The organism is Streptomyces sp. NPDC086147, from assembly GCF_040702165.1.
Taxonomy (GTDB): Bacteria; Actinomycetota; Actinomycetes; order Streptomycetales; family Streptomycetaceae; genus Streptomyces.
On the sequence record NZ_JBFBJO010000010.1, the window covers coordinates 1 to 112,694 of the forward strand.

A 112,694-nucleotide genomic window follows, 5' to 3' on the forward strand; every position below is an offset into this window, starting at 1 on the left:
ATCAACAACAACCCTCAACTGCCCTGGTCCTTCCTCACCCACACCGGCCTCAACATCCACCCATCAACCCCACGCAACTAAAGAAAAGATCAGTAGTGGCGGGACCAGGGGCGGCGTCTGCCGGTGGTGTGGTTGGTGCGGGCGGCTCCGATACCGGCGAGGTGCAGGGCCAGGGCGATGAGCCCGAGGAGCATCACGTTCGTGGAGGAGAACACATCGTTGGTGCCGATGTCGGCTGCGTTGATCAGGAAAGCGACGAAGAACAGTACAGCGGCGGCTATGCCCAGCATGTCGAGGTTCCTTTCGGGAGGACGCTGCTCGTACACCCCGCGGCGCCCTGGTACATGCAGGAGCGGGGGCAGAGGGGGAGGGGGTCAGGCCTGCTGGGGGTGCCCGGCGTCGCCTTCGACGACCAGGCGGTCGGTGCCCGGCTCTTCGACGCGTTCGACGATCGTGACGTCGATCCGCCCGTCACCGGTGGTGTCGAACTGGTAGAGATCGGCCTTCCCGTCGCCGGTGGTGTCGGTCATCCACACGTCGGGCTTGCCGTCACCGTTGGTGTCGGCACTGAGGACGACATGGTGCTCGTCGCCCTGGGTCTCGACCGCTTCTTCGGTGTGCGCTGAGGTGTCCATGACCGCCGGATGCCCCCGAGTCGGGAGGTGAAACGAGTACGGACCGGTCGTGGTAAAGGCGTCTTCTCGTTCACCGCGCTTACTGGAACGATAGAGCTGTCCGCTGGGGGCCCGGACTTTTGCTGCGCCCCAGCCCCGAGACGGCGGGCCCGCTGCGCTCCCCCACCCCGAAGGGCCCTTCCGGCTGTGCCTGCGGTTCCGTTCGCCCGGCCTCGCGGACCGGGCTGGCTGGCTGGCTGGCTGAGGAGTGGGGGGCGGCCGTTGTCACGTCACTGCGGGTCGTGTTCCCTGGAAGGGAACGCCGCGTACAGGGCTTCCGCGTGCACTCCGTCCCACTGGCTGATCAGCAGACGCTCCACCCTGCCGTCATGTCGGCGGAGTTCGACCTCCTGTCCTTTGTCGAACTCCACCCGTACCTGGGGATTCCGGCACACCGCCTCGGCCTCGCCCCGCATCATCTCGAACCAGACCCCGCGTATGGCATAGCGCAGGTCGTTGCCTCGATGGCGCAGTACTCGTACCCGGCGGTCGGTCAACAGGAGTGAAGCTCGCCGCGGCACCAGGCCCCACAGCGCACGTCCATATGTCACCGCACAGCCTGCTGTCATTCGCTCGCCCTGGGGAACCCACCGCTCCAGGCGTTCACGATCCACCGATCACTTGGCCGCTTCCATCACCACTCCCCCTGCCTCTCGGACGAGAGCATCACCGGTTGTCGCCCGTATACCCGAAAGCCACACTCGCACCGCCTCACGACTGTGCCTGGGCCGCGCCCTTCGCCGGGCCGCTCAAACCGGTCGGGTATTGGTGCAAGGCTGCCGCTCGCGTTACCGCACCTTCAACACGGCAGGAACGGGTCGGGACCCTGCCCGCCGGAAAGAAACAAAACAGGGTGGAGCCCTGCCCCGCCGAGGAGAGACGGGGCACGCTGCACTTCTCCTGCCTTCAAAGGCCCTTCCGGCCGCGCCTGCACTTCCTGAAGGTCAGCTCGCGCGGGCCAGTGACCGAGAAGTGGGAGGTTGTCAGGTTTGATCGGTCTTGTCTTCAGGTGCCCAGGTCCAGGGCTTCACCGCAGGCAGCGGGCCCTCTATCGCGCTGCGGAACTTTTCCTTCAAGGTCTTCGGTGGTGCTTCCTTCTCTTCCCGCCAGTGCACGAGCCGGGCCGTGGTCACCCGTATATGGCATTCGCGGTGGCGTTGCTTCACGAGCACGATCCATGCCCCGTCCTGGGCGAGCAGGGCATGGCGGGCAGGCTCGTCTCCCGGGCGTGCGTGCCGGGCCAGGATGCCCGGCAGGTAGTTGAGGGCCGCGTCCTCGGCGGCCGCGGCCGCTTCCGTGTGGTCCGGGCCGATGCGGTGCGTGCCGGCGAGCATCCACCGGTGCAGTTTGAGTTCCGTGCCGTCGGCGCGTTCGGTGGTTCGAGTGTCCTCTTCGATGAGGACGTACCAGTCGGCAGTCATGGGCGGGCCTTATCCGTCGGCGAGTGGGCGAGGCGTCTGCAAGGTTGATGCGGCATATAGAGGTGGTGGAATCACGAGATACGATGAGGGTCGTCTACTGGTTCCAGGTGCTGAATCTTGTTTTCGGTGGATCGCATTGACCGTACTCGACAGCTTTTTCGTAGGAATTATTGCCGAAGTAGACGCACGACGAGTAGACGGGCTGCATGCCGTACCAGACTGCCCAGATCAGGGCAGTGAGGGCGAGAGCGGACGCCGGATGCTTCCACGTAGGAGGCCCTGCGACGGGATGGATCATGGCGGCGATCATAGGGCAGGGAACGAGGGGCGTGATTTCGCTCAGGAAACACCAGGTGGACCAGCGGTCGGCATTTCGTAGGTGGGTGGGATTCCCCGCACGGCGACCTGTCCCTCCGGAAGGGGCCCGGAGCACGATCGTGTCGGCAACCGGGTCGGGCAAGACGATCACGGCCGCGGCATGCGCGCTGGAATTGTTCGCGGACAGCCGGGTCCTCGTCACCGTTCCGACTTTGGACCTGCTCGTACAGACCGCCCGGGCCTGGCGGGCGGTGGGGCATCGGACGCCGATGGTCGCGGTGTGCTCGCTGGAGAACGATCCGGTCCTGAACGAACTGGGGGTGCGCACCACCACGAATCCGATCCAGCTCGCGCTGTGGGCCGGAACAGGACCGGTGGTCGTGTTCGCCACATACGCGTCTCTGGTCGACCGGGACGATCCGGAGGGCCCGGTGGTGGGTGGGCGGAAGGTCCGTGGGCCGCTGGAGGCCGCACTCACGGGCGGGGAGCGGCTCTACGGGCAGCGGATGGCAGGCTTCGACCTCGCGATCGTGGACGAAGCCCACGGAACCGCCGGTGACCTCGGGCGGCCATGGGCCGCGATCCACGACAACGTCCGGATCCCGGCGGACTTCCGGCTGTACCTGACCGCGACCCCGCGCATCCTGGCGGCGCCCCAGCCACGAAGGGGTGCGGGCGGCCGGGAGATGGAGATCGCGTCGATGGCCGACGACCCCAACGGCACGTACGGCACGTGGCTCGCCGAACTCGGGCTCGCGGAGGCGATCGAGCGGGAGATCCTTGCGGGATTCGAGATCGACGTGCTGGAGATCCGCGACCCCTCCCCCGTCCTCGGCGAGTCCGAGGAGGCACAGCGGGGCCGGCGCCTGGCCCTGCTGCAGGCCGCGCTGCTGGAGCACGCCGCGGCGTGGAATCTGCGGACTGTCATGACGTTCCACCAGAAGGTGGAGGAGGCGGCGGCGTTCGCGGAGAAGCTGCCGGAGACGGCCGCCGCGCTGTATGCCGACGACGTCTCGGGCGATGACCCGGCGAAAGGGGAGGGGCTGTCCGCCTCGTCGATCGACGCGGAGTTCTACGAGCTCGAGGCCGGCCGCCACGTACCACCGGAGCGGGTGTGGTCGGCATGGCTGTGCGGCGACCACCTCGTCGCCGAGCGGCGCGAGGTGCTGCGGCAGTTCGCGAACGGCATCGACGCGGCCGGGCGCCGGGTGCACCGGGCGTTCCTCGCCAGCTGTCGCGTGCTCGGGGAAGGCGTCGACATCACCGGCGAACAGGGCGTACAGGCGATCTGCTTCGCCGACACCCGCGGCTCGCAGGTCGAGATCGTGCAGAACATCGGCCGCGCCCTCCGGCTCAACCGCGACGGGACCACGAAGGTCGCCAGGATCATCGTGCCCGTGTTTCTGGAGCCCGGCGAGGACCCGACCGACATGATCGCCTCCGCCGGCTTCAAACCGCTCGTAGCCGTGCTCCAAGGTCTGCGCAGCCACGACGAGCACCTCGTCGAGCAGCTCGCCTCCCGTGCGCTCACCAGCGGCAAGCGCACGATCCACGTCCGGCGCGACGAGGACGGGCGGATCGTCGGCGCCGGTCAGGGCGGGGACCAGGAGCACGACGGCACCGGCGCGGCCACCGGGTCCGCGCTGCTGCGCTTCTCCACCCCACGCGACGCCGCCACCATCGCCGCCTTCCTGCGCACCCGGGTCTACCGGCCCGAATCGCTGGTGTGGCTGCAGGGCTACCAAGCCCTCCTCCGCTGGCGGGCGGAGAACGACATCACCGGCCTCCACGCCGTCCCGTACGACGTCGAGATCGAAGTGGGAGCGACCAGGGCGTTCCCCCTCGGGAGGTGGGTCCACCAGCAGCGCAAGACCCTGCGGGCCGGGGAACTCGACTCCCACCGCAAGGAGCTCCTCGACGCGCCGGAGGCCGGGATGGTGTGGGAGCCGAGCGAGGAGGCGTGGGAGAACAAGCTCGCCGTCCTCCGGTCCTATCGGCGTACCACCGGGCACCTCGCGCCGCGGCAGGACGCGGTGTGGGGCGAGAGCGAAGCCGAGGGCCTGGTGCCCGTCGGGCAGCACATGGCCAACCTCCGCCGGAGGGAAGGCCTGGGGAAAGACCCGGAGCGAGCCGCCGTACGCGCGGCGCAGCTGGCGGAGATCGACCCGGACTGGAACTGCCCCTGGCCGCTCAACTGGCAACGCCGCTACCGCGTCCTCGCCGACCTCGTCGACGCCGACGGTGTCCTGCCCCGCATCGCACCCGGCATCGTCTTCGACGGCGACGACATCGGGTGGTGGCTGGAACGGCAGAAAAACCCAGGCACCTGGACGCAGCTGTCGCCCGAGCAGCAGGAACGGCTGACCGCACTCGGCATCCGGGCGCCGTCTCCCACCCCGGTACCGGCCCCGACGGCGGGCGGCGCGGCCAAGGCACCGAATAAGGCACAGCAAGCCTTCCAGCGCGGCCTTGCGGCCCTGGCCCAGTGGGTCGAACGGGAAGGCCATCGACCTGTCCCGCGCGGCCACGCCGAGGAGATCACGGTCGCCGGCGAGACGGAACCGGTGCCCGTACGGCTGGGCGTATGGATCTCCAACACCAAAACGAGACGGGAGAAGCTCGACCAGCAGCAGCGGGACGCACTACGGGTGCTGGGAGTCGACTGGGCGTGACGGACGTCGCCGTCGTTGTGGTCGTGGCCCATCCCCACGGGTGTGGGGATGGGTCCGGCGAACCAGTCGACTGGAAGGTTCCGGTCGCCTGCTCCCCGCGCGAGCGGGAATGGCCCCGGGCGGTCCGTGCCCGCCCCCGGCCGTAAGGCATGCGCCGGAAGGGCTTTAGGTTGGCCTGCGTGAGTACGCGGGGGCGGAGTTACGGATATGTCGGACCGGTTGAGCTGAAGGCTGCGGTCCGGCCTGGCGGTGGCGGGCGCCGGATCCGCTCGGCGGCTGACTTCGACGGCTGGATCGCTGAGCGGTCGGCAGCAGAGCTGGCCGAACCGTTCACCTTCGTGGTCGACACGGACGGTGCACTTCGGCTGGCGCCGCGGCGAAGCGAGCACGTGGCCTGCGCCGACGGGGACATGGTTCTGAGCGCCGGCGAGATCGGCTTCACGCGTGAGGCAGGACGGTGGACCGTGAGCGAGGTCAGCAACCACTCCACCGGGTACTGTCCGGACGTCACCTCGTGGTCGGCAGTCGCCCATGCTCTGGACGGCGCGGAGCTCCGGCGGCCCTCGGGCTTCACCCACGAGGTGGTGTTCCGGCGGTGCCCCGACTGCCAGGAGCACAACATCGTGCGCGAGGACGACTTCGTCTGTGTCTTCTGCGGCGGCGATCTGCCGGAGACGTGGAATGTGGATTACGCCGTGTGACGGCCAGGGGTCACAGCCACTCGCTGAGGGTGGCGGCGAGGACAGTCGCTTCGTAGCGGACGGCGAGCTTGTCGTAGCGCGTGGCGACGGCGCGGTGCCTCTTGAAGCGGTTGATCCCGCGCTCAAGCGCTTGACGCGCGTGGTGGGCGACCGGGGCGAAATGCGGCGGCCGGCCGCCGAAGGAGCCGGGCTTCCGGCGGTTGCGGGCCGGGGCGGCCTCATCGGGGATGGTGCAGCGGATTCCGCGGTGGTGCAGGCAGGCGCGGCTCTTGTGGGAAGCGTATGCCTTGTCCGCCCGCACACGATCAAGGCGGACGCATGATCGACCCGGCCTGGTGCGGCGCGCGGACCTTGTCCGGTACGGATTCGGACTGTGGCAAGTTCCCGAAGCTGTCCAGTGCCTCGGTCAGCGTCTGCCACTCCTCCTGCCCGAGTCGACGCCGTACTTTCCCCGCGGCCCGGGCCGGGTCGGCGGTGATGCGCTCCAGCTCGGTGCCGGGGCGGGCACCGCCTGGTGGTGGTCGGCAGCCGTGCTCCCCGGGGCGGGAGGCCTGCTCCATCAGGGCGACGTCCCCCGTACATGTAACGGACGGTACATTTGCCTGCATGAGAACGGGTTCATGTCCCCATCGCCCCGATGAGCGCCGAAGCGCGTCAGGCAGGTCGGCAGGTCGGACACCCGGCGGCCCGAACCCCGGCCGTACGGCCGTAGCCTCCGGTTTTCTGCGAGCGGACACGGGTGGGGCTGAAACGCAGGGCCAGAACAGGAGCAGGCTGTGAGCAGCACCCTCGCGGATGAGATCCGCGACAGGCTGGGTGACCTGAGCCCCGCTGAGCGCAAGGTCGCGCGCGTGCTTCTGGCCGGTTACCCCGCGTCCGTCTTCGAGACCGTGGCCACCATCGCCGAGCGGGCCTCGGTTTCGGCGCCCACCGTCCTGCGCTGCGCATCGAGGCTCGGCTATCGCGGTTTCCCCGACTTGCAGGCGGCGCTGCGGGCGGAGCTGGACGCACGGACCGCGTCTCCCGTGACGCTCTACGAGACGTCCGGCGCCCGGGACGGCACGGCTTCCGGCAGGGCGGACGGGAGCGAAGGCGCCGCGCCGGGGTCGACCGTCGTGCTGCGGGCGGTGGAGAAGACCTTCAGGGAACTGACGACTCACGAGTTCCACGAGGCGGTGGCGCTCATGTCGGATCCGCGAAGGCGCATCCATCTGGTGGGAGGGCGCTTCACCCACCTGTTGGCCCAGTATCTGGGGCTGCACCTCATGCAACTGCGCCAGTACGTCTCCTTCCTGCCGGACGGTCACGTGGAGCGGGTCTCCGCTCTGACCCAACTCGGCCGCAAGGACGTCGTCGTCCTCTTCGACTACCGGCGCTACGAGGAGGACAAGACGGCCGTCGCGGAACTGGTCAGGGAGCGGGGCGGAAAGGTCGTCGTCTTCACCGATCCCTGGTTGTCCCCGGCCACGGCGCAGGCGGACGTCGTGCTGACGAGTCAGGTGACCTCCGATTCTCCCTACGACAGCCTGACACCGACCCTGGCTCTGATCGAAGCGCTGATCGGATCAGTTCTCGACCGCCTGGGTGCGGACGCTCACGAACACATGAAGGCGGGTGAGGACACGGCGCGTCGCCTGGGACTGCTCTGAAGGACATTGATGGAGACGTTGAAGGGCTTGCGGATCGATCGATTCGCGAAACATGGTCGGGTTCGTGCGCCAGTAGGCGACAACCAGCAGAGCCCGGTTCTCCAGTGGATCGCACCAGCCACACCGTGATCGTTCCGTCCCGAGGGAGATTGAGTGAGCGCTCTTCCACTCAAGTCCCACCGGCAATCGAGGCTGTGTCTGCCGACGTGGCCGGTCCAGAATGCCGTCATGGCTGAAGACGAGCAGAGCGGTACGGAACCGCGTTCATTCCTGACATGCGTGACAGAGGTGGCCCGGCTGTTGGGTGTCGGGGACGTCGCCGTGGAGCCGAAGGACCGGCATGCCCGTCACCTCGCTCATGCGGTGCGCAAGCCCCTGCTCGAACGTGGAAGTCTGCCCGAGGAGTGGTTCGCCCCGCTGATGGCGGCAGCCGTCTACGATCCGGACCCCAGCTTCTGCCGCTGGTTCGTCGAGCCGGCGGTCTACGCATTCGGACGCCGCCGGGTAATGGCGGCACTGGTCGACTACCTGCGGGCCGGCACGGATGCCGAGCGAGCCGGTGCCGTGCGGGCCTGGTACAGCGCCCACGTGCCCTTGCGTGCGGACCGGTCGCCGGCGTACGGGCCCGGCGGGGTGCGGAATCCTGCGCTGGACGAGGTACAGGACATCAAGGTCGCCTGGCTGGAGGCATCTATGCGGGTGTTCGCCGAATTCACCGACCTGAAGATGCGCCACCGGGTCCTGCTGTACCTGCCTACCTCCCGCGCCGCATACCCGCCCCCTCTCCACAAACTACTTGAAAGCACCATCGCATCTGCCCGGGCCCATCCCGACCTGCACATCCGTCACTGGGCCGCAGCAGCAGACCGCGAGGGAGTCTGAGCCCGAAGCCTCACGAGCTTCGCGTACGCCACGCGTTCCATGCCGGAAAGCCGATCAGGGCAACCACGCCGAGTTCACCGCACCGGGCTGCTTGGACATCGGGAAGTCCCGTGTGTCCGAGGTGTGTGGCGAACCGTAGGACGGTGGGTGTGCCGGCCGCTGCCCGGTCGGCGAGGGATGTGAAGGCCATGGGGGCGGTCTTCTCTCGGGTGCCGTCACGTTCCCGGCGCGGTCGTGCGTGCCGGTCCGGCCGGCTGTGGGACGGTCGGACCGGCGAGGCGGACGGGGCTCACCGTGGCGTGACGGCGACCTGGAGTCCGATGAGTGTCTGGACGGTGCCGGGGCCCCGGTCAGGGCACGGAAGCCGTGGGGCTTGGTCAGCGTGACGGTGAAGCGGGGGCCGCTTTCGAACGTGGTCGCAACAGCGGTTCGCTGCGTTCGGACGGCGAGGTCACGGGTCGTGGTGCGGAAGGAGTAGGGCTTGCCGCCGGGGTTGGCGGCCGAGTAGAAGACATCGGTGTTGGCCGGGACGGGGCTGGTGTCGTCGGCGGTGACGGGCTTCTTGCCGGGGGCGGGGTGGGCCGACCAGGTGCGGGCGGTGTAGCGGTCGCCGTCGGTGAGGTAGGTGTAACGGGCTCCGTGCAGGGACCAGCCGGCCTTCGTGGTACGGGTGTGGGTGTGGCGCAGGTCCAGAATGGCGACGCCGTTGGTGCCGAGGACGCTCAGGCGTTCGTCGCGGGTGCCGGGGGCGTCGACGACCAGGGCGGTGTTCTCCTCCAGGGCGTAGACGCGGTCGTGGCCGGTGTCGGCCGCCAGGCGCAGTGCCCGGCCTTCGCGTCCGTAGGCCCCGGTGTGGGTGTCGACGAGTCCGGAGCGCAGGAAGCCGAAGCCGCCCTCGGGGATGTGTCCGAGGCGGGTCGGGTCGTCGAAGTAGCCGGGGGCGCTGCCGTCGCGGAGGCCTTCGTAGGATTCGCCGCCGCTGACCATGTCCGGCCCGGAGGCGATCTGCGCGCCGGCGGAGGAGCCGGAGACCACCGCTCCGCGGGCCAGTTTGGCGCGGATGGCGGCGAGGACCTTGGAGTCGGTGTGCTCGTCGCCGTGGAGGAGGGTGGTGAGGTAGCGGTACTGGTCGCCGCCGCCGAAGAAGAAGCCGGTCATGGAGTTGACCTGGGCGACGACGGCGTCGGAGTCGGCGTTGGCGATGTGGTCGAGATCGATGGGGATCCACTGGGCGTCGGCGGCGCCGTGCTTCTCGAACAGGCCGGCGTAGTAGGCGCCGTTGCACGCCGAGTTGCTGCACAGGTCCGGGTCGTCCGCGTCCGGGTCCTGGCTCTCGGGCACGGAGGCGGCGGTGATGACGCCGATGCGTGCCGCGGGGCCGCCGGCGCGCTTGACGATCTCGCCGTAGACCGCCGTGTTGTCGTCCTTCAGGGCGCCGCCGACCAGGACGAGGGAGCCCGTCCTGTCCGTGGGACGGGCGGGCTGGGCGTGGGCGACGGGTGCGGTGAGGAGGAGGGCGACGGCGATGCCGCAGGCGGGAGCGGTGCGACGGGCGGGGCGGGTCGGTGCGCGCATGGTGCCTCCGTGAATCGGATGGGTGGAGGGGTGGCCGGGGCTCCGCTTCCGTGGTGCGGGGCCCCGGCCGGTCCGGCAGGGCGTCGGGAGACTGCCGGAGACGAGGACGGGCGGTACGTGTGTCGGCCCGCCGGGGTGCGGAGGGTTCAGGAACCGCCGAGGGTGGCGATCAGAGTGGCCAGCATGGCGACCCGTCGGGGAACGCTGGAGGTGTCCAGCCACTCCTCCGGCGTGTGGTCCGCGCCTCCCACGGGGCCGAGGCCGTCCAGGGTCGGTACTCCCATGCCCGCGATGAGGTTGGCGTCGCCGACTCCTCCCGTGGCCGCGGCCCCAAAGCTCACGCCGAGGGTCTCGCCCGCCTGTTTCGCGAGGTCGAACATGCGGCGTGAGGCGGGGGTGTCCTCCATGGGCGGGCACAGGTCGAGCTGTTCGACCGTCACGGAGGTGCCGGGGACCGCGGGGTGGTCGGCGACGTGCTGGATGGCGTCGGTGACGCGCCCCACGGCGGCCGTGGTGGCGGCCCTGACTTCGAGGTGGAGTTCGGCCTCGGGGCAGACGATGTTGGCGCGGGTGCCCGCGCGGACGATGCCGACGTTGACGGTGACGTCGTCCCAGTGGCCGTTGAGGGCCTGGAGGGCGACGGTCAGGTGCGCGGCGGCGAGGGCGGCGTTGGCGCCGCGTTCGGGTTCGATGCCGGCGTGGGCCGCTTTGCCCCTGACGGTGAGGCGGAAGTCGGCGACGCCCTTGCGGGCGATGACGAGGTCGCCGTTCTCACGGGCGCATTCGAGGCCGAGGCCGTAGTGCATGCCGTGGGCGGTCCGTTCGATGACCGGTCTGCCGGCCGGGGAACCGATCTCCTCGTCGGGCGTGGCCAGGAAGACCAGTTCGTCGTAGGTCTCGATGCCGGCGGCGTCGAGGATCTCCAGTGCCGCGAGGCCGGCCAGGAGACCTCCCTTGTCGTCGCTGACGCCGGGGCCGTGTGCGAGGCGTCCCTTCATCCGAAACGGACGGTCGGCGGCCGTCCCCCTGTCGAAGACCGTGTCCATGTGTCCGGCGAGGAGGATCTTGCGGCCCCCGTCCGAGGGGCTGAGGGCACCGGTTCTGCGAGCGACGACGACGTCACCGGCTTGACGGCGGCCTGCGAACGGGCAAGGGACGCGTTCGACGGTGAAGCCCGTTCTCGTCAGCCTGTGCTGCACCCAGTCGGCCACGCGGTTGACGCCTTCGGCGTCGTAGGAACCGGAGTCGATGGAGACGAGCTCTCGCAGGTCGTCCAGGTAGCGGTTCTGGCGGGCGCGGGCCAGTGCCAGCAGTTGCCCGGAAAGCGTCTGCCGGCAAACAGGCGCGTTCACAGGACCTTGGACAGGAAGGCGCGGGTGCGGTCCTGCTCCGGTTCGACGAGGACCCGGCGGGGGTCGCCGGCCTCGACGACGACGCCCTCGTCCATGAAGACGGCGGTGTCGCCGACCTCGCGTGCGAAGCCGATCTCGTGGGTGACGACGACCATGGTCATGCCGTCGGCGGCGAGCTGTCGCATGACGTCGAGGACGTCGCCGACGAGTTCGGGGTCCAGGGCGGAGGTCGGCTCGTCGAAGAGCATCAGTTTGGGCTTCATGGCGAGCGCGCGGGCGATGGCCACGCGCTGCTGCTGTCCGCCGGACAGCTGGGCGGGGTAGTGGCCGGCGCGGTCGCCCAGGCCGACCTGTTCGAGCAGTTCCCGGGCCTGTTCGCGGGCTTCCGCCCTCGCCACCCCGGCGACCTTGACGGGGGCCTCGGCGACGTTGTCGAGGGCCGTCATGTGCGGGAAGAGGTTGAAGCGCTGGAAGACCATGCCGATGTCCCGGCGGTGGGCGGCGACCTCGCGCTCGCGCAGTTCGTGGAGCTTGTTGCCGTGCTGCCGGTAGCCGACGAGGTCGCCGTCGACGGTGAGCTTTCCACCGTCGACCTTCTCCAGGTGGTTGATGCAGCGCAGGAAGGTGGACTTGCCCGAGCCCGAGGGCCCCAGGAGACAGCAGACCTGGCCCCGTTCCACGGTCAGGTCGATGCCCTTGAGGACCTCCAGCCTGCCGAAGTGCTTGCGCACGCCCTCGGCGCGCACCATGGGGGTGCCGCTCATCGGTCCTCCTTCTTGTTCTTGTGTCCCGCCGGGCCCACGGTTCCGCCGAGCAGGCGCCGCAGCGGGGAGACGTGTCCGGCCCGCGCGGTGCCGCGTCCGTAACGGCGCTCCAGCCACGCCTGGGGGATGCCCAGCAGGGTCACGAGGGCCAGGTACCAGAGGCTGGCGACGACCAGCATGGGGATGACCTGGTAGTTCTGGGCGTACACGTCCTGGATGTTGGACATCAGGTCGTGGGCGGAGATGACCGAGACCAGGGCGGTCATCTTGAGCATGTTGATCGTCTCGTTGCCCATCGGCGGGATGATCACGCGCATGGCCTGGGGCAGGACGATCCGGCGCATCGTGAGCGCGGGCCGCATGCCGAGCGAGTGGGCGGCCTCGGTCTGGCCGGGGTCGACGGACTGGATGCCGGCCCGGACGATCTCGGAGGCGTAGGCGGCCTCGTTGAGGCCGAGGGCGAGCAGGGCCGCGATCGCGGGGGTCAGCAGGCTGTTCGTCTCGGCCTGGAAGAAGGTGATGTCGGTGAAGGGGACACCGATCTTCACGTACTTGTAGAGGGCGGCGGCGTAACCCCAGAAGATGATCTGTACGAGCAGCGGGGTGCCGCGGAAGACCCAGACGAACGCGTTGGCGAGTCCGTACAGCACGGGGCTGGACGACAGGCGCATGACGGCGATCAACGTGCCGAGCGCCAGGCCGAGGAGCATGGCGGCGGCGGTCAGCCACAGGGTGGTGGCCAGGCCGTCGAAGATGAGGTCGGCGAAGAGGTAGTCGCCGACGACGTCCCAGTGCAGGTTGTCGTTCTTGGCCAGGGATCCGATCAGTCCGACCAGGGCGAGCAGCGAGGCGACGGCGGCGATCCAGCGTCCGTAGTTGCGGATGGGCACGATCTCCAGGTCGTGGGTACCGGTCGCACCGGTGGTCGTGGCGCTGTCGGGGGTTCTGGTGTCGATCATGCTCAGTCCACCGCCGCGTTCCTGGTGGCTTCCTTCACCGCGATCGAGGCGACGCCGTACTTGTTGTAGATCTTGACGAGGGTGCCGTCGTCGATGAGCGCCTGCAGGGCCTTCTGGACCGCTTCCGTCAGTTCGGGCAGCTGCTTGCTGATCGCGATGCCGTTGGGCGAGGCGTTGTAGCCGCCGGGTGCCGTCGGGTCCTCGACCAGGTCGAAGGCCTTGCCGGCGTCGGCGGTCTTGGCGACCCAGCCGGCGGCGGGCTTGGTCAGCACCTGGGCGACGGCCTTGCCCGAGCGCAGGGCGAGCTGCGCGTCGGAGTCCTTGGGGAAGGTCTGGATGTCGATCCTGCCCTTGCCCGCCTTCGCGCAGGCGTCCTGGTGGGACTTGAGCAGGTCGAGCTGGTTGGTGGCGGCCTGGACGGCGACCTTCAGGCCGCACAGGTCGTCCAGGTTCTCGATCCCGGAGGGGTTGCCGTCACCGACGAGGATGCCCGAGCCGGACTGCGAGTAGTCGACGAAGTCGACGACCTGCTGACGCTCCTTGTTGTCCGTGATCGCCGACATGGCGGCGTCGAACTTGCCGGCCTGGATGGCCGGAACGATGCCGTCGAACTTCTGCGGGGCGAAGGCGAAGGTCACGCCGAGCTTGCCGCCGAGCGCCTGGCCCAGGTCGTAGTCCAGGCCGGTCAGTGCGGTATCCCCCTCCTTCACGTACATCTCGAAGGGCGGGTAGGGGACGTCGGTGGCGACCCGGACCTTCCCCGCCTTCCTGATGGCGTCCGGGAGGAGGTCGTGCAGGGCCTGGTCCTTCTTGATCTCCACACCGGCGACCGAGACCACGGCGTTCCCCGCGAGGGCGGGGTCGGGGTCGCCGCAGGAGGCGAGGGTGACAAGGGCCGAGGCCGCTACAGCGGCAGCCACGAACGGGCGGGTAACACGAGTACGCATCGGGTCGGACCTCTCGGGGGTTCTTCGCCAACGGATTTCAGCCGTCAGGACACACCCAGGAAGTTACAGATCGAGCAGCTCATTGCATAGATGTACCTCACGTTACATTCACGTAACGTGACACTTTCCCTTCAGGCCTATCACCTAAAAGCCTTGATTAGCGGACACATCGGCCGTCCATCAAGAGGCTTGCGAAAGAAGACGCTCATACATCTTCCGCCTCACAGAGCTTGCTTGTATGTTCCGCTACCAACCCGCTTCGCCAAGGAGTTGGCCGAAAGTCCGACTCTCGGCGTCTTGGCGTTCCTCCTCTCCCCCGTTCAGGAGCAGACCCATGCCGCTACGCCTCGCCCGCAAGACGGCCCCCGTGGCCGCGGTGGCCGTACTCGCCGCAGCCATGACGCTCACGGCCCAGCACCCCTCGGAAGCAGCCGCCCATCGCATCCGGCTCGGATCGGCCTCGGACGTCAGCCGTACGTCGTGGAACGGCCCCGCGTTCACGATGAACGGCGCCGGCGGCGTCGTGGCCGCCTCGATGTCCCGCGCCGTCGACGAGATCCGCGGCGGCTCCGGCAGCATCGACGTCGTCGTCCTGGCCGGATCGGCCCCGACGTCGGGAAGCAAGACCCCCGAGTGCGACGCCGTGACGGGCCTGACCGGCGTCAACTCCTGTACGACGTGGACGCTCACCGCGGCAGCCGACGGGAACAACAGCCAGGTCAACACGGACGTCCGCAACGCCGAGTTCGTCTACTTCGCCGGCGGCGACCAGTGCCGGTACGCCGCGTGGAAGGGCACCGCCCTCGAAGCGTCCGTCGAATCCGTCGTCGCCAAGGGCGGCGGCTCCGGCGGTGGAAGCGCCGGCCACCACATCAACAGTCCCCTCGTCTACGACGCCTGCAACGGCAGCGTCACCAGCTCCGAGGCGCTCGCCAACCCCTACGACCGCTACATCGGCTTCACGACCGGCATGTTCCAGTGGGCGAACTACGGCGGTGTCATCAACGACTCCCACTTCGTCGCCCGCGACCGCATGGGCCGCAGCATGGCCTTCGTGGCCAGAGCCATCAAGGACGGCCTGACCACGAACGGTGCCGCGTGGGCGGTCGGGGTGGAGGAGGGCGGGGGTTCCCTGTTCCTGGACCGCAACGGCATGGCCACGCAGTACGGCAAGGACGCGTACGTCGTGCTCGGCGACCACCAACCGGAGCAGGCGGTCGACCGCAAGCCGCTGACCTACTCCGACTTCAAGATCTGGCGCCTCACGCCCGGCGCGACCTTCGACTTCAAGAACCGGCCCACCTGCGGCTACTACCTGCGCAGCGTCACCAACGGCACGCCGGACCCCAACCTCTACAGCGGCACGCCCGTGACGGACTGCGGTACTCAGGGCGGGGGCGGCAGCCTCGCCGAGAGCGAGCCGAACGACACCCGCGACACGGCCGACGACGCCACCGCCCTGACACTCCCCGGATCGATCACCGGCAGCATGAAGTCCACCAGCGACCGCGACTACTTCAAGGTCGGCCTCGCCTCCGGACAGACCGCCACCGTGAACTGCGCCGTCCCGACGGCCTACGACGCGGATCTGTACTGGCTCGACTCCACCGGAAGCACGCTCGAGCGCTCGGTCAACGACGGCGCGGGCTCCGACGAATCGGTGACCTTCACCCGCACGGCGAGCGGATCCAGCACCTACTACGTGGACGTGGAGGCCTACAGCGGATCGGGCTCCGCGACCTACAGCTGTACTGTTGGCAAGAGCTGACGCGGTGGCCCGGACACAGGCCGGGCCGGCCGTTGTCGCTCGCGCGCAACATCACGACCCCTGACGCGGGGACAGCGGGCCACTGTGGGGGACGCATTCAGTCTTCGCTCGGAAGAGCCGGTTCCGTGCGGCCCCGCATCTGATGCGGTCGCAGTCGGTGCGCATGGTCGCACAGGGGGACGGCCGCGGGGCGAAGGTACTCGGACCACTCCCCCGGCGGCCGGTCGGTGGCCGGTCGCCGAGGATGGTCCTGCGGCTGTGGACAGGGGCCTTCCGTCTCCCGGAGACGTGCTCCGAGAACGAAGGCGCCGATCAGGACGGCGACGACGATCAGTCCGATCACGATGTGCATGGAAAGCCTCCGACGTGGGGCCGGGAACATCCTGTCGAGCTGTATACGCCGGGCTCGAACTCGACGGATGCCGGGCCGGCACGTGACCACCCGGTTGGCGGCGGTCGGCTTGCGTCGGGTTCGCTACCGGTGCAGCGACGTCGTGGACGTCGCCCTGCTCGATCAGCGCCTCGGGTGCCGGCAGCGGGCTGGGGTCGGTGACCATCAACGGCTTACGTCCGGCTCCCGCAGCCGGGACCCTACGTCTCGCTGGTCAGGCAGAGCCGACGACGCTCGTCGAGATGCGGCAGGATCCGATCGGACTTGGCCCGCAAAGCGGTGGGCGGAGGACGCACAGGCATGGTCGACCCGGCGACGTCGTCGACAAGCCACCGCCAGACGCTCCGCTGCCGGTGAAGAACCGGCTCAGGACACGAACCGCTGCTGGCGTGCCAGTTCTCCGGCCGGGAAAGATCGCCGGAGCGACAGCTTCACCTCGGTAGGCTGCACCGCATGATCGACTCATACGCGAGTTCCGACGACGCGGCAGTCGCGATAGCGGCGACGCGAGCCGGCGCGGACGTGATCCGCACCATGTACGGCCGGCGACTCAACCGTATCGACAAGGGTGCCGGGGACTTCGCCACCGCCGCCGATGTGGAGGCCGAGAAGAAGATCCTCGGCGTCATCCGTGCCGCACGGCCCGATGACGCGGTACTGGGCGAGGAAGGCGGACAGCAGGGCGCCGCCGGCGCCGTGCGCCAGTGGTTGGTGGATCCCCTGTGCGGCACGCTGAACTACGCCGTCGGCAACATGCTGGTGGCCGTCAACGTGGCGCTGCGCGACGGGGCGGCGGCCGTGGCCGACCCGTTCAGCGGCGAAATCTTCTTCACCGACGGGGAGACCGCCTGGGTACGGCGTGACGGGGCCGACGACGCACTGCTGACGCCCACGTCCGCCACCCGATTGGTGGATGCCAACCTGGATCCGCCGTTTCCGAGTGCGCCGGGATTCCGGGCCGTGGATCTGCTGGCCCGCTCCGAGTTCATCGAACACTTCCGGCCGCGCGTCGTATCCACGACGCTGGCGCTGGCCTGGGTGGCCGCCGGCAAGCGCGCCGCGTATGTCACCGATGGCGGCGACCTCTCCGGGAGCGTGCATTTCGCGGCCGGCATCGCTCTGTGCCGTGCCGCCGGCTGCGTCGTCACCGACATCGACGGTGCCCCGACAGGTGAAGCGGGCCGCGGGCTCGTGGCCGCCGCCGACGAGGAGACCCACGGACTACTGTTGTCGATGATGCGCAGCCGAGGCTAGTGCCGTATCGAGCAACGTTTGCCCTGTCGCCTCCCGGCTGCGTCGGACCGATCGAGACGCCGTGGTCGTGGGCGACGCCGTCCGGCGCATGGTCGACAAGACGCGCAGAGCCCTTGCCCTCGCAGGAAGTCCTGGCCCCCGGTTGAGTCTCCTGTGGGGGAGACAGCAAGCCGGGGGCGTGGAACGCGACACGCTCTATGCCATCGGAGAGTTGTCCCGCAGGACCGGCTTGACGGTGAAGACCATCCGGTTCTACTCCGACAAGGGCATCGTCCCGCCGACCGACCGGAGCCCCGCGGGCTACCGGCTGTACGGCGTCGACGCACTCGCGCGCCTGGACCTGGTCCGCACCCTGCGCGATCTCGGGCTGGGCCTGGCGACCGTGCGCAAGGTGCTGGACCGGGAGGCATCCATGGCGGAAGTCGCGGAAGTACACGCCGACGCTCTGGACGTACAGATCCAGACCCTTCGTCTGCGCCGGGCGATCCTACGATCAGTCGCCAGGCGTGACCCCACCGACCCGCACACCGAGCGCTACTGGCGACTCGTGGCGACGGTCAACGGCTGGCCCGCATCACCCACACTCGCCCCCGTTCACACCTGGTTCGCCATCGCCTTCCGCCATGGGCGATGCGATGATCACAAAGGCCTGATGCGATGAGGACGCGCGTCCTGAAATTCGGTTTGTACGCAGACGAGCAGGGCCTGGCACAAGTCGGCAGACTCGTCGGGGAGGCGGTGGGATCCCGGAGTGCCCGGATCGTCGGCGAGACCATCGTCCGCACTTTTCCCGGCAGCGGGCTGTCGACCGCTGACGTGTACGACCAGCTGACGCAGCAGTGGGCCGTGGAGCATCCCGCCCAAAGCAGCGGCGCGCGGGAACCCGTAGAACTGCGCGTCCATGTGCTGTGCTCTCTACGGACGTGACGGGCGATCCTTAAAGCAGTGATCAAGACCCTGTGTCCAGAGGGCACGGAGCCACACATCTGCCGTGTTCCATGGGCGGCTGCCTGAAAGGGCTCGCGATGCCCGAAGCCGTACGAGGCAGCCTCCGTGTGATGCCACCGGCGCCATCGCGCGCTGCCGCGGCCCTACGCGCCGGCCGCAGCGGGGCCGCGGGAGTCGACGTCCTCCATGAAGGACAGCATGCGGGCGTTGACCACGTCGGGGTGGTCGATCTGCGGGCCGTGCCCCGCCGCGGTGATGATTTCGGCGCGGGCTCCGGGGACGAGCCGGGGGACGCGTTCCAGCTGCCGCCTGGGGTGCACGAGCAGGCTGTGCTTGCCCATGATGACGTAGAGCGGGGTACGGATGGACCGCAGCGCGTCCTCGGTCAACGGCAGCGGCGCGGGGCGGCGGATCCGGTACGCGCGTGCGCCGAGCTGGATCCACTCGCGCATCTCGGGAACGGCGATGACCGGCTGGTCCAGCCACTTGGCGAGCCGGGGACGCAGCGCCTTGGGGGCGAAGGTGGCGAACAGGCTCACGAAGATCCAGGCGAAGAAGCGGAGACCGACCTTCTCCAGGCCGCCGGGGTCGAGGGCCGTGACAGAGGCGAGCCGCCCGGGCCGCCGGTGCGCCTGGTTGAGTACCAGCCAGCCGCCGTAGGAGGAGCCGACAAGGTGGACCCGGTCGAGACCCAGCGCGTCGAGGGCCTCGTCCATCCACCGCGCGGCGCGCTCGGGCTGCCACATCGGCTCGCGGTGGACGCTGCGGCCCGCGTCGCCCGGGGTGTCGAGGGCGTAGACGGGGCGGTCGAGGCTGAGCCCGGGGGTGTTGGGGTACCACATCGCCGAGCTGTAGCCGGCGCCGTGGATCAGGACGATCGGCGTCCGGGAGTCGGCGGCGGGGTCCGACGGCCCGTAGCGGTAGACGTGGGTGGTGCCGAAGCTGGTCTCCACATCCGTTTCGGAGCGGACAGGCGCCCCCATCGCGTAGAGGACGTCGGCGGCGGCGAAGAAGCGGTCGCGCAGAGCGTTGTTGACGTAGCGGCCGACGTCGCGGCGTATGCGGGCGGTGGTCTCGGGCACGGCGGCACCTCCTGTGAAGATCCGTTCTTCGTGGTACGACCGTATCACCAATGTGGTACATCGGTACCATGAAAGGATTCGGCCAGTGGAGCGCGAACCCATCGACGACGGGCGGAGACACGGAGACATGCCGAAGCGTGTGGATCACGAGGAGCGGCGCGCCCAGATCGCCGAGGCGCTCATCCAGGTCGCGGGGCGGCGGGGGCTGCATGCCGTCGGCATGCGCGAGGTGGCCGCGGAGGCCGGCGTGTCGCTCCGCCTCGTGCAGTACTACTTCGAGACCAAGGAGAAGCTGCTCTTCTACGGCCTCCACCATCTGACCGACCGCTTCACCGCACGGGTGGGTGCTCGCTTGGCCGCCGCGGGTCCGGACCCCGGCCCGCGGGCCACTGCGGAGGCCTTGCTGCTGGCCTCGCTGCCGACCGACGGGGAGAGCCGTACTTTCCATCTGCTGTACACCTCGTACGCGATCCTGTCGGTGACCGACGGGGCACTGGCCGCGCAGCCCTTCATCGACAGCCCCGACGCCGCGGAGGACTCCCTGACCGGACTCCTCGAGCAGGCGCAGGGGGTCGGCCTGGCCGACCCGGACGCCGACGCCCGTACGGAGGCGATCAGCCTGCTCGCGATGGCGGCGACCATGGGCACCGGCATCCTCGTGGGGCAGCGGAGTCCGGAGTCGGCGATCGCGGTGCTCCGTCACCACTTGGACCGGATCTTCACGACCGCCGGGTCGCCCGAGCGGGGAACGGGAGAGAACTGACGTGTCACGAAGCACTGGGGGAGGTTCCGGCGTGTTCGTAGCGACGGAGGACGTGTTCGATCCGGCGGAAATGCTGGACCTCTACGAGTCGGTCGGATGGGAGGGCTACACCCGCGACGTCGACAGGCTGTGCCGGGGCCTGGCCAACTCCCACCTGGTCGTCACGGCGCGAGACGGCTCGGGAAGGCTCCTCGGCCTGGCCCGCACGATCTCCGACGACGAACACGTCTGCTACGTCCAGGACGTCGTGGTCAACCCCGCCCATCACCGGCAGGGCATCGGCCGAGCCCTGGTCGAGCACCTCATGCGGCGATACTCGCACTGCCGCTTCTTCCTCCTGTCCACGGACCACGAGTCGGCAGCGGAGGGCAGGCGCAACCACGCGTTCTACCGGAGTCTGGGATTCCTGTCCTACGAGGAGAAGGAGATGGCGGGCTTCGGATTGCCCAGGAACCGCCCCGACATGCGCGATACGCCCTCCTGACCGGATCCGGCACGGAGCCCCGCGCCGACCGGAGCACCCGCTTCGGGTCGCGCGGGGACCACGTGGTGCGCAGGCTGCGCGTGGTTCCGGAACCGGACCGGGCGACGCAGAAGCCCCAGGTTTCCGCCCTGGGGCTTCGCGGAGGAGGGGAGGACGGGAATCGCACCCGTGGCCTTGGCACCCCAGGTGCGACCGGTGACCCGGTCCGAGCGGATCCCGACCTGGTCGCCGAAGAGGATCTCGCCGTTCTCCGCCTTCGCCCTGGCCTTGATCGCCGGTCAGGTCTCCTCACGCCAGATCCGGACCGCTTCCGGATCCTGCTCGACGGCCCGCTTGTCGGCCGCTGGAAGCTCAGACCCCACCGCTTGCGGCACTTGCCGACTCCGGGCTCGGTGAAGCGGACACCGTACAGCTTGGAGAGTCGACCAGGCCCTCGTATCCCCCACCAGCTCACTCACACACTGCCAACGGGCGTGAACTCACAGCGTTTCGGATCAATGAGCATGGAGACCGAGCGGGCCCGGACCAGTGAGCCGAGGCTCAGGAGCTGTCACCGGCGACGCCGGATGAACTGGTGGAGAGGGTCGGCCGAGGCGACTTGGTTGTCACCGATGAGGCATCTCATTTGTCACACGTGCTCATTCGGCAGACTTCCCGTCACCGGCGCCGAAGGACCGGAGCCCGCCGTCCCCCCGGCTGTGCGCTGCTCAGGGCTGAGCCCTTCCACAGCGAGGCGGAAGAGGCGGCTGGCCTGGATGTCGGGGGCCGTGTGGTGCTCAGTGGCCAGGGCGATGCCGACGGAGAGGGTCAGCAGGTCGTGAAAGGTGACGTGCGGTGCAACCGCCTTGTCGCGAATGGCCCGCTGGATCAGGGGCGTTGCGGCCGCTTCGATTCTGCCGCCGCAGCTGTTCGGGGAGGGTTCTTCGGTGGGGGGCTCATAGCTGAGGACATGGGCGAATCCGCGGGCCGAGACGGCGTAGAGAACAAAGGCGTGGAGCCACTCCAGGAGGGCGGTGCGGCCGTCCTCGGTCGCACTCAGCCGCTGGGCGCGCTCGCACAGGCCCTCGACGCGCTCCTGGAAGACCGCTTCGAGAAGGGCACGGCGAGTGGGGAAATGACGGCGTACGGTCGCCGAACCGACGCCTGCGGTGCGGGCGATCTTCTCCTGGGACGCCTGGGCGCCGTGCGCGGCGACCTCGGCTTCGGCGACGGCGAGGATGCGCTGATAGTTGCGTCGGGCGTCCGAGCGGTCACCGGTCATGATCTCCTCGTTGCTAAACGGCGGGCCCCGCCGTATCTTACCGGCAGGCAAAACGGCGGGCCCCGCCGTTTTGTCTCTCTGATCCGTGAGGAGCAGCAACCATGCCCAGCAGCAGCGATACCGTCCTGGTCACTGGTGCCACCGGCCAGCAAGGCGGGGCCACGGCTCGCGCGCTTCTGGCCGCCGAGGTGCCTGTACGTGCGCTCGTACGCGATCCGGGCTCGAAGCCTGCCCGGGCGATCAAGGCGCTGGGCGCCGAACTGGTGAGGGCAGATCTTTCCGACCGGGCTTCCCTCGAACCGGCGGTCGAAGGAGTCCGCGCGGTGTTCTCGGTACAGATGCCGCCGATGGCCGGGACCGGCGTGGACTTCGCGGGCGAACTCGCCCAGGCCACCAATCTGGTGGACGCGGCGAAGGCGGCGGGAGTGCAGCAGTTCGTACAGTCCTCGACCAGTGGGGTCGGCGAACACACCCGGGTCGCCGGCTGGGCCGAGGGCCGGTGGGCGGCGCTGGCGGACTACTTCCACACCAAGCAGGCGATCATGGAGATGGTGCGTGGTGCGGGTTTCGCCCGCTGGACGGTGATCAAGCCCGCCTTCTTCATGGAGAACCTGCCCCTGCTGGCACCCAGGGGGCCCCGCGGCGGACTGCTGACGGTACTGAAGCCGGGCACCGAACTGGCCCTGGTGGCCGTGCGGGACATCGGCACGGCCGCGGCACACACCCTCCTGGACCCCGACCGGTTCCACCAGGTGGAACTGGAACTGGCCAGTGACCTGCTCACGATGGAGCAGATCGCACAGACCTTGTCCGCCGCCTGGGGCGTGCCCGTGACCGCGCCCTGCATGACCATGGAAGAGGCTCTTGACGCGGGGATGCCGACGTGGGGAGCAGGACACGAGTGGAACAACGTGGTCCTGCAGCCCGCCCGGCCCGCATTCGCCCGGGAACTGGGCATCCCGCTCACCACCTTCGCCCAGTGGGCGGATGAGCAGTAGTCCGCAGTGCCTGGCCGGGTGTCACCAGGACGGCCACCGTTCGGGCCCTCTCCCGGATCACCTGCCGGGCACTTTCGCCACCCCACATCTGGGGTGGCGAGAGCATCACCTGCCCAGATGTAGTGTTGGCGAGGCTGGTGGCGTACCGGCCGCTCGTGCGCCCGCGGGGTGCGGGAGGCCAGGGGAGAAGTGAGGAATGGCAGTGATCTGCGTCGGCGGCATGATCGGTATCGGCAAGACGAGCGTCGCCGAGCTGCTCGCCAGGGAACTGGGGAGCGAGGTCTTCTACGAGAGCGTGGACGACAACCCGATCCTCCCCCTCTTCTACACGGCGACGCCCGAGGAGATCCAGGCGAAGCGCTATCCGTTCCTGCTCCAGCTCTACTTCCTGCAGACGCGGTTCGCCTCGATCAAGCAGGCGTACAAGCAGGGGAACAACGTCCTGGACCGCTCGATCTACGAGGACTGGTACTTCGCCAAGGTCAACCACGACCTCGGCCGCATCAGCGCCCTGGAGATGCGGGTGTACGAGGGGCTGCTCGACGAGATGATGCGCGAGATCGACGGCCTGCCCTACCGCAAGGCGCCCGACCTCATGGTCTACCTCCGGGCCGACTTCGAGACGGTGCTGCGCCGCATCGGACTCAGGGGCCGCGACTTCGAGCAGGACGCGGGCCTCGTCGAGTACTACCGGACGCTGTGGTCCGGCTACGACGAGTGGGTCCACCTCCACTACTCGGCCAGCGACGTCCTCGTCGTCGACATGAACCGTACGGACGTGGTGAACAACCCCGCGGACGCGGCCCGCGTCGTGCGCGAGGTGAGGGAGGCCCTGGCGGCGGCCGGCCACCGCCGGGCCGAAGCCGGTCTGGAACCTGCCTGAAGCCGCATCGCGGAGGATCGGCGGGAGGCGGGACGGAGCGGGGCAGGGGGGCGGGAAGCAGGAGGCAGTGCGGGGCGGATGGTCTGGTAGGTGCCGGCCCCGCCGTGAGATGGTCGTTGCCATGTCCTTTACATTTAGCCGCCCTTTACTTTCCGGTCCTCGTCTCCGATCGCATACGGGTACGAGTGCGGGTACGGGTACGGGTACGCCGGGTCTTCGTCGGCCAGGCCGTCCCGCCCGGATCCTCGCCGCCCTGCTCACCGCCGTGGGCCTGCTCGTCGCCGCGCCCGCGCCCCAGGCCGGCGCCGCGCCCGTCAAGCCGGTCGTCAACGGGCCCGTCTTCAACGACCCGTTCGGCACCCCCGTCCAGCAGAAGGCGATCTTCACCCAGCTCGTCGACCTCATCAACGCGACGCCCGCCGGGCAGACGATCCGCGGTTCGATGTTCGAGCTCGCCGACCAGGCGGTGGCCGACGCGCTGCTCGCCGCGCACACGCGCGGGGTCGGCGTCAAGCTCGTCGTGGACGACTCGACCTACGTCGACGCCAACGGCAAGGAATACGCCAACGCCGCCTACACCTCCCTCAAGAACGCCCTCGGCACCACCGACACCGCCCGCTCCTGGATCGTCGTCTGCGACGACCGCTTCGAGGACGCGGACGGCGTCGACGACGTGCAGCGCGGCTGCCTGAGCGTGGCGCCGCCCGGCCCGGCGTACAACCACAACAAGTTCTTCCTCTTCTCCTCCATCGGCCCCTTCGGCGACGGGACCATCTACTCCAAGGTCGTCTTCCAGACCTCCTCCAACCTCACGAACTGGTACAAGGTCGAATCCTTCAACGACGCCGTCACCTTCACCGACGGCCCCGTCCACGACGGCTACGCCTCCTACCACGAGAAGCTCCGCGCCGGCCGGTACCTCGCGGGCGGCAACAACAACGCCTACTTCTCCACCCCGACCGGCTCCACCTACCGCGGCTACTTCTTCCCGCGCGGCGACTCCTCCTACAACAACCCGGCCAGCGACACGATCGTCAACGCCCTCGACGAGGTGGCGTGCGCCTACACGGGCACCGACGGCAAGCGGCACCAGACCGACATCCGCATCGTCATGCTCTACTTCAACGACTCCCGCATCCAGGTCGCGAACAAGCTCGCCGATCTGCGCGCCAAGGGCTGCTGGATCGACATCGTGTACGCCTCCGCCGAGGCCAAGGTGAAGACGACGCTCACCAACGCCACCATCCAGCACCGCGCCTGCATGATCCCGAACGGACCCGGCATCGACGTGCGTCCGCACAACAAGCAGATCCTGATCGACGGCGACTACAACGGCGACATCACGCCCCGCGTGTACACCGGCAGCGCCAACCTCATCGGCTCGTCACTGCGCTCGGCGGACGAGGCGTTCGTCCGGATCACCAGCGCGGACTACCACGCCAAGTACCTCTCCACCTTCTACAAGATCCGCTCCGCCTGCGGCGGCTGACCCCGGCCGACGACCTGGGCGCGGAGCCGCCCGCGCCCAGGCCCCCTCACTCCCTCCGGCCCAGCGTCCACAGGACGTGGGCGCCGTCGTGCCGGACATCGATCGAGAAGATGACGGCGGGGGGGGTAGGACTTGCCCATTGCCCCCGAGGACTGCCAACGGACAACGAGGCGCGGCGTCCTGGCATGCCACGCCATGCCATGCAGAGCGTGGCGAAGACGTCGGTCACGGTCGCTCTGTCCATGGGGACGGGCTCTGGCACGGCTTCTGTGGTGGGCCTTTTTCGGTCAGGCGAGGGACTTGCTCGTGGGTTCCGCAGTGTCGTGGACCAGCTCGGCGAGCTGGAGCAGAAACCCGTACGTCGCCATTCGGCCGTGGATGCGAAGGAAGTAGGACCGGCTGGAGCACTTGAAGATCTCTCGTCGGTTCACCTTCCAGAGCTTGTGCGTGTACGTGTTCGCCGCCTCCAGCAGGGCCGATTCGGCTTCCTCCGCACTGCCGTCGAATTCCGCGAGCGTTCGTGCGTTTCGATCCATCTCACTGACACCGTCAACGGGTATGGCGAGCACAATCCATCTGGACACGCTGAGATCCGTTCTCCCCCGTACCGCCAGTCGCGGCACGCACCGCTCAAGTGTGACAGGCGCGCCCCCACCTCCAACCGGCACCCCGAAGTCGCGTAGGTGCGCATGCTCGTCTTCATCCTTCCGCTCCTAGCGGGTTGTCCGGACGATCATGTGATTTCTCTGTTCCCGCACAAGAGTCGTTCCTGTGGGCAAGGGCGGAGTGATACGAGCGGTGTTGAATCCGTTGCCCGAACCCTGGTTGCCGGACCTCCCTACCGGGCTCAGCGGCCCGGGAACGGATCAGCTGTGCTGTGCGGCCGAGCGCGGGTCGGAGGTGGCGATACGTTCGGCAAACCGACGGACCTGGTCCCCGACGGGTTCGTTCCCGGTGACGTACATGGTGCAGTGGCGAAACGTCGTCGCGAGGAGCGAATCCTCGACGCGGAACCGCATCGTGATGTGGGCCTTCTCGTCGCGGTCGCCGACCGAGACGCCGAAGCCCCAGGGCGGGGTCAGGCAGTTCCACCGCCGGTGCCAGTCGAGGGTGACCAGTTCCCGGGCCAGGAAGCGTGCGGCGGTGTCGACCGGCTCTTCCCAGCTGTGGTCGGCGGCGAAGCGGTCCAGCTCGGCGTCGTACCGGTCGGCGTCGAAGTGGGAGTCCGGTGGCAGCGGCACCCGGATGTCGTTCGTGTTCTCCCACGTCCACACCACCAGACCACCAGCCCGTTCGACGGTCACGAAGACGCCCCCGCAGCAATCGGTGACGCAGTAGTTGTTCGACAGCTCGACCCGCCGCGGTTCACCGCCGGCCCTCAGCGGCCACGTTCCGGGCGGGCCGATCAGCATCTCGTGAAAGAGGCTCGAATCGCTGTCGGGGTGGATCGTCTCCACGACATCCACCCCGTCGACCAGCACGCGGATCCGCGCCGCCGATCGCCATGACCTCGGATCCGCGGGAACATGCCGAAGGGAAAGGACATCGAACGGCTCGGAAGGCTCCATCCCTTCATGATCACACCTTCGGAACCGAACCTCCCGATCGGCGGACGGCGTCCATACCACCGGAACCTGGCGCCACACGAGCACCTCGACGAGCAGCACGACCGTCCGGGCAGGACCTGGACGGACGAGTCCCTCCACCGCTTCAGCGTGGACAACGTGTTTGCCGAGTCGTTCAAGGTGGCGTTCAAACGCGAGACGCTCCAGGGCCGGTAGAGCTCGTCCAGCGGATGTGAAGCCCTCCTCTATGTGTTCCGCCAGCTGTACCGCCGCAACATCCGACGCCGCCACTCCCCCTCGGACACCGCAGCCCGGTCGCCTACGGGGCAGTCCCCCGGACGACACCGACTGAGCTGACATCAGCCGCGTGACCCGTGTTCGAGGTTCGAGGTTCGAGGGAAAGCGTCATCGAAGTCGGCCAACGGCCTGACGTTCCACGGCACATGATGAGGGCATGGATCACATAAAGAAGACCCCTGGTCACTGGGTTCCGTCGGTTGTTCTGCGTATCGGTACAGCCGGCACGGAAACGGCGGCGTTGCTGCTGGGCTCCTCCGGCCGGAGAAGGCGAGGATGCGGGAACGGCTGTCCTCGATGGTGATGGGGACGTCCAGCAGGGTGGCGATCGCGTTGGCCAGGGCGAGGAGCGCGAAGCCGGTTTCGTTCACGACCGGTTCCAGCTCGTCGGCGTCGTCGAAGGGGGCGCGGACCCGGAACCTCTCGGCCCTGGCCACCGCGCACGACACGGCCCGGCGCCGACAGGGTCTCGGCCCATACGACCGCGTCCGGTTCGCCGTGTCCGACCAGGCCCACTCCTCCATCGGCAACGCCTTCCGCGTCATCGGTGTCGAACCCTCCGAGGTGCCGATCGTGGACCACCGCCTGACCGGCCCCGCGCTGCGCGCCGGTCTCCTGGTCCCCAGCGTCCGGGATCGCTACACGGGCATCGAGTACGCCGACTCGCTCGTCATCGACCCCCACAAATGGCTGTTCGCCCCGCTCGACCGCGCCGCCCTTCTCTACCGCGAGCCGCACCCGGCCCGGGCGGTCCACACCCAGGACGCCTCCTACCTGGACGCCCTGCACACCGACGACACGCAGTAGAACCCCGGCGACTATGCCCACCACCTCAGCCGCCGCGCTCGCGGCCTCCCTTGTGGTTCTCCCTCGCCGTCCACGGCACCCGCGCCTACACCGAGGCCATCGAGCACGCGCTGGCCCTCTCCCACAACACCGCCACGCCCATCCGCAACACCCCGCACCTCGAACTCGTCCGCGAACCCGAGCTGTCCACCGTGCTCTCCCGCCGGATCGGCTGGACCGCCGAGGACTACGCGCAATGGTCCGCCCGCCTCCTCGCCGGCCGGACCGCGTCCGTCGCGCCGACCGGCCGGCAGGGCGAGACCGTCGCCCGCTTCGCCTTCCTGCACCCCGAAACCACACTCGGGATGGTCGAGGAGACAGTGAACACCACCACCTGAGACCGACGGCTGCCCGCAATGGTCACCCAGGGGCTGTCTCTTTGATCGGCCTTTAAGGGCGCCATTCCTCGCAGTAATCCGGATGCTCCGCGTAGGACTGCGCGAGCACGCGGAGCGTGTAGATGAGGCCGTCGAAGCGCGGGTCTGCGGGGTCCATGGCCTCGCAGACCCGCGCAAGCGTGTCGATCAGGTCGAGCATCGGCAGGTGACTGTCGAGGACGGCGTCGCCACCGAAGCGATGGGCCACCTCGGCGTAGGCATGGTTGTCCGCCTCGTACCGGGCGTGAATGAACTTGAGAAGGTCGTCCATGGGGTGATCCTCGCGTGCTGAGGCCGCAGCCGGAAGCCTCCGTCTTCCGGTCCACACCCAATACAGAAGCTCGTTGATCACCTGCCGACGATCCCACCACCTGCCGCAACGCCCGCTGCACACCGACCGAAGCAGCTCCAGGCAACTCCGCTGCTCGTCCGTCAGATCACCGCGACCAGCCGTACCAAGCCGACGAGTCAGGTGACCCGACGGGCACGGCTGCTCCGCTGAGCCAAGGGTTACGACAGTTCGCGGCGCACCAATGCACGCGCGAACGGCTCGCCGGTCCTGCGCGCGTACGCCATCCGCTCGCGCACCTCGCCGAGTGTGCGCGGACGATAGCCAGGGCCGCCGCAGCAGCTCTTGTGGAAGCGGACACCGGCATTCAAAAGTACCGACAGGGTCCGCCAGGCAGCCGCGTCGCGCCGCCGCGGCGTCGCAAAGGCGGAACCCACATGGATCAACGGCTCGGCACAGCGTGGGCAGATCCGGTCGTGGTCACCGCGGTAAGGCTGCTTGTAAGAGGCCCGACAAGGCAGGCAGACATAGGGGGTCTTCGCGTGGGCCATGCGGGCCAGAGTACGGCCCGTCCGGGACGAACTCGACCAGGTTTCCGTGACATCCGACAAGATCGAAGAGGCAGACCCTAGCCGGTCTTGCGTTCCAGCTTCCGCCGCAGCTCCGCGTACAGATGCCCCGGCACCTCGCCGGCGTACACGGCCATCACCCCGCCCACCCGCGCCACGGTGAACCGCAGGCCGTCCTCCCGGCCGCCGGGCCCGCCCCCGCCGATGACGAAGGAGATCACCTCGTCACCGGCATGCTCCGGCGCCGCTGCGGGCCACAGGGTGAACTTCCTTGGCCATTCCTCGTAGTGCGGCATGCCCTCGAACCGGGCGCACCGCGGCACGGCTCCTGCCAGGTCGGCCATGAAGGCCTTCGCCTCCTCCTCCGAGTAACTGGTCAGCTCCACCTCCCACCAGCTCCTGCCGCCCACGACACCCACCGGTATCGCCGCCGCACGGGCTCGGGCCGTCCAGGTCTCCGGGAAGGGCGACCACAGGACATCTCCCAGCGGCGTACAGGGCTGATCGATACTCCCGAAGGTGGTGTTGGGCCGCTGCATGTCCACTCGGTACCCCGGGACGTCCTTGGTACGGGGCAGCACCCGCATCAACTCGTGCACCGTCAAAGGACCGTCGACCGACGGCGATGCGGCCACGAGTCCGCCGCCCAGCCCGAACACACCCAGCGCCACCGCGGAGACCGCTCTGACAGCCTTCCGCCGAAGGTTCATATGATCTTCCTCCCCACGGACACCCTACCCACCCCCAGGAATCGAGCCGGGCACGGCGCCCTACAGCTCTCCCCCGCCGTCGTTGGGACGACGCGGTCCAGGGCGTGTCCGGCGGATCCTGGCCGGGGCCGCGACGCCTGGGCACTGTCCGGCGGAACGTGACCAGGAACCGGAAGGCCGTCCTGACTGGCACCGGTAGGGACGACAGCCCTTTCAGTTCTTACGGATGCGGTGGGCCTTGGCAACAAGCCCCCGGGGCAGCTTCGGTCCCGCGCACGCGTAGTCGATCAGCAGGTTCCGGTAGGTGGTGTTCGCGATCTCCGGCGCCAGGTCGATCAGGGCCCTCAGATCATCGGACGAGCCGGTGAGGCGTGTGCGGTAGGCGGCGCTCGCCGCGCGCAGGGCGACTTCGTGAGGTTCGTATCGCAGGCCCTGTTCAACGAGGCCCGCGGCGGCGGCGAAGTCGCCCTGCTCGGCACGCACGTCCGCCAGGTCCAGGTAGAGGGACCAGTTGGTGGAGTCCAGGAGCAGGGCGCATTCGAAGGCCGCGGCAGTCTGATCCAGGTCGCCCCTCACGCGCCAGGTGGCTGCTCGTGCGACTGCGGTCCACATGACCCGATCGACGGCATCGGCGCGGTCGCACAGCGCGAAGGAGAGTTCGTACCGGCCGCAGGCCCGGGGCAGCCGGGCCATGGCGGCCAGCGACTCCGGCACGGGATCCCGTTCGGACACCGCATCGAGGGCATGGAACCAGGGCGCGAACCGCTCCCGCATCTCGTCGGTGTCCAGGTCGTGGCCGTAGTCCAACGTCCGCAGACACGCCTCGGCCAGCGCCGCAGCACTCACCGCACCGAGAAAGCGCGCATCGCCGAACCAGGGCGCAGCACCCCATGCCACGTGGGGCCGTACACCCGTGACCGAACCGAGAGCCATCACCGCGTCGTCCATGTCCCCTTCGAGGAACAAGAAGTACGCCTGCGCCAGCACAGCGCTCAAAGAGCCGTCCTCTTCGAGGCTCTCCTTCAGTTCCGAGCGTCGGTCCTGCCACAACTCGGCGAGGGCCGCATAGGGCTCCGGAGCCGCCGGTGCCGAGGCTATCGCCCCCACCAAGAGCTCCACGGCACCCACCGGGCTTCCGCCGCAGTGCGCCATCACACCGGCGAGACCGACTCCCGCCGCCACTGATCGATTCGACATCGCCAGAGAATACCCGTGGCCAAAGGTTCTGTGAGTGAGCACTTCCGCACCGACGGCGGCACCGCTGTCGGTGGTCCGTCAGTGACGGCAACCCTGCCGGCGACGACGGCGCGCAAAGCGACGATCACCCCGGTGGACGATCAGACCAGTCGACGATCGGACCAGGAGGGGAGAGCCCCTCTCCACGCACCGCCCGCTCCTGCCGAGGTGCCGGCCCGCCCCCGAGGTGGTTCATCACGGACAGGGGCGGGACCATCGGGCCGTCAGGCGGCCAGCTCCGTCACCGGCAGGTCGGTGGCGGACGGACGCGAGCGAACCTTCGTCACCCGGGACGCGGCAAGCAGGGTGTCGGCGGCCGCCAGAGCGTCCTCGACTCGGTTCGTGCCGGTTACCACACACAGGGTGTACGAGACGTCCTCCAGTCGTTGTCCCTCCCTCTTCTCACCACGCACTTCGGCAATACGAAGATCGGCATAACGGGTGAGCAGGGAACGGAGGAGGCGGGAATCGGGTGTCAACACAGGCCGGCCTTTCACGGTCCAACAAGTGACACCCGTTTGCCCCGCCCGCGCCTGAACATGCGCCCCCGGGAAGAATTCGTGCCCTCAGGGCCCCCCGTCGCCTGGCTCCTCACCTGCAGGACGATCGTGACGTGGCGTGGCGCGGCCCTGCACAGGGAGATACGTCCGCATCCGTTCCGTCCGCGGGGGTGGGGATCGTGACGGAGCGGGTAGCAGGGAAGACACTCCCGGGCCGTGGACCGTCATCGGCCGGTGCGCCTCCTGGCGAGGAGAAAGCAGGAGCGTACACCCGGGCGACCGATGGACCCGGCGGCTTGGAGGCCACCATGCACCACCCCGCGTACTCGGCGGCACAGCAGTCCCACCCCTCGGGCGGACCCGCGAGCTGGGCATCAGACCTCATCGAGGCTCTGGGAGGCCCTGGAGCCGGCCTGGCCGTCGCGTTGGAGAACCTCTTCCCGCCCCTGCCGAGCGAGGTGATCCTCCCCCTGACCGGCTTCGCGGCCGGGCAGGGCGTGCTCACGCTGTTCTCGGCGATGTTCTGGACCACCCTCGGCTCGGTCGTGGGAGCCCTGCTCCTCTACTGGCTCGGGATGCTGCTCGGGCGCGAGCGCGTGCACGCCCTCTGGGCCAGGCTGCCGCTGGTGAAGGTCTCCGACTTGGAGCGCACGGAGAAGTGGTTCGCCGAGCACGGCAACAAGGCGGTCTTCCTCGGCCGCATGGTGCCGGTCTTCCGCAGCCTCGTCTCCGCCCCGGCCGGGGTGGAGCGAATGCCCCTGCCGTTGTTCGTGACGCTGACCGCGCTCGGCAGCCTGATCTGGAACGCCGCCTTGATCATGGCCGGCTACTGGCTGGGCGACCAGTGGAACGTGGTGGAGAAGTACGTCGGTTTCCTCTCCAAAGCCGTCCTCGTCCTGAGCGCCCTTGCCCTCACGGCCTTTGTGGTCGTGAGGTGGCGCAATCGCGACCGTGAGCACCACGCTCGCTCGGACCGCACTTGAGATCTCACTGATCGACGCGTGAGAGTGTTCGGGGACCGGGCCGGGTTGCTGATCGGCCGGGGGTGAGTCGACGGACCATGACGCCGGTCATCGCCCAGCGGATCATGGCCGCACCAGGACCCCCGCCTTCGCCCACAGAGCCGCCCGCCACCCGGTCACCGCGAACGGCTCCACCACATGAGGATACTCGGCGACAACTCCTAGCGGGCCGCGTTCAACAGGGGGTCGTGCTCCGGGCAGGGCGGGCGCAGGGACGGGGCCGGAACCCGGTAGTGGATTCGGTCGCGCAGCCGGCCCGTCCACGGCTCATCCTGGGAGGCGCGCCTGACGAGCAGATGGCGGCTGCTCCCTCGCGCGAGATGGGTGCGGTACTCGTGCAACAACGGGTCTTCGGGGCCGAGGAAGTCCCTCGCCTGATCCTCCACCAGGCAGAACGGGCAGTGAGTGCCGGGCGGCAGGTGGAACTGGCGGCCCTCCGGCCGCGTGTCGTCACCGAAGGCGGTGAGCACCAGGGCACCCCTGGGTGACACGCAGACACCAATGACCTGCGGCCCCGGGGCTTCGGTCACCGCCCGTACGAGATCGTGGAAGCGGGCGGTGTCCACGCGCTCGATCCGGGCCACTGTGGCGCGGAGCGCCGCGAACGCGCTGGCCGTGGCCGCCAGCAGGGAGACCACCGCGACCACCGGTGCCGCCCAGGACGGACCGGTCGCCCAGAGGGTCCAGAGCAGGATCACGTTCAGCGCCGCCATGAACAGCACCGCCGTGCCGAGCCCGGCACGGCTCTTGCGCACGACGCGGTACGAGAACGCCAGGAAGGCGCCCACGAGGACCGGCATGATCCAGTCGGGTGCCGTCATCCGCGTAAGCCGTCGTATCGCATCCCAACTCCCCCTTGAAAAAAGGCGTTCGACGCTCGATGGCGACTTGCCCGTTGCGGCGTCGACCTCCCGGACATGCTTCCACCATGGGGCCGGTCGCCGCCAGCTGTCGGAGCGGAATGCCCCCGGCGCGCGCCGAGGCCCGCTGCCCCGGGCACGCCCTAAAGGTGGGCCAGAGCGAACGCCGACAGGAAGCCGATCACGGTGACCAGGCCCGTCAGCAGGTGCACCCTGCCGTACGCCTCGGGGATCATCGTGTCCGCGATCATCGCCAGTATCGCCCCGCCCGCCACCGCCGTGATCGTCGCCATCACCGCCGCGGACGCACCGCCCAGCAGGGCGTAGCCGGCCAGTGCCGCCAGACCGCTGACCACGGCGATGCCTCCCCACAGGGCGAACACGTATCCGCGACCGCGCCCAGCGGCACGCATCCCGGCGGCGCTCGCGAGTCCCTCGGGCAGGTTGCTGATGAACACCGCCCCCACCGTCGCCACTCCCAGGTGCCCGCCTCCCAGCAGGCTGGTACCGATGACGACGGATTCCGGGACCCCGTCCAGCAGCGCTCCCAGGGCTATGGCGTTGCCCGACCCCGGCGTCTCGTCCTCGGAGGGCTGCTGTTCCCCGGAGCGCTTCCGGTACCGCGCGCCGCGCCGGGCCAGGAGGGCATTGGCCCCCGAGTACACGGCGGCACCGCCGACGGCGCCGATGACCACGGGCACCATGCCGGAGCGTTCGTACGCCTCGGCGATGAGTTCGAACGACACCGCGGCCATCAGGACACCGCTGCCGAAGGCCATGACCAGTGCGATCAGCCGGGGCGGAACCCGCACCAACGTGCCGACGGCCGCCCCCACCAGCAGGGCCGCCCCCGCGAACAGACCCCATCCACCCGCAACCAACGCTCCCGTCACAACCGGCCCCTCTCACCATCGTCGACAGATGCGCCCCTCCTACCCGCCGAACAACAGAACAGCGAACGCCGGCACGATCCCGACCGGCACCCGGCAGGTATGGGCGGGGCGCGGCCGGGCATCCGGGCAAGGAACCGGCCGCACTCCCGGGCCGCCCGTCGACGTCGAGAAACTCCGAGGAGCGAGAAGGTGAAAGGATTCCGCAGCTTCATCCTGCGCGGAAACGTGGTCGACCTGGCCGTGGGCATCGTCATCGGGGCAGCGTTCACCGCCGTCGTCAACGGCTTCGTGAGCGCCTTCCTGACGCCCCTGGTCGGGCTGGCCGCCGGCGCCACCGGCGACATGAACCGCAAGTCCTTCACCGTGGGCGCCACTCAGTTCCCCTACGGTGCCTTCATCAACGCGATGATCAGCTTCCTGCTCCTCGCCAGTGCTCTGTACTTCCTCGTGGTACTGCCGATCAACAAGCTGCACGAGCGTCTCGCGCCGCACCAGGACGTCCAGGCGCCCAAGCGGGACTGCCCCGAATGCCTCAGCCCCGTTCCGGCCCAGGCCCGCCGCTGCGCGGCGTGCACCGCTCCCCTGCCCGCGGTACCCGTCCAGCCGGGGACCACGACACGGCGCATCGAGTAGCAGACTGTCGGTTCCGGCCCTGTCGGCGTGGGGCCCGGTGCGGTAGAGGATGAGGATGTACGCCGCGCAGGGGTGGTCGGGGTCGGGCAGCCGGTACATCGTGCACAGGGCACGGTGAAAGGCGGCCAGGTAACCGGAGGCCGACCGCAGGGCGCTCAGGACGCCGCCGATCAGCAGCGTCCACGGTGAGAAGGGCGCTGTGCAGGGTGCGGCGGCCGCCGGAGAGCGGGCGAGCCCGGCCGCGAGGTCTTCGCCGATCGCCTCGTGCAGCGGCGCCAGGACGTTGGCGGCGGCGTCGGTGTCGGTTCAGGGCGTCTGGAACGATACGTCCGTGCATGCTGATGATCAGGTTGGCGAGGGTGTCCGCGCGGAACGGGAGTGTTCGGGCTGCGACCGCCGTGTGTTCATCGTGGACAGCGAGGAGTACTGGAACGAGGAGTCCTGGGAGGACGACGAGCCCGGCGAGGCCGGCTGCCCGTGCGGGAGCGAGGAGTTCGAGGCCGCGGTGGCGTTCTCGCTCGGCAACGACAGCTCGGTCCGCTGGGTGACCATGGGCCTGCGGTGCATCAAGGATGGGTTCTGCGGGGTCTATGCCGACTGGAAGATCGACTACGGACCAACGGATCATCTCCTGGCCATGGTCCAGGTCTGCGGAGCGACGGCTCGAATGGGCTGCGGTTCATAGAGGGTTCCGTCGCGGAGCATCGCGAACAGGACGTCTGCCCGGCGTCTGGCGAGGCAGAGCAGGGCCTGGGTGTGGTGCTTCCCTTGGGCGATCTTCTTGTCGTAGTAGGCCCGCGATGCCGGGTCGTCGAGTGCGGCGAACGCGGAGAGGAAGAAGGCCCGTTTGAGCTGCTTGTTTCCGCGTCGGAAGGGCTGCTCGCCGCGGATCGAGGAGTCCGAGCTCCGGGTTGCTGGGGCGAGGCCGACATAGGCGGCGAGGTGGCCGGCGGTCGGGAAGGTGCTGCCGTCGCCGACCTCGATCAGGATGCGGGTCCCGGTCCTGACGCCGACGCCCGGCATCGACGTCAGGACCTTCGACTTTCCGATGCCGAACCGGTGCCGTAAACCTGCGAAGACATCCACCGCGCACTGTCCCCCGACTGATCGTGGTGTGCTCGCTGGAGAACGAACCTGCTCTGAACGAGTTCGGAGTACGAACCACCGCCAAGCCGATCCAGGCCGCTCTGCGGGCCGGCGGTGGACCGGTCGTCGCATGCGCCACCTACGCCTACCTGGTCGACCGGGACGACCCGGTGGGGCCGGCGCAATCCGCGGGCCGCACGCCTCTTCACCGAGATCAGCGGGTCAGCGGGTCAGCGGGTCAGCGGGTCAGCGGGGCAGCGGGTCAGCGGGTCAGCGGGTCAGCGGGTCAGCGGGTCAGCGGGTCAGCGGGTCAGCGGGTCAGCGGGTCAGCGGGTCAGCGGGTCAGAGACCGAACTCCGCCGACGTCAGGCCGAGCGCGGCACACGCTTCGCGGATGATCTGCTCCTCGGCAGGCTCGATGAAGCCGTCCGCACCTGCGATCACAATGCCGGTCTGGATGACGGCCCGCGCCTCGGCGGGCTTCTTCGCCACCTTGACGACCTCCTGGAGCACCGCCGCCTTGCCCATGACGAAACCGGCCGAAAGCTGGTCGACGTGCTTGCTGAAACGCTGGCGGAGCTGGTCGGCGGGGAAGTTCTGAAGCACGTCATTGGTGAGGATGAGCGATTCGACGTGCTGGCGCTCGGCCGGATCGACCCGTCCGTCGGCGGCGGCCACCAACGCGCACATGGCCATGCTGGCGTCCCGGAAAGCGCCGCTCTTCAGCTCCGTCTTCAGCGACGTGAGCTGCGACTTCAGCGCGCTCACGAGCTCGGCCCTGGAACCGCCCCCGGACCGTGCACCGGACGGCCCGTGGCCGCCGGAGCCGCCGCGCGCCCCCTGGGCCTGCTGCAGACCCCTGGCCGCCTGGTCCTTGATCCGATCCCACATCGCCACTCGTGCCACCTCAACTTCTGTTACGTCGTGCCTCACCGGGCACGCATCATCGCGCACCACCCTGCCAACGCCCTCCACGCACCGTAAAGTTCCGCCACCACAACTGACACGACACCCTCGACACACATGCCACCCCGACACAGGAACAGTCACGTCCGGCAGAGTCTTCGATGGAGATGACATGGACGGGTGGCGGTGGCAGTAACAAGAACCGTGCACCTGGGCACAGTTGTCGCCCGAACAGCAGGAGCGGCTGATCGCCCTGGCCGTCCAGGCGCCTCCTTGCGGTGCGGCCTCGCAGCCCTGGCCCGGTGGGTCGAGCGAGAAGGCCCGAACCGACCAACCCCACGCGAAGCCGTCATCGAGGTCGCTGTCAACGACCAGGACGAGCCAGTACCGGTAAAGCTGGGCGAATAGGCCTCAAAACTCCAAGGGCCGACATCCACAAGCCCGCCCAGGAGCAGCGAGACGCACTATGAGCGCTGGGAGTGCAGTGGGCGTGGACAACCACCAGCCCTCGCAACCACACCGGTGAAAACAGCCCCTATCCGCTCCCACCCCACCCTGAGCGCACCCACCGCACCTATGAGAACACCTGAAGCTGAGCAGTCGACGGGTCCTCCGCCTCAACGGACTCCGGGGCTCGGCGGCCAGGGCCGTCAGGCCGTCGTGCTCCTGGCCCGTGCCCGTATGTAGGGCGCAGTTCCAGCGGCGGGAGGTGGGTCTGGGTCCATTCCCGTGCGGGGAGCAGTGGGGTCGGTGGGCTTCCGTGCGTGGCATGTGGGGGCTTATCTGCTTGCCTGGTGCGTTCTGGACCGGGGCTGGGGCCGTCAGTCCGTGGTGGTCAGGCAGTGGTCGAGGAGGGCGTGGATGCGGGAGGCGGGGAGGGAGGGTTGGCAGCGGCGCCTTCGGCGGTGTGGGAGGTGGTGAGAAGGGTCTCCAGGGTTTCGGGGGTCAGGGAGGGATTGACGGCGGCTGCCCGACGTATGGACGGGTCGGGGTCGTTCAGCGGGGGGCGGTCGGTCAGGGTGGGGTCGGCCGCGGCCAGGGCGCGTACCTGCGGGTCTGGGTGGTTGATCAGGTGGGCGGTGCCGGTGCGAGGGAAACAGGGCAGGGTCAGCAGGTGCGGTCGGTGGACCGGGCGGGTGACGAAGACGTCCAGGAGGAGACGTGGCGGAGCCAGGGGGTGGTGGCAGGCCAGGTCGACGCGTACCGCTTCGTCGTCGTCCTGCGCGAGCTTGTCGACGAGTTCGGCAGGCAGGCGGGGCGACCTCGCCGCGACCTGGCGAAGCACCGGTTCCCCGGATGCTGCGCAGGCGGCGAACCATTCGGGTGAGGAGTGGATGTCGGGCTCAATGATCGGGCAGGTGCAGTCCGGTCCGTGGTCGACGGTCCAGTTGAACCAGCTGTACTCGTCCCAGGTGCGGGGGAAAGGCCTGAGGCGTACCCGCATGCGCACGCCGTCGTCCGGGTCCTGCTTCAGCTCCGCGATCAGGTGCGGTTCCAGGTCGGGGCGGGCGGCGATCAGCGCGCGGACCTCGGCCTCGGGGTGGCGGGCGAGCCGGGCAACGGCATGGGCCGGGATGTGGGGGTTGCGGGCCAGGGGGAGCGCGATGCCATCCGCGAGGCACTGGTCGACGACCGCGTCGGGCAGGGCGCACGTGGCAAACACAAACAACCTGCCGCGCGCGTCGCAGTCCGGCAGCTGGGCCTCCACCTGTCGCGGGTCCAGCATCCAGTCGGCTTTCTCGGCCGCTTCGCGGACGGCGGGGTCCGGGTCGTCGAGCAGCCCCTCTCGCTGCTCGGGGGTGAGCGAATCCCAGCTCTGGGCGGCCCGTATTCGGAGCCCGGAGTGCTCGCGATCGGCCAGGGAGCGGCGGAAGGACAGCGGCATCTGCCGGGACGATTCGAGCTCTGATCTGATCTCTTCCGCAGTGAGCCTTCCGTCGTCGCCACCGTCCTGCGCGGTCAGGAGGGCGACGAGGATGTCGTCCGGGAGGGGCCGGACATATCGGAGCCTGAAGCCGCAGTTGGGATCGGGGCCGCCGGCGAGCCGTGCGCGGACGAGGCCCGACGGGTCCCTTGCCAGCGGAGCGAGCCTCGCCGGATCGATGAACCGGTTGCGGGCCAGCGCGCCACGGATATCTTCGGCCGGATGGCGCAGGGCCGCATCGACGACAGTGCAGGGCAGGTCACGGCCCTCGCACATCAGCGGGCCGGCCTTCCCCGCCACCGGGTCGAGCAGACGTATCAGCGCCTCTGCGGGCGCGGCCGCGTTGAAGGCGATACCGCGCAGCCACAGGGCACGAAGGAAGTCGGGCATCTCGCGATCCTGCCACCTGTCCCTTCCGGGCCGAGCCGGGCCGACAGTGGCAGCAAGCTGTGCGGTCCAAAGCGTGAACAGAGCGGTACCGCGTCCCAGAGCGGGCCTGGCGCCCGGCCTGACCCGCGCGCGCCATATCGGCACGGGCCGGCCCGATCCCTATCTGCCTTCGGCCGTAATCATGGTGCTGGGGGTGCGGAGCCGGACACCGGCCGCGATGGTGCAGCCCCGATCGACGAGCAGCTGCCGCACCTCGCCGATCGCCCGGGTGACCGTGGAGCGGTCGACACTGAACGAACCAGCAGGCCGACACGTCGTGAGTGGCACCGTGGCGAAGGTGGACGAGGGCGGCCAGAAGCCGACCGATGAAGACCAGCCGGTACTTCGCGCCAGCGCCGACGGCCCGCTTCCGCGGCCTGGGCTGCAGTCTCGCCTGGTGTCGCTCGTGCCATAACGGGCCCGTCTCGGCCACGAGTTCGGCGATCACCTCGGCCGACAGCCCCGTGATCCGCCGGTCGCTGATGATCGCTGCACGAGATCTGTTCCCCACCACATGAACGTGATCAGCGATCACGATCCGGCGTCGTACCGCTAACCGTGCACGAGCTCATTAGTCATACGGCTCACGCGTGCCTTGTTCTCCGGCTCACACCACGGCGCGGTCCGCCGACCGGGCCGCGCCCGAAAGATCAAGAAAGATCACGTTCTCGGCCCTTGGTCTCCGGCATGCGATCCTGGCCGAACCGGAAGCATCGGCTTCTGGAGTGCGGCCGGGTCGGTCGCCGGGAAGTCCGGTTCGCGCAGTGCGGATCAGTGCCGTTCGAACGCCAGGTCTCTCGGCCGCAGGTGCTCGCGTGGCCCCGCCGCCCGCAGGACCACGTCCAGCACCCGAGCCGGGTCGGCCGCGTAGGCGTGCGAGAACCACGCCATGTTGGCCTCCACCACGGCCCAGCGGTGCCCCGGGCGGTACGGGTCCAGCAGTTGCCCGACGTCCACGACGACGGCACTCGGCAGCGTGTGTCCGGCTGCGGCGGCCAGTCGGTCGGCGAACTCCGTGATCTGCGCGGCGGTGGTCCGGTCCGCGCGGTCCGTACCGAGCGGGCGGGGGTCGAGCCGGCCGAACACCGCGTACCGGCTCGCCGTGGCGATCCGGCCGTCCAGCAGGAACAGCCGGTACTCGGCCGCGAAGGTCGCGACGTCGGACAGCAGCACCGGTGTCGCCGGATCCAGGGAGGCGGGCAGCCGGGAGCCGTCGGTGTAGACGTCGGCCGGGAAGGACTTGTCACGAGGCGGCTTGACGAACGTCGGCCGGTCGATCGCCCACGCGTCCGCGATGGTCCCCGCCCGTACCCGGCGGCCGGTGAACTCTTCCGGCAACTCGGCGAGCCAGCCGTCCGCCGGCTCCAGCAACGCGAACCCGAGCCGGCCGGCCAGCCGCGCACCCGCGACCGGTCCGCCGTACCAGTACGCGGGGCCTGCCAGGCCGGGCTCCTCCGCCGCTCTGACCGGCATCCCCCGGCCCGCCGCCTCTACGGCCAACAGTTCCATCGTCGACGTCCGCCGCCCAGGCATGACCAGCACCGCGAATCCCTCCTTCACTCCGTCGCGATCAGAAATCAAGCTCCAGCCTCGCACCGCTGGCCATGTACGGGTTCGTCAGCCGTCGAGGAGAAAGAGCACCCCCATTACGGCGTGGAGGACGATCAGGGCGCTGCAGCAGACGACCAGGACGGCGCCCGCGTAGGTGTCGACCAGGTGCGTGAACGGCGGCACCGGCACCAGCACGTCCGACGGGTCCTCCGGAGGGTGGGCCACGGTGATCGTGGGACCGGCCTCGCCGTGCAGGAAGCCTCGGTACGTCCCGGTCGCGTCCGGGTAGACGTACCCCCCGCGGGACATCGTGGCCCGGGTGGCGGTCACCATGACGCCGTGCCGGTACAGCCAGCGTTCCCGCCGCGCGCGGATCACCCCGTACAGGCCCGGCCACAGGCCCAGCCAGGCGAGGCCGCCGACCAGGACCGTGAGGAGCACCAGGTCCCATCGGTCCAGCGAGCCGGCCACCACGCAGAGGACGACGAGCGCCAGCAGGTGCCACAGCGTGCCCCGCAGGATCCGGCGGTGGAACCTCATCCGCCAGGTGGGGGCGAGCGAACGGACCACCGCGAACGGGGCCCCGTCGACGTCGTCGCTGTCCGTCCGGTTCGCCAGAATCGCGTTGACCCCGTCGGCGAAGGCTGTGGCCGCCGCCTCGTCCACGTCGTCGATGCGGTGGACGCGCGGCGTCGCCCCGGCCTTCGACCGCAGTTCGATCAGGACCGAGCGGCCCTCGGCACGTATCCGGCCCAGCCCGTCGGGGGTGAAGGTGACCTGCTCGCGCGGGAGGTCGAGGACCAGTCCGATGTCCTCGACGAACAGAACGGCCCCGTCCCGGCCTCGGAGCACCGGGAGGGAGGAAATGGAGATCGACATGGGCGTGATCGTAGAGCGGGATGCCGTTCCGGTCAGCCCCTCGGTTCCCCGCTCGTCCCACCCTTCCGGGGGAAGGGGGCGGTGAGGGCCGCCGCGACGCCCGGCCGGCGGGTTCGGCCCGGTTCCGGGGTGTGGGGCGCTGGTCGTGACGAGTGCGGCGCCGTCGTTCGGTCCCGGGCTGTCGAACCGGCGGGCTCGGCGCAGTTGGTCGGTCGAGCTTGTGCCCTGCCAGCTCGCGGCATCCCCGGTCACCCAGGCGTTGTACGCACAGATCACAGGCCAGCGGCCGAGTACCGCCCGTGGGGACCGGCTGCCCGTCGAGCGCGTCTCCTGGTGGGACGCGGTGCGGTTCTGCAGCGCCCTGTAGCAGTGGGCCGGCCTCACGCCCGCGTACCACTTCCGCGCCGAGGCCGAAGACGTCGAGTGGGACGCGTCCGCCGACGGGTATCGGCTGCCGACCGAAGCCGAGTGGGAGCACGCCTGCCGCGCCGGGACGACCGGGTGCGGGGTCGATCCGGCGACAGCGTGATCCTCATGACGGCTGAAGACGAAACGCTGGTCGGCGGGATGGTGAACACGGGGGCGGTCTTCCGCCGGGGGGGGAGTTGGTGGAACGACCGGCACCGCGCAACACGCGCCCTGCATGCCCGTCTCCTTGCGCTGAAGGAGCACGGTTTCGACGCGGCGCCGACCCCTGTCGGTCTCACCGCGGATGGGCGTGAGCAGCTGAGCTTCCTTCCCGGGGACGTGGCTCTGCCGCCGTTCCCGGAGTGGGCGATGACGAGTGCCGCCCTCGAATCGGTGGGGAGTCTGCTGCGGCGTCTGCGTGAGACCAGCGCGGCCGTCGCGGTCGACACCCGTGCCGAGGGGCCTCCGGACCTTGCCGACGGTTACGACCTCTCGGCAAAGGGCCGCGCCGAGTTGCCCGGCGTCATCGACGCAGGCCATGGAGGTCTGCCGGGTGTTCGTCCTCGGCGGCCTGGAACCGGTAGGAGTCGGTTCCGGCCTGGATCAGCATGCGGCTAGCGCTGGGACCACGTCCGGTGTTGTGGCCTCGCCGCTTGGAGCTGGGCGACGGCGGTATCGGTGTAGCGAGCGGTACAGAGCACGGTGGTGTTGAGGACCAGGCCGGGAGGAGCGCCGGCTGAGCCGTCGTCGCCCGCCCTGAGTGATGCCGTCCGGCCGGCACTCGCAGGGCTGGTGGCCCGCACAGCAGCCGACCGGTCGGTTGCTGTGCGGGCCTGCCCTTGTCCACAGCGTTCTTGAGCCGGTGTCGTGTCGCTCGGGGCAGGGTACGCCCCGCCCTGGGTGGCATGAAGCCGACGGGGCGGGGGTGGGGATGAGTCGCGGGAACGTGGACAAGGGCTGTCTGGCGCTCGGGCTGGTTTTTCTGCCCTTCGGGCTCGGGCTCGGGTACGTGCTGGTGGTGGGGGCCTGGCGGTTCGGGCGCTTCCTGTGGACCACGGGCGTGCCACGGCTTGCCCAGGGCGATCCGATGGCGTGGACCGTCCTCGGCATGGTCCTTTTCTTCGTCGCGGTCGTGGTTCTCATTCACTGGGACGCAGGCCGGGACGGCCCGAACCCCCGGCCCGGCCGGGCGGTCCATCGGGGAGAGGACTGGCACTGGCAGCCCGATCGGATCGAGTACCCGCCGAAGCCGAAGGACACTTCCCGACGTCCGCCCTCCCCATGACCCGCCCCCTCTCGACGAGACGTGACAGGTGCGGGTCCGCCACCGGTCGGCAGCGGCCCGGATACGCCAAGGGCGTCCACCGTCAGGCAGACGACATGCCGTGCGGAGTGGGCGCGGCACCGCTCGCATGCTGCCGGGCACGCCACCGTCCGCTCCCCGCCGACGCCGCGGTTCCGAAAGGCGCGCGCCGCCCGTGCGCCGCATCTGCCTGTGGGATACGTCGCGATCCGGCTGTGGGACACGGCAGTCGTCCCTCGTCGTGGTTCCAGGGAGTCCGGAGTGGAATGGAGCAGTGGTCAAGAGGTGTGGGTGGGCTGGTTCAGCTCTCGCTGCCGTGGTTGAGACCGTTCCTGGCAGCGCTGCGGATCCGCTTGGTGCGGCCGAGTTCGGCGAGGATCTCGACGGCCTCGGTGTTCGTCCCGACGGCGACCTTGGACTGGAGCCAGTCGGACGACGCGAGCAGGTCGTCCGGTCGCCAGGGCAGCTTGAGCGTGACAGCGCGGAAGAGTGACCACTCCCGCAGGCGCCGGGTCAGGAAGGGGTGGTCGATCGTGGCCCGGGTCATCGCCTGCGCCCACTCCTCGTAGGCGGGACCGGGATGGAGATCGGCGGCTCGACGGTCCAGGTGTCGCAGCACGGCGGACCGGGCCATGGTCCGGTCCGGATCGGTGAGCACGCGGCTGACCAGTTCGGCCTCGTTCGGGCCGGCAACATGCCTCAGCCTGTCGAGGTGGACCGCGAAGCGGACGTGCTCGTCCGGGTTCTGCGGGATGTCGTGGACGTTCATGCGGCTCGCTCCTCGTACTCGATCAGAATGCCGTTCTCGGATGGTGCGCCCGCGCGAACCGCCGCCGACGCGGCACGTACGACCCCGGGCTCATGATCGGTGACGGTGCCACGGGCTCTTGGCGGGCGCTCGCCGAGGCGTTCCCGGCCGCCAGGCTGCGCAGGCTATCGGCCAGGGCGATCAGCTCCTCGGCACTGTCCAGACGGACGCCGAGCAGGGCCAGGACCCACGAGTGGGCCCGGCCGGGCCGGACCTCCGAGAGGACCCCGTCGGCCCAGACGTAGACGAGGTCACCGAATGACAGCCTGTGCGGGGAACGCAGCGGCAGCACCTCGGAGATCTTCGGTGACCTACGGCGCCACGGGGCCAGGGTCTTCGAGGAGAACCGCAGCGGACGGCAGGGTCCGGCACAGCTGGTCACCGTGGGTACCGACGCCGTGGATGTGGCCGACACCGTCGTCGGACGCCGGCTCTCCCCGATCGCGAAGCCCACCCCGTCCGCGCGCCGTGGCTCGGGCTCGTCCGGGTCGAGGTGTTCAGCCTTGATCACCACGCGGGCTTTCACCGGCTCCGCATGCTCTTGGGAGCCCAATGCCGGACACTCCTGTTATAGGACCCGCATTGTTTCACGCAGTCCGACGTGAGGGTGTTCGGTGTGCTTGATGTCCCGTTCTGGTTGTGGGGGGCATTCGCCGCGACGGTGGTGGTGTCGCTGGCGGTGGACCTGTTGGCCCATCGCACCGCGCACGTCATCGGTTTCAAGGAGGCGGCCGCGTGGAGCGGCCTGTGGGTGGGCCTCGCCCTGATTTTCGGTGCGGTCGTCTTCCTCGTGCTGGGTACGACGGCGGGTACCGAGTACACGACGGCCTGGCTGCTGGAGAAGAGCCTGTCGGTCGACAACCTGTTCGTCTTCGCCGTGATCTTCGCGTACTTCAAAGTGCCCCGGGCCTATCAGCACCGCGTGCTGTTCTTCGGCGTCATCGGCGCGCTCGTCTTCCGCGGGATCTTCCTCTCCCTCGGCGTGGCCGTGGTCAGCCGTTTCACCGCGGTGCTGTTCGCCTTCGCCGCGGTGCTCTTCTACAGCGCCTACAAGCTCCTCAAGGACGAGGAGGAGAATTTCGACCCGGGCAAGAGCTTCGCCGTGCGGATGCTCCGCAAGATCATCCCGGTGCGGGACGAGTACGCCGGGGCGAAGTTCTTCGTCAAGGAGGCGGGCAAGCGGGTGGCGACGCCGCTGCTCGCGGTGGTCGCCGCGATCGAGGCCGCCGACCTGATCTTCGCCGTCGACAGCGTTCCGGCCGTCCTCGCGGTCAGCGACGACGCGTTCATCGTCTACACCAGCAACGCGTTCGCCATCCTCGGCCTGCGGGCCCTGTACTTCATGCTCGCCGGGCTCCTGGACCGCTTCCACTACCTGAGCAAGGGCCTGGCAATCATCCTCGCCTTCATCGGCGTCAAGCTCGTCCTCCAGGCATCCCACAAGATGATCAGCCCCGACATCCCGGAGATCCCCTCCCCCGTCAGCCTCGCCGTCATCGTCGTCGTCCTGACGGGTTCCGTGGTGCTCAGCATCAAAAGGCCCGCTCCCGCGAGCACCACGGAACAGACCGGCGAACAGTCGGCCGCTCCCCCGTCCCCGGGGCAGCCCGGTCGGCCGCCCGCGGCAGATGATCCTGATCCCCCTGCCGGTCCGACGGATCGGGATGATTGACCTCCTCACCCATGGCAAAAAGTCGGAAAACTTCCCCGCATGCCCATATGGACATACAGTAAAGATATGGTCAAAAGGAAGCTTGAAGCCGAAGTGTATGAGTGTCCGGCCTGCAAGCAGTCCGTGCCGGTCGTACTGCACCGCCACAAGACCCTCGGTGTATTCGTCGCCGTACCGGGCCCGGGCACGTGCCAGAACCGCGACTGTCCCGACTACCGGTTGGACCCCAAACACAAACACCCCCCGGCCCGGTATTGATCCGAAGCCCTCGGACAGCCGGGGTGCGTCCCTGCGGGTGCGTTGCCCGGCGTAGGCAGACCGGGGCGTCACCGGGTGGCGAGGACGAAGCCGGCGGCGGCGACGCCGGACTCGCCTCGTTGAACAGTGCGCTCACCACGTTCGACCGGCAAGCGGATCCTTCATGTCCGAGGTGTCGAAGCGGTAGGACTCCGTCGCCTGGAGGTCACCCGGCTCACCTGGGTGCGGGCGAAGAGGGTGTGCCGGGCGAGGTCCGAGATCCGCCATTCCGCCACGAGGTCGGCACCTTCAGGGGCACCACCGCGCACGACGAACGGCACGTCCGGCCCGTTGAGTGCGAGCAGCGCCGCCCGGACCTCCTCCGTGGAACACGGGCCGTACCGCGGTCGGGGTGCTCGGTTCCGGTCAGCCTGGCGAAGGAGCCCATACGCTCAACCTGCGAAAGCTCCGGCCTCGACCACAACGCCTCCCCGCGGCGGGACCGGATCCGCCCGCCCGGCGCCGTCGCGCGACCGTCAGGTCCTCACGCGCCGCGGAGCACGGTCATCCCTCCTCAAGGTCTACACACGTTGCGCGTCCTGAGCGGGTGCCTGCGGGAGCCCGGTGTCAGGGCCGGGCCCCCGCAGGCTGTCGGAGGGGCGCGTCCGGGCGGTGGTGGTGATGCGCCTGACGGCTTCGCTCGTGAGCTGCCGGTCGTGCGGTGCGGTGTCGAGGGCGCGGTGAAGGGCGAGCCCTTCGACAAGCGCGTCGAGCTGGCGGGCCGTGTCGGCGTCGAAGTGGCGTTCCAGGAGTTGTCGGCTGCGGATCATCCACTTCCGTGTCAGTTCTCGGTACTCCGGGCGCCGGGCCGCGAGGGTGTAGAGCTCGTGGGCGAGGATCAGGTCGCGCTGCGGTCCCTCGGAGAGTTCGTGGATGAGGTCGGTGACCGCTTCGCGCGCCTGCTCGGCGCTGTCGGCCGCGTTCAGGTGCTGCTCGAAGAGATCGGCGACGTGGCCGGCGAAGCGGGTGAAGGCTTCGCGGAGCAGTTCGTCGATGCCTTGGAAGTGGTAGGTCATCGAGCCCAGCGGCACGCCGGCGCGGGCGGCGACCTTGCGGTGGGAGAGGCCGGCGACGCCTTCGTCGGCGATGTGGTCCAGGACGGCGGTGAGGATGCGCTCGCGGCGCTGCGGATCGGTGTGTCCGGTGCCCATGGGAGCCGGGGGCCTCAAAGGTCCCGGACGGGCCGGGCGGGGCTGCCGACCGCGACGACGTTCGCGGGGATGTCCTTGGTGACGACCGATCCGGCACCGATGACGCTGTTGTCGCCGATGCTCACGCCAGGGCAGACGATGACGCCTCCGCCGAGCCAGACGTTGTCCCCGATGGCGATGGGGAGCGCGGCCTCCAGCTTGTCCCGCCGGGGCTGCGGCTCCAGGGGGTGGGTGGGGGTGAGGAGCTGGACGTTCGGGCCGATCTGGCAGTCCTCGCCGATGGTGATCGCCGCTACGTCCAGCGCGGTCAGGTTGTAGTTGACGAAGGTCCGGGCCCCGACGGAGATGTTGCTGCCGTAGTCCACGTACAGCGGCGGTCGCACCTCGATCTCCTCGCCCGCGAAGCCGAGCAGCTCGCCGAGGAGGGACCGGGCCGCGCCGGGGTCGTCCAGGAACGCGGTCCGGTAGCGCTCGGCGAGCCGCATGGCGCGCCGCTGCCTCTCCGCGATCTCGGGATCGTCGGCGATGTAGAGATCGCCCGCGAGCATGCGCTCCAGGTTGGTGCGCGGGTCGTCGGCGAAGTGGTCCACCCTCATGCGTACGATCGTACGCTCCAGAAGGTACGTTCGTACACTCCGGTCCTCGAAAAGGGTCGGAGTGTCACCTCCTGCCGTGCGCGGACCCGTCAGCCCAGGTACCGCGCCACCGCTTCCTCGGCCTCGGTCACGTCCGCGTCCTCCGCCGCCCAGGCCACGTGTCCGTCGGGCCGCACCAGGACGGTCGTCCGGCGGTCGCCCGCCCAGTGCTTCACGGTCAGCCTCTCCTCGCGGACGACGGAGCCTTCGTGCGTCACGGGCGTGATCACGAGGAGGCCTTCGGGCGTCCGGCCCCGGACGGCCATGGCCAGTTTCCAGCTCAGGTTGGCGGCGTCCTGGAGGCCCGTGTTCATGCCCTGCCCGCCGGCCGGGGAGTGGATGTGCGCGGCGTCCCCGGCGAGGAAGACCCGCCCGACCCGGTAGTGCAGCGCCTGGCGCTCGTCACTGTGGAACGGGAGAGCCGGCGGGCGTCGTGCATGCCCTGGTCGGAGCCCAGGGCACGGCGGGTGATCTCCCTGACCTCGTCGAGGTCGAGCGGGGCGTCGTCGAGGACCTCGTTGCGGCGGTTCCAGCCCATGACCCGGTACCAGCCGTCACCGAAGGAGGCGATCATCACGAAGGCGTCGCCGCGGCCGTTGACGGCGAGGACTCCTTCGGGCTTCTCCGCCGGCCGGATATCGGCGAGGATCAGCGACTTGATGACGGAGGAACCGGGGAAGTCCAGGCCGATCGCCTCCCGCACGGCGCTCCGGTGGCCGTCGGCGCCGACGACGTAGGCCGCCCGGCGGGTGACGACCGTCCCGTCCGCGCCGCGTACGTCGAGGTCGACCCCCTCGTCGTCCTGCCGCAGCCCCACGACCTCGCTCTCGTGGGCGAACTCGACCCCGACCTCCCGGGCCCGCCGCTCCAGGAGCCGCTCGACCTCGTACTGCGGGGTGACGAGCAGGAACGGGAAACGCGAGGGCAGCGTGCCCAGGTCGAGGGAGAGGCGGCGGAAGAGCCGCAGGCCGGTGACGGTGTCGCCGGTGGCGAGGAGTTCGTCGGCGAGGCCGCGGGCGTCGAGCTGCTCCAGGGTACGGGCGTGGACACCGAAGGCGCGGGAGAGGTTGCCGATCCCGTGCGGTCGTTTCTCGACCAGGGCCGCGGCGACACCGGCGACGGCGAGGTCACCGGCGAGGAGGAGGCCGGTGGGGCCGGAGCCGACGACGATCACGGAGCGGTGGGTGGCGGTGGGGTTCACGGTGGCCTCCTGTTGCCGCGCCTGCTTGCCGTCACTCGCGTACGAACGTTCGTTGGCCAACGCTTGTTGGCAAGAACATCGAGGTGTCCGGGAGGGAGTCAACGCGCGCTTCGCGACCGACGGCTACGAGCGAGCCACCGTCTGCGCCATCGCCAAGGACGCGAACATCGATCCGTCGATGGTGATGCGGTACTACCGCAACAAGGAGGGCCTCTTCGCGGCGGCCGTCGCCATCGACCTGCGGCTGCCGGACATGGGCGGGGCGGACCACCGACGGGACGCCGGGCGGATCCTCGTCGAGCACTTCCTCGACATGGGGGAGAACGACGAGGTCCTCACCGCCCTGCTACGGGTCTGCGTGACCAACCAGGCCGGAGCGGAGCGCATGCAGAGCGTCCTGCGGGACCAGCTGCTGCCGGTCGCCCGGCAGGTGTGCCCCGACCCCGAGCAGGTCCCGGCACGGGCGGTGCTCACGGCGTCGCAGCTCCTGGGGCTGGCGCTCACGCGGTACGTGCTGCGCATGCCGCCGGCGGTGGAGCTGACGCGGGCGGAGATCGTGGCATGGCTGGCACCGACGATCCATCGGTACCTGACCGCCCCGAATCCCTGAACCTCCTGACGTGTGGCGGTACGACAACGGCAGGGCGGGCCGGCTGAAGTCGGACCATGCGGTCGCCAGGACGTCGACGCGGACCTCGATCGCGAACCGCTCCGCCTCGTCGTCCTCGATCGGCATGAGGCGCTCCCACGGCTCCTTGCCGAACGGGGCGGCCTCCACCGGCGTTCTCCCTCTTCCGTCTCTCCCCCGCCCGCGATCAGTCGCACCTCGTCCCGGGTCTCAGCCCCGCGCGGGGTCGGGTCACCGCCCGTTCAACCGCATGCATGGACCTCCCTCTTTGCCTGGCAGCGGAAGAACGGGCCGCTCAAGGAGACCCGTACGGGCATGGGCTTGCCCGCTCGGCCGTCCGTCACGGTCTGGCAGGCGTACTCCTTCATCTCCCGCTCGACGGGGACGAGAACGGCCCTGGGAATGTTGTCGCAGCGCACGAGATCGGGCGCGTAGGAGACGTAGACGGCGTTGGCGGCACCGTCCCGGGTGAGGATCGCCATACGGGGTTCGGCGCCCCACTTCAGGTCGTTCGGCGCGTCCGGCAACGTGTGGACGAGGATGTCCCACTCGACCTTCAGACCCTCCCACGTGCTCACGCACACGGCCCGGTCCCCTTCCTTCGCCTTGAGGGACGCGGGGCATCGGGCCGTTGTCGTGCCGTCCGTGTTGGCCATGTCGAGAACCTTCTCGCGCAGGCCGAAGGCGACGGTCTCGTGGAAGGCGGCACCGGGTGGCGGCGACGGGTGCAGTCCGCCCGTCGGTTCCGGCACCGGCTTCACGATCTTCTGGGGCAGCTCCGAAAAGACGGGTTTCGGCTCGGAGGCGTCCTCCGCACCGGACCCGCACCCCGTGAGCAGCAGGGCGAGGAACCCGGCAGCCGCGATCATCTTCATGCGCATGGCGGAAACAGTAGTGACACCGACCGGCCCGCCGCCGCCTGGAACAGGGGCCAGGATCTTCACGGCAGCCGGCGGCACGCGGTCACACTCCCGTGGTGGAGCCGGGGCGGATGATCATCAGTACGGTGACGGTGGCCCACAGCAGGTTGAAGACGCCGGTGAGCATGGCGAACCGGACCGGTCGCGGGGAGTTCGGCACCGGTGCCGCGGGGAGACCCGTCAGCTCGGCAAGGGCGCGGTCCTGGCCGGGCAGGATGAGCAGGGCCAGGACGCAGGCGGCGAGCGCGGTCAGCAGGATCGAGATGATCAGCCAGGCGTCGCCGAGGACGCCGAGGCCACTGGCCGTGACGAAGCCGAAGAGGGGCACGGCCACGCCGACGCCCGCGTAGACCCGGCAGATGCGGTGCAGTGTCCGCAGGGTCGCCCGGGCGTCACCGGCGTCACCGGCGTCGACGGTGCCGAGAGCACGGCGCAGCGTCGCGGGGAACATGCTCGCGGCGACGGTGACGGGGCCGACGGTGATGATGGCGGCCAGGACGTGCAGGGACAGGAAGAGCTTGTTCACGCCTGGCGCCCCGGGGCGGTCCGGCGCTCGCCGGTGACCTTCGAGGACGGAAGGCGGCCGGCCTTGGAGGTGCCCCGGAGGGTGTCGCCGTCGACCGTCACGTCGAACGCCAAGTCGAGCCGCATGGGCTTGGTGATGGACTGCTTCCAGGTGAGGCGGTCGCCGTCGAGGACGATGTCGCCGAGCGGTACCTCCTCGCCTGCTCCATGGGCGACGCCGGTCAGGACGGCGTCCTGCTCACGGAGTTCGACGACGGCCTTCATCCTGCCGATAGGGGTGGAGACGGACAGGTCCCAGGTGCCTTTGACGGACATGTTCTTCCTGACTGTGGTCGAGCGGATCGGTGAGGGGGTGGAAGGTCAGAGAGTGGCGGGGGCCGGGCCCCGGGCGCGCCAGACGGTGCCGCGCCGCTCGTGGGCGAACAGCTCCTCGACGGCGTGGGCGATGCGCGGGCCCAGCTCGCGCTCCAGCAGGTACAGGCCCAGATCGAGCCCGGAGGTCACTCCGGAACCGGTGATCAGGTCGCCGTCGTCGACGACACGGGCGCGAACCGCGTGGGCGCCGGTGGCGTCGAGCATGTCCAGGCCCAGGTGATGGGTGGTGGCGTGACGCCCTTCCAGCAGGCCCGCCATGGCCAGGACGAGGGAGCCTCCGCAGACGGTGGCGACCGTGATGTCCGGGTCGTCCATCGCCCGCTCGAGGAGTGCGGGGAGCTCGGTGGTCAGTGTGCGGCCCAGCAGTACCGGGATGAACTCGTCCTGCTTCCGTTCACCGGCGCCCGCCTTTTCCTCGGGAACCTCACCGACGCCCGCCTCCCCCTCCGGAATCTCGCCGGCGCCCACCTCTTCCTCGGGAACCTCACCGGGCTCCCCCACACGGCCGGAGGCGCCGGGCACCAGAAGCACGTCCGCCCGCTCCAGGTCGAGGGCGCCCGTAGCGCGCAGTGCCAGCCCTCCGGTGCCGCTGATCACCTCTCGGGGGCCTTCCGCGGAGACCAGCTCGACGGTCACCGCACCGCCCGACGCCATACCGCCGGCGTACAGCACCTCGTAGGGGGCGATGACGTCGAGCGGGTCGAAACCGTCGAACAGGACGACTTGGATGTGCACGGGCGTTCCTTCGGGATCGTTCTCTCTCCGGCGCCTTGGAGTCAACCTTCTGCCGATCCGGCCGGACAGTGGCATTAGTGACGGCTTTCAACGGAAAACCGCCATGGCCTTCCGAGAGCGTGAGAAGCGCCGTGAACTGGGACCACGCAGGTACCGGTTCCACTTCTTCGATCCGTGGGGAGATAGGTTTCAGCCGTGCACACCGTCGCCGTTCTCGCGCTGGACCAGGTGATCCCGTTCGACCTGACCACGCCGATCGAGGTCTTCTCGCGGACCCGCCTGCCCGACGGACGGCCCGGCTACCAGGTGCGTGTGTGCGCCGAGCACGACGAGGTCGACGCCGGGGCCTTCGCCCTGCGTGCCCCTTGGCGCCTGGAGGACCTCCGGGACGCGGACACGGTCATCGTGCCGGGCGTCACCGACGTCACGGCTCCGCTCTCCCCCGCCGTGCGTGACGCGCTGCGGGCGGCCGCCGCCGAAGGCACCCGGATCGCCTCCATCTGTACCGGCGCCTTCCCCCTGGCCTCCACCGGGCTCCTCGACGGGCTGCGCGTCACGACCCACTGGCAGGCGGCCGGACTCCTGGCCGCCCTCCACCCGGACGTCGACGTCGACCCGGACGTCCTCTACGTCGACAACGGCCGGTTCCTCACCTCGGCCGGCGCGGCCGCGGGCCTGGACCTGTGCCTGCACATGATCCGCCGGGACTACGGCTCGGCGGTCGCCGCCGACGCCGCCCGCCTGTCGGTGATGCCGCTCGAACGCGAGGGCGGGCAGGCACAGTTCATCGTCCACGACCACACCCCCACGCCGCAGGGCTCCGAACTGGAGACGCTGCTCACCTGGCTTCGGGAGAACCTGGCCCGCGACCTCACGCTGGCCGACATCGCCACGCGGTCCGGGACCAGCACCCGGACCCTGATCCGGCGGTTCCGCGACCAGACCGGCACCACCCCGCTCCAGTGGCTCCACCGGGCCCGCATCCGCCAGGCACAGCACCTGCTGGAAACCACGGACCACTCCGTGGAGCGCATCGGCGGCCAGGTCGGCTTCGGCTCTCCCACCACGTTCCGCGACCGCTTCAAACGCACCACCGGCGTCAGCCCGCAGACCTACCGGCGCGCCTTCGGCTGAACCGGAGGCCGAAGCGACCGCTGACCGGTGTCAGCCGGCGGAGCACCGGCTGGGCGTACGCCGCCACCAGCCCCGCCGTCCGGCCGCGGCGCCGGCCGGGACCGTGGCAGTGCCGGTCAGCGCGGTACGGCTTCGCGCAGGTCCCACCACCGGTCGTTCCACCGCCACCATCCGGCGGAGTCACGCTCGGCCCAGGTGTGGACGAGTCGGCCCTCGTCGTCGCCGAGGACGAGTTCGACGTGTCCGTTCCAGCGGGAGGTGCCGTCGAGCCGGGTGTACCGGCCCGGCGGCGGAACGGGGAAGGGGCCGGAGGCCAGTCCGCCGGGACGGAGGACGCAGTGGTCGCCACTGAGGACGACCAGGGCCTCGTCGGGCAGCGGCACCGCGGCGCTCACCGGGGTGTGTTCCTCGTCCAGGACGCGGCGCCAGCGTCCGGTGGCGGGGCCCGGGCTGTACAGGAGGGTGCCCGACCGGTCGATCGCGACGAGGGCGCCGCAGGCCGCCCCGGGCCGTACGGACACCAGGCCGGCGGGGGCGCCGGGCAGCGGCGACCAGGACGCCCACCGTCCGTCCTCCTCCTGTCCGCGCTGCCAGGTACCGCCGTCCCGGTCGACGGCGTACAGCCGGTGCGGGGTCCACGGGGCGCCGGTGGCGGCGATGTCGGTCAGCGGGGCCGTGCCGGGCGTCGGCCCGTCCTCCTCCCACGCCGACCAGCCCCCGTTCGCCACGGCGGTCTCCGGGTCCGCGGCCAGTTCCCGCCGCCACAGCCGCCCGTCGCGGCCGAGGAGCCACAGGTACTGCCGGTACGACGCGGGGGACCCCACCGCCAGGGCACGGGCGGGAGCGGGGGCGTCCATCCCGTGCCATCCGCTCCAGCCGTCGTGCACGTTCCAGCCGTGACACAGGCCTCGGGAATCGGCGGCGAAGACCTCCAGGTGGGGATCGCCGTAGGAGGCCACCGCGAGCGTCGCGTGCGGAAGCAGGAGGGTCGGGGCGGGCGGCTCCGTCGTCGCCAGGTCGCGCAGCCGCCGCGCGGCCTGCCGGGCGGTCGGCCGGTCCCGGGGGTCGGGCGACAGCAACTCCCTCACCAGGGAAGCCGTCACCGGGTCCGCGCCGGTGTCCGCGAGCATGTCCACGATCTCGCCCGCCAGCCGCAGCGCCTCCTCCTCGCGCGGCACGGCGAGACGTGAGGGAAGCCTTCCGAGGAGGCACTGTCCGAGGACCATGCCGAGGGACCACATGTCGTCGGCGGGCCGCACCTCGCGCGGTCCCGGGCCGGGCGCCCGAAGGCGCTGCGGCGACATGTAGGAGGGCGTGCCGCCCAGGTCCCACGCGACGGTCTCCCGCAGGGCCGTGGCCACGTTGAAGTCGGCGATCTTCCACAGACCGCGACAGCGCACGATGTTGCCCGGCTTCAGGTCCGCGTGCACCAGGCCCCGGCCGTGCACGTGCTCCAGGGCCTCGGCCACGCCCGCGAGGACCGCGGCGGCCTCGTGGGGCGGCAGCGGGCCGGCTGCGTCCAGGTGGTCGCCGAGCGCGCGGTCGCCCAGCTCCATCACCTGCACCAGACAGCCGGCGAACGGCCCTTCCGGCGCCAGGAAGGCGTCGACGTACGCCACCGCGTGCGGGCATCCCATCAGTCGTTCCTGGATCCGGATCTCGTCCAGCGCGCGCCGGCGCTGCTCCGCGTCCCCCCGGACGTGGTAGATCTTCACCGCTCGGTGCTCGACGTGCCCGTCCAGGCCCGGCCGCACCCGTCGGGCGGGAAACACCCGCGCGAACTGTCCGCTTCCCAGCGGAGCGGCCTCGTCGACCAGCCATTCCCCCACCCGAGTCTCGGTCACGGCGGGACAGTACACCCGGGGAGGGCCGTTCAGAACTCCCAGGACGCATCCGCACCCGGTGAACGTCACAGCCGGGCCCGGGTGCGAGCACCTCGTCGTACGTGCCCTTGCCGTATTCGCCCTGCGCCGGTCCGAACCGCGGGGACCGGTGAATGATCGAGGCTAGGCTTGGGACATGTCCGGTCCGACGTTGGTGATCGAGTTGGCGGAGCCGCTCTCGCCGGCTGTGCTGCGGGAGTTCCGCGCGTTGGTGGTGGAGCTCTCCTCCCGCTTCGACGAGAAGCGGCCCGGCTTCTTCGACGTCAACGTGCCCGCGGAACGACTGGGCGTCGAGGACGGGCGGGAGGAGGACTGGCGAAAGCCGTTCCCGCTCTCACTCCTCGGCGACACCCCCGCGGACGAGGGGCTCACGGCTCTGGTGGGCTTCAACCCGGGGCGTGAGGACTGGCATCGGCCTTTCCACGTCTACTTGATGGGCCCGGATGTGGGCGACGAGACCACCTTCGAGGCCGAGCACGCGGACGAGCCGGAGGTGGAGGCCGTCCTCGGCTTCAGGCCGACCCATGCCGTCAATGTCAGCGCCGGCTGCAATCGCGAGATCGACCACGTGGCCACGGCCCTGCTGACCGCCGCCGTCATGGACGTCATCGGGGGCGTGGCCAAAGCCGAACTGCTGGACGGACAGGTGGCGGTCGTCGCCGGTCTTCCGGGGGTGTCGGGGATCGCGGACGACGACTGGATGGCGCTGGGAACGGCGGAGTTCCTGCGGGCCTGGGCCGAAGACCCCGCCTTCCGGCTGGTCAAGTAGCCCGGGCGGATCTGCTGCGGAGGCGGTGCCGTGCCCGGGAAGCACGGCTCCAGCACCTCTTCGGTGCCGCCCGGCTTGGTCGCACGGTCGCGGCCGAACGGTGTTTCCGCGTCCTGGTCCGACGAACTCCTACGCGACCCAGCAGTAGACGCTCTGGTTCCGGCGCCGGGCGCTGCCGACGAGAGCAGCCAGATCGCCGATGATCACGCCGGCGATCCGGCTGTCGATGTCCTCACCGTTCTCCGCACACAGCTGAGCCCACGAGGCGGCGACGTCGCGCAACCTGGAGTGCCCGGCGCCCACGAGCGCGGTGGACAGGCGGGGCGAGAGCGCGAAGACGACGCACCCGTCGTCGTCCTGGCCGGCGACGATCCGGGGCTCGCCGGCTTCGACGAGTTCTTCGAAGCCGGCGCCGATCAGAAGGCCTTCCCATTCGACCACGGCCTCTTCGGGATCGAAGTTGCCGAAGGAGAGAGACTCGAATCCCTGTCCCGGCCCGGTCCGGAGGACCAGACCCGCCGACGTGTCGTCCGGCGCCACGAAGAACTTCACGATGGTGCTCACCCGGGCATCATGCCCGACCGCCCGCAGCCTCGACCGACCGAGCGGGTCCTAGAAGACGCCGCCGTACTGGGACTCCGCGAGGGCGGCGGCGCGCTGGTCGCGGAAGTTCGTCACGTACGCGTCGTGCATCTCGGGGCCGGCGTACTTCAGAAGTGTCTCGTCGTTGGCGGTGAGCGCCAGACCGGTGTACGGGTGGCTGCCGGTGAAGACCAGTTTCTGGTCCTTCACGCCCTTGTACGAGCCCTCGATCAGCAGGTACTTGGTGTGGGTGGCCGTGCCGGAGACCCCGGGCGCGGCCGGGTTCGTCACGTCGTCGTTCTCCAGGCGGTGGAGGGAGATCTTCCCCTTCGCGGTCGACCGCGTCAGCCAGTACGCCGTCTCCCGGTGCGTGCCGACGGCCGCGTAGTCGGAGAGCTTGCCGTAGACGACGTCGACGTAGCAGCCCGCGTCGGCGAGCGTCCACAGCTTCTCCGCCACGGCCGGTCGCGAGATGTGCCCGTTGGCGATGCGGATCACGGTGCGGCCGTCCGCCGTGCCGTGGCCAGGGGTGTTCCCGTGGCAGACCGGAGCGGTGGTCCCGTCGGCGTTGGGCACACGGGTCTCGACCATGCTCAGGATGTTCTCGACGACGTCGGTCGAGGAGCGGGGGAAGAAGTAGCCCTTGGCCTGCCCGGCCTCCACGTCGATCGCCAGGTCGCTCACCGTCTTCGACCCGTCCGGCTGGGCCTGCGAAGCGGCCATCAGGTCGAAGTAGCGGACGTAGCCGGTGTGCAGGCCGGCGTTGTCGGTGACGGTCATCGCGTCGTTCCAGCCGGACTCGCGGTCCCACGTGGTGAGGTTGCCGGAGGACTGCACCACGATGTTCTCGACCACCGCGCCCGTGGTCGGCGAGCCGCTGCCGGTGGAGCGGGAGAACAGGAAGAACTTGTTGTGGTTCACGCCGCTCGTCCCCGCGGCCAGGCACGGCCGGCCCGCGGCGCACACCCGGAACCACGACGTCTGGCCGGGCGCGGACTGCGTCGCGAAGGCGGCCTGGAACTTGTCCCGGACCGTCTTCCCCGCCGTGCCCATCCAGGCCGCGCTGATGCTGGTGTCGTCAACGAGGACCTGCACGTTCACGTTCCGCTGGTGCGCCTTCACGAGCTGGTCGGCCAGCCAGGACGACCCGAACGCGTACAGGGATATGCGGATGGTCGATCCGCCGGGGGCGCCGTTGACGAGGCGCCCGAGGTGGCTGAGGATCGCGCCCTGTTCGGCGGTCGTGCCGGACGGCTTGTTGAAGACGACACCGGTCTTCACGTACGTCTCGTCCTGGGCGGTGGCGGACGGCGCGCCGGCCGCGAGGAGGCCCACGGTGAGGAGGGTGGCGAGGAGTCTTTTCTTGATCACGGCCGTCACCATACTGCCGGACGCGTGGGCCGCCGCGACGCGCCGAGGTCCACGGGGCCCCAGGAATGCACAGCCCGTACTCGTGTCGCCGACGAGGCAGGTCGATGCCGCGTCGCACGTGACCGCGTGCGGGCGGGCGGTCACGACCGTTGGCGCGCACCGGGTGATTCGATCGGTCAAGTTCATTGCGGAGTAAGGGAGTTGACTGGCCGGTATTACGGTGTTGTGGCCGGGTGCCCTAACCCGCCGGGCCCCGGTGAGGCCCACGCGTCGAGGAGGGCGCGGTGGGAGCGTTCATCCACGGCCGGACTGGCCTGCCTCGTCCCACTGACATAATCCGGTCACAAGCGGGGGCCGGTCGATCGGTCCCGGCAGTCGACCGCCCGCAGGAGGGTGCACCCGTGACCGCACACGAGACGACCGATCGCCTCCTCCTCGGCTGCATGGGCCTGGGCGGCGGCTGGGACGCCTCCCCGTACGCCCCTGCGGACATCGACGCCGCGGAGGCGGCGATCGAGGCCGCGCTGGAGAGCGGGATCACCGGGTTCGACCACGCCGACATCTACCGGCACGGAAAGGCCGAGGCGGTCTTCGGTGAGGTCCTGGACCGTTCGCCGGGGCTGCGCGAGCGGATCACCCTCCAGTCGAAGTGCGGCATCCGGCTCGCCGACGGGGACCGGCCCGGCATGTACGACCTGCGCGGCGCGACCATCGTCCGGAAGGTCGAGGAGAGCCTCGCCCGACTGCGCACCGACCACCTCGAAATGCTCCTGCTGCACCGCCCGGACCCGCTCGCCGACCCCGCCGACGTCGCGACCGCCCTGGAGTCCCTCCACCGGCAGGGGCTGGTGCGGCGCTTCGGCGTGTCCAACATGAGCGCGCCGCAGATGGCCCGTCTCCAAGCGCATCTCGGCCTGCCGCTGGCGGCCAACCAGCTGGAGATGAGCCTGTTGCGACGTGACTGGCTGGAGGGCGACGTCCTCGTCAACACGCCGGCCTCCGCCGCGAACGGTTTCCCCACGGGCACGGTCGAGCACTGCCTGACCCACGGCATCGCCCTCCAGGCCTGGGGCCCGCTGGCCCAGGGCCGCTACAGCGGGCGGCCCCAGAGCGAGGAGGACCGGGCCACCGCCGCGCTCGTCGCCGAGCTCGCCAAGGCCAAGGACACGACGCCGGAGACGATCGTCCTGTGGTGGCTCCAGCGCCACCCAGCCCGTATCGCCCCCGTCATCGGTACGACCAACCCGGCCCGCATCCGCGCCTGCCGCGACGCCGCGACCACGACGCCCGAACTGACCCATGAGGAGTGGTACAGCCTCTGGATCACCGCCCGTGGGGCGGCTCTGCCGTAGGGGGCGTTCCCCGCCCGGCCGGATGGTGGATTCTCACTCCTGGAGGGCACAAACGCACCCGGCGTCCGGCGGCGGGCCTCCCCCGCCGGACGTGCGAGGATTGCGGCGTCACGCAGGTGACGATCTTGAAAAAAGGGGGGCTTGCACGCTCATGTTCCATCGTTCCGCCCGCATGCTCTGCCGCGGCTCGTCGAAGGCCGCGGAGACCGTCATCCCGAGCGCCGGTCCCGATCCCGTGGAACGCACCGGTTCCGCCGTGCTGCCGCGGTCCGGAGACGAGGGCCTCGCGTCATGTCGCTGACCCGCCGCACCGTTCTGGCCGCCATGGCCACCGCTCCGGTCCTCGCCTCTGTCGAAACCGCGCAGGCACACGCCGGTCAGGCTCCCCCCGCGACCGGCGTCGTCGCCGGAAACCTGGCCGGGTACAGCCTGAACGCGGGAAACAGGTTCGACCTGCGGGCCGAACCTGTCGATCTGTTCGGCCGGGAGATCCCGCTCAAGCAGGGCACGGTGCACCAGCAGGTCGCCTTCGACCCGGTCACGGGGCTGGCCTACGTGACGCAGGTCATCAGCGACGGGCGCCGCCTGGCCGACGAGCCGGCGGCGGTTCCCGGCGCCGAGCGCGGCCGCCGGGGCGACCTGTGCGTCAACGAGGTCGCCCCTGACGGCAGCGTGGGTGCCGTCATGTACCTGAGGGGTGTCGGCCACGGAGGCGGACTCGGCGTCGAGCACGTCGACGGCCGTCCCGTCCTGTGGCTGGAGACCGACGCGGACCCGGTAGCCGACGGCTTCACGTACGGCAAGCGCATCGGCCGCGTCGCGTTCACCCCCGACGCCGTCGTCGATGCGGGGAGCGGCCTGATCGAGGTGTTCGACCCCGTCCCGGGCTCCTCCCGCACGACTCCGTCCCTGGACGTCGACCACGGCCGCATAGGGGTGCGCCACAGGTCCTCCACCGGCAAGGACGAATACCGCGTCTACGACCTCGACGCCTTCAAGAGCCGTGTCTTCACCCCGTTGTACAGCTTCCCGTGCCACTACCGCACCCAGGCCTGGTGTCTGTACGGGGACCTCGTCCACCAGAACGAGGGCAGTGCCTACAGCGATGCCAACCTGCGCCCCGGCAACTCCTGGTGGAACGTCTACGACATCACCACCGGTCTGATGATCGAGCGGAGCTTCAACACCACCGCTCTCGACCTGCCCCACCGCGAGACCGAAGCCATCACCGTCCGCACCACGCCGAACGGGCCGCAGCTCGTCTTCGGCTTCGCCACCAGAGAACCAGGACCGCGCCGCATGGCCCTCTACGGCATCACCGGCACCACCGACGGAACCGGCGACCACGTCCCGTGGACCGATCTGGAGTACGACGCCGGCGTCTACGCCCCCAACTCCTCCCACTACGTCCCGCAGTACCGTCAGCTCGGCGATCGCGTCTACCTCCACCTCCGGCTGTCGCGCAAGAACAGCACCCCGTGGACCAACGGCGAGACGGTCCTGACCCTCCCGCCGCACATTCGCCCCCACCGGACGCAGGGCATGGTCGGTCAGATCACCGGCTCCGGGATCTCCGATTCGCTCACCATCCGGTGGGAGGTCCAGACCGACGGTGCGCTGCGCATCTACGACCAGCGCGGGTTCACCGGCTGGATCGGACTCGACGCCGGATACTTCGTCAGCTGATTCCTTTCGGACACCGGGCCGCGCGGTGCGGTGGGTGCCCGGCCGGTGCGGTCGGGTGCCGACTCCTCGGCGCGGCCCGGTGGGGTCCGGTCTCCTCGGGGCCGGGCACGTCCCCCGCCGCGCGAATCCCACCGATGAGTTTCCGGAGCGGGACCGGTCTGCACGGGTATGAAGACTCACACGCTCGAGACAGCCGGCGCGGACCTCGTCTACGACGTTCGCGGGCCGCTGCCGATTGCAGACGGACGCCCGCCGTTGTTCATGATCGGGCAGCCCATGGACGCCGGCGGCTTCGCCGCGCTCGCCGCGCGCTTCCCCGAGCGGACCGTGGTCACCTATGACCCGCGCGGGCTCGGACGCAGTACCCGCAAGGACGGGCGGGACGATCACACGCCGCAGACCCAGGCCGACGACGTGCACGCCGTCATCGAGGCCGTCGGGGCCGGACCGGTCGAGATGTTCGCCAGCAGCGGCGGAGCGATCACCGCGCTCGCGGTCGTGGCGGCGTACCCCTCGGACGTGACCACCCTGGTCGCGCACGAGCCGCCGCTCATCACCCTCACGCCGGACGGCCCGGCGGCGGTGCGGGCGCGGGCCGGGGTCCGGGAGGCCTACGAGGAACGCGGATGGGGAGCCGGGATGGCCGCGTTCGTGGCCATGACCTCGTGGGAGGGAGAGTTCACCGACGCGTACTTCGCACAGCCGCGGCCCGATCCCGCCGCGTTCGGCATGCCCACGCAGGACGACGGCTCGCGCGACGATCCGCTGCTGTCCGACCGGTCGTGGGCGGTCAGCGACTACCGGCCGGACACCGAGGCGCTCGCCTCCGCGCCGACCCGCGTCGTGATCGCCGTGGGTGAGGAGTCCGAGAACGTGCAGACAGGGCGCACTTCCGTCGCGACCGCCGAGCTGCTCGGACAGCGGGTGACCGTATTTCCGAGCCACCACGGCGGTTTCTGCGACGGAGAGTTCGGTTATCCGGGAAAGCCGGACGAGTTCGCGCACCGACTGCGCCAGGTCCTCGACGGTGCTTCGTGAGCCGGTCGCCGGCCGAGTAGTCCCCTCCGCTCCGGGTGCTCCGAGTGCTCCGGAGCGGAGGGTTCAGCCGAGGAGTTCGGTGATGCCCTTCCGGTAGGAGGTGACGGTGAAGTCGGGGAAGCGCGCGGTGAATTTCGAGGTGCTGAAGATGTTGTCGCCGCGGTAGCGCGGCAGTAGTTCCTCGACCTCTCCGAGCGGTTTGACGAAGCGGCCGCCGAGGGTGAAGACGGCCAGGGGCAGCACGGTGGAGCGGATCCGGCGGCCGGTGACCTCTTCGGCCACCCGGACGAGCTGGGCGTAGGTGAGGCGGTGGGGGTCGACGGGCAGGTGCCAGGTCTGGCCGTAGGCGTCGGGGGTGTTGCCGATCAGGGCCATGGCCCGGCTGGCGTCCGGTGTCCAGATGAGGGACCGGACGGTCTTGGCGCTGACGGGGACGAACGGCTTCTTGCCGGCCTTGATGCGGTCGAAGACGAGCGAGTTGGTCAGGCTCTTGGTCTTTCCCGGGCCGTAGAACTCCGGTGCCCGGCAGATGACGGCGTCGACCGTCCCCGCCGCCATCGCCTCCAGCAGGGTCGTCGCGATTCGCGCGCGCACCCGGCCCTTGCGGCCGTTGGGTGCGAAGGCAGTGGACTCGGTCTGCGGGGTGGTCGTGCCGGGGTACATGTAGGTGTTGTCGAAGAAGACGAGCTTGGTGCCGTGCTCGGCGCAGGCGTCGATGACGTTGCGCATCATGACGGGGAACTGCCGCTCCCACAGCTCCGAGTCCATGGGCAGGCCCACGGTGAGGTAGGCGACCTCGCTGCCCCGGACGGCCCGGTCGGTGGCCTCGGGGTCGGTCAGGTCGGCCTTGACGAGCTGGTCGGTGTCGTGAATCTTCACGGGATTGCGGCTGACCAGCCGGATGTCGCGGGTGAAGCCGCGGTACAGCTCCCGGGTGAGTTCTTCGCCGATCGGCCCGTTGGCGCCCAGAACCGTGTGCATGGAATGGATCACTCTTTCGTGTCTGTTTGTGTGCTTGTCCGCTGTTTGTCTACTTGATGCCCGGAAGCCGCTTGAGGATCTTCAGGCCCGCGGTGACGAGGCGGGCGTAGCAGGCGGGGTCGATTCCGTCGGGTGCTCCGACCGGGAGGACGTGTTCGACGGCGACCGCATGTCGGCGTCCAGCAGGGCTAACCCCACCGGCGCCTGTGACACCAGCTGGTCCGAGAACGCCAGCCGGTCCTCCACGTCGTGCAGCGTGGTCAGGTCGACGGCGATCCCCAGCGCGTACACGTCCCCCAGGTCGTCCTGCAGCCGTACGTTGCGGAACTCCACAAGCCGGGTCGTGCCGTCCCTGTGCAGGACGGGGAACGTCCCGGCCCAGCTCCGTCCGGTCGTCATCACCGTGGCGAACAGCTCCACCGCCCGGTGCCGGTCCTCCTCGCCGAGCAGGAGCCGTGCCGCGTACCGGCCCAGCGCCTCCTCTGCGGTGTGTCCGAAGACGTCGGTGGCCTGCGGGCTCCAGAACACGATCCGGCCGTCGACGTCCACCACGACAGCGGCGACGTTGAGGAGGTCCAGCAGGCTCCCCGTACCCTGTCGGCCCGCGTCGGTGTCGGCCCCGGCGGCCCCGGGACCACCGGTTTCGGGCGGTACGCCGTCGGTCATCGCACGCTCCCTCCGCGCCCGGACCCCGGCGGCGCGCGGGGCGCCGCCGGGGGAACGCCTCCGTCCATGCTGCGCCTTCATCGGGGTCGCGGGCATCCCGGAGGGCGGGAGGCTCAGGTGCCGTCCGCCTCGCCGCGCGTCACCCGCCGCTCATTTCGCGCCGTTCGCCGCTCCGGCCCGGGCGAGCTGGTCGAGCATGTCCTCCATGGAGCGCTGTGCGGGCCGGTAGCGCACGCCGAGGCTCTTCCGGCTCTTGGTGGTGTCGCCCCGCAGCTCGAAGCCGACGTTGCGTCGCAGGTAGCCGCGTTCGAGCCCGGCCGCCGGCGCGAAGGCGACGGCGAGGGCCTTCGGTACGGCGTGGCGCGGCAGCGGGTACCGGTCTCCGTAGGCGGGCAGGAGCCTGCGCGCGAGGTCGACGATGTCGGTGCTCTCGGCCATGAGGAGGTGACGTCCCCGGGCCTCCGGGAGGAACGCGGCCGCCAGGTGCGCGTAGGCGACCTCGCGCACGTCGACGACCGCGACGGCGACGCGCGGGGCGCCGAAGCGGGCCTCGCCGCCGGTCATCTGCCGCACGATGGTGAAGCTTTCGCTGGTCGGGTCGGCGTTCAGGGCCGGGCCGATCACGAGGCCCGGGTTGACGGTGACGAGGCGCCAGCGGTCCTGGGCCTCCGCGATGCGCCACGCCTCCTTCTCGGCCAGGGCCTTGGAGAGGCTGTAGGGCTCGCGGGTCAGGGACGAGGTCGTGTTCCAGGTCTCCTCCGTGATCGTCCGGCCGGGGATGCGAAGGATGTCCTCGGCGTCTCCGATCATCGCCGCGACGGAGCTGGTGAGCACCACGCGTTCGACGGTGCCGACGTCGTTCGCGGTGTGCAGCACGTTGCGGGTGCCGTGCACGGCCGGGTCGACGAGGTCGCGCTGCGGGTCCCGCACGGCGCGGACGAAGGGCGAGGCCGTGTGGACGACGAGCCGGCACCCCCGCATGGCTTCCCGGTAGGAGCCCTCGCGCATCAGGTCCGTCGCGAACAGGCGCAGGGTTCCGGGCGAGGAGTCGGCGGCCTCGACGAGGTGCCGGACCTTGTCGTTCCTGCCCGGGTCGCGGACCGCCGCGTGGACGGTGGCACCGGCGTCGAGCAGGCCTTTCACGATCCAGCCCGCGACGTATCCCGTGGCACCGGTGACCAGGACGGGCGCACTCGTGTCGACGGGCAGGTCACCGAGGTCGATCCGGGTGTCCATGAGGTTCCTTTCCTCCGCGAGGCACGCGGGTTCTCCGTGGGGCATGCGGGCTCTCCGCAGGGCGGTGCGGGTCTTCCGCAGGGCGTGTGGGTCCCCCGCAGGGCGTGCGGGAGCCGATGAGGCCAGGTGCCGATCGCGGTGTGCGGTGGGCCACATCCTATGTTGACAGTGCTCACTTGCGCACCTACTGTGCGCGGCGCAGCCGGCGCCCGGGCCTGCCGGACGTACGGCCGTCATCCGGGCGTCATGCGACTGTCGCTCCGCGCCTTCCCTCCGCGCCACCCTCGCCCTTGGAGACGAAGCCGCGCATGGACACTCCTCTCGCCACCGCATTCCTTCCGCTCGCCCTGCCCGTCGGCATGATGCTGCTGACCGCCTCGCCCGGCGGGACGACGGCGAACCTCTTCGGCGGCGACGTGGCACTGAACGTCACGCTCACCGCGGTCAACGCGGTCCTGGCCATCGTGACGCTGCCGATCATCACCAACCTCTCGCTGCGGTACTTCGAGCCGGACATCGGCCCGGACGGCCTGGGGCTGCAGTTCGGCAAGGTGCTCCAGGTCTTCGCCCTGGTGCTCGTGCCGGTGGCGATCGGTCTGGCGGTGCGGCACCGCTCGGAGGCGTTCGCGCGGCGCATGGACCGTCCGGTGCGCCGGCTGTCGATCGTCGTCCTCGTCGCCGTCATCATCGGCGCGCTGGTGGCCGAGCGGGACGACATCGTCGACCACCTCCTGGAGGCGGGACCGGCGGCACTGGCCTTCTGCACGGCGAGCCTCACGATCGGATACTTCGCGCCGCGCCTGCTCAAGCTCGGCAAGCGGCAGTCGATCGCCTGCTCGATGGAGATCGGCGTGCACAACAGCGCCGTCGCCATGACTCTGGCGATCAGCGTGCTCGGCAGCGTCGGCCTGGCGGTGCCCGCCGCCGTCTACGGCGTGCTCATGTATCCCGTCGCGGCACTCGCGGGGGTGCTGATGACCCGGGGGTCCCGGCCCGCCGAGGAACCCGCCCCGGTGGTCTGACCGGACCGATGCCCGTCGGGACGCTCCGCCGAGGGGCGGGCTCTGCGCCCCGTGTTCGTCGCGTCACGCGTTCTCGTCGTTCACGAGCAGGATCTTGCCGAGGTGGCCGCCGGCCTCCATCAGGCGGTGGCCTTCGGCGGCCTCGGCCATCGGGAGGGTCCGGTCGACGATCGGCTTCACGATGCCGCTCTCGATCATGGGCCAGACGTTCTCCTGGACCTGGGCCACGATCTCGGCCTTGTCCTCCTTCGAACGCGTCCGCAGGGTGGTGCCGTGCACCGAGGCCCGCTTGAAGACGATCTCGGCGAGGTTGAGCTGCCCCTCCAGGCCCTTCTGCAGGCCGATGACGACCAGTCGCCCGTCCGCCGCCAGCGAGCGGACGTTGCGCTCCAGGTAGTCGCCGCCGACGACGTCGAGGATCACGTCGTAGGGGCCGTGCTCGGCGAAGTCCTCGGTGCGGTAGTCGATCGCCACGTCGGCGCCCAGCTCCCGGGCCCGGGCCGCCTTCTCCGGGCCGCCCACCGTGGTCACGACGCGGGCGCCCAGCGCCTTGGCGACCTGGATCGCCGTCGTGCCGACACCGCCGGCACCGCCGTGCACCAGAAGGGTCTCGCCCGCCTTCAGTCCCGCGGTCATGACGAGGTTGGACCAGACCGTGGCGGTGACCTCGGGCAGGCCCGCCGCCTCCACCAGGCCCACTCCCCGGGGAATCGTCAGGAGCTGACCTGCGGGAACGGCGACCCTCTGCGCGTAGCCGCCGCCCGTCAGCAGGGCGCAGACCTCGTCCCCCACCTTCCAGCCCGTGACCCCCTCGCCGACCGCGCCGATGCGCCCGGAGACCTCCAGCCCCGGATACGGCGACCAGCCGGGCTGCAGGGGGTAGAGCCCCCAGCGCTGCATGACGTCCGCCCGGTTCAGGGCGCTGGCCGCCACCTCCACGACGACCTCGCCGGCACCGGGCGTCGGGTCCTCGACCTCGACCCACTCCAGAACCTCGGGACCACCGTGCTCCTTGATCGACACAGCCTTCACGACAACTCCGTTCCACTGCTTCCACTGCCGAGATGAGGAACTCGCGCCCGGGGAAGGCGGGGCCTCCGTCCCGGGGACGGCGATCCGGTCGGGCCGGATCGCCGCGAGCCCAATGTATGCACCACTCACATTACCCGAGGCAAGTGAGCGGCGCAAACATCTGATGCGCCTGATGCGTACCCGCTCGAAGCGGGACGGTGCGTTTCGGGTGGCGGCTTCTGCCGAGAAGGATGAGGGTGGGCATGCGTGACGACGAAAGGCAGACCGCGATGACCGAGATCCGACCGGCGACGACGACCGACTCCGGGGCCCCGGTGGAGAGCGACGAGCACTCGCTCACCGCGGGTCCGGGTGGACCCGTCCTCCTCCAGGACGCCTACCTGATCGAGCAGATGGCGCAGTTCAACCGGGAGCGGATCCCCGAGCGCCAGCCGCACGCCAAGGGCAGCGGGGCGTTCGGACACTTCGAGGTCACCCATGACGTCAGCCAGTACACCAAGGCGGCGCTGTTCCAGCCGGGAACCCGCACCGACCTGGTCGCCCGTTTCTCCACGGTGGCCGGAGAGCGGGGCAGCCCGGACACGTGGCGGGACCCCCGGGGCTTCGCGGTGAAGTTCTACACGTCCGAGGGCAACTACGACATGGTCGGCAACAACACGCCGGTCTTCTTCGTGAAGGACCCGATGAAGTTCCAGCACTTCATCCGGTCCCAGAAGCGCCGGGCCGACAACAACCTGCGCGACCACGACATGCAGTGGGACTTCTGGACCCTCTCGCCCGAGTCCGCGCACCAGGTGACCTGGCTGATGGGCGACCGGGGCGTCCCGCGCACCTGGCGCCACATGAACGGGTACACCTCCCACACGTACATGTGGATCAACGCGTCCGGCGAGCGGTTCTGGGTGAAGTACCACTTCAAGACCGACCAGGGCATCGAGTTCTTCACCCAGGACGAGGCCGACCGGATGGCGGGCGTCGACTCGGACTTCCACATGCGGGACCTGTTCGAGCACATCCGGGACGGGGACTTCCCGTCGTGGACGCTGCACGTGCAGGTCATGCCGTACGAGGACGCGGCGACGTACCGGTTCAACCCGTTCGACCTCACCAAGGTGTGGCCGCACGGCGACTACCCGCTCATCCCGGTGGGCCGCATGACGCTGGACCGCAATCCCACCGACAACCACGCCGAGATCGAGCAGGCCGCCTTCCAGCCGAACAACTTCGTCCCCGGCATCGGCCCCAGCCCGGACCGGATGCTGCTGGGCCGGCTCTTCTCGTACGCGGACGCCCACCGCGCCCGCATCGGCACCAACTACCAGCAGCTGCCGGTGAACGCGCCCGTCGTCGACGTCCACACCTACTCCAAGGACGGCGCGATGGCCTACCGGAAGACGTCCGATCCGGTCTACGCGCCGAACTCCAAGGGCGGGCCCGCCGCCGACACCGAGCGGTACGGCAGCCCGCCGAGCTGGGCCGTCGACGGCGAGATCACCCGGACCGCCTACGTCTCGCACCCGGAGGACGACGACTGGGGACAGCCCGGCACGCTCGTGCGCGAGGTCCTCGACGACGCGGCCCGCGACCGCCTCGTGGACAACGTCGTCGGCCACCTCCTCGACGGGGTGAGCGAACCGGTCCTGGAGCGCGCCTTCGCGTACTGGACCAACATCGACCCGACCGTGGGCAAGCGCATCGCCGAGGGGGTCCGCGCCAAGCAGAAGTCGTAGGCTTCGGAAGGGAGCCGTAGGGCCCGGCGGAGGAATCCGGGCCCGCGAGAACGACGTACGACCGCGCGACGAGCGCTTCGATGCCGCCGGTGGCCCTGGAACGGGTCACCGGCGGCATCGTGCCGGGCGTCGGCATCGACCTCGAGGCCCGGTCAAGCCGTCCGTGGTGCGTCGCCCTCGAAGAGCATCCCTCGCAGGCGTTGGGAGCGCAGGACGAGGAGCATCTCGAACCGCCGGTCCGCGTCGTCGAGATCGTCCCCCCACAGTTCGCGGATCTGGCGAAGACGGTAGCGGGCGGTCTGGGGGTGGACTCCCAGCCGGTCGGCGATGTCCGTGGCGCTGCCGGAGGTCTCGATCCAGGCCAGAAGGGTCGCGGCCAGGCGGCGCGCCCGGGCCGGGCCGACGCCCCTCAGCGGGGTGAGCAGGCGGAGCGCGGTTTCGTCGATGAGGCCGGAGGAGGGCAGCAGGATCAGCTCCTCCGCGTGGTCGGTGCAGCGCTGGACCTCTCCGCGGGGCAGGAATCCTTCCTGGATCAGCCGCACCGCGCTCTCCGCCCAGCGCAGCGAGGCCCGCGCGTCCGCGAGGGGCACCGCCGGTCCGATCGCGCCCGACCAGCCGACGGCGGCCCGGCGGATGTGGTCGACCCGGCCGGCCTCTTCCGGGGCGGGAACGAGGACGCGCGGCTGCTCGCTCTCCATGTCGAGCAGGATGCCCCGCCCCAGGGCCGGTGTGACCGCCTCGCGCGCGGGCGGGATCAGCAGGCCGACGGCGACGGTCTCCGGCATCTCCCACGCGATGGGCGTGGAGAGTTCCGCCAGGGCCGTCGCGGGATCGGAGTGGCGGCCGGACAGCAGTCCGTCGATCAGCTTCCGCCGCCACCGCAGGCGCTCGCCCTCCCGCCCGGCCACCGCCCCCGCGTAGCCGCGGACCGACTGCTCGACCAGTCCTTCGAGGTACGTGAAGCCGGTCTCCGCGAGTTCGTACATGGCGGGCGCGGCGATGCCGATCCGCTGGCCGATCTCGGTGAACCTGCACCAGGCGAGTCTGAAGCCGAGCCGGTACACGGCTTGGAGGACGTCGAGGCTGCGTCCGCTCAGTCCTTCTCCCCTGCCGAACTCCTGGAACGCCCCCGAGGGCATACGGGGGACGGCCTTCTCGGGCGCGAGGTGGGGGACGAAGCCCTCTATGGCGTCGCGGATGCCGATCAGGGCCTTCGGCTCGCCGGATTCGTCCTCCACGAGACGCAGTTGCGGGAAGTGGGAACGGACGGCGCGGAGGATCGTCTCCGCCAGGCCGGCCGACTCGGCCAGCGCGGAGGCCGCGAACCGTTCCACCTGCGACGTGGGCACTTCGCTCCAGGCAGGCCGGTTCGTCGGTCCGGTGCCGTCGTGTCGAGGACGGTCCGGGAGGGGTCCGGTCGGATTCCTGGGTGACACGGTCGGCTCCTCACACTTCGGATCGGGCACGCGCGGGCTTCGCCCGGTCCGTCGGCACGGCGGACTGTGGGACGACGGACCGGACGAAGCCCGCGCGTGGCGCGGATACTGCTCGGACGACCGCTGTTCAGCGCATGCCGACCGTTTTCATCACCCTGAGCGCGTTGCCGAGGAGGACGGTCCAGGTTTCGGGGCTGATGCGGGCCGGCGGGTAGAAGCCCTGGAGCCGCTGGTGGGCGACGGTCTGGGCTTCGGTGTACTTGAGGATGCCGTCGGCGCCGTGGCGGCGGCCGAGGCCGGAGTCGCCCATGCCGCCCATGGGGGCGTCGATGCTTCCCCAGGCCGCGGCGAAGGCCTCGTTGACGTTGACGGTGCCGGCGTGGACGCGGGCGGCGACGGCCCGGCCCCGGGCGCCGTTGCGGGACCAGACGCTGGCGTTGAGACCGTAGGCGGTGGCGTTGGCCTGCGTGACCGCGTCGTCGATGTCCCGGTAGGTGTAGACCGAGACGACGGGCCCGAAGGTCTCGTGGGAGTGCAGGGTCATGTCGGGGGTGACGCCGGTGAGGATGGTCGGCTCGTAGAAGAGCGGGCCGAGGTCGGGGCGGGCCTTGCCTCCGGCCAGGACGGTGGCGCCCTTGGCCACGGCGTCCTCGACGTGCTCGGTGACCGTCCTGAGCTGGGCGGGGGTGGTGAGGCTGCCGACGTCGACGCTGTAGTCGTACGCCGCGCCGATCCTGAGCTTCTTGGTGCGGGCGACGAACGCGGCCACGAACTCGTCGCGGATGGACTCGGCCACGTAGAGGCGCTCGAAGGAGACGCACAGCTGTCCGGCGGAGGGGAAGCAGGCGTTGACGGCGCCCTCGGCGGCCTTGTCGATGTCGGCGTCGTCCAGGACGATCATGGGGTTCTTGCCGCCGAGTTCGAGGGAGGCGCCGATCAGGCGCCGGCCGGCGTCGGCGGCGATCTGGCGTCCGGTGGCGGTGGAGCCGGTGAACATCATGTAGTCGGCGTTGTCCATCAGCGCGCCGCCGATGGAGCTGCCCCGGCCGATCACCATCTGCCACACGCCCTCGGGCAGGCCCGCCTCGTACATCAGGTCCATCGACCACAGGGCGGTCAGCGCGGTCTGGGTGTCGGGCTTCTGCACCACGGCGTTGCCGGCCATCAGGGCGGCGATCGTGTCGCTGGCGGCCATGCTCAGCGGGTAGTTCCACGGCGAGATGACGGTGACCACGCCCTTGGGGTGGCGCAGTTCGGTGGTGTGGGTCAGGACGGGTATCGCCCCGCGCCGCCGCTTGGGGCCCAGGTACCTGGCGGCGTTGCGCGCGTAGTAGCGCGAGACGATGCCGATGTCGACGACTTCGAGGAAGGCGTCACGGCGGGTCTTGCCGTTCTCGGCCTGCATCAGGTCGAGCGCCTGGTCCTGCCGGGCGAGCACCAGGTCGTGGTAGCGCAGCAGGACCTTCTTGCGCTCCGCGATCGGGGTGGCCGCCCAGGTCTTCTGCGCGGTGCGGGCGCGGGCGAACGCGGCCTCGACGTCCTCGGGGGTGGAGACGGGGAAGTCGGCCAGTGGGACGCCGGTGTAGGGGGCGGTGGTGGTGACGCGCGCGGCGTTCGGCGCGGCCGAGACCCGGGCGGTCAGGTGCTGGAGGAAGGCGGAGGTGAGGGACAGGGGAAGGCTCGGGCCGCGGACGGCCGCCGGGCCGGTGGAGGTGGTGACCATGACGGGGGCTCCTCTTGCTCTGCTGTTACTTGCCGCGGCTTCGGACCGAGGTGGGGACCGGCATGTGCAGGGCGGCCTGGCCCTCGGTCATCACGTCGAACTGGATGGTCCGCTTCGGCCGCAGCGAGCGCAGGTCGTCGGACATCCGGCCCTCGCCGAGCCGGAGGGAGACGCCCTTGGCGCTGCGCGTCGTGCCGGCGTTCAGCACGTTGGTCTGGTTCAGGGTGGAGTGCCAGGCGCCGTCGATCGTCGTGTACGAGGTGAGCGAACCCACCCGCTCGCCGCTCGCGTGGGCGGTCTGCCTCGGCGTGTCGGCCAGGAGGGCCAGGTCCACTCCGCCGGCGTCGTTGGCCACGCGGGCGGTCGTGCGGAGGTCGTTGATGTCGACGTCGAGGCCGGTGACCCACTTGGGGAAGCCGTAGCCGTCGTGGCCGCGGACCTGCGCGATGTCCGAGTTCACCGGCAGCGACAGCACATATGCGTTGAGGTGCTCGTTCTTCAGGCCCGAGACCAGGTCGAAGAAGCCGAGCCTGCCGTGCCGCGCGGGCTTCACGGCGATGCCCACGGCGGCCTCGGTGTAGAAGTCGATGTCACACACGTCGTAACGGAAGAACATGACCGAGATCAGCCCGAGGCCCGGCGCGAGTTCCAGCGGCGAGAGCTCCTCGGGCAGCCGGGCGCGGATCGCGCGGGTGGGCGCGAGCATCGTGAGCCGGGCGCTCGACATCGTGTAGTAGAAGTTCGGCGTCAGCGTGGGGCCGATCGGCGAATCGACCTTGATCTTGGGCAGCTTCCGGAAGAAGTCCACTCCGCTGACGCGGGAGTCGCGGGCGATCGCGTCCAGATCCGGGGCCATCCGGTACCGGTCGTACAGACCCCCCTCGGGGACGGTGACCTCACGGCCACCCAGGTCGACCTTGACGGTGCTCTGCTGCGACGAAGACACGGGGGAATCCCTCACTCTCATGTAAGCAGTGTACACATGACTATAAAGCCCCATGTGAGCACCGTCAACAACGGGGGCGGGATCCTTGCCGACGGACCTCGGCGACGAGGCCGGCCACCGGTGGGGCCGATCCGGGCCGCACGGCGCGGATCACGTCGACTTCGCCCTCCGCGTCGCGGTCAGCCAGGCGCGGTAGCGGCGCAGGGCACGGCGCTGCTTGCGGCGTTCGGACATGAGGGCGAGCGCCGGGCTCGTACCGAACCTGGTGCGGCGACCGCGGGCCAGGCGGCGCATCTGGTGCCGCACCCGGGCCATGCTCGCGGCGGAGGCGAGGGCCTTGTCGGACCAGGTGACCGGCTCCATCAGGCGGTCGGCCTCGCGGTGGTTCCTCCATCGTTCGGGCAGGTCGGGGGTGAGGGTGAGGGCGGTGCCCATGCCGACGAGCGCCACGCCGTTGTGGAGGACCCGTTCGGCGGTGACGCGGCGGGTGATGCCGCCGGTGAGCATGAGGGGGAGGGTGCTGGTCCCGACCAGATCCGTGGCCAGGTCGAGGAAGTACGCCTCGCGGGCCCGGGTGCTGTCGTCGGCGGGGCGGCCGGTCATGGCCGGGCTCTCGTAGCTGCCGCCGGAGAGCTCGACCAGGTCGACGCCGAGGGGTTCGAGCATCCCGATGACCTGGCGGGCGTCGTCGGCGTCGAAGCCGCCGCGCTGGAAGTCGGCGGAGTTCAGCTTGACCGCGACCGCGAAGGACGGCGGGACCACACCGCGGACGGCGTGGACGACGTCGAACAGCATCCGGGCACGGTTCCTGAGCGGTCCGCCCCACCGGTCGGTCCGCTTGTTGACCAGGGGGGAGAGGAACTGCGAGAGGAGATAGCCGTGGGCGGCGTGGATCTCCACACCGTCGAATCCCGCCCTCTCGGCGCGGTGGGCCGTGACGGCGAACCGCGTCACGGTGTCGTCGATCTGCCGCGGGGTCATGGCGGTCGGGCGGCCGAAGCGGCCGCTGTGTCTGCCCAGGCTGACGCCGATGCCGGACGGGCCCCACACCACGCCGGGCATGTCGGAGGCCACCTGCCGGCCGGGGTGGTTGATCTGCATCCACACCGCAGCGCCACCGGACTTGGCGGCCCTCGCCCATTCGGCGAAGGGCTTCAGGGGCGAGCGTTCGTCGAGCACGATGCCGGAGGGGGCGGTCAGCGCCTCGGCGTGGACCATGACGTTGCCAGTGATCAGCAGCCCGGCGCCGCCGGCGGCCCAGCGCCGGTACAGGGTGAGTATCCGCTCGTCGGGGAGCTGGCCGTCACCGGCCATGTTCTCCTCCATGGCCGCTTTGGCGATCCGGTTCTTCAGCACCTGACCGGAGCGGAGGAGCAGTGGCGAGAACAGCTCGCTGGTCATCCCGTTTCCCTCTTCCTCGTGGATCATTTAAGATGTATGCACCATTCACATCGGAGCTGTGAGTGAGCAGTGGACACATCGGGAGAGTGAGTGCGACGCATGTCACGGAACAGCACGTACCATCACGGTGATCTCCGGGCCGCCTGCCTGCGGGCGGCGCGGGAGCTCCTGGAGGAGGACGGCAGCGCGGGCCTGTCGCTGCGCGCGGTCGCCCGGCGCGCCGGGGTGTCGGCGACGGCCCCCTACCGCCACTACGCGGACCGCGAGGCGCTCGTCTCCGCGGTGGCAGCGGAGGGGTACCGCGAACTCGCCGAGGACCTGACGGCGGCTCACCCCGCCCCGTCGACGCCGGACGACCTGGCCGCCGTGGCCGTGGCCTACGTCCGGTTCGCGCTGGAGCACCCGGCCCTGTTCCGGGCGATGTTCGCCGAGCCCTGCGACCCGACGAGCGAGGAGCGGGTCGCCGCGACCGCCGCGATCTCCGCGTACGTCCACGGCATCGTCCGCGACGCCTTCCCCGGCGTCGACGACCCCGACGCCCTGGCGACCACGGTGTGGGCCCTCGTCCACGGCCTCGCCTTCCTGCACCTCGACGGCAAGCTCGACACCTCCACGCCCGAGGCCGTCGCCCATCAGGTCCGGACGTCCGTGTTCGCCCTGTTCGCCGTCTCTCCCGCGATCCAGGAGGCGATCACGGCCGGCTGACGCGCGGGGACGGAGGCGCTCCGCGCGGACGCGGCCGGGCGGTGGCCTCACCGGTAGGTGAGCATCCGGCGCCGGTCCCCGGCGAAATGGGCGTGCTCGTTGAAGGTCAGCAGAGTGGTCCCGGAGCCTCCCACCACCAGGGTGGTGACGGAGGCGTTGACCGCCACGCGGTTGAGCGCGACCGCGCCTTCGTCCGGCAGCGACAGCAGCGCCCCGCACACCGCGGCGAGCAGGCCGGCCGAGGTGAACACGACCGCGTCCCGTCCCCGGCCGAGCGTGGCGGACAGCTCGGCCAGGGCGGCCCGCGCGCCTTCGGCGAACGCCGTCCAGGTTCCGCCCCCGGCGGGATCGGGGTCCCTCATCCACTCCGCCAGGGCGTGATCGAGCAGGTCCTGCACGGACCGTTCCCCGTCGGGCGGTGGGGCGTAGCGGTCCAGCAGGGCGAGGTGGTCGTACTCGTTCCAGCGCGCGTCCCGGTGCAGCGGCCCGTGGAACCCGGCCGCTTCGGCGGCGATGCGGGCCGTGTCGCGCTGGCGGTTCAGGGTGCCGGCGACGAGGTGCGGATCGCGCAGTCCGCGGCGGGCGAGTTCGTGGCCGACGACGGAGGCCTGGGCGCGGCCGAGGTCGGACAGGACGCCGTAGTCCCTCGCGGCGCCGGACGCCTGGCCGTGGCGGACGAGACAGATGAGAGGCATGGGGGTACTCCGGCTTGTCAGCCGCCACTGGCGCGGCGGATGGTGGAGCGGCAGCGGTGCTCCAGGTGGTCGACGGCCGACCAGAGGTTGCGGAAGGCCGGGTTGCGGGTCTGCTTGTGGTGGTAGCGGTGGTAGATCTGCTGGGCGATCACCGCGAGCCGGAACAGGCCGAAGGTCTCGCAGAAGGGCCGTTCGCCGGCGGACGGGCCCGCCCGGCCCCAACCGCATACCGACCGGTACGGATCCTCGGTCATGGCCGCCGACCTTAGCCTGTCGAGCATTGCTCGACAAGCCGCCGGACACCGCTCGGCCGCACCCGGAATCCCCGCGCCCCGCACGGCGGATCGGGGCGGTTCGCTTGATGTTGACGCCGCTCACTCAGGAAGCTAATGTACGCGTCGCGCACATCGGGTGCGTCGATCGCCCGCGCCCCACCGAGCCCGTCTCCGAGTCCTGAACCTTCGCGGCCGTCACCCCGTCCCGAAGCCCGACCGGGCGCGGACCGACAGGAACGAGGGTCGAAGCCGGCACCTGGAGCACCCGCCGTGGGACACGGGCCCGGCTTCCCGGTCCGGACCGGCCTGGGCGTCGGACGGGCCCTGGTGTCGCATCGGACGGCATCCGCCTCGCGTCGGGGAGGTGGTGGAAGTAAATCGGTGGGTTGCCGGAGGGGAATCCGTCACGATCGCCGGATGGGTGTAGTGGACGCGGTGGCGGGCAGAGTCGCCGGCGGGGCGACCGTGACGTTCCGGCCCAGCGGTTCCTCGATGGTCCCGCTGATACGCAGTCGGCAGCAGGTGGTCGTCGCTCCCGCCGATCCGTCGAAGGTCGAAGCCGGGGACATCGTCCTCGCCCGTGTCGCCGGTACGGTCCACTTGCACCTGGTGTCCTCCGTGGACCGCTCCAGGAAGCGGGTGCAGATCAGCAACAACCGTGGTCGCGTCAACGGCTGGACCAGCCACGACCGTGTCTTCGGCATCTGTGTGGCGGTCGACGGCGTCCCCCGGTCGGGAGTCGCCGGCAAGACGCTCACGGCCGGTTCCGACGACTCCTCCTGAGCGAGGCGTCCCGGCGGCACCGGGCCGCCGAACCGTGCCGACGCGATCGCGGACCTTCATGAGCCGCTGGATCGGCACCCGAGGCCGGCGCCTCCCATGGACCGTGGCACGGGGACGCGCGGCTCATTCCTCGGGCGACCGCTTCCCCAGGATCCTGCCGATGACGGCTGCGGCCTGTTCCGGGTGTCTCCTCAGCCATGTGCCGAGGTGCGCTCGTACGGTCTCGGCGACGCCGGTCCGTACCGCGGCACCGTCCAGCGTTCCGAGGGTGGCGCCCGAGAACTCGGGTCGGTCCAGTTTCACCGATACGACCGCCGTCAGGCCGTCGCCGATCCGGTCCGTGCCGAGATCGGGGGTCGCCTCCGCCAGAACGCGCCGCTCCCTCGCGTACGTGTTGATCGCGGACGCCAGTCCGTCTCGGAATCCCACTGCGTGCGTGCCGCCTTGGGGCGTGGGCGCGCTGTTGGCGTAACTGCGGAGTCGCGCTTCGCGGGTGTCGTTCCATCGCAGGGCCACCTCGATGGTCCCGGCGATCCGCGGGTCCTCCCGCTCGAAGCCGATGACGTCCGGGTGTACAGGGGCTCCCGCCCCCGCGTCGAGGAAGGCGACGAAGTCCCGGGCTCCGCCCGGGAACAGGAACCGGGTCGACCTGGGTTCGCTCGAAGGGCGTTCGTCGGTCAGCGAGATGTCCAGGCGCCGGTTGAGGAAGGCCAGTTCCCTGAGGCGTTCCGCCAGCGCCGTGAACGAGTGTTCGGTCGCCCCGAAGATGTCGGTGTCGGGCCAGAAGGTGATGGTGGTCCCGCTCCCGGTCGTCGGTCCCACGCCGACGGGCGGGGCGAGCGCGACACCGCGCGCGTACTCCTGGATCCAGTGGACTCCCGCGCGCCGCACCTGAGCCGTCAGGCGGCTCGACAGGGCGTTGGTCACGCAGGGGCCGGTGCCGAAGAGGCTCGTGGCCACGGCGTGTCGGCCGCCCGGCTCCGCCCCGGGGTGCATACGGGTCAGGAGGGCTTCGAGCCCGGGAGCTCCGGTGTCCCCCGCGACTTCGACGGGCACACCCGGCCCGTCGTCCGCGACACGTACACCGCCGTCCGACGTGAGAGTGACCTCGACGGCACTGGCACGGCCGGCCAGGACTTCGTTCACCGCGCCGCCGACCACGTCGAACACCATCTGGCGCAAGCCGCGCTCGCCGACCGAGCCGATGTACATCCCGGGCCACTTCCGAACGGCCTCCAACCCCTCCAGCACCTCGATGCGGACGGCCCCGTACCGGTTGGCGTCGTCGCTCATAAAGTCCTCCCCCAGTGGTGTCCCCAGCGGAGCACCAGCCTAGGTGGATCCGAATGAAATGCCAGGTCAGAGCCTGTTCTTCGGGAGCGTGAACGGGCTGGTGAGCACCTGCTCGGCGAGGGTCGGCCAGAGGGGTGCGAGTCGTCGTCGAAGGACGGCCACGGGCCTGTGGAGGCCGCGCGGGGACCCGTTCTCCCGGCTCCCCAGGCCCCTGATTCCGATACGTCGGAAACCTGCGAGGAACACACTTGCGGCCTGTCCCGCTCCCGGTCGCGGTGTTGGACCCGGCGGCAACGGCCGCGCTCCCGGATGTTCTTGAGCGGTGGTCGGATGTGGCTGCGGTGGCCGTGGTGGCTGTTGTCGCGTCACGTCGGTGAGGCCGTCGAACGCGGTGATCGGGCGGTTCCGCATCCGGGTGCGGGTTCGGGCCGGCGGAGTCTCGACAGGAGCTGTGCGGTGGCGAGAATGGAGGACCACGTCACGCGAGGGGGCAGCGTGTATGCGCGTATCCGGCAGGCCGGCGGCAGGTCCCGGGGTTGGGTGAGGTATCTGGCGGCCGTGGGGGCCGGTGGTTCCGCGGTGGCTCTCTCCGCCCTGTGGACGTCGGGGCCTCTGGCCGCGGGGATCGGTGCGGCCGTCACGACCGTCTACACGTTCGTCGCCGACCGCGTGCAGCCGCGGGAGGTCCAGCCGCACGAGACCGCGCTGCTGCGGGGCGCGTCGGGACGCGTTCCCCGGGTCGGGAAGGTGGACCGTCCCGAGCTGGCCGGCGTTCACCCGGCGGACCGGCATCCCGGCCGTCCCTCGTCAGCGCCTCCCTACATCGAACGCGACGTCGACGCCGCGCTGCGCCGGGCCGTGCGGGAGAACGGCTTCGTCCTCGTCGTCGGCGAGTCGGCCGCGGGCAAGACCCGTCTGGCGTACGAGGTCGCGCGCTCGTGCTTCCCCCGGCACGCGTTCGTGCGTCCCATGGCCAGGCCGGCGCTCGCCCACGCCATCGAGGTCGCGAGCCGTCGCCGCCGTGCCGTCCTGTGGCTGGACGATCTCGAGAACTATCTGGGCGCCGACGGGGTGACGGCATCCGCGCTGGCCGAGCTGGTCTAGGGGCGGCCCGGGCGGGTGGTCGTGCTGGCGACCATGCGGTCGCAGGAGGTGCGTCGTTACGAAGCCCGTGAGGAGAGCCGGCTGACCGGGTCGGACCGGGACGCCTGGCGCGTCCAGCGGGAGGTCCTGCACCTGGCCACGCGGATCGAGTTGCAGCGCCACTGGTCCCCGGAGGAGATCCGGCGCGCCAGGGCGCACGAGGGGGATCCGCGCATAGGGCTGGCACTGGGCAGCTGCGACCGGTTCGGACTCGCCGAAGTCGTCGCCGCGGGACCCGAGTTGCTGGCGGCGTGGCACAACGCCTGGGCACCGGGAGCCAATCCCCGGGGAGCGGCGATCGTCGCCGCGGCGGTGGACTGCCGGCGCTCGGGGCTGCGGCGGCCGGTGAGCAGACAGTGGCTCCAGGACCTCCACCTGCCCTATCTCGCCGCGCGGGGAGGACCGGATCTGCAGCCCGAGCCCTTCGACGAGGCGATGCGGTGGGCGTGCACGGCCGCGTACGCCACCAGCGGGCTCCTGATCGGAAACTTCAGTCAGGGGTACACGGCCTTCGACTACCTGTTGAACGCCCCGCGTCTGCCCGCGGTCCCGGACCATCTGTGGGACGCCCTCCTGTCCCGGGTGGAGGCGGGGGACGCGTACGACATGGGACTCGTCGCCCATCAGACGGGGCGGTCGGCCCGGGCGACCACGGCTCTGGAGCGGGCTCGGGAGGCGGGCGTGGAGGGGGCTGATTTCCTGCTGGCCATCGCGGTCGGTGACCGCGGCCGCCCGCGGGAGGCGGCCGGAATCCTCGCCGGCATCGTGCGGCGCAGACGGGCGCGGTGGGGCCCCCGTCACCCCGAGACGCTGGCGTCGGTCCACCAGTGGGCGTTCTTCACCGGTGAGGGCGGCGACGCGGCGGCGGCCGCGGCCGCTTTCGCGGATCTGGTCGCCGAGACCACCGCCGCCCTGGGGCCCGAGCACACCGACACGCTCGCCGCCCGGCACCAGCGGGCCTACTTCACCGGGGAGGCCGGGGACACGGAGTCCGCCGTCCGGCAGCTCACGGCGCTCCTGGAGGACCGGACGCGACTGGACGGCCCCGACCATCCGCAGGTCCTCGCCGGCCGGCGCAGCCTCATCTGGTTCTCCGGCGCGAACGGGGACCTCGCGGCCGCCGAGCAGCAGGTGCGGGACCTCATGGCCGATGCCCGGCGGACCCTGGCGGCGGACGATCCCCACCTGCTCGCCATTCGCAGCACCCGGGCGGACTTCGCCGCCCGTGCCGGCCGGATCGACGAGGCGATCGAGATGTTCACGGAGTTGGCGGCCGAACGCGGCCGGCTCCTCGGTCACGACCACCCGCACGCCCTCCACACGCGTCTGCAACGCGCTCAGGGGCTGGTGAGCGCGGGGCAGCACGGCCGGGCGCGGCAGGAGCTGGAGCGGATCGTCGAGGACGCGCGGCGCGTCCTGGAGCCCGGGCACCGCCATCTCGTCCTCGCGCACCGCGTGATCAGCCGGATCCAGCCGCGCTGAGGGACGTGCCCGTGCCCCGGGGCCGATGGCGCCGGCCCCGGGGCGGTGGGGTGCGGGATCAGTAGGCGGTCGTGACGGCGGCTCCGGTGAAGCCCGCGGCGGCGTGGAGGCTGATGAAGTGGTGGCCCGCACGCGGATTGGTGATCGTCAGGGTGTGGTCGTTGCCGGGGCCGGTGGCACGGCTGACGTACGAGGACGTGGTGGCCCAGTTGCGGTCGCTGTGGTAGAGGTCGGCGTTGCCGGTGCCGCCGCTGACGGTGATCTTCAGCCGGGTGGTCCCGGCCGGGACGTCCAGGTAGAGGTAGGCGTAGTTGCCGGTGGTGGCGGAGAGGTTGCTGCGCCGGCAGTTCTTGCCCAGGGTGCGGACGTCCGCGCCGGTGCACTCGGCGGCGGCGGGCGTGCCGGTGACGGTGACCGACCGGGTGGCGGTGGCCGTGGCGCCCTTGTCGTCGGTCACGGTGAGGCGGACGGTGTAGGTGCCCGCGGCGGTGTACGTCCTGCTGGGGTTGGCCTGGGTGGACGTGGTGCCGTCGCCGAAGTCCCAGGCGCGGGAGACGACGGTGCCGTCGGCGTCGGAGGAGCGGTCGGTGAAGGCGGCCGTCAGGCCCTGGACCGCCGTGGTGAAGTCGGCGGTGGGGGGCTTGTTGCCGGGCGCCGTGCCGCCGCCGCAGTCACCGGCCGCGCAGCCCGCGAGCCAGGTGCGGAAGTCGCCGTCGTAGCGGGTTCCTATGGTGGAGGTCAGATGGGTCCGGGCGGCGCTCCACCGGCCGGCGCGGTAGTGGCCGAGCACCGTGTCCATGTCCTGGGGGTGCTTCTCCAGCATGTACCGCACGGCGAGGTAGCCCCAGCGGTAGACCCGCGTGGTGCCGTGGCCGTAATCCGTGGAGAAGAGCGTGCTCAGGGAGTACGTGCCGAGGCCCGCCTCGGTCATCGCCGCCGTGTAGGGCAGGTTCCGGTAGGAGTACGAGACGTACTCGGCGAAGCCCTCCACCCACCAGACGGTGGGGGTGGTCATGTTGGCGGTGAAGTCGCCGTACATGGTGAAGCGGCCGTCGAGGTAGTGGGTGTACTCGTGGTTGAGGTTCCAGATCTGGAACTCCGGGCGCAGCCACTCGGCCTCGTAGGCGATGAACCGGGGCTGGTTGCCGGTGACGGCGGGGTCGCCCTCCAGGTACATGCCGCCGTTGTCGGTGTCGATGCCGTACATCGCGCCGGCGTAGGTCTGGTAGTCGGTGCTGGAGTCGTAGGCGACGACTTCGAGGGTGGTGTTGTTGTCGTCGGCGACCGGGCCGCTGTCCCGTGCGACCCGGTGGAAGTACTCGTCCTGCTTCAGGAGGCTGGTGCAGCTGGCGCTCAGCTCGGCGGGGGTCATCTGCTGGGCGAGGATGCGCAGGCTCGGGCTGCAGGTGTGGCGGACCGGGAGGACCGCGCTCTTGAGGCGTTCCTGGAGGTCGCAGGTGCCGTAGGAGGCGCAGTTCGCCCGGTCGTAGTAGTCGACCATCTCCGCGACGCCGACCCACAGGGGTGCGGTGCGTCCCGTGATGGAGCTCTGTCCGAGCAGACCGGCGGCCAGCGGCCGGACCTTGCTCCGCAGGCCGGTGTACTGGGTGAACCGGGCCAGTTCGCGGCCGGCGTTGGAGGTCAGGTACGCCCGGTCGGTGCCCAGCAGGGAGAGGTGGTCGGCGGCGAAGCGGTACAAGGTGTCGACGAGGCCCGGGTCCGACTGGACCGCGCTGACGAACTCGGGCACCTGGTGGCCGCGGAAGGTCACCGTGTACACGTTGTTGACCGCGTTGAGCATGTACCAGGACGCGTTCCAGGTGGAGTCGTAGTCCGTGAGGAGCCGCTCCACGACGTGGATGTACCGGGCGTTCTCCTGGGCGCTGTCGATCAGGGTGACGGCCTCGGCCAGCGTCTGGCCGTTGGCGTCGGTGACGTCGCGGGAACGGGGGCTCGCGAAGAAGGCGTCGAGGCCGGAGCGGATCGCGGTCCTCAGGGTGTTGCCGTATTCGCCGACGGTGTCCGGGTGGTACCACTGCACGTAGTAGCCGGCGCGCAGGTAGAGCACGAGTTGCGGGGTTCCGGTGCTCGCGTCGCCCGGGTAGTTCGCCGAGTCGTCGCGGAGCGCCTGGGCGACGGTCGTCATCTGGGACTCGCGGAACGCCAGTCGGGCGTTGTCGCCGGTCAGGTTGAACAGGGTGTTGACGCACTCGGTGGTGGACGCCTTGATCTGCCGGACCAGTTCGCTTCCGGTGCGGCCGGTGAAGTCGGTCGGGTCGCACGCCGCCGCCGCGGCGGTGCCGGCCCGTGCGGGCGCCTTCGTGGACGCGGTGGGCTCCGGTGCGGTGCCGTGGTGGTCGTACGCCTGCCGGAGCGGTGACTTGTCGGCGCTCAGCGGGGGGAGCTGGGACGCCGGCAGCCGGTCCTTGGACGTGTGTCCGGCGTTTTGGCCGGAGGACAGCCCCTCCTGGGGCGCGGGGTCGGCCGATGTGCCGGGCCGGTGCGACGGCTGTGACGCGTTCGGCGCCGCGGGGGCGGCCGGCAGGGCATGGGCGGGCTGTGCGAGCAGCCCGGCGCCGAGGACTCCGGCGAGGGCCAGGGGCAGTACGGCGCCCACGCCTCGGCGGACGAGTGTGGTTCTCACGTGGTGTTCCTCCCGTGGGGGATCGGGGCACGCGGTCGCGTGACCGAGGGGGACGAACAGGTCGTGGACCGGGGGATCTCGTGCCGGGCGACGGGCGCGGTGCGGTCCGGCGACCGGAGTTGGCATGCCCACAACCTGTGCCATGTAAAATTGCACAGTTGACACGTCACACGGAAGGCGTGTGGGCCAATTCGTTACAACTCCCTTGTGAACCAGGCTGGTTGATCCGGCGATCGGGGTGCTCGACCACCGGGGAAACGCGGGCACCCCGGGTGGGCCGCTCCGTCGGGGAGCGGCCCACCCGGGGTGGTGTCCGAATGTCGCCGGAAAGGCGGTCCCTCAGCCCGTCTCGGGGAAGTGACAGGCGGCCCTGCGTCCGGCGGCGCCCACGGCGTCCAGGGGCGGCCGCTCGGTGCGGCAGACCGCCTGCGCCTTGGGGCAGCGCGGATGGAAGCCGCAGCCGCTCGGGGGCGAGGCGGGGCTCGGCGGATCGCCGAGCAGGAGGATCCGTTCCCTGCGCCGCTCCGCGGCCGGATCGGGCAGGGGAACGGCCGACAGCAGGGCCCGGGTGTACGGGTGCGCCGGCCGGTCGTACACCTCGTGCTTGTCGCCGATCTCGACGACGCGCCCCAGGTACATGACGGCCACCCGGTCGCAGACCCGTCGCACCACCGACAGGTCGTGGGCGATGAACAGGAGCGCGAGCCCCAGTTCCCGGCGCAGACGCTCCATCAGGTTGACGACCTGGGCCTGGACCGACACGTCCAGCGCGGAGACGGGCTCGTCGGCGACGATCAGGCGGGGCGCGGTCGCGAGGGCGCTGGCGATGCCGACCCGCTGGGCCTGTCCCCCGGAGAACTGGTGGGGGTGCCGGTCCAGGTGCTCCGCGCGCAGGCCCACCAGGTCCAGGAGTTCCGCCGCCCTCGCACGGGCGGCGGCCGCCGGCGTCCCCTGCACGAGCAGCGGTTCCGCGATGATCCTGGCGACGGTCTGCCGCGGGTTCAGGGAGGCGTGGGGGTCCTGGAAGACGATCTGGAGGTCGCGGCGGACCGGCCGCATCCGCCGCTGGGACAGACGGGTGATGTCGCGGCCCCCGAACTCGACGGTGCCGCTCGTGGGTTCCAGCAGCCGGACGAGCATCCGTCCGGTGGTGGACTTCCCGCAGCCGGACTCGCCGACGAGCCCGAGGGTCTCCCCCGCGGCCAGGTCGAGATCGACGCCGTCCACCGCGCGGACCGGTGTGGCGTGGCGCCCGAGGGTCCGGCGGCCGGGGAACGTCTTCACCAGATCGCGTACGGACAGCAGGGGCGCCGCGCCGGCCGTGTCCGGGGCCGGTTCCCGCGAACTCCCGTCCGGGCGCAAGGAGGTGGAGAGGGTGGGTTTCATCGGGCCTCCTCGGCCGTTGCGGGGGCCGCGCCGGGCGGCCCGGAGAGCACACCGGGCGGCCCGGGGCGCGGCACCGCCGGTACGGCCGTCAGCGGCAGGTGGCAGGCGACCAGGTGGCCGTCGCCCGAGAACGGTCGCAGCGGCGGCACCTGACCGCCGCAGCGGTCCCGCTCCGCGCCGCCGGCCGCGGCCGCCCGTGGGCAGCGGGGCTCGAAGGGGCAGCCGGGGACGGGCTCGGCCGGGGACGGCGGGCTGCCGGGGATCGCCCGCAGCGGCGCGTCGTCGGGGTCGTCCAGACGGGGCAGGGAGTCGAGGAGACCGCGGGTGTAGGGGTGGGCGGGGCGGTGGAACAGCTGGTCCACCGGCGCCTGTTCGGCCGCCCGCCCGCCGTACATGACGAGGACGTCGTGGGCGACGCGCGCCACCACCCCCAGGTCATGGGTGATCATCAGCACGCCGAGGCCCCGCTCCTGCTGGAGCCGGGCGATCAGTTCGAGGATCTGCGCCTGGACGGTGACGTCGAGCGCGGTGGTCGGCTCGTCGGCGACGAGCAGTTCGGGTTCGCAGGTCAGCGCCATGGCGATCATGGCGCGCTGGCGCATCCCGCCGGAGAACTGGTGCGGGTACTCCCCCGCCCGGCGGGCCGGTTCGGGGATGCCGACCTCGCCGAGCATGTCGACGGCGCGCCGGCGGGCGGCGCGCCGGCCGCTGCCGAAGTGGTGGCGGTGGGCCTCCGCGATCTGTTCGCCGACCGTGTAGGCGGGGTGCAGCGCGGAGAGCGTGTCCTGGAAGACCATGGCCATCCGCCGTCCGCGCAGCCGACCGAGGCGGCTCTCGGACAGGCCGAGGAGTTCCCGGCCGGCGAGGGCGACCGATCCGCTCACCCGGGCGTCTCGGTGCAGACCGAGGACGGCGAGGGAGGTGACCGACTTGCCGGAGCCCGACTCGCCGACCAGGCCGAGCGTGCGGCCGGCCTCCACGGTGAAGGAGACCCCGTCGACCGCCTGGACGGTCCCGGCGGGCGTGTCGAAGGCCACCCGCAGGTCACGGACGCGCAGCAGGGGGTGGTCCGGTGCGGTGGTGAAGGGCGTCATGGGTTCCTCACCCTCGGGTCGACGACGGCGTGGAGCAGGTCGACGAGGACGTTGGCCGCCACGATGAAGAAGGCCGCGAGCAGGGTGACGCCGAGCACGACGGGCTGGTCGGAGCGTTGCAGGGCGTCGTAGAAGAGCCGGCCCACACCGGGGAGGCCGAAGATCGACTCGGTGATGACCGCTCCGGCGAGCAGGGCGCCGAGGTCCATGCCGAAGAGGGTGACCACCGGCATCATCGCGGAGCGCAGTCCGTGCTTGACCACGACGGTCCGGGCGGGCATGCCCTTGGCCCGGGCGGTGCGGATGTAGGGCTGCGTCATCGTCTCGATCATCGAGCTGCGGCTCTGGCGGGCGTACATCGCGGCGTAGAGCAGGGCGAGGGCGGTCCACGGCAGCAGCAGGTTGACCGCCCAGCCCACCGGGTCGTCGGCGAGGGCGACGTAGGTGGGGTAGGGCAGCAGTCCGCTCAGCCTCACCGCGCCGTAGAGGAGCATCACCGCCGTGAAGTAGACGGGCAGCGATGCGGTGGCGACGGCGCCGACCATCAGGGCGCGGTCGAGGACGCTCCCCTTGTGCAGGGCCGCGGTCACCCCGGCGGTCAGTCCGAGCACCAGCCACAGGAGGGCGGCGCCGACCGCCAGGGACGCCGAGACGGGCAGCCGGTCCGTCAGCAGGTCCCACACGGGCAGGGCGTTCTCGTAGGAGTAGCCGAGACAGGGGAAGCCGCACTCCAGCGCGTGGGGGCCGCTGCCCAGCTCCCGGCCCGCGAAGATGCCGACGAGGTAGTCCCCGAACTGCCGCCACACGGGCTGGTCGAGGCCCATGAAGCGGCGTACCTCCGCGAGGCGTTCGGGGCTGCACGTCTTGCCGCACGCCGCCGCGGCGGGGTCGGCGGGCAGCAGGTGGAAGATGACGAAGGTGACGGCGCAGATGGCGAGCAGGACCCCGGCCACGCCGAGGCACCTGCGGAGCAGGTAGGAGATCACGGGCGGCCTCCGCGGGGGTCGAGGACGTCGCGCAGGGCGTCGCCGAGGACCGTGAACGCGAGCACGGCGACGAAGAGGAAGAGGCTGGGGACGACGAAGTACATCGGGTACGTCTCGTAGTAGCCGACGGCCTCGGCGATCATCTGGCCCCACGAGGGCGTCGGCGGGCGCACCCCCACTCCGAGGAAGCTGAGGGCGGCCTCCGTGCTGATCATTCCGGGGATCAGCAGGGTGGTGTACGCGATGACGGGGCCCGAGATGCCCGGCAGCACCTGGCGGGTGAGGATGCGCCACGGTCCGCCGCCGCAGGCGCGGGCCGCCTCCACGTACTCGCGGTGGCGCAGGGAGAGCGCCTCGGCGCGGACGACCCGGGCGATGCCGGGCCAGCCGAAGACGCCGATGACGACGGTCATCAGGAGCACCCGGTCGACGTCCTGGGCCACCGACATCATCGCGATCATGAAGATGAGGGAGGGGAAGGACATGGTGAGGTCCATCAGCCGGCCCAGCACGGAGTCGACGCGGCCGCCGAAGCAGCCCGCCGCGACGCCCGCGGCGGTGCCGGTGACGACGACGATCGCGGTGGCGGAGAAGGCGATCAGCAGGGACACCCGGGCGCCGTGGACGACGCGGGCGAACAGGTCCCGGCCCGTGACCGGTTCCACGCCGAGCCAGTGGTCGGCCCCCATGCCGCCGAACGGGCCGCGGGGCAGGCCGCCGAGGTAGGGGTCGACGGCGTCGGTGTCGAAGGCGGTCGGCGACCAGCCGCCCAGGCGGCTGAGCAGCGGCGCCGTGAGGGCGATCAGGACCAGCAGGCCGACGGCGATCAGGGCCGCCCGGCTGCCCCGGCCGCCCCACAGGCGCCGCCAGGCGGTCCGCGAGAGGGACGCGGGCGGCGGCGGAGAGCCGGGCCCGCCGGGCGGCGGAGGGTCGTCGGGCCGGGTGGTCTGCGTGTCGTTCCGCGCGGTGGAAGTCATGACGGCGTCTCCTCGTCCCCTCAGCCCTCGCTCCGGGACGGGTCCTTCAGACCGATCACCGCGAAGTCGAACTGGCCGGTCCAGGAAGGGTGTCCGAAGGCCCCGGCGACGTTGTCGCCGACGAGCAGGGGCTTGCGCTCCCACAGCAGCGGGACGGCCGGGACCTTGCGCTGGATCTCGGCGTCCAGGGCGGCCCAGGCCTTGCCGGCGGCGGCCGCGTCGGGCATCGCGGCGATCTCGTCCATGCGCCGGTCCACGGCCGCGTCGCGGAACTGGGAGACGTTGCCCTGGTTGCCCTTCTCCTTGATGGTCCGGCCGTCGAAGACGAACGGCAGGAACGTGGCGGCGGACGGGTAGTCCGGGCACCAGCCGCTGATGGCCATGTCGGGGGCCTTGGCGGTGTCGCCGATGGTGTCGTAGTAGACCGAGGGGTCGACGGTGTCGATCCGCAGCCGTACGCCGACGCGGGCCAGGCTCTGCTGCAGCGCCTCGGCGCGGGTCTTGTCGCCCGTGGACACGGTGATCGTCGTGTCGAAGCCGTCGGCCCTGCCCGCCTCGGCGAGGAGTCGCCTCGCCTTCGCCACGTCGCCGGTGGCCGGGCCGTCGTGGACCGGCTTCGAGGCGCTGCCGCCCGTGAGGGAGGGCGGCAGGTAGCCGGTGGCGACGTCGTTGAGGGCGGGACCGCCGTTCGCGATCACCTGTGCCCGCTTGTCGACGGCGTACTGCAGCGCCCGGCGGACCAAGAGGTCGTCGAACGGGGCGCGGGAGGTGTTCAGCGCGAGCATGTCGGTGCAGCCGGTGCGCTCCGCGGACAGCCGCTTCAGGACCCCGGGCCGGGGAAGGACCTTCGCGACGCTGGAGGGCTGGAGGTCGGACCACTCGACGGCGGAGGCGTCGGCACCGGCGCTCGCGATGATCCGGTCGTCGATCTGGCCGCCCTTGAGGCCCTGGATCACGACGATGCGGTCCGGGTAGGCCTTGCGCACCGGATCGGTCGCCGCGTCCCAGTGGGCGTTGCGGACCAGCACCAGCTTCTTGCCCCGCGCGTAGCTCTCGATGCGGTAGGGCCCGGAGGAGAAGGGCCGCAGGTCGTACTGGACGCCCGCCTCCCGGGAGGCGGGGACGGGCGAGAAGGTGGGCAGCGTGACCGTGGAGGAGAACTCGGCGACGGGTCTGCGGAGTTCGAAGACGACGGTCCGTTCGTCCGGGGTCCGTATCGAGTCCAGGTGCTTGCCGTCGAGCGGGCCGGTGTACCCCTCGGCGCCGGCCAGGTAGCGCTGGGCGTAGTCCGGGCCGCCCGCGAGGTCCGGGGCGAAGGAGCGCTCCACGTTGTACTTGACGTCCCGCGCCCGGATGGGGGTGCCGTCCTCGTAGACGAGGCCGGGCTTGAGGGTGAAGGTCCAGGTGCGGCCGCCGTTCGAGGGTCTGCCGAGGTCGGTGGCGAGATCGGGGACGATCTCGCCGCCCTCCTTGCCCGGGGCCGCGCGGAAGGTCGTCAGGGTGCGGTAGAGCAGCCGGGTGCCGAAGTCCATCGTCGGCATGACCCAGTTGCGGGCGGGGTCCAGGTGGGCGAAGTCCTGGTTGGACAGGACCGTCAGGGTGCCGCCCCGCTTCGGGGTGCCGCCGATGACGGTGCCGGAGGCCACGCCGTGCTGCCCTCCGGCCGGCGTGCGGCGGTCGCCGCTCCCCTGTGCGGTGCAGGCGCCCAGCAGGGCCAGGGACAGGGAGACGCTCAGGGACGCGCACAGTGCGCGGGCGGGACGGCGGCGGGGCATGGGGCAACTCCTCGGTGCGGGAAGGGAGGCGGCGGGTGTGGAGCAGGCCGGAAGGAGAGGACGGAGCGAGGTGAGGTGAGGTGAGTCGCTGGGCAACTGCGGGAGTTCTGAAGGGACATGGAGAGCGTTCCGGTCTCCACCTCCGCACTGTGGCACGTAACATAGTAATGTGAAATTGCACAGCCAAGGAGGAGAGCGGCCCGTTACCGAACCGTGTCCGAGCACAACGCCACCGGGCCGGTGACCCTCCGCCCGGCACCCGACGACGGCGTGCCGTCCGGCACGCACAGGGAGACGCATCGCAGTGAATCCGCCCGGACACCCGACATCGAACGACCGCCAGGACCCGACCCTGATCTCGACCCCGACTCCACCCCTGGCCCCGCACCCGGCCTCGACCCCGACTCAGCCCCTGGCCCCGGACCCGGCCGGGCCCTCACGCCACACCGACCCCCTTGAGATCACCGGGCATTCGATCCTCGCCGGCCGCGACGCCCCCGGCACGGGGACCGCCTGGCACGCCGTCACCGCCGTTTCCGGCGAACCGTTCGGACCCGTGTTCCGGGACGCGTCGGCGGAGCAGGTCGCCGAGGCGGCCCGGCTCGCGGCGGCGGACGCGCGGGCGTTCCGCGCCCTGCCGCCCGAGCGCAGGGCGGCCTTCCTCGACGCCTGCGCGGAGGAGATCGAAGCGCTCGGCGACCCGCTCGTGGAACTCGCGGCCCGCGAAACCGGACTCCCGCCGTCCCGGCTGACCGGTGAACGGGGGCGCACCTGCGGGCAGTTGCGCCTCTTCGCCGAGCTGGTCAGGAGCGGGACCGCGCTCGACGCCCGGATCGACTCCCTCCCCCCGGGCAGGGACGTACGGCTGCGCCGCGTTCCCGTCGGCCCGGTGGCCGTGTTCGGCGCGGGCAACTTCCCGCTGGCGTTCTCCGTCGCCGGCGGGGACACGGCCTCCGCACTGGCCGCCGGCTGCCCCGTCGTGGTCAAGGCGCATCCGTCGCACCCGGGGACCGGGGAGGCGGTGGCCCGCGCCGTCACCGCCGCCGCCGCGCGCACGGGCATGCCGGCCGGCGTCTTCTCCCTGCTGGTGGGGAGGGCGTACGACATCGGCCTCGCGCTGGTGGGCGATCCGCGGATCGCCGCGGTGGGCTTCACCGGTTCGCGGACCGGCGGACTGGCGCTGATCGCCGCCGGCCGCTCCCGTCCGGTCCCCGTCCCGGTGCACGCCGAGATGTCCGCGGTCAACCCGGTGATCGTGCTCGACGGCGCCCTCGCCGAACCCGGGCCCCCGGCCGACGCGTACGTGGCGTCGCTGACCAACGGCGCCGGTCAGTTCTGCACGAACCCCGGCCTCCTGCTGCTGCCGGCCGGTCCGGCCGGCGACGCGTTCCTCTCGGCGGTCGCCCGGAAGCTGCGGAGCACGGAAGGGCAGACCATGCTCACCCCGGACATCACCCGCGCCTGCGTCGAGGGAGTACGGAGGTGGGAGTCCGTCGCGGGGGTGCGGGAGGTGGCCCGGGGAACGGCCGGGAAGGGTCCTTACGCGCCCGCCCCGGTGGTCCTCGCGTGCGACGCGGAGACCTACGCCGCCGCACCCGACGTGCTCGGGGGCGAGGTCTTCGGCGCGGCCGGGCTCGTCGTGCGCTGGTCCGAGGCGGAGGAACTCCTGCGTCTCCTCGAGGACATGGAGGGGCAGCTGACGGCCACGGTGCACGGCACGGACGCGGATCTGCGCACCGCCTCGGCGCTGCTGCCCGTACTGGAGGAACGCGCGGGCCGTCTCCTGTGGGGAGGCTGGCCCACCGGTGTGGAGGTCAGCCACGCGATGGTGCACGGAGGGCCGTGGCCGGCGACCAGCTCGCCCGCGACGACGAGCGTCGGCACGCTCGCCGTCGAACGCTGGCTGCGCCCGGTCTGCTACCAGTCCTTCCCCGACGCCCTGCTGCCTCCCGAGTTGCGCGATGGCAACCCCCTGCGGATCCCCCGCCTCACCGGGTAGGCCGCCGCGACGGCTCCGGAAGCGGGAAAGCGCCGCCCGGCACCGGGCGGGCGGGCGGCCCCGTCAGCCGACCGGCGCGCCTCTGCTGAACCAGCCGCTGAACACCCGCGGTTCTTCGACGGTTCCGCCGTCGGTGTTCGTGTCGGCACCGACACCGGTACCAGCACCGGCTTCGGCACCGGCTTCGGCCTCGGGCCGTTCGACTCTTGCCAGCAGCTTCTCTGCCTCCGCCCGCCAAGCCGTCGCGTCCGCACGGGGTGGCGGCCGGAACGTGTCCCGCCGCGGCGCCTCGGCGGCCGCTCCGAAGAAGTCGCCGCCCTTGCGCCTGAAGTCGTCCGTGCCCCAGGAACGGCCGGATCCGTGCCGAGGAGCCTTCTGCAGGTGCGGAATGTGCTTGGCGCAGTGGATGTACGCCTCCTCCACGGTGATCCGCACCCACACCAGGGCCCGGCGGCCGGGCACCGGGTCGGTCGCGAGTTCGGGCCGGGCCCGGCGCATCTCGGGATCGTCCACGATCCTGGCCCGGCCGTTGACGTGCAGTCCGATGCGGTCACGGAGGAAGTCGACCGCGAGGACGCCGACGTGCGGGTTCTCCTCGATGTTGCCGAGGCTGGCGTGAACGCCGTTGCCCCGGTACTCCGGGTAGGCGAGCGTCGACTCGTCCAGGACGTGGAGGAATCCGGGCGGACCGGCGCGGAAGGTGTTGTCGCACTCGCCGTGCCGGTCCGCGGTGGCCAGGAAGAACATCTCCTGGCGGGAGAGGAACTCCCGCATGCGCGGGTTCAACCGGTCGAGCACCTGGTCGGCGTAGAAGCGGTCGGCGCGTCCCTCGGTGCCCAGTCGTCGCTGGACCAGGTGTTCGCCGTCGCTGCCCGGGCGGCGGACGTGCGAGGAGGTGTCCCGTCGCTGCTCCGTCGCCCGTTCGAAGGTGCTCACGTCGTCGCCCCGATCAGTTCCTCGATGGAGTCGTGCCGTATGCGGTGGGCGGGGACGCCCATGCCCCTCAGGGAGTCGACGCTGCGGCGGATCATGCCGGGCGGGCCCGAAAGGTAGGCGTCGCGGGTGTGCCAGGGGCCGGACTCGCGCACGGCCTGCGGTATGCCGCCGGACAGCGGATCGGCGGGTTCCTCGTCCACGACCGGTCGGACCGAGAGCCAGGGGTGTGACCGCTGGAGCATCAGCATGGTGTCGATGTCGTACAGGTCGCCGTTTCGGCGGGCGCCGTAGAACACGTCGACGGTGCGACGTCGGCCGCTCCGGGCCACGTCCTCCACCAGGGCCTTGATCGGCGCTATGCCGGTGCCGCCGCCGAGACAGAGCAGCCCGCTGTCCGTGGTGTGGTCCACCGTCATGGAGCCGGTGGGGGGACCGAGGCGGATGACGTCCCCCGGGCGGGCGCGGTGGACGAGCGCGTTGGAGACCCAGCCCGCCGGTACGGCCTTGACGTGGAAGGAGAGCAGTCCGTCGGAGCGGGGGGCCGAGGCGAACGAGTAGTGCCGCCAGACACGCGGCCACCAGGGGGTCTCCAGAGCGGTGTACTGCCCGGCCCGGAAGGGGTACGGCTGGTCGGGGCGGACCGTGACGACCGCGACGCTCCGGGTGCGCGCCTCGTGACCGACCACCTCCGCCTGCCACCAGGCCGGCGAACGCGACGCGTCCTCGGTCGCCGCGTCGATCATGATCTGGGAGATCCTGGTGTACGCCGCGACCCACGCCGCTTCGGCCCGTGGGCCCCAACTGGGCCCGGCGTAACGGGTGAGGGCGCCGATCAGCGCCTCGCCCACGGCCGGATAGTGCTCGGGGCTGGTGTCGTACTTCCTGTGACCACGGCCGAGCCGGGCGAGGTACGCGGTCAGGGTGGCGGTGTCGTCGGCATGGGTCGCGGCGGTGAGCAGAGCCTTGAACAGACGATCACGCTGGGTGTCCATCGCCACGGGGAAGAGTGACCGCAGACCCGGATGACGCAGGAAGAGAAGGGCGTAGAAGTACGAGGTCACCTCGTCGGCCACGGGTTCGATCTCGGCCATGGTGCGACGCAGCAGCGCGGCGTCGGACGTGTCCCCGGGTACGGTCCGTTCCGTGGGCCCGTTCACCGGGAACGCGCTTCCGCGGCCGGCCTCCCCGGCTGTCGCTCCTGTCGGATGCCGAACCTCGGTCGCCTCTCTCGGACCGGCCCCGAACCAGCCTCCGTTCCCGGCCTCGATGCCGGACCTGTCGTCTCCGACCGACGGGTGCGTCGGAAATTCCATCGGTCTGCCTCGCCTCGAATGTCGTGGACCGCTCTTCGCTCGTGATGTCCGCGTGCGTTCCGTTCCTGCCCGTCCTCGACATTCCTTCCTGTCCGCATCCCGCCCGCGCAACCGGTCGCGCACGTCACGCACGGCGGAGGACTTCCTTCCGGGCGGACGAACGGGCCCGACCATACATCGCCCGCCGATCCTCCGACCTGGGCCGCCCGCACGGCCAGGAAGATCATGTACACGCTGGTCAGCGCGTGTGCACCGACGTGTCGGACCGACACCGGAGCTCGTCCTTCCCCGACCGGAGAGCGAATCGGCGACCAAAATCTCACGGGCCGCTCGGAAATCCTTCACATCTTTTTGCGCGGAATTACCGAGATCTCGCCCTGAAAATGGAGAAACCGACAGAGCGTCGATCGTGCGGTAGCGACGCCGAGGGCCCGGAGCGGGTCCTGTGCCCCACACCCGTCCGGCTTACCGCGATGGCGGTGCCCACCGGGTCGGGCGAGGGTGGGGGTGGCCGGTGTCCGTGCCGGACACCGGCCCGATTCCCAGAAGGAGCATTCCCATGTCCGAACGCCACACCTTCATCCGCGGCTTGCACGATGTGGGCCTGGCCGCTTGGTTCGGCGGCTCCCTCATGGGCGCGGTCGGTCTGAACGGCGCTGCCGGGGACGAGGGCGGCACCGAGGTGGCCACGGACCGGATCGCTTCCGCCGGCTGGGCGAAGTGGACGCCGGTCAACGCGGCCGCCATCGCCCTGCACCTGTTCGGCAGCGGGGGGCTGTTGGCCGTGAACGCACACCGCGTCGCCACCCAGCAGGGTGTCGCCGCCTCCACCGCGGCCAAGACGGTCGTCACCGGAGCCGCCCTGGCCGCCACCGCCTACGCCCGCGTGCTGGGCAAGAAGGTCGAGCTGGCCTCCTCCGGCGACCCGCAGGACGCCGAGAGGTCGGCCGAACACCCCGTCGACCTCGACAAGGCCCGTCGGCAGCTGGCCTGGGTCCAGTGGGCGGTCCCGGCACTCACCGGATGTCTGGTGGTGCTCAACGCCCTGCACGGCGAGCAGCAGCGCCCCGCGGAACAGGTCTCGGGCGTGTGGGGCCGCGCCGCGTCCCTCACCCGGCACGTGCCTCCCGGCGTCGGCTTTCACCTGCCGCACTGACTCCGGTCGGCGTCCCGGCCGGCCCCCCGTACAGGCAGGACCGAAAATGATCAGTCAGGCGGAGCGCCCGACCGGACCGGACGTCCTGTCCCTCCTGCCGTCTTCCCCTCCGTGTCGGCCGGCCGAGGGCTCACGGTCCGCCGCCGTGTCCCGTCGAACCGGCCGGACGCGGTGAACCGGCCGACCCGGCCGGTGGTGGTCGTCACCGGGGCCTCCAGCGGCATCGGCAGAGGAGTGGCGCAGGCCCTCGCCGCTCGCGGAGCCGATCTCGTGCTGGCGGCCCGTACCGAACGGACCCTCGCCGCGGTCGCCCGGGAGTGCGAACGGCAAGGGGGACGGACGCTGGTCGTCCCGACGGACGTCAGCGACGAAGCGGCCGTCCGGGCCCTGGTCCGACGCGCCGTGGACGCGTTCGGGCGCGTCGACGCCTGGGTGAACGCCGCGGCCGTGTGGAGCTACGGCCGGTTCGAGGACACCCCCGGCGCCGTGTTCCGGCAGATCGTGGACACCACGCTGTTCGGGCAGGTTCACGCGGCCCGGGCGGTGCTTCCGCAGTTCAGGTCCCAGGGCCACGGCGTGCTCGTCAACATCGGCTCTCTGTACGGGCGGCTCCCGTCGCCCTACGTCGCACCGTACGTCACCTCGAAGTGGGGCCTGCTCGGTTTCTCCGAGGTGCTGCGCCAGGAGGTTCGCGACACACCCGGCATCGCCGTGTGCAGCGTGCTGCCGGGTGCGGTCGACACGCCGATCTACCGTCACGCCGCGAACTACGTCGGCCGTCGGATCCGGCCACTGCCGCCCGTCACCTCCCCGGAGCGAGTGGTGGCCGCCGTGGTGCGCGCCATCGACCGGCCCCGGCGCGAGATCGTCGTCGGACGGACCCAGCGTGTCGGCGTCTGGGCACACCGGCTCGTGCCCGGCCTGTACGACCGCCTCATCGGGCCCGTGGTGCGTGCGTTCGCCGTGCGAGGGGCCCCGGTCCCCCCGCACGACGGCACCGTGTTCACTCCCGATCCCGCGCCGTGCTCGGTCGACGACGGCTGGCGCCGGCACGACCACCGCGTCGTCGGCGGCGCCCTGACGGCGGCCGCGGGCCTGGCGGCGTTCGTGATCGGGGTGAAGATCCTGGGTCGACGAGGTTGACGGGCCGCCGCCCGTGCGCCTGCCCCGTGGCCCACTCCGCCGCCCCGGCCCGCCACCGGGGCCGAGCCGGGCCCCACCGGCCTCAGACCATGTCGGAGCCCCTCAGGAGAAGCTGAGCCACGACCATGCCCGCCACCGCGATCGCCGCCCGGAAGGGCCATCGGCTCCCGGCCGCCGACGGCGCCGCCGTGCTCACGACCGTGACGAGCCCGGCCGCCGCCACCACCGTCCAGCCCGAGGCGCCCATCGGTCCGGGCGGCCCTCCGGCGACCACGGCGACGGCCGCCAGCATCACGAACGGTGCCGATGACCGGCACGCCGTACGGCCGAGCCGCTGCGGCAGCCCGCGCACACCGGTCGCCAGATCGTCCTCGATGTCCGGAAGGACGTTGACGACGTGCGCTCCCACCCCCAGCAGCGCCCCGGCCGTCACGGCCCACCAGGCGGGCCAGGCCCCCGACGGCGGACCGAGGGTGACGAAGGCGGGCAGCGAGCCGAACCCCACGGCATACGGCAGCGGCGAGAGAACCGTGCGTTTGACCCCCAGGTTGTAGGCCCAGCCCGCGACGACGCCCCCCAGATGTACCGCTCCCGCGGCCACGCCGCTCAACAGCGACAGCAGCACGCACAGCCCCAGGGCGGCGCCGGCCGCGACGGCCACGGTCCCGGGGAGGAGTTCGCCGGTGGCCACCGGCTTGTCGCGGCGTCCGCAGACCGTGTCGCGCTGTGCGTCGACCGCGTCGTTGCACCATCCGACCGAAAGCTGGCCGGCCAGCACCGCCCCGGCCACCAGTGCCGCTCCGACCGCGCCCCGGCCTCCCGCCACGGCCAGCACGGTGACGAACGCCGTCACCGCGAGCGCCGGCTCCGGATGGCAGGAGCGCAGCAGCACCGGGACGCGGAGGGGCGTACGCGGAGAAACCCCGGACGGGTGCAAAGACACATGCGCAAGGTAGTCACATGTCCGGAAGGAGGTAGGCATTACCGCCATGCGTGTCTCTGTGATCACCGACGACGCCGCCCTCCCCTCCGCGGCGTCGCGCCGACCTGCCGCGCCCGCCGCGACGACCACCGTCGCCGCCGTCCACACCGCCCTGCCGTCCCACCGCTACGCCCAGGACGAGCTGACCGAGCACATCGGCGACCTGTGCCTGGCTCCGGGAGCCGACCGCTCCCTGCTGCGGCGCCTGCACGCGTCCACCGGTGTGCGTGCGCGTCACCTGGCCCTGCCGATCGAGCGGTACGCCGGACTCGGGGACTTCGGGCGGTCCAACGACGCCTGGATCACGGCCGCGCTCGACCTGGGGGAGCAAGCCGTCGCCGGTGCGCTGCGACAGGCGGGGCTCGAACCGTCCGACGTCGACCTGCTGGTGTGCAACTCCGTCACCGGTCTGGCCACCCCTTCGCTCGACGCCCGCCTGGCCGGCCGCCTGGGGATGCGGCCGGACGTCAGACGACTTCCGGTGTTCGGTCTGGGGTGCGTGGCCGGCGCCGCCGGTCTCGCCCGGCTGCACGACTACCTGTGCGGTCACCCCTACGACACCGCCGTGCTGCTCACCGTCGAACTGTGCTCGCTGACGCTCCAGCGGCGTGACGACTCCCGCGCCAACCTCGTCGCCGGTGCCCTGTTCGGCGACGGTGCGGCGGCGCTCGTCGCACGCGGCCGCGCCGTCGCGGAAAGGCGCGGAGACGGACCGGTGGTGATCGCCACGCGCAGCCATCTCTATCCCGCGACCGAGCACCTCATGGGCTGGGACATCGGCGCCGACGGGTTCCGCGTCGTCATCGACGCGGGCATCCCCCGCGTCGTGCGGGAGCACCTCGGGCGGCCCCTGCGGGCCTTCCTGGCCGACCACGGCCTCACCACCGACGACATCCGGACCTGGGTGTGCCATCCGGGCGGTCCCAAGGTGCTGTCCGCCGTGACCGAGGCCCTCGGTCTGCCCGAAGAGGCCCTCGACGCCACGCGGCGGTCGCTCGCGGCCGTGGGAAACATGTCCTCGGCCTCCGTCCTGCACGTCCTGCAGGGCCACAGCGGACCCCGGCGTCCCGAGCCGGGCACCTGGGGTCTGCTGATGGCGATGGGGCCGGGCTTCTGTTCCGAGTTCGTCCTGTTGCGTTGGTGAGGGGATTCCGTGTTCTGGTATGCGCTCCTCGTCCTGGCCGTGGCCGTCGAACGCGTCGTCGAACTGGTGGTGGCCAGGCGCAACACGGCCTGGTCCCTCTCCCGCGCCGGCGTCGAGTACGGCCGTGGCCACTACCCGGTCATGGTCGTCCTGCACACGGCGATGCTGGTCTGCTGCCTCCTCGAACCCGTGCTGGCCCGAAGGCCGTTCGTACCGGTTCTGGCCTGGTCGATGCTGTCCCTGGTCCTCCTGTCCCAGGCGTTGCGCTGGTGGTGCGTCACCACGCTCGGGCCCCACTGGAACACGCGCGTCATCGTCGTTCCCGGAACCCGTCCGATCTGTGCCGGTCCCTACCGCCTCCTGCGCCATCCCAACTACGTCGCCGTCGCGGTGGAAGTCGCCGCCCTGCCACTGGTGCACTCCGCCTGGCTGAGCGCGGTGACGTTCAGCACCGCCAACGCGGTGCTGCTGGCGGTGCGCCTCCGTTGCGAGAACGCGGCCCTCGCCCGTGCGGTGCCCGCGTGAGCCGTGAGCACGATCTGATCATCGTCGGAGGCGGTCCGGCCGGTCTGGCCACGGCTCTGCACGCCGTGCGCGCCGGTTTCGACACCGTCGTGGCCGAGCCCCGCGCCGCGCCGATCGACAAGGCCTGCGGCGAGGGTCTGATGCCCGGTGCCGTCCGGGCCCTCGCCTCGCTCGGCCTGGAGGTCCCGGGACACCCGATCACGGGCATCCGTTACGTGCAGGGGTCCCACCGGGTACAGGCCGCGTTCCGTACCGGCCCCGGTATCGGCGCACGGCGCACCGACCTGCACGGCACCCTCCACGGGGCCGTCCTCGCGGCCGGTGTTCCCGTGCTGCCCCTGCGCGTCGGAGAAGTACGGCAGGACGCCGCCGGTGTGGTCCTGCCCGGCACCGGTCTGCGCGCCAAGTGGCTGGTCGCCGCGGACGGCTTGCACTCGCCGGTGCGCCGCTCCCTCGGCCTCCGCGTCGACTCACGCCGGAGGCCCAGATACGGGTTGCGGCGCCATTACTCCACGTCCCCGTGGTCCCCGTACGTCGAGGTGCACTGCGGACGGCACGGTGAGGCGTACGTCACCCCGCTCGGGCCCCGGCTGGTCGGCGTCGCCCTGCTGACGGACCGGCGGGCCCCCTTCGACGTCCAGCTGGAACGCTTCCCCGAACTGGCCGCCCGCCTTCCCGTGGAAAGGGCCGTCACCGCGGTGCGGGGCGCGGGACCACTGCGCCAGGAGGTACGGTCCCGGCTCCACGGGCGGGTCCTGCTCGTGGGCGACGCCGCGGGATACGTCGACGCGCTGACCGGCGAGGGCGTCTCCCTGGCCCTCGCCGGGGCCGGCGCCCTGGTCGACAACGTGCGCCGGGGCACACCGGACCGCTACGAGAGCGACTGGAACCACGCGACCCGGCGCCACCGGTTCCTGACCGAACTCCTGGTACGGGTGCGACAGCAGCGGGCGCTCGCACCGCTCGTCGTACCCGCGGCCGAGCGTCTCCCGCGGGTCTTCGCGACGGTGGTGAACGCCCTGGCATGAGATGCCGCGCCCGCGCGGGAAACAGTGCCGTTTCCGCCGCCGTTCCGTACTGTACGGAGCGGCCGTTTTCGTACAGGACGAAGGGCCGGGAGGGAACTCTTGATGGCCGGTCTGAGACTGGGGCCGCTCCTGCGTCACGTGGACTGGGAGTCGGGCACGAGCGCGACGGTGTGGGTCGAGACCGACCGCGAGTGCACGGTGGAGGTCCGGTGCCCGGACGGCGCCGGGGGTTCGGCTCCGACGTTCCGCGTCGCCGGCCACCACTACGCACTGGTGGTCGTGACCGGACTCGCACCCGGGTCGACCACCGCGTACGAGGTGCTGCTCGACGACGAGCGGGTGTGGCCTCTCGCGGACTCGCCCCTGCCGCCCAGCACCATCCGCACGCCACCGGTCCCGGCGACCGGCGCGGTGGTGGCCTTCGGCTCGTGCCGGTGGGCGGCGCCCGCCGTGGACGAGCCCGATCCGGTGGGTCCCGACGTCCTCGACACGCTCGCCGCCCGGCTCGCGGGCGACCCGGAGGCCGAGCGCCCGGACGTGCTCCTCCTCCTGGGCGACCAGGTGTACGCGGACGAGACGTCCGCCGGTACGCGCGACTGGATCGCCCGGCACCGGCGGGCCGCCGGCACGGGCTCGGCCGCCCCGCCGGACCAGGTCGCCGACTACGAGGAGTACACCCACCTCTATGACGAGTCCTGGGGCGACCCCGAGCTGCGCTGGCTGCTCTCGACCGTGCCGAGCTGCATGATCTTCGACGACCACGACGTCATCGACGACTGGAACACCAGTGCCGCATGGGTGGCCGACATGCGGGCGACGCCCTGGTGGCACGAGCGGATCACCGGCGGCCTGATGTCGTACTGGGTCTACCAGCACCTGGGGAACCTCTCCCCCGCCGAGCTCGCCGAGGACAAGCTGTACGCGGCGGTCCTTGCGGCCGACGACGGAACGGAGGTGCTGCGCGCGTTCGCCGAACGCGCCGACGCCGACCCGGCGTCGGTCCGCTGGAGCTACCGCAGGGACTTCGGCCGCACCCGGTTGCTGATGGTCGACACCCGGGCCGCGCGAGTCCTTGAGGAACAGCACCGGACGATGCTGGACGCGGAGGAGGCGACCTGGCTGCGGACGCAGGCGTTCGAAGACCCCGGCGGTGTCGACCACCTGCTGATCGGGACCTCGCTCCCGTGGCTGCTGCCCCCGATGGTCCACTTCGCGGAGGGCTGGCACGCGGCGCTCTGCCGCGGCGAACGCGGGCCGCGCTGGGCGCGCTTCGGCGAGTGGCTGCGCCGCCGGGCCGACCTGGAGCACTGGGCGGCGTTCACCTCGTCGTTCGAAAGGCTGACGGAGACGGTCGCCGAGGTGGGAAGGGGCGACGCCGCCCCGGCGACGGTGTGCGTGCTCTCCGGGGACGTGCACCACGGGTACGTGGCGGAGCCCGTCTGGACCGCCGGGCGGCAGCCGGACTCCCGCGTCTTCCAGTTCACCTGTTCGCCGCTGCACAATTCGGTGCCCACGCCCATAAGGGTCGGGTTCCGTTTCGGCTGGAGCCGGTTCGCCAGGGGGATCGGGCACCTCCTCGCCCGCCACGGGCGGATCGCGAGGCCCACGGTCCGATGGGAGCACACCGGCGGACCGTGGTTCGGCAACCAGCTGATGACGCTGACACTGCGCGGACGTACGGCGCGGCTGCGGCTGGAGAAGGCCTCGTCGGACGCGAAGCGCGGGCGCCGGGAGACCGACCGCGCGGGCGCTCGGCTCGCGGGCGTCTTCGAGCGGGACCTGACGGAGGGGAGGTGACGCTCCGTCGGGCTCAGTCCCCGGAGGGGATGTCCAGAGCGGTTCCGTAGAGCCGGGAGACCCGGATCAGGATGGTCACGCGCCGGTCGGGCAGTACCGGTTCGCCGGGGGCTGCTCCGTGGGCCGGGTCCAGGATCTCCGCTTCGCCCTCCGCCACGGCGAACGACCAGACGTCCGGGCCGGTGACGTGCAGGGAGGCGTGCGGATCGCGGTGCAGTCGGCGAACCTTGAGGCGGTCGGCGGTGGAGGAGACGCGCAGCACGCGCTCCTCGGGATCCCAGTCGTAGAGGACGGTCGACAGGTGCGGGTGGCCGGTGCCGCGGACGCCGGCGAGCACGCCGAACCGCTGTCGTCCCAGGAGTCCGGAGAGTTCCGGCTCGGTGAGCGCCCGGGGCGCCGGCCCGTCGTTCCGGGTGGCGCCGGTGGCGGTTTCGGTGGCGGTGCGTCGACTCATGGGAATCAGCCTTCGGTGGTCGGGACCGGGTGGGTGGAGGAACCGGGTGGTCGTGCCGGGCCCCGGGTCGGCGCGGCTGCGGCGATTCCGTCCGGCACCCCCAAAGTGGGACCTTAGCGGATAGTTTTGTTGCAGACAATAAATCGCGGGCAGACCTCTCCGTGGATGACGGGTACGGGGCCGCCGGAGCCGGGGGCTCCGCGTTCACATCACAGCCGCTTCGACGGGCATCAGAACAGTGTCAGCACCGACGAGGAACGGAGCACGCCGTGCGGGACGCGGAGCTTTCAGGAACAGGCCGACGACCGGGCGCGCGATGGCCCACCCTCCTGGGCCTCCTGGCCGCCTGCTACGCCGTCGCCGCGCTCGGCGGACTGGCCTCCGCGGACGCGGGCGATACCTACGCCGCGCTGGACAGGCCCGCCTGGGCACCGCCCGGATGGCTCTTCGGCCCGGTGTGGACGGTGCTGTACGGCACCATCGCCGTCGCCGCGTGGCTGGTGCTCCGAGATCCTCGCGGCTCCACGCGCACCGCCATGGCCTGGTGGTGGGCCCAACTGCTCCTCAACCTCGCCTGGACCCCGCTCTTCTTCGCCGCGGGCGAGTACGGGCTGGCCTTCCTGGAGATCTGCCTCCTCCTCGCGGCCGTCGTGACCACGATCGTCTTCTTCGCCCGCCACCGCCGGGCCGCCGCGCTCCTGCTCGTCCCCTACGCGCTGTGGGTGACCTTCGCCTCGGCCCTCAATCTCTCGATCTGGCTCTCCAACACCTGACAAGAACGGGTGTTCGTCAACGCCGACCCCGGAACCTGCGCCCCGCAGACCGGGGCGCGGTCGGTCGGCGAGATGCCCGTCGGCGCCCGCACCGGCCTGCCGCACACCCCGCGTGCCCCGCGCCCGAGCCGCCGTACCCCACAGGGTCGTTCCGTCACCTCCTGAACGCACCCGCTTCCGAGAACCGCGGTCAGGACCCGTCGGGGCTCGTCCTCTTCGGGAGTCGTACGCGACAGGGGTTGACGGGCGCACCCCCCGTCCATAAGTTCACAGCTTGATAAAAGGCTTGCCGCTCTGTGGGACACGTACGGGCCCGGGCCGACCGGTCCCGTACGGCAGCACGGCACGCCTCCTCAGAGAGGATTGTCAGGTGCACCTCAATCCCTTACGGGTGGCCGCAGGCCGGCGGGCGCGTTCCCGCCCCCGCTCGCTCGCCGCCCTCCTGACCGGCGCCCTGGTGGCGACCGGACTCGTCCTCACCTCGCCCGGCACCGCCCAGGCCGCCGGGGAGAGGGTGGACGTCTGGCTGACCACCACCTCCGACTCCGGCGGCCGCACCGTCACCCGAGGCCTCGCCCCGCAGGCACCGCTCTCCTTCGGCCCGTCCGGCGGCGGCGCGAACCACACCATCACCGTCGACGAGTCCACCACCTACCAGCGGTTCGAGGGCGGCGGCGCGTCCATCACCGACACCACCGCCCACCTCCTGCGCGGCGGCGCCGTCAGTGCCGCCACCCGCGACGCGGTCATGCGCAAGCTGTTCTCGCCGACCGAGGGCATCGGGCTCTCCTTCGTCCGCAACCCCATCGGCGCCTCCGACCTCTCCCGGCCCGGGAACGTCTCCCTCGACGACACCTGCTGCGACCTCGGCGACTTCGGCTCCAACGGCTACGACGCCGATGTCCGGCTGCTCACCGTCCAGGCCAAGCAGCTCAACCCGGCGCTGCGGGTCAAGGGCGTGCCGTGGAGCGCGCCCGGCTGGATGAAGGACAACGGCCGGATGGACCAGATGGGCTGGCTGAAGTGGGAGCACTACCCCACCTACGCCCAGTACCTGGTGAAGTACGTCCAGAGCTACCAGGCCGCCGGTGTCCCGGTCGACTACCTGTCGGTGCAGAACGAGCCCAACTGCTGCCAGGCCGGGAATCCGACCGCGATGAACTACCCGGGCATGAGCTGGAACCCGTCCGGGCTGGTCGAGTTCACCAAGAACCACGTCTACCCGGCCTTCCGGGCCGCCGGGATCTCCACCAAGGTCCTGGTGCACGACTGGAACTACGGCGACTACGCCGGCTTCGGCGCCGGGATCCTCGGCGACGCGGGCGTCCGCGACGACCCGCTGTTCGGCGGCATCGCCTGGCACGGCTACGCCGGCGACCCGGCCGTCGGCAGCCAGGTCCACGCCCAGTACCCGGCGGTGCGCCAGTTCAGCACCGAGCACTCGGGCGGGACCTGGATCGGCAACCAGCACAACGAGGACCTGAAGGACATCGTCTCGTACGCCCGCAACTGGAGCAGCAGCCTGGTCAAGTGGAGCCTGGCCCTGAACCAGAACATGGGCCCGCACAACGGCGGCTGCGGCACCTGCACCGGCCTGATCACCGTGCAGGAGGGCGGCGCCCGCGCCGGGCAGGTGGACTACACGGTCGAGTACTACACGACCGGCCACCTCACCAAGTTCGTCCGGCCCGGCGCGTACCGGATCGCCTCGACGGACAACGCCACCGTGCAGAACGTGGCCTGGCGCAACCCCGACGGTTCCAAGGCGCTCATCGCGCACAACGGCGGCGGTTCGGCGCAGTCCGTCCGGGTCGACTGGGGCGGCCAGTCCTTCACGTACAGCCTCCCGGCCCGCACCACCGCCACCTTCACCTGGTCGGGCACGCCCGGCGGTGGCGGCGCGCCCGGCGGCGCGCTGACCGGTCTCGCCGGGAAGTGCCTGGACGTGGCCGGCGCGGCGAACGCCGACGGCACCGCCGTCCAGTTGTACGCCTGCAACGGCACCGACGCCCAGCGCTGGACGCTCGCCGCCGACGGCACGGTCCGGGCGCTCGGCAAGTGCCTCGACGTCACCGGCGGCGCCGTCGCGAACGGCACGAAGGTGCAGTTGTACACGTGCAACGGGACGGGCGCCCAGCGCTGGACGTACAACGCGACCACGCACGACGTGGTGAACGCCGCCGCCGACAAGTGCCTCGACGTGACGGGCAACTCCTCGGCCGACGCCACCCGGGCCCAGATCTGGTCCTGCACCGGCGCGGCCAACCAGAAGTGGACCCATCAGGCGTCCTGACCGCCGGGGCGGGGTGCCGCGCGCGGCCCCCCGCCCCACTCGGCCGCCGCCGCGCTCTCCCGCCCGACCGACCCTCTTCCGGCCTCCCCGGGACCGGTACGCCCTCGGCCGACGCCGTTGTCGGCGCCCTCCGTTAGAGTCCGGAGCGCACTCCACGGACGGCCCCGGGAAGGGCGTGACGGCATGTCCATGTGGCTCGATCTCGTGAAGATCGACCCCTCGTTGCTGGCGGTCCTCCGGGAGCGCCCGGAGCTGATCGGCGCCCTGTTCTTCGAGGACGACGTGCCGGAGCCCCTCGTTTCCGGCGTCCACCCGACCGGAGACTCCTTCGGCCACGACTACCGCCTGCTGGCGGAGGTCGCCGAGGGCCGGGCGGAGGCCGAGAAGGGCACCTCGGACTGGCGGACGGCGTACCCCTGGCTGGCGCGGGCCACGGGCGAGAACTGCCGCACCGTCGAGGGGTTCGAGTTCGGCTACGGCCCGGCGCACTTCCTCACCCCGGACGAGGTGGGGCAGGTGGCCGAAGGGCTGGTCGGCGAACGCTGGACCGACCGGACCTCGGCGGCCCACTGGAACGCCGGCGCCGGGGAGAGGGACTTCGACGACCTCGTCCCGTTCTTCGCCAAGGCGGCGGAGGAGGGCAGAGCGGTCGTCGGCGGCGTGAGCTGACGAGCCGACCGGGCCTCGACAGCCCGTCGACGACACCCTGGCCCGACCTCTGGCCCACGCCCGTCGAGGCGGAGCCGATCCCGGCCCCGTCCTGGCCCCGGAGGAAGCACAACCGCGACCGAAGAACAAGCCTGACAGGTACATTACATAGAGCCCTTCCGAGGCTTACGATCGCAAGGATCGGAGGGGTGATCGACCTCATGTCTGGCCCCACCAGACGCCCGTGTCGCCCCTTCACGCCTCCGGCTCCCCACCGGAGCCGGGTCCCCCCACGGATGAAGGAGCAGCAATGCCCCTCGGTACATGGTTCAAGGCGGGCACGTCCGCCGCCGCGCTCGTCCTCGCCATGGCGGGTGCCGCGACAGCGGCGCCCGCGCCCGCTCACGAATCGTCCGCCGCGCAGGCGGCGGTGGTGACCCTTCGTTATGACGACAGCCGCGCCGGAGGCTGGGAGGCCGCGATCGCGGCCGGGGTCGCCTCGTGGAACGCGAACGTGAGCAACGTCAAACTGGTGGAAGCCGCACCCGGCACCCGGGCCGAGATCGTGATCGTCGCCACCACGGGCTGGCCGCAGGCCACGCTCGGCCCCGTCCGTCCGGGCCGTCAGGTCCGCGTCGAACTCGGCAGCCAGGCCGTGAGCCAGGGCTACGACAAGACCCGGATCGCCGCTCACGAGCTGGGCCACAGCCTCGGCCTGCCGGACACCAAGCCCGGCCCGTGCTCGCAGCTGATGTCGGGTTCGAGCGCCGGCACGGCCTGCACCAACGCCGTCCCGAACGCGACCGAGCGGTCCCGCGTGCAGTCCGCCTACGCGAACGGCGTCGCCGCCCTCGTACCCGCCGACGGCCGGATCCTCGTCGACGCCCCCTGACACACCCTCACGGAGCGGCGCGGCATGACGGCGCGGACCGGCGTACGGACCCCTCCGGCCCTTCCCGTACTCGACCGGCCCGGCGTCCAGCCGGTCGGGCGTCCAGCCGGTCCGGCGTCCAGGTGTTCCCACCGGTCAGGCAAGCGCGGCGTTCTCGCGTCCTGACCGGTGTGACCACCGCCCTCGAAACCCCCGCCACCCCCGTCGTCCCCGCCCGCAAGGTCCGGTCGGCCCTCTACACCCACTTCCGGCCGCACCGGGCCGCCGTCGCGTGCGGGGCGGTGCTCGCCCTGATCGGCGCCGCGAGCGGGCTCGCCCAGCCGCTCGCGGCGAAGGCCCTGGTGGACCGGCTCGGCCACGACGAGCCCATCGCCCCGGTCCTGCTGGTCCTGACGGCGCTCGTCGTCTTCGGCACGGCCGTCGAGGCGCTCGGCTCGTACGTCCTGGAGCGGACCGCGGAGTCGGTGGTGCTCGCGGCCCGGCGCTCGCTGATCGGGAGGCTGCTGCGGCTGCGGCTGCCGGAGGTCGAGAAGACCCAGCCCGGCGATCTGATGTCGCGGATCACCTCCGACACCACCCTGCTGCGAGCGGTCACCACCCAGTCCGTCGTGTCGGCGGCGACCGGCGGCCTCTCGTTCGTGGCGACGCTGGTCCTCATGGGCTTCATGGACCCCGTGCTGCTGGGCGTCACGGCCGGCGTCATCGTGCTGATCGGCGGGGCCGTCGCCGTGCTCATGCCGCGGATCGCGGCGGCGACCAAGCGCTCGCAGGAGGCGGTCGGCCGGATCTCCACCGTCCTGGAGCGCGCCTTCGGCGCCTTCCGCACGATCAAGGCCTCGGGCGCGGAGGCGCGGGAGACGGCCGTCGTGGACGCGGCGGCGCACGACGCCTGGCGGCACGGGGTGAAGTCGGCCAAGTGGCAGTCGCTCGCGGGCTCCTCGATCGGCCTGGCCGTGCAGGTGTCGTTCCTGGCGGTCCTCGGCATCGGTGGCGCGCGGGTCGCGTCCGGGGCGACGTCGGTCTCGTCCCTGATCGCCTTCCTCCTCTTCCTCTTCTACCTGATCGAGCCGATCTCCAAGCTGGTGGAGGCGGCGACACAGTTCCAGGTGGGGTCGGCGGCGGTGTCGCGGATCCTGGAGGCCGAGGCGCTGGAGGTCGAGGAGACCGGGGCCGGGGCGGCGGCCCCGGCGGAAGGCGGCGGGCCGGCGTCGGTGGTCTTCGACGACGTCTCCTTCCGGTACCGGGACGACCTCCCGTCCGTGCACCGGGGCGTGTCCTTCGAGGTGCCGGGGCGGGGCATGACGGCCTTCGTGGGCCCGTCGGGGGCGGGCAAGACAACGCTGTTCGGGCTGATCGAGCGCTTCTACGAGACGACCGGCGGGCGGGTCCTGGTGGACGGCCGGGACGTGAGGGAGTGGCCGCTGGCCGACCTGCGGGCCTCCATCGGTTACGTGGAGCAGGACGCGCCCGTCCTGTCCGGCACCCTGCGCGAGAACCTCACCTTCGCCGCGCCGGACTCGGGCGAGGAGGAGATCCGCCGGGTGCTCGTACGGGCCCGGCTCGACGCGCTCGTGGAACGGCTGCCGGAGGGTCTGGAGACGGTGGTCGGCCACCGCGGCTCCAAGCTGTCGGGCGGAGAGCGGCAGCGGGTCGCCATCGCGCGGGCGCTGCTGCGCAGGCCGCGGCTGCTGCTGCTCGACGAGGCGACCTCGCAGTTGGACGCGGTGAACGAACTGGCGCTGCGGGACGTGGTGGCGGAGGTGGCCCGGGAGACCACGGTCCTCGTCGTGGCGCACCGGCTGTCGACGGTGACGCTCGCGGACCGGATCGTCGTGATGGAAGCGGGCCGGGTCCGCGCGGTGGGAACGCACGCGGAACTGGTGGAGGGCGACGAGCTGTACGGGGAGCTGGCGGCGACGCAGTTCCTGACGACGGTGTGAAGACCGCCTCCAGGGCCTACCCGACCCCGATCCGCCGGACAGGCCCTAACGCCTCCATCGGCGCTCGGGCGCCGTCGCCCACAGGGTCAGTCCCACGAGCGAGAAGATCACCACTCCCACGAGGGCGGTGGGGATCCCCAGGGCGATGGCGAACCCCAGCAGAAGCTCCGCCCACGTCGGCTCCTCCCCCATCGTGCTTCCCCCTTGTGTCATGAACGGCGTAACTCGCCGGGGAGCGATTCGGTTCCCGCCTCCGACGGCGGGCACCGGCAGGGCGGGCGCCTGCCCGCCCGCTACGGGGTGGCGGAGGCCCTGCGGCGCCGGGCGCCGAACGGACTCAGTTCGAAGACGAGCCGGCCCAGTGCGACCAGGGCTCCCTGGCCGAACACCAGAACCATCCACACCTCTTCGCCCGCGTACCGGTCCTGAGTCCAGGGCCACGTGAGAGCCGAAGTGGCGAGAAGGTGGACGAGGGCCACGGCGATCCCCGTCCGGCGTCGCCGGGGGAACAGCAGGGGCAGCATCGTCCAGAGGGCCGAGGCCAGGACCAGCCAAGGAGCGAGGAAGGGCAGAGCGGACACAAGAGACCTCGTTGTCGCCGGGGACTGCGGGCACTCTCGCGGAAGGCGGTTGTCCGGCACCAGCACGGCCAGGTCTCGTCCGGATCACCATGTGGGCTCGCCCCGGCCGGAATTCAGGCGGTTCTGGGCCAACCGCGCAGCAGGGCGGCGATCCTCGCGGTGGTGCAGGCGGGATCCCGCAGCAGGTCGCGCAGGGCGACGGCGTCCTCCCTGGCGGGCTTGACCGGGATTCCGGAAGCCTCCAGGTACATCACGCCCGTCGCGGCGGCCACGGCCATGTTGGAGCGTTCCAGCCATCGGCAGCGGCCGAGGACGTGCACCAGGGCGGCGGCGCGGGCGTAGGGGCTGTCGTATACGGGCCGGTCCAGCAGTTCGGCCCGGTGAGCGGCGACCGCGGCCACCGGCACCCCGTAGTCCTCGGGGGCGGGATCCCCCACCCCCGCGATCTCGGCGACCCGCAGGATCCAGGGAACGTCGATGTGCAGCTCCATTACGCGGCGTGCGCTCCGGAGGTGCGGCGGTCGGCGTCCTCGGCCTCGTCGAAGACGCCCTGGTGCTCGGCGAGGAACCGCTCCGCGGCGTCCAGGCCGCGCTGCCGCAGTCCTTCGGTGTCCTCGTGCACGAGGACGGCGATGTAGTCGCCGAGGCTCAGGCCCCGGTCCCTGGCGCGGGCTTCCGCCAGCTGCTTGATCTCGTTGTCGACGCGCGCACCCAGCTGTGTCTTCGCCATCCTTCGATGGTAACAGCTGTTACCAGACAGGGAAGGCCGCGGACGCGAAAAGGGGCCCGGCTGACACCGGGCCCCTTCTCTTCTCGTAGCGGGGACAGGATTCGAACCTGCGACCTCTGGGTTATGAGCCCAGCGAGCTACCGAGCTGCTCCACCCCGCGTCGGTGACACCACGGTACACGGCGGCCGGCGCGGGGCGGAAAGGATTTTCGTACGGGCCGGCGGATCAGGCGCGGACGATGTTCTCGGCCTGGGGGCCCTTCTGACCCTGCGTCACGTCGAAGGTCACGCTCTCGCCCTCCGCCAGCTCGCGGTAACCGTTGCCGGAGATGTTGGAGTAGTGGGCGAAGACGTCCGGGCCGCCGTCCTGGGCGATGAATCCGAAGCCCTTCTCGGCGTTGAACCACTTCACGGTACCGCTGGCCATGCTGCTGTCCTTCGATCAAGCCGGGGATTCCGGCCGGGGTGGGGAAAGGGGCACCCTCCCCCTGTGGGAGGACACCCGGAACCCGCCCCGGTCCGCGTGCGGTTCGGCCGGTCGACCGATCGCGTGACGCGGAGCCGGAACGGGTGGTGCGAGGAGGCGTTACGCGCCCTTGGCGGCTTCCTTGAGCTTCGAGCCCGCGGAGACCTTCACGCTGTAGCCGGCCGGGATGTCGATCGGGTCGCCGGTCTGCGGGTTACGAGCGGTGCGAGCGGCACGGTGGGTGCGCTCGAAGGTCAGGAAGCCGGGGATGGTGACCTTCTCGTCGCCCTTGGCGACGACCTCGCCGACGGTCTCGGCGAGGGCCGTCAGCACGGCGTCGGCGTCCTTGCGGGTCACCTCGGCGCGATCGGCCAGAGCGGACACCAGCTCACTGCGGTTCATCGGTGGAGCACTCCGTATCTGTGGATCGTCCCGGCCGTCTGATCGCGGCCGGAACATCTCCCCGTTACCCTGCCATCGCCTTCCGACACCATCCGACGACCAACACTCCTCATGACCCGTATGGGGCATATCCGGGACGGAATTGGGTGCGACACCCCCGGCCATCCCTCGCACATTGTTCGAACGAGCCTTTGACGCACAGGCATTTCACCTCACTCACCGACCGGGCGCATCGGCCTCCTACGAGGGTTTTTTCGGGCTGTACAGGCCGGATTCGGCCAGTGGCGAGTAACATCCGGCAGCAATGCCCATCGTTTAGGGAGCGTGGACTGCAGTGCCGAACGAGCTGAACAGCACCTCGATTCACACCAGGTACGCGGAGCAGCTCGCCGCCGACCTTGCGGCCAACCGCGCGGAGCAGGCGTCGATCGCCGTCCGTCTGGAGCAGTTGCAGGCGGAGGAGAAATGGCTGATCACGACGCTGGATTCCTTGCCGGCGACCACAGCACCGGCAAGCGGCGTGAACGAGCCGGCCGAGGCCGTGAAGGAAGCGGCCGTGCCCCAGCCCCGGGAGACGCAGGAGGCGGCCCCGGTCAAGAAGACGGCAGCCAGGAGGACGGCGGCCGGGAAGGCGCCGGCCAAGAAGGCTCCGGCGGCGAAGAAGACGGCCGCGAAGACGGCGAAGGCCCCGGCCGGGAAGCCCACAGCCAAGAAGTCCGCCGCCAGGAAGGCGGCTACGGGCAAGACGGCGGCGGTCAAGGCGGCGGACAAGAAGCCCGTCGGCGGTCTTTCCGAGACGCAGTCCGCGCCCACGCTCGGCACGCTTCTCGACGGTCTGCTGGACGGGTTTCCCGGTGAGCCGCTGAAGGTCAGTGAGATCCACGCGGAGTTCACGAAGGCGCATCCCGGGCGTTCGACCTCGATCCAGGTCGTCCGCAACGCTCTGGAGGGCCTGGTGAAGAAGGACCGGATCGAGAAGGACACACGGCAGGGTGTCGCCCTGTACACCAAGCCCAGGGCCACGGACGCCGCCGATGCCGGTGCCGAGGCGTCCGCACCGGCCGGTGAGCCCGCCGAGGCGGTCGCGGCCGGGGTCTGAGCGGTGCGACGGCCGGGCTCTCGGGCGCTTCGGCGGATTGCGGGGGACGAAGCGCTCTCGGTGCCTGGCCGTCGTGGGCGGTCGGCCGTCCGGTCCGCCTCCGCCGCCCCGGAGGACGCCGCGGGCCGACGCGACGGCGCACTTCTCAGCCTTGTCGGCGGGGGCGGCGGTGCGGGTTGCGCGGGCGTCGGACGGTGTCCGCGCCCGCGTCGGCGGCGGTGTGGGCGGAGGAGAACAGGTTCGGTACGCCCGGGTGCGGGGGCGCGGGGGTCTGGGCGGCCGGCCTGGTGGCAGCGGGTCTGGCGGGGGCCGCGGCGCGGGCCAGTACGCGGGCGTGCGGGATGTGCGGCGCGCACGTCGCGCACACCTCCTCGACGATCCAGACCTGGCCGATGACCGGGTCGTGGCGCAGGATCATCACCACCCCGCCCGCGCAGAGCGTCTTGTGCCCCGGGTGCGCGTCGCAGCGCTCGGAGCGGCAGTGGCAGGCGGCGTTGGGGCGGACGGTGGCGGCCTTCGCGTGGGCGGCGGCGTGCCGGGCGGCGAAGGCGCGCAAGGAGGCCAGGTCTCGGGAGCGGGCGGGCATCTTGCAGGGCGAGGTGCAGGTGACGCTCGCGGTGCGGTCGCTGTGACCGGTCAGCCGGACGGTCCAGGCCCGCCCGGGCACGCGCGTGGTCAGGGTTTCGGCAGGAGCAGTCGTCAC

109 protein-coding genes, 1 tRNA gene and 6 pseudogenes are annotated in these 112,694 nt (G+C 70.8%); 47 read left to right on the forward strand and 69 right to left on the reverse strand.

The genetic code is table 11. From position 1 onward, the window contains the following. Window positions 1-89: 89 nt before the first annotated feature. The 4 genes from AB0398_RS21755 to AB0398_RS21770 form a co-directional block, all read right to left on the reverse strand. Complete coding sequence (locus AB0398_RS21755) at window positions 90-290, reverse strand: hypothetical protein (RefSeq protein WP_366377253.1); 201 nt, start codon at window positions 288-290, stop codon at window positions 90-92. Window positions 291-374: 84 nt separating this feature from the next. After that, on the reverse strand, window positions 375-635 hold the full coding sequence (locus AB0398_RS21760) for a hypothetical protein (RefSeq protein WP_366377254.1): 261 nt from the start codon (window positions 633-635) through the stop codon (window positions 375-377). Between the two features lie 269 nt (window positions 636-904). Beyond that, the gene (locus tag AB0398_RS21765; protein ID WP_366377255.1) at window positions 905-1,171 is read right to left on the reverse strand and encodes a hypothetical protein; all 267 of its coding nucleotides are present in this window, start codon (window positions 1,169-1,171) and stop codon (window positions 905-907) included. 486 nt (window positions 1,172-1,657) lie between these two features. Continuing rightward, entirely contained in the window at window positions 1,658-2,095 is a 438-nt protein-coding gene (locus tag AB0398_RS21770) for a hypothetical protein (protein WP_366377256.1), read from the reverse strand. Between the two features lie 329 nt (window positions 2,096-2,424). On the opposite strand from AB0398_RS21770, the gene AB0398_RS21775 reads away from it, so the two are divergent. After that, a complete protein-coding gene (locus AB0398_RS21775; RefSeq protein WP_366377481.1) occupies window positions 2,425-5,085 on the forward strand; it encodes a Helicase associated domain protein in 2,661 nt (886 codons plus the stop codon). A gap of 179 nt (window positions 5,086-5,264) precedes the next feature. After that, window positions 5,265-5,786: a hypothetical protein gene (locus AB0398_RS21780; RefSeq protein WP_366377257.1), complete on the forward strand. Its 522-nt coding sequence runs from the start codon at window positions 5,265-5,267 to the stop codon at window positions 5,784-5,786. Window positions 5,787-5,796: 10 nt separating this feature from the next. Here AB0398_RS21780 and AB0398_RS21785 read toward each other — a convergent pair whose 3' ends face one another. After that, window positions 5,797-6,087 (reverse strand): transposase, encoded by a 291-nt coding sequence (locus AB0398_RS21785; protein WP_366377258.1) that lies wholly within the window; start codon window positions 6,085-6,087, stop codon window positions 5,797-5,799. Window positions 6,088-6,562: 475 nt separating this feature from the next. Between AB0398_RS21785 and AB0398_RS21790 the strand changes: the two genes are divergently transcribed. Together AB0398_RS21790 and AB0398_RS21795 are read left to right on the forward strand one after the other, a co-directional pair. Further along, window positions 6,563-7,435, forward strand: coding sequence for a MurR/RpiR family transcriptional regulator (locus AB0398_RS21790; RefSeq protein ID WP_366377259.1), 873 nt, complete (start codon window positions 6,563-6,565; stop codon window positions 7,433-7,435). Between the two features lie 228 nt (window positions 7,436-7,663). Next, window positions 7,664-8,317: a hypothetical protein gene (locus tag AB0398_RS21795; RefSeq protein ID WP_366377260.1), complete on the forward strand. Its 654-nt coding sequence runs from the start codon at window positions 7,664-7,666 to the stop codon at window positions 8,315-8,317. Between the two features lie 54 nt (window positions 8,318-8,371). On the opposite strand, the gene AB0398_RS21800 is transcribed toward AB0398_RS21795, so the two are convergent. The 5 genes from AB0398_RS21800 to AB0398_RS21820 all read right to left on the reverse strand — a co-directional run bounded on the left by AB0398_RS21800 (window position 8,372) and on the right by AB0398_RS21820 (window position 13,887). After that, entirely contained in the window at window positions 8,372-9,892 is a 1,521-nt protein-coding gene (locus tag AB0398_RS21800) for a cyanophycinase (protein WP_366377261.1), read from the reverse strand. Window positions 9,893-10,038: 146 nt separating this feature from the next. After that, window positions 10,039-11,244: a M20 family metallopeptidase gene (locus tag AB0398_RS21805; protein WP_366377262.1), complete on the reverse strand. Its 1,206-nt coding sequence runs from the start codon at window positions 11,242-11,244 to the stop codon at window positions 10,039-10,041. Beyond that, window positions 11,241-11,993 (reverse strand): amino acid ABC transporter ATP-binding protein, encoded by a 753-nt coding sequence (locus AB0398_RS21810; RefSeq protein WP_366377482.1) that lies wholly within the window; start codon window positions 11,991-11,993, stop codon window positions 11,241-11,243. The genes AB0398_RS21805 and AB0398_RS21810 overlap by 4 nt, the downstream gene beginning before the upstream one ends. Before the next feature lie 11 nt (window positions 11,994-12,004). After that, entirely contained in the window at window positions 12,005-12,967 is a 963-nt protein-coding gene (locus tag AB0398_RS21815) for an amino acid ABC transporter permease (RefSeq protein WP_366377263.1), read from the reverse strand. A gap of 2 nt (window positions 12,968-12,969) precedes the next feature. Beyond that, window positions 12,970-13,887, reverse strand: coding sequence for an ABC transporter substrate-binding protein (locus AB0398_RS21820; RefSeq protein ID WP_366377264.1), 918 nt, complete (start codon window positions 13,885-13,887; stop codon window positions 12,970-12,972). Window positions 13,888-14,248: 361 nt separating this feature from the next. Here AB0398_RS21820 and AB0398_RS21825 point away from each other — a divergent pair, with 361 nt between their 5' ends. Beyond that, entirely contained in the window at window positions 14,249-15,682 is a 1,434-nt protein-coding gene (locus tag AB0398_RS21825) for a hypothetical protein (protein WP_366377265.1), read from the forward strand. 97 nt (window positions 15,683-15,779) lie between these two features. Here AB0398_RS21825 and AB0398_RS21830 read toward each other — a convergent pair whose 3' ends face one another. Next, window positions 15,780-16,064 (reverse strand): DUF6479 family protein, encoded by a 285-nt coding sequence (locus AB0398_RS21830; RefSeq protein WP_366377266.1) that lies wholly within the window; start codon window positions 16,062-16,064, stop codon window positions 15,780-15,782. Between the two features lie 462 nt (window positions 16,065-16,526). Here AB0398_RS21830 and AB0398_RS21835 point away from each other — a divergent pair, with 462 nt between their 5' ends. Then, a complete protein-coding gene (locus AB0398_RS21835; RefSeq protein WP_366377267.1) occupies window positions 16,527-17,327 on the forward strand; it encodes an inositol monophosphatase family protein in 801 nt (266 codons plus the stop codon). 178 nt (window positions 17,328-17,505) lie between these two features. After that, window positions 17,506-17,835: pseudogene (locus AB0398_RS21840) on the forward strand (MerR family transcriptional regulator); the annotation flags it as partial. 583 nt (window positions 17,836-18,418) lie between these two features. On the opposite strand, the gene AB0398_RS21845 reads toward AB0398_RS21840, so the two are convergent. Continuing rightward, window positions 18,419-19,357, reverse strand: a complete 939-nt coding sequence (locus tag AB0398_RS21845) for an alpha/beta hydrolase (protein WP_366377268.1) — start codon at window positions 19,355-19,357, stop codon at window positions 18,419-18,421. A gap of 127 nt (window positions 19,358-19,484) precedes the next feature. On the opposite strand from AB0398_RS21845, the gene AB0398_RS21850 reads away from it, so the two are divergent. Beyond that, complete coding sequence (locus AB0398_RS21850) at window positions 19,485-20,120, forward strand: TetR/AcrR family transcriptional regulator (protein ID WP_366377269.1); 636 nt, start codon at window positions 19,485-19,487, stop codon at window positions 20,118-20,120. Window positions 20,121-20,151: 31 nt separating this feature from the next. Continuing rightward, complete coding sequence (locus tag AB0398_RS21855; protein ID WP_366377270.1) at window positions 20,152-20,604, forward strand: GNAT family N-acetyltransferase; 453 nt, start codon at window positions 20,152-20,154, stop codon at window positions 20,602-20,604. Window positions 20,605-20,753: 149 nt separating this feature from the next. Here the strand turns inward: AB0398_RS21855 and AB0398_RS21860 are convergent. Together AB0398_RS21860 and AB0398_RS21865 are read right to left on the reverse strand one after the other, a co-directional pair. Next, a pseudogene (locus AB0398_RS21860) lies at window positions 20,754-21,031 on the reverse strand (winged helix-turn-helix domain-containing protein); the annotation flags it as partial. 201 nt (window positions 21,032-21,232) lie between these two features. Beyond that, window positions 21,233-21,865, reverse strand: a complete 633-nt coding sequence (locus tag AB0398_RS21865; RefSeq protein WP_366377271.1) for a TetR/AcrR family transcriptional regulator — start codon at window positions 21,863-21,865, stop codon at window positions 21,233-21,235. Window positions 21,866-21,966: 101 nt separating this feature from the next. On the opposite strand from AB0398_RS21865, the gene AB0398_RS21870 reads away from it, so the two are divergent. The 3 genes from AB0398_RS21870 to AB0398_RS21880 all read left to right on the forward strand — a co-directional run bounded on the left by AB0398_RS21870 (window position 21,967) and on the right by AB0398_RS21880 (window position 25,235). Then, entirely contained in the window at window positions 21,967-22,863 is an 897-nt protein-coding gene (locus tag AB0398_RS21870) for an NmrA/HSCARG family protein (protein ID WP_366377272.1), read from the forward strand. A gap of 196 nt (window positions 22,864-23,059) precedes the next feature. After that, on the forward strand, window positions 23,060-23,746 hold the full coding sequence (locus tag AB0398_RS21875; protein WP_366377273.1) for a deoxynucleoside kinase: 687 nt from the start codon (window positions 23,060-23,062) through the stop codon (window positions 23,744-23,746). Window positions 23,747-24,011: 265 nt separating this feature from the next. After that, window positions 24,012-25,235, forward strand: coding sequence for a phospholipase D-like domain-containing protein (locus AB0398_RS21880; protein ID WP_366377274.1), 1,224 nt, complete (start codon window positions 24,012-24,014; stop codon window positions 25,233-25,235). 287 nt (window positions 25,236-25,522) lie between these two features. Here AB0398_RS21880 and AB0398_RS21885 read toward each other — a convergent pair whose 3' ends face one another. Beyond that, a complete protein-coding gene (locus AB0398_RS21885) occupies window positions 25,523-25,819 on the reverse strand; it encodes a hypothetical protein (RefSeq protein WP_366377275.1) in 297 nt (98 codons plus the stop codon). A gap of 282 nt (window positions 25,820-26,101) precedes the next feature. Further along, complete coding sequence (locus AB0398_RS21890; RefSeq protein WP_366377276.1) at window positions 26,102-26,803, reverse strand: hypothetical protein; 702 nt, start codon at window positions 26,801-26,803, stop codon at window positions 26,102-26,104. 6 nt (window positions 26,804-26,809) lie between these two features. Between AB0398_RS21890 and AB0398_RS21895 the strand changes: the two genes are divergently transcribed. The 3 genes from AB0398_RS21895 to AB0398_RS21905 all read left to right on the forward strand — a co-directional run bounded on the left by AB0398_RS21895 (window position 26,810) and on the right by AB0398_RS21905 (window position 28,281). After that, the gene (locus tag AB0398_RS21895; RefSeq protein ID WP_366377277.1) at window positions 26,810-27,016 is read left to right on the forward strand and encodes a hypothetical protein; all 207 of its coding nucleotides are present in this window, start codon (window positions 26,810-26,812) and stop codon (window positions 27,014-27,016) included. 384 nt (window positions 27,017-27,400) lie between these two features. Beyond that, a complete protein-coding gene (locus tag AB0398_RS21900; RefSeq protein WP_366377278.1) occupies window positions 27,401-27,904 on the forward strand; it encodes a pyridoxal-dependent decarboxylase in 504 nt (167 codons plus the stop codon). Window positions 27,905-27,954: 50 nt separating this feature from the next. Further along, window positions 27,955-28,281 (forward strand): hypothetical protein, encoded by a 327-nt coding sequence (locus AB0398_RS21905; RefSeq protein WP_366377279.1) that lies wholly within the window; start codon window positions 27,955-27,957, stop codon window positions 28,279-28,281. Window positions 28,282-28,333: 52 nt separating this feature from the next. Here the strand turns inward: AB0398_RS21905 and AB0398_RS21910 are convergent, their stop codons facing one another. The 5 genes from AB0398_RS21910 to AB0398_RS21930 form a co-directional block, all read right to left on the reverse strand. Continuing rightward, entirely contained in the window at window positions 28,334-28,591 is a 258-nt protein-coding gene (locus tag AB0398_RS21910) for a DUF6221 family protein (protein WP_366377280.1), read from the reverse strand. A 239-nt stretch (window positions 28,592-28,830) separates the two neighbouring features. Further along, window positions 28,831-29,160 carry a deoxyxylulose-5-phosphate synthase gene (locus tag AB0398_RS21915; protein WP_366377281.1) on the reverse strand — a complete coding sequence of 110 codons (330 nt, stop codon included), beginning with the start codon at window positions 29,158-29,160 and terminating at the stop codon, window positions 28,831-28,833. Between the two features lie 77 nt (window positions 29,161-29,237). Then, the gene (locus AB0398_RS21920; RefSeq protein WP_366377282.1) at window positions 29,238-29,888 is read right to left on the reverse strand and encodes a hypothetical protein; all 651 of its coding nucleotides are present in this window, start codon (window positions 29,886-29,888) and stop codon (window positions 29,238-29,240) included. A gap of 213 nt (window positions 29,889-30,101) precedes the next feature. Next, the gene (locus AB0398_RS21925; protein WP_366377483.1) at window positions 30,102-31,040 is read right to left on the reverse strand and encodes a hypothetical protein; all 939 of its coding nucleotides are present in this window, start codon (window positions 31,038-31,040) and stop codon (window positions 30,102-30,104) included. A 308-nt stretch (window positions 31,041-31,348) separates the two neighbouring features. Next, complete coding sequence (locus AB0398_RS21930) at window positions 31,349-31,621, reverse strand: DUF5133 domain-containing protein (protein ID WP_366377283.1); 273 nt, start codon at window positions 31,619-31,621, stop codon at window positions 31,349-31,351. 311 nt (window positions 31,622-31,932) lie between these two features. On the opposite strand from AB0398_RS21930, the gene AB0398_RS21935 reads away from it, so the two are divergent. Further along, complete coding sequence (locus tag AB0398_RS21935; protein WP_366377284.1) at window positions 31,933-32,607, forward strand: DedA family protein; 675 nt, start codon at window positions 31,933-31,935, stop codon at window positions 32,605-32,607. 200 nt (window positions 32,608-32,807) lie between these two features. On the opposite strand, the gene AB0398_RS21940 is transcribed toward AB0398_RS21935, so the two are convergent. Further along, window positions 32,808-33,467 (reverse strand): hypothetical protein, encoded by a 660-nt coding sequence (locus tag AB0398_RS21940; RefSeq protein WP_366377285.1) that lies wholly within the window; start codon window positions 33,465-33,467, stop codon window positions 32,808-32,810. Window positions 33,468-33,649: 182 nt separating this feature from the next. Next, on the reverse strand, window positions 33,650-34,399 hold the full coding sequence (locus AB0398_RS21945) for a ZIP family zinc transporter (protein ID WP_366377286.1): 750 nt from the start codon (window positions 34,397-34,399) through the stop codon (window positions 33,650-33,652). Window positions 34,400-34,588: 189 nt separating this feature from the next. Between AB0398_RS21945 and mscL the strand changes: the two genes are divergently transcribed. Then, a complete protein-coding gene (gene mscL / locus AB0398_RS21950) occupies window positions 34,589-35,032 on the forward strand; it encodes a large conductance mechanosensitive channel protein MscL (RefSeq protein WP_366377287.1) in 444 nt (147 codons plus the stop codon). 400 nt (window positions 35,033-35,432) lie between these two features. Continuing rightward, window positions 35,433-35,717, forward strand: coding sequence for a hypothetical protein (locus AB0398_RS21955; RefSeq protein WP_366377288.1), 285 nt, complete (start codon window positions 35,433-35,435; stop codon window positions 35,715-35,717). On the opposite strand, the pseudogene AB0398_RS21960 reads toward AB0398_RS21955, so the two are convergent. From AB0398_RS21960 to AB0398_RS21980, 5 genes and pseudogenes are all read right to left on the reverse strand, one after another. Continuing rightward, window positions 35,657-36,073, reverse strand: a pseudogene (locus AB0398_RS21960) (transposase); the annotation flags it as partial. The gene AB0398_RS21955 and the pseudogene AB0398_RS21960 sit on opposite strands and share 61 nt — an antisense overlap. Before the next feature lie 387 nt (window positions 36,074-36,460). Next, entirely contained in the window at window positions 36,461-37,015 is a 555-nt protein-coding gene (locus tag AB0398_RS21965) for a TerB family tellurite resistance protein (protein ID WP_366377289.1), read from the reverse strand. A gap of 844 nt (window positions 37,016-37,859) precedes the next feature. Further along, on the reverse strand, window positions 37,860-39,338 hold the full coding sequence (locus tag AB0398_RS21970; protein ID WP_366377290.1) for a hypothetical protein: 1,479 nt from the start codon (window positions 39,336-39,338) through the stop codon (window positions 37,860-37,862). 810 nt (window positions 39,339-40,148) lie between these two features. Next, on the reverse strand, window positions 40,149-40,886 hold the full coding sequence (locus AB0398_RS21975; protein WP_366377484.1) for an ATP-grasp domain-containing protein: 738 nt from the start codon (window positions 40,884-40,886) through the stop codon (window positions 40,149-40,151). Window positions 40,887-40,994: 108 nt separating this feature from the next. Beyond that, on the reverse strand, window positions 40,995-41,807 hold the full coding sequence (locus AB0398_RS21980) for a hypothetical protein (RefSeq protein WP_366377291.1): 813 nt from the start codon (window positions 41,805-41,807) through the stop codon (window positions 40,995-40,997). Between the two features lie 139 nt (window positions 41,808-41,946). On the opposite strand from AB0398_RS21980, the pseudogene AB0398_RS21985 reads away from it, so the two are divergent. The 3 genes and pseudogenes from AB0398_RS21985 to AB0398_RS21995 all read left to right on the forward strand — a co-directional run. Then, window positions 41,947-42,309: pseudogene (locus tag AB0398_RS21985) on the forward strand (SUMF1/EgtB/PvdO family nonheme iron enzyme); the annotation flags it as partial. A gap of 32 nt (window positions 42,310-42,341) precedes the next feature. Further along, window positions 42,342-42,695: pseudogene (locus tag AB0398_RS21990) on the forward strand (aminoglycoside phosphotransferase family protein); the annotation flags it as partial. Window positions 42,696-43,161: 466 nt separating this feature from the next. Next, complete coding sequence (locus AB0398_RS21995; RefSeq protein WP_366377293.1) at window positions 43,162-43,500, forward strand: hypothetical protein; 339 nt, start codon at window positions 43,162-43,164, stop codon at window positions 43,498-43,500. Between the two features lie 319 nt (window positions 43,501-43,819). Here the strand turns inward: AB0398_RS21995 and AB0398_RS22000 are convergent, their stop codons facing one another. Continuing rightward, window positions 43,820-44,287 carry a hypothetical protein gene (locus AB0398_RS22000; RefSeq protein ID WP_366377294.1) on the reverse strand — a complete coding sequence of 156 codons (468 nt, stop codon included), beginning with the start codon at window positions 44,285-44,287 and terminating at the stop codon, window positions 43,820-43,822. A gap of 22 nt (window positions 44,288-44,309) precedes the next feature. Continuing rightward, entirely contained in the window at window positions 44,310-44,840 is a 531-nt protein-coding gene (locus tag AB0398_RS22005) for a hypothetical protein (protein WP_366377295.1), read from the reverse strand. Window positions 44,841-44,942: 102 nt separating this feature from the next. Between AB0398_RS22005 and AB0398_RS22010 the strand changes: the two genes are divergently transcribed. After that, window positions 44,943-45,998, forward strand: a complete 1,056-nt coding sequence (locus tag AB0398_RS22010; protein ID WP_366377296.1) for a TerC family protein — start codon at window positions 44,943-44,945, stop codon at window positions 45,996-45,998. 818 nt (window positions 45,999-46,816) lie between these two features. Here AB0398_RS22010 and AB0398_RS22015 read toward each other — a convergent pair. The 3 genes and pseudogenes from AB0398_RS22015 to AB0398_RS22025 form a co-directional block, all read right to left on the reverse strand. Further along, on the reverse strand, window positions 46,817-47,446 hold the full coding sequence (locus AB0398_RS22015) for a TetR family transcriptional regulator (protein ID WP_366377297.1): 630 nt from the start codon (window positions 47,444-47,446) through the stop codon (window positions 46,817-46,819). Window positions 47,447-47,460: 14 nt separating this feature from the next. After that, complete coding sequence (locus AB0398_RS22020; protein WP_366377298.1) at window positions 47,461-48,042, reverse strand: sugar O-acetyltransferase; 582 nt, start codon at window positions 48,040-48,042, stop codon at window positions 47,461-47,463. An 89-nt stretch (window positions 48,043-48,131) separates the two neighbouring features. Then, window positions 48,132-49,282, reverse strand: a pseudogene (locus AB0398_RS22025) (FAD-dependent monooxygenase). A gap of 52 nt (window positions 49,283-49,334) precedes the next feature. Here AB0398_RS22025 and AB0398_RS22030 point away from each other — a divergent pair. Beyond that, window positions 49,335-49,892, forward strand: a complete 558-nt coding sequence (locus tag AB0398_RS22030) for a TetR family transcriptional regulator (RefSeq protein WP_366377299.1) — start codon at window positions 49,335-49,337, stop codon at window positions 49,890-49,892. A gap of 260 nt (window positions 49,893-50,152) precedes the next feature. Here AB0398_RS22030 and AB0398_RS22035 read toward each other — a convergent pair whose 3' ends face one another. Genes AB0398_RS22035 through AB0398_RS22050 form a run of 4 tightly spaced genes read right to left on the reverse strand, consistent with a single transcriptional unit; the run spans window position 50,153 to window position 52,465 of the window. Next, a complete protein-coding gene (locus AB0398_RS22035; RefSeq protein WP_366377300.1) occupies window positions 50,153-50,854 on the reverse strand; it encodes a hypothetical protein in 702 nt (233 codons plus the stop codon). 19 nt (window positions 50,855-50,873) lie between these two features. After that, on the reverse strand, window positions 50,874-51,356 hold the full coding sequence (locus AB0398_RS22040; RefSeq protein WP_366377301.1) for a hypothetical protein: 483 nt from the start codon (window positions 51,354-51,356) through the stop codon (window positions 50,874-50,876). Beyond that, window positions 51,353-51,670, reverse strand: a complete 318-nt coding sequence (locus AB0398_RS22045; protein ID WP_366377302.1) for a hypothetical protein — start codon at window positions 51,668-51,670, stop codon at window positions 51,353-51,355. The genes AB0398_RS22040 and AB0398_RS22045 overlap by 4 nt, the downstream gene beginning before the upstream one ends. A gap of 45 nt (window positions 51,671-51,715) precedes the next feature. Continuing rightward, complete coding sequence (locus tag AB0398_RS22050; protein WP_366377303.1) at window positions 51,716-52,465, reverse strand: DJ-1/PfpI family protein; 750 nt, start codon at window positions 52,463-52,465, stop codon at window positions 51,716-51,718. A gap of 195 nt (window positions 52,466-52,660) precedes the next feature. Between AB0398_RS22050 and AB0398_RS22055 the strand changes: the two genes are divergently transcribed. Next, window positions 52,661-53,599: a helix-turn-helix domain-containing protein gene (locus AB0398_RS22055; RefSeq protein WP_366377304.1), complete on the forward strand. Its 939-nt coding sequence runs from the start codon at window positions 52,661-52,663 to the stop codon at window positions 53,597-53,599. Window positions 53,600-53,715: 116 nt separating this feature from the next. Here the strand turns inward: AB0398_RS22055 and AB0398_RS22060 are convergent, their stop codons facing one another. Continuing rightward, window positions 53,716-55,443 (reverse strand): protein kinase, encoded by a 1,728-nt coding sequence (locus AB0398_RS22060; RefSeq protein WP_366377305.1) that lies wholly within the window; start codon window positions 55,441-55,443, stop codon window positions 53,716-53,718. 175 nt (window positions 55,444-55,618) lie between these two features. Here AB0398_RS22060 and AB0398_RS22065 point away from each other — a divergent pair, with 175 nt between their 5' ends. Continuing rightward, window positions 55,619-56,251, forward strand: coding sequence for a DUF6368 family protein (locus tag AB0398_RS22065; protein WP_366377306.1), 633 nt, complete (start codon window positions 55,619-55,621; stop codon window positions 56,249-56,251). 129 nt (window positions 56,252-56,380) lie between these two features. Here the strand turns inward: AB0398_RS22065 and AB0398_RS22070 are convergent, their stop codons facing one another. Both AB0398_RS22070 and AB0398_RS22075 read right to left on the reverse strand, forming a co-directional pair. Further along, window positions 56,381-56,815 (reverse strand): hypothetical protein, encoded by a 435-nt coding sequence (locus AB0398_RS22070; RefSeq protein ID WP_366377307.1) that lies wholly within the window; start codon window positions 56,813-56,815, stop codon window positions 56,381-56,383. A 48-nt stretch (window positions 56,816-56,863) separates the two neighbouring features. Then, window positions 56,864-58,204, reverse strand: a complete 1,341-nt coding sequence (locus AB0398_RS22075) for a phospholipase D-like domain-containing protein (protein WP_366377308.1) — start codon at window positions 58,202-58,204, stop codon at window positions 56,864-56,866. 401 nt (window positions 58,205-58,605) lie between these two features. Between AB0398_RS22075 and AB0398_RS22080 the strand changes: the two genes are divergently transcribed. From AB0398_RS22080 to AB0398_RS22090, 3 genes are all read left to right on the forward strand, one after another. Beyond that, window positions 58,606-59,556, forward strand: a complete 951-nt coding sequence (locus AB0398_RS22080; protein WP_366377309.1) for an aldo/keto reductase — start codon at window positions 58,606-58,608, stop codon at window positions 59,554-59,556. 291 nt (window positions 59,557-59,847) lie between these two features. After that, complete coding sequence (locus AB0398_RS22085; protein ID WP_366377310.1) at window positions 59,848-61,242, forward strand: signaling protein; 1,395 nt, start codon at window positions 59,848-59,850, stop codon at window positions 61,240-61,242. 168 nt (window positions 61,243-61,410) lie between these two features. Then, complete coding sequence (locus AB0398_RS22090; protein ID WP_366377311.1) at window positions 61,411-62,280, forward strand: alpha/beta hydrolase; 870 nt, start codon at window positions 61,411-61,413, stop codon at window positions 62,278-62,280. Between the two features lie 63 nt (window positions 62,281-62,343). Here the strand turns inward: AB0398_RS22090 and AB0398_RS22095 are convergent, their stop codons facing one another. The 3 genes from AB0398_RS22095 to AB0398_RS22105 form a co-directional block, all read right to left on the reverse strand. Next, a complete protein-coding gene (locus tag AB0398_RS22095) occupies window positions 62,344-63,261 on the reverse strand; it encodes an NAD-dependent epimerase/dehydratase family protein (RefSeq protein ID WP_366377312.1) in 918 nt (305 codons plus the stop codon). A gap of 81 nt (window positions 63,262-63,342) precedes the next feature. Then, window positions 63,343-63,927 carry a PAS domain S-box protein gene (locus tag AB0398_RS22100; protein ID WP_366377313.1) on the reverse strand — a complete coding sequence of 195 codons (585 nt, stop codon included), beginning with the start codon at window positions 63,925-63,927 and terminating at the stop codon, window positions 63,343-63,345. 150 nt (window positions 63,928-64,077) lie between these two features. After that, a complete protein-coding gene (locus tag AB0398_RS22105; RefSeq protein ID WP_366377314.1) occupies window positions 64,078-65,163 on the reverse strand; it encodes an NAD-dependent epimerase/dehydratase family protein in 1,086 nt (361 codons plus the stop codon). 308 nt (window positions 65,164-65,471) lie between these two features. Here AB0398_RS22105 and AB0398_RS22110 point away from each other — a divergent pair, with 308 nt between their 5' ends. After that, complete coding sequence (locus AB0398_RS22110; RefSeq protein ID WP_366377315.1) at window positions 65,472-66,185, forward strand: bile acid:sodium symporter; 714 nt, start codon at window positions 65,472-65,474, stop codon at window positions 66,183-66,185. A gap of 63 nt (window positions 66,186-66,248) precedes the next feature. Here the strand turns inward: AB0398_RS22110 and AB0398_RS22115 are convergent, their stop codons facing one another. Then, window positions 66,249-67,217: an NAD(P)H-quinone oxidoreductase gene (locus AB0398_RS22115; protein WP_366377316.1), complete on the reverse strand. Its 969-nt coding sequence runs from the start codon at window positions 67,215-67,217 to the stop codon at window positions 66,249-66,251. Window positions 67,218-67,486: 269 nt separating this feature from the next. Between AB0398_RS22115 and AB0398_RS22120 the strand changes: the two genes are divergently transcribed. Continuing rightward, entirely contained in the window at window positions 67,487-68,947 is a 1,461-nt protein-coding gene (locus tag AB0398_RS22120) for a catalase (protein WP_366377485.1), read from the forward strand. 152 nt (window positions 68,948-69,099) lie between these two features. Here the strand turns inward: AB0398_RS22120 and AB0398_RS22125 are convergent, their stop codons facing one another. From AB0398_RS22125 to AB0398_RS22140, 4 genes are all read right to left on the reverse strand, one after another. Beyond that, window positions 69,100-70,296, reverse strand: coding sequence for a helix-turn-helix domain-containing protein (locus AB0398_RS22125; RefSeq protein WP_366377317.1), 1,197 nt, complete (start codon window positions 70,294-70,296; stop codon window positions 69,100-69,102). A gap of 214 nt (window positions 70,297-70,510) precedes the next feature. After that, window positions 70,511-72,106 (reverse strand): succinic semialdehyde dehydrogenase, encoded by a 1,596-nt coding sequence (locus AB0398_RS22130; RefSeq protein ID WP_366377318.1) that lies wholly within the window; start codon window positions 72,104-72,106, stop codon window positions 70,511-70,513. Window positions 72,107-72,131: 25 nt separating this feature from the next. Continuing rightward, window positions 72,132-73,073 carry an acetoacetate decarboxylase family protein gene (locus tag AB0398_RS22135; protein ID WP_366377319.1) on the reverse strand — a complete coding sequence of 314 codons (942 nt, stop codon included), beginning with the start codon at window positions 73,071-73,073 and terminating at the stop codon, window positions 72,132-72,134. A gap of 129 nt (window positions 73,074-73,202) precedes the next feature. Continuing rightward, window positions 73,203-74,453: an NADH:flavin oxidoreductase/NADH oxidase family protein gene (locus AB0398_RS22140; RefSeq protein ID WP_366377320.1), complete on the reverse strand. Its 1,251-nt coding sequence runs from the start codon at window positions 74,451-74,453 to the stop codon at window positions 73,203-73,205. Window positions 74,454-74,552: 99 nt separating this feature from the next. Between AB0398_RS22140 and AB0398_RS22145 the strand changes: the two genes are divergently transcribed. Further along, window positions 74,553-75,158, forward strand: coding sequence for a TetR/AcrR family transcriptional regulator (locus AB0398_RS22145; protein WP_366377321.1), 606 nt, complete (start codon window positions 74,553-74,555; stop codon window positions 75,156-75,158). 47 nt (window positions 75,159-75,205) lie between these two features. Here AB0398_RS22145 and AB0398_RS22150 read toward each other — a convergent pair whose 3' ends face one another. Then, on the reverse strand, window positions 75,206-75,853 hold the full coding sequence (locus AB0398_RS22150; protein ID WP_366377322.1) for a histidine phosphatase family protein: 648 nt from the start codon (window positions 75,851-75,853) through the stop codon (window positions 75,206-75,208). Between the two features lie 17 nt (window positions 75,854-75,870). Next, window positions 75,871-76,107, reverse strand: coding sequence for a hypothetical protein (locus AB0398_RS22155; RefSeq protein ID WP_366377323.1), 237 nt, complete (start codon window positions 76,105-76,107; stop codon window positions 75,871-75,873). Window positions 76,108-76,545: 438 nt separating this feature from the next. Between AB0398_RS22155 and AB0398_RS22160 the strand changes: the two genes are divergently transcribed. Continuing rightward, window positions 76,546-76,911 (forward strand): S24 family peptidase, encoded by a 366-nt coding sequence (locus AB0398_RS22160; RefSeq protein WP_366377324.1) that lies wholly within the window; start codon window positions 76,546-76,548, stop codon window positions 76,909-76,911. Between the two features lie 123 nt (window positions 76,912-77,034). On the opposite strand, the gene AB0398_RS22165 is transcribed toward AB0398_RS22160, so the two are convergent. Next, window positions 77,035-78,204, reverse strand: a complete 1,170-nt coding sequence (locus AB0398_RS22165; protein WP_366377325.1) for a DNA gyrase subunit B — start codon at window positions 78,202-78,204, stop codon at window positions 77,035-77,037. A 579-nt stretch (window positions 78,205-78,783) separates the two neighbouring features. Here AB0398_RS22165 and AB0398_RS22170 point away from each other — a divergent pair. Further along, window positions 78,784-79,308, forward strand: coding sequence for a hypothetical protein (locus AB0398_RS22170; protein WP_366377326.1), 525 nt, complete (start codon window positions 78,784-78,786; stop codon window positions 79,306-79,308). 48 nt (window positions 79,309-79,356) lie between these two features. Beyond that, window positions 79,357-80,829 carry a tetratricopeptide repeat protein gene (locus tag AB0398_RS22175; RefSeq protein ID WP_366377327.1) on the forward strand — a complete coding sequence of 491 codons (1,473 nt, stop codon included), beginning with the start codon at window positions 79,357-79,359 and terminating at the stop codon, window positions 80,827-80,829. 58 nt (window positions 80,830-80,887) lie between these two features. Here the strand turns inward: AB0398_RS22175 and AB0398_RS22180 are convergent, their stop codons facing one another. The 6 genes from AB0398_RS22180 to AB0398_RS22205 form a co-directional block, all read right to left on the reverse strand. Next, window positions 80,888-83,473 (reverse strand): collagenase, encoded by a 2,586-nt coding sequence (locus tag AB0398_RS22180; RefSeq protein ID WP_366377328.1) that lies wholly within the window; start codon window positions 83,471-83,473, stop codon window positions 80,888-80,890. 339 nt (window positions 83,474-83,812) lie between these two features. Then, the gene (locus AB0398_RS22185; RefSeq protein ID WP_366377329.1) at window positions 83,813-84,859 is read right to left on the reverse strand and encodes an ABC transporter ATP-binding protein; all 1,047 of its coding nucleotides are present in this window, start codon (window positions 84,857-84,859) and stop codon (window positions 83,813-83,815) included. Continuing rightward, window positions 84,856-85,953 carry an ABC transporter ATP-binding protein gene (locus tag AB0398_RS22190; RefSeq protein ID WP_366377330.1) on the reverse strand — a complete coding sequence of 366 codons (1,098 nt, stop codon included), beginning with the start codon at window positions 85,951-85,953 and terminating at the stop codon, window positions 84,856-84,858. The genes AB0398_RS22185 and AB0398_RS22190 overlap by 4 nt, the downstream gene beginning before the upstream one ends. Then, window positions 85,950-86,939, reverse strand: a complete 990-nt coding sequence (locus AB0398_RS22195; RefSeq protein WP_366377331.1) for an ABC transporter permease — start codon at window positions 86,937-86,939, stop codon at window positions 85,950-85,952. Before AB0398_RS22195 ends, AB0398_RS22190 begins: the two co-directional genes overlap by 4 nt. After that, window positions 86,936-87,916, reverse strand: coding sequence for an ABC transporter permease (locus AB0398_RS22200; RefSeq protein ID WP_366377332.1), 981 nt, complete (start codon window positions 87,914-87,916; stop codon window positions 86,936-86,938). The genes AB0398_RS22195 and AB0398_RS22200 overlap by 4 nt, the downstream gene beginning before the upstream one ends. Before the next feature lie 20 nt (window positions 87,917-87,936). Beyond that, the gene (locus AB0398_RS22205) at window positions 87,937-89,691 is read right to left on the reverse strand and encodes an ABC transporter substrate-binding protein (RefSeq protein WP_366377333.1); all 1,755 of its coding nucleotides are present in this window, start codon (window positions 89,689-89,691) and stop codon (window positions 87,937-87,939) included. 412 nt (window positions 89,692-90,103) lie between these two features. Here AB0398_RS22205 and AB0398_RS22210 point away from each other — a divergent pair, with 412 nt between their 5' ends. Further along, window positions 90,104-91,690: an aldehyde dehydrogenase (NADP(+)) gene (locus AB0398_RS22210; RefSeq protein ID WP_366377486.1), complete on the forward strand. Its 1,587-nt coding sequence runs from the start codon at window positions 90,104-90,106 to the stop codon at window positions 91,688-91,690. A gap of 63 nt (window positions 91,691-91,753) precedes the next feature. On the opposite strand, the gene AB0398_RS22215 is transcribed toward AB0398_RS22210, so the two are convergent. Beyond that, window positions 91,754-92,626: a pyridoxamine 5'-phosphate oxidase family protein gene (locus tag AB0398_RS22215; protein WP_366377334.1), complete on the reverse strand. Its 873-nt coding sequence runs from the start codon at window positions 92,624-92,626 to the stop codon at window positions 91,754-91,756. Further along, complete coding sequence (locus tag AB0398_RS22220) at window positions 92,623-93,939, reverse strand: globin domain-containing protein (RefSeq protein ID WP_366377335.1); 1,317 nt, start codon at window positions 93,937-93,939, stop codon at window positions 92,623-92,625. The genes AB0398_RS22215 and AB0398_RS22220 overlap by 4 nt, the downstream gene beginning before the upstream one ends. Window positions 93,940-94,498: 559 nt before the next feature. On the opposite strand from AB0398_RS22220, the gene AB0398_RS22225 reads away from it, so the two are divergent. Together AB0398_RS22225 and AB0398_RS22230 are read left to right on the forward strand one after the other, a co-directional pair. Next, the gene (locus AB0398_RS22225) at window positions 94,499-95,095 is read left to right on the forward strand and encodes a hypothetical protein (protein WP_366377336.1); all 597 of its coding nucleotides are present in this window, start codon (window positions 94,499-94,501) and stop codon (window positions 95,093-95,095) included. A gap of 171 nt (window positions 95,096-95,266) precedes the next feature. Further along, the gene (locus AB0398_RS22230) at window positions 95,267-96,238 is read left to right on the forward strand and encodes an SDR family NAD(P)-dependent oxidoreductase (RefSeq protein WP_366377337.1); all 972 of its coding nucleotides are present in this window, start codon (window positions 95,267-95,269) and stop codon (window positions 96,236-96,238) included. A gap of 82 nt (window positions 96,239-96,320) precedes the next feature. Here AB0398_RS22230 and AB0398_RS22235 read toward each other — a convergent pair whose 3' ends face one another. Then, entirely contained in the window at window positions 96,321-97,181 is an 861-nt protein-coding gene (locus AB0398_RS22235; protein ID WP_366377338.1) for a UbiA family prenyltransferase, read from the reverse strand. Window positions 97,182-97,227: 46 nt separating this feature from the next. Between AB0398_RS22235 and AB0398_RS22240 the strand changes: the two genes are divergently transcribed. The 4 genes from AB0398_RS22240 to AB0398_RS22255 all read left to right on the forward strand — a co-directional run bounded on the left by AB0398_RS22240 (window position 97,228) and on the right by AB0398_RS22255 (window position 101,714). Beyond that, window positions 97,228-98,364, forward strand: coding sequence for a 3-oxoacyl-[acyl-carrier-protein] synthase III C-terminal domain-containing protein (locus AB0398_RS22240; RefSeq protein WP_366377339.1), 1,137 nt, complete (start codon window positions 97,228-97,230; stop codon window positions 98,362-98,364). 9 nt (window positions 98,365-98,373) lie between these two features. Beyond that, entirely contained in the window at window positions 98,374-98,889 is a 516-nt protein-coding gene (locus tag AB0398_RS22245) for an isoprenylcysteine carboxylmethyltransferase family protein (protein WP_366377340.1), read from the forward strand. After that, a complete protein-coding gene (locus tag AB0398_RS22250; protein WP_366377341.1) occupies window positions 98,886-99,917 on the forward strand; it encodes an NAD(P)/FAD-dependent oxidoreductase in 1,032 nt (343 codons plus the stop codon). The genes AB0398_RS22245 and AB0398_RS22250 overlap by 4 nt, the downstream gene beginning before the upstream one ends. 102 nt (window positions 99,918-100,019) lie before the next feature. Next, complete coding sequence (locus AB0398_RS22255; protein WP_366377342.1) at window positions 100,020-101,714, forward strand: alkaline phosphatase D family protein; 1,695 nt, start codon at window positions 100,020-100,022, stop codon at window positions 101,712-101,714. 13 nt (window positions 101,715-101,727) lie between these two features. Here AB0398_RS22255 and AB0398_RS22260 read toward each other — a convergent pair whose 3' ends face one another. After that, window positions 101,728-102,168, reverse strand: a complete 441-nt coding sequence (locus tag AB0398_RS22260; RefSeq protein ID WP_366377343.1) for a pyridoxamine 5'-phosphate oxidase family protein — start codon at window positions 102,166-102,168, stop codon at window positions 101,728-101,730. 269 nt (window positions 102,169-102,437) lie between these two features. On the opposite strand from AB0398_RS22260, the gene AB0398_RS22265 reads away from it, so the two are divergent. The 5 genes from AB0398_RS22265 (at window position 102,438) to AB0398_RS22285 (ending at window position 108,714) form a co-directional block, all read left to right on the forward strand. Then, window positions 102,438-102,941 carry a TspO/MBR family protein gene (locus tag AB0398_RS22265; protein ID WP_366377344.1) on the forward strand — a complete coding sequence of 168 codons (504 nt, stop codon included), beginning with the start codon at window positions 102,438-102,440 and terminating at the stop codon, window positions 102,939-102,941. 442 nt (window positions 102,942-103,383) lie between these two features. Continuing rightward, window positions 103,384-105,234 (forward strand): ricin-type beta-trefoil lectin domain protein, encoded by a 1,851-nt coding sequence (locus tag AB0398_RS22270; RefSeq protein ID WP_366377487.1) that lies wholly within the window; start codon window positions 103,384-103,386, stop codon window positions 105,232-105,234. 183 nt (window positions 105,235-105,417) lie between these two features. Continuing rightward, window positions 105,418-105,903 (forward strand): hypothetical protein, encoded by a 486-nt coding sequence (locus AB0398_RS22275; protein ID WP_366377345.1) that lies wholly within the window; start codon window positions 105,418-105,420, stop codon window positions 105,901-105,903. A 289-nt stretch (window positions 105,904-106,192) separates the two neighbouring features. Beyond that, entirely contained in the window at window positions 106,193-106,774 is a 582-nt protein-coding gene (locus tag AB0398_RS22280; protein ID WP_366377346.1) for a snapalysin family zinc-dependent metalloprotease, read from the forward strand. Window positions 106,775-106,944: 170 nt separating this feature from the next. Continuing rightward, on the forward strand, window positions 106,945-108,714 hold the full coding sequence (locus AB0398_RS22285; protein WP_366377347.1) for an ABC transporter ATP-binding protein: 1,770 nt from the start codon (window positions 106,945-106,947) through the stop codon (window positions 108,712-108,714). 45 nt (window positions 108,715-108,759) lie between these two features. On the opposite strand, the gene AB0398_RS22290 is transcribed toward AB0398_RS22285, so the two are convergent. The 7 genes from AB0398_RS22290 to AB0398_RS22320 all read right to left on the reverse strand — a co-directional run bounded on the left by AB0398_RS22290 (window position 108,760) and on the right by AB0398_RS22320 (window position 110,892). Next, complete coding sequence (locus AB0398_RS22290) at window positions 108,760-108,906, reverse strand: hypothetical protein (RefSeq protein WP_366377348.1); 147 nt, start codon at window positions 108,904-108,906, stop codon at window positions 108,760-108,762. A gap of 101 nt (window positions 108,907-109,007) precedes the next feature. Further along, the gene (locus AB0398_RS22295) at window positions 109,008-109,295 is read right to left on the reverse strand and encodes a hypothetical protein (RefSeq protein ID WP_366377349.1); all 288 of its coding nucleotides are present in this window, start codon (window positions 109,293-109,295) and stop codon (window positions 109,008-109,010) included. 113 nt (window positions 109,296-109,408) lie between these two features. Beyond that, complete coding sequence (locus tag AB0398_RS22300) at window positions 109,409-109,786, reverse strand: fic family toxin-antitoxin system, toxin component (protein ID WP_366377350.1); 378 nt, start codon at window positions 109,784-109,786, stop codon at window positions 109,409-109,411. Next, window positions 109,786-110,025, reverse strand: a complete 240-nt coding sequence (locus AB0398_RS22305) for a hypothetical protein (protein WP_366377351.1) — start codon at window positions 110,023-110,025, stop codon at window positions 109,786-109,788. Before AB0398_RS22305 ends, AB0398_RS22300 begins: the two co-directional genes overlap by 1 nt. 86 nt (window positions 110,026-110,111) lie before the next feature. Beyond that, window positions 110,112-110,185: transfer RNA gene (locus AB0398_RS22310), tRNA-Met, on the reverse strand. Window positions 110,186-110,250: 65 nt separating this feature from the next. Then, window positions 110,251-110,451: a cold shock domain-containing protein gene (locus AB0398_RS22315; protein WP_366377352.1), complete on the reverse strand. Its 201-nt coding sequence runs from the start codon at window positions 110,449-110,451 to the stop codon at window positions 110,251-110,253. A gap of 159 nt (window positions 110,452-110,610) precedes the next feature. Continuing rightward, a complete protein-coding gene (locus AB0398_RS22320) occupies window positions 110,611-110,892 on the reverse strand; it encodes an HU family DNA-binding protein (protein ID WP_366377353.1) in 282 nt (93 codons plus the stop codon). 334 nt (window positions 110,893-111,226) lie between these two features. On the opposite strand from AB0398_RS22320, the gene AB0398_RS22325 reads away from it, so the two are divergent. Then, a complete protein-coding gene (locus tag AB0398_RS22325; protein ID WP_366377354.1) occupies window positions 111,227-111,991 on the forward strand; it encodes a hypothetical protein in 765 nt (254 codons plus the stop codon). Between the two features lie 145 nt (window positions 111,992-112,136). Here AB0398_RS22325 and AB0398_RS22330 read toward each other — a convergent pair whose 3' ends face one another. Continuing rightward, complete coding sequence (locus AB0398_RS22330) at window positions 112,137-112,694, reverse strand: hypothetical protein (RefSeq protein ID WP_366377355.1); 558 nt, start codon at window positions 112,692-112,694, stop codon at window positions 112,137-112,139.

Bases quoted from the DNA above. Each gene is read 5' to 3' on its own strand.
- AB0398_RS22150 (WP_366377322.1), bottom strand. From the start codon at position 75,853: ATGCCTCTCATCTGTCTCGTCCGCCACGGCCAGGCGTCCGGCGCCGCG.
- AB0398_RS22145 (WP_366377321.1), top strand. From the start codon at position 74,553: ATGTCACGGAACAGCACGTACCATCACGGTGATCTCCGGGCCGCCTGC.
- AB0398_RS22095 (WP_366377312.1), bottom strand. From the start codon at position 63,261: ATGCACACGGTTCTGGGCGCCAACGGGCCGATCGGCGAAGAACTCACC.
- AB0398_RS21850 (WP_366377269.1), top strand. From the start codon at position 19,485: ATGCCGAAGCGTGTGGATCACGAGGAGCGGCGCGCCCAGATCGCCGAG.
- AB0398_RS22240 (WP_366377339.1), top strand. From the start codon at position 97,228: ATGCGTGTCTCTGTGATCACCGACGACGCCGCCCTCCCCTCCGCGGCG.
- AB0398_RS22020 (WP_366377298.1), bottom strand. From the start codon at position 48,042: ATGAGGGTGGACCACTTCGCCGACGACCCGCGCACCAACCTGGAGCGC.
- AB0398_RS22255 (WP_366377342.1), top strand. From the start codon at position 100,020: ATGGCCGGTCTGAGACTGGGGCCGCTCCTGCGTCACGTGGACTGGGAG.
- AB0398_RS21865 (WP_366377271.1), bottom strand. From the start codon at position 21,865: ATGACCGGTGACCGCTCGGACGCCCGACGCAACTATCAGCGCATCCTC.
- AB0398_RS21835 (WP_366377267.1), top strand. From the start codon at position 16,527: ATGATCGACTCATACGCGAGTTCCGACGACGCGGCAGTCGCGATAGCG.
- AB0398_RS22315 (WP_366377352.1), bottom strand. From the start codon at position 110,451: ATGGCCAGCGGTACCGTGAAGTGGTTCAACGCCGAGAAGGGCTTCGGA.
- AB0398_RS22085 (WP_366377310.1), top strand. From the start codon at position 59,848: ATGTCGCTGACCCGCCGCACCGTTCTGGCCGCCATGGCCACCGCTCCG.
- AB0398_RS21915 (WP_366377281.1), bottom strand. From the start codon at position 29,160: ATGGCCCACGCGAAGACCCCCTATGTCTGCCTGCCTTGTCGGGCCTCT.
- AB0398_RS22100 (WP_366377313.1), bottom strand. From the start codon at position 63,927: ATGACCGACGGCGTACCGCCCGAAACCGGTGGTCCCGGGGCCGCCGGG.
- AB0398_RS22110 (WP_366377315.1), top strand. From the start codon at position 65,472: ATGGACACTCCTCTCGCCACCGCATTCCTTCCGCTCGCCCTGCCCGTC.
- AB0398_RS21925 (WP_366377483.1), bottom strand. From the start codon at position 31,040: ATGGCGCACTGCGGCGGAAGCCCGGTGGGTGCCGTGGAGCTCTTGGTG.
- AB0398_RS21935 (WP_366377284.1), top strand. From the start codon at position 31,933: ATGCACCACCCCGCGTACTCGGCGGCACAGCAGTCCCACCCCTCGGGC.
- AB0398_RS22220 (WP_366377335.1), bottom strand. From the start codon at position 93,939: ATGGAATTTCCGACGCACCCGTCGGTCGGAGACGACAGGTCCGGCATC.
- AB0398_RS21900 (WP_366377278.1), top strand. From the start codon at position 27,401: ATGGGGACGTCCAGCAGGGTGGCGATCGCGTTGGCCAGGGCGAGGAGC.
- AB0398_RS22045 (WP_366377302.1), bottom strand. From the start codon at position 51,670: ATGTCCGTCAAAGGCACCTGGGACCTGTCCGTCTCCACCCCTATCGGC.
- AB0398_RS21895 (WP_366377277.1), top strand. From the start codon at position 26,810: ATGATCACACCTTCGGAACCGAACCTCCCGATCGGCGGACGGCGTCCA.
- AB0398_RS22065 (WP_366377306.1), top strand. From the start codon at position 55,619: ATGTCCGGTCCGACGTTGGTGATCGAGTTGGCGGAGCCGCTCTCGCCG.
- AB0398_RS22225 (WP_366377336.1), top strand. From the start codon at position 94,499: ATGTCCGAACGCCACACCTTCATCCGCGGCTTGCACGATGTGGGCCTG.
- AB0398_RS22120 (WP_366377485.1), top strand. From the start codon at position 67,487: ATGACCGAGATCCGACCGGCGACGACGACCGACTCCGGGGCCCCGGTG.
- AB0398_RS21770 (WP_366377256.1), bottom strand. From the start codon at position 2,095: ATGACTGCCGACTGGTACGTCCTCATCGAAGAGGACACTCGAACCACC.
- AB0398_RS22105 (WP_366377314.1), bottom strand. From the start codon at position 65,163: ATGGACACCCGGATCGACCTCGGTGACCTGCCCGTCGACACGAGTGCG.
- AB0398_RS22300 (WP_366377350.1), bottom strand. From the start codon at position 109,786: ATGGAGCTGCACATCGACGTTCCCTGGATCCTGCGGGTCGCCGAGATC.
- AB0398_RS22000 (WP_366377294.1), bottom strand. From the start codon at position 44,287: ATGAACGTCCACGACATCCCGCAGAACCCGGACGAGCACGTCCGCTTC.
- AB0398_RS22165 (WP_366377325.1), bottom strand. From the start codon at position 78,204: ATGAGCGACGACGCCAACCGGTACGGGGCCGTCCGCATCGAGGTGCTG.
- AB0398_RS21980 (WP_366377291.1), bottom strand. From the start codon at position 41,807: ATGTCGATCTCCATTTCCTCCCTCCCGGTGCTCCGAGGCCGGGACGGG.
- AB0398_RS21825 (WP_366377265.1), top strand. From the start codon at position 14,249: ATGCCGCTACGCCTCGCCCGCAAGACGGCCCCCGTGGCCGCGGTGGCC.
- AB0398_RS21795 (WP_366377260.1), top strand. From the start codon at position 7,664: ATGGCTGAAGACGAGCAGAGCGGTACGGAACCGCGTTCATTCCTGACA.
- AB0398_RS22015 (WP_366377297.1), bottom strand. From the start codon at position 47,446: ATGGGCACCGGACACACCGATCCGCAGCGCCGCGAGCGCATCCTCACC.
- AB0398_RS22200 (WP_366377332.1), bottom strand. From the start codon at position 87,916: ATGACTTCCACCGCGCGGAACGACACGCAGACCACCCGGCCCGACGAC.
- AB0398_RS21910 (WP_366377280.1), bottom strand. From the start codon at position 28,591: ATGGACGACCTTCTCAAGTTCATTCACGCCCGGTACGAGGCGGACAAC.
- AB0398_RS21810 (WP_366377482.1), bottom strand. From the start codon at position 11,993: ATGGTGCGCGCCGAGGGCGTGCGCAAGCACTTCGGCAGGCTGGAGGTC.
- AB0398_RS21940 (WP_366377285.1), bottom strand. From the start codon at position 33,467: ATGACGGCACCCGACTGGATCATGCCGGTCCTCGTGGGCGCCTTCCTG.
- AB0398_RS21890 (WP_366377276.1), bottom strand. From the start codon at position 26,803: ATGGAGCCTTCCGAGCCGTTCGATGTCCTTTCCCTTCGGCATGTTCCC.
- AB0398_RS21870 (WP_366377272.1), top strand. From the start codon at position 21,967: ATGCCCAGCAGCAGCGATACCGTCCTGGTCACTGGTGCCACCGGCCAG.
- AB0398_RS21830 (WP_366377266.1), bottom strand. From the start codon at position 16,064: ATGTTCCCGGCCCCACGTCGGAGGCTTTCCATGCACATCGTGATCGGA.
- AB0398_RS21800 (WP_366377261.1), bottom strand. From the start codon at position 9,892: ATGCGCGCACCGACCCGCCCCGCCCGTCGCACCGCTCCCGCCTGCGGC.
- AB0398_RS22155 (WP_366377323.1), bottom strand. From the start codon at position 76,107: ATGACCGAGGATCCGTACCGGTCGGTATGCGGTTGGGGCCGGGCGGGC.
- AB0398_RS21815 (WP_366377263.1), bottom strand. From the start codon at position 12,967: ATGATCGACACCAGAACCCCCGACAGCGCCACGACCACCGGTGCGACC.
- AB0398_RS22290 (WP_366377348.1), bottom strand. From the start codon at position 108,906: ATGGGGGAGGAGCCGACGTGGGCGGAGCTTCTGCTGGGGTTCGCCATC.
- AB0398_RS22160 (WP_366377324.1), top strand. From the start codon at position 76,546: ATGGGTGTAGTGGACGCGGTGGCGGGCAGAGTCGCCGGCGGGGCGACC.
- AB0398_RS22305 (WP_366377351.1), bottom strand. From the start codon at position 110,025: ATGGCGAAGACACAGCTGGGTGCGCGCGTCGACAACGAGATCAAGCAG.
- AB0398_RS22130 (WP_366377318.1), bottom strand. From the start codon at position 72,106: ATGGTCACCACCTCCACCGGCCCGGCGGCCGTCCGCGGCCCGAGCCTT.
- AB0398_RS21755 (WP_366377253.1), bottom strand. From the start codon at position 290: ATGCTGGGCATAGCCGCCGCTGTACTGTTCTTCGTCGCTTTCCTGATC.
- AB0398_RS21975 (WP_366377484.1), bottom strand. From the start codon at position 40,886: ATGGAACTGTTGGCCGTAGAGGCGGCGGGCCGGGGGATGCCGGTCAGA.
- AB0398_RS21920 (WP_366377282.1), bottom strand. From the start codon at position 29,888: ATGAACCTTCGGCGGAAGGCTGTCAGAGCGGTCTCCGCGGTGGCGCTG.
- AB0398_RS22280 (WP_366377346.1), top strand. From the start codon at position 106,193: ATGCCCCTCGGTACATGGTTCAAGGCGGGCACGTCCGCCGCCGCGCTC.
- AB0398_RS21970 (WP_366377290.1), bottom strand. From the start codon at position 39,338: ATGCCCGACTTCCTTCGTGCCCTGTGGCTGCGCGGTATCGCCTTCAAC.
- AB0398_RS22320 (WP_366377353.1), bottom strand. From the start codon at position 110,892: ATGAACCGCAGTGAGCTGGTGTCCGCTCTGGCCGATCGCGCCGAGGTG.
- AB0398_RS22260 (WP_366377343.1), bottom strand. From the start codon at position 102,168: ATGAGTCGACGCACCGCCACCGAAACCGCCACCGGCGCCACCCGGAAC.
- AB0398_RS22205 (WP_366377333.1), bottom strand. From the start codon at position 89,691: ATGCCCCGCCGCCGTCCCGCCCGCGCACTGTGCGCGTCCCTGAGCGTC.
- AB0398_RS22090 (WP_366377311.1), top strand. From the start codon at position 61,411: ATGAAGACTCACACGCTCGAGACAGCCGGCGCGGACCTCGTCTACGAC.
- AB0398_RS22140 (WP_366377320.1), bottom strand. From the start codon at position 74,453: ATGACCAGCGAGCTGTTCTCGCCACTGCTCCTCCGCTCCGGTCAGGTG.
- AB0398_RS22185 (WP_366377329.1), bottom strand. From the start codon at position 84,859: ATGAAACCCACCCTCTCCACCTCCTTGCGCCCGGACGGGAGTTCGCGG.
- AB0398_RS22275 (WP_366377345.1), top strand. From the start codon at position 105,418: ATGTCCATGTGGCTCGATCTCGTGAAGATCGACCCCTCGTTGCTGGCG.
- AB0398_RS21875 (WP_366377273.1), top strand. From the start codon at position 23,060: ATGGCAGTGATCTGCGTCGGCGGCATGATCGGTATCGGCAAGACGAGC.
- AB0398_RS21760 (WP_366377254.1), bottom strand. From the start codon at position 635: ATGGACACCTCAGCGCACACCGAAGAAGCGGTCGAGACCCAGGGCGAC.
- AB0398_RS22135 (WP_366377319.1), bottom strand. From the start codon at position 73,073: ATGAGAGTGAGGGATTCCCCCGTGTCTTCGTCGCAGCAGAGCACCGTC.
- AB0398_RS22190 (WP_366377330.1), bottom strand. From the start codon at position 85,953: ATGACGCCCTTCACCACCGCACCGGACCACCCCCTGCTGCGCGTCCGT.